91 protein-coding genes and 5 tRNA genes (1 of these 96 running past the window's edge) are annotated in these 96529 nt (G+C 72.8%); 63 read left to right on the forward strand and 33 right to left on the reverse strand.

Features of this window, described 5'->3' with window-relative positions; translation table 11 throughout:
• The 3 genes in view from ACIBBD_RS20870 to ACIBBD_RS20880 are tightly spaced (at most 51 nt apart) and all read left to right on the forward strand, a layout consistent with a single transcriptional unit that may run on beyond the window.
• Positions 1–149: the end of a DUF742 domain-containing protein gene (locus ACIBBD_RS20870; protein WP_399420939.1), read on the forward strand. Its footprint begins 259 nt before the window's first position; only the last 149 of its 408 coding nucleotides appear in the window; the start codon falls outside the window, past its left edge; the stop codon is at positions 147–149.
• Positions 130–750 (forward strand): GTP-binding protein, encoded by a 621-nt coding sequence (locus ACIBBD_RS20875; RefSeq protein ID WP_399420940.1) that lies wholly within the window; start codon positions 130–132, stop codon positions 748–750. Before ACIBBD_RS20870 ends, ACIBBD_RS20875 begins: the two co-directional genes overlap by 20 nt.
• A gap of 51 nt (positions 751–801) precedes the next feature.
• A complete protein-coding gene (locus ACIBBD_RS20880; protein ID WP_399420941.1) occupies positions 802–2403 on the forward strand; it encodes a cytochrome P450 in 1602 nt (533 codons plus the stop codon).
• On the opposite strand, the gene ACIBBD_RS20885 is transcribed toward ACIBBD_RS20880, so the two are convergent.
• Entirely contained in the window at positions 2397–3350 is a 954-nt protein-coding gene (locus ACIBBD_RS20885) for an RluA family pseudouridine synthase (protein ID WP_399420942.1), read from the reverse strand. The two genes, ACIBBD_RS20880 and ACIBBD_RS20885, sit on opposite strands and share 7 nt — an antisense overlap.
• 277 nt (positions 3351–3627) lie before the next feature.
• Between ACIBBD_RS20885 and ACIBBD_RS20890 the strand changes: the two genes are divergently transcribed.
• The gene (locus ACIBBD_RS20890) at positions 3628–4209 is read left to right on the forward strand and encodes a GNAT family N-acetyltransferase (RefSeq protein ID WP_399420943.1); all 582 of its coding nucleotides are present in this window, start codon (positions 3628–3630) and stop codon (positions 4207–4209) included.
• Positions 4210–4495: 286 nt separating this feature from the next.
• Here the strand turns inward: ACIBBD_RS20890 and ACIBBD_RS20895 are convergent, their stop codons facing one another.
• The gene (locus ACIBBD_RS20895; protein ID WP_399420944.1) at positions 4496–5341 is read right to left on the reverse strand and encodes a siderophore-interacting protein; all 846 of its coding nucleotides are present in this window, start codon (positions 5339–5341) and stop codon (positions 4496–4498) included.
• 77 nt (positions 5342–5418) lie between these two features.
• Entirely contained in the window at positions 5419–6339 is a 921-nt protein-coding gene (locus ACIBBD_RS20900; protein WP_399420945.1) for a 5'-3' exonuclease H3TH domain-containing protein, read from the reverse strand.
• A gap of 244 nt (positions 6340–6583) precedes the next feature.
• Here ACIBBD_RS20900 and ACIBBD_RS20905 point away from each other — a divergent pair, with 244 nt between their 5' ends.
• The 4 genes from ACIBBD_RS20905 (at position 6584) to ACIBBD_RS20920 (ending at position 11211) form a co-directional block, all read left to right on the forward strand.
• A complete protein-coding gene (locus ACIBBD_RS20905) occupies positions 6584–7666 on the forward strand; it encodes a glycine betaine/L-proline ABC transporter ATP-binding protein (protein ID WP_399420946.1) in 1083 nt (360 codons plus the stop codon).
• A complete protein-coding gene (locus tag ACIBBD_RS20910) occupies positions 7659–9473 on the forward strand; it encodes an ABC transporter permease/substrate binding protein (RefSeq protein WP_399420947.1) in 1815 nt (604 codons plus the stop codon). Before ACIBBD_RS20905 ends, ACIBBD_RS20910 begins: the two co-directional genes overlap by 8 nt.
• 452 nt (positions 9474–9925) lie before the next feature.
• Entirely contained in the window at positions 9926–10492 is a 567-nt protein-coding gene (locus ACIBBD_RS20915; RefSeq protein ID WP_399420948.1) for a helix-turn-helix domain-containing protein, read from the forward strand.
• The gene (locus tag ACIBBD_RS20920; protein ID WP_399420949.1) at positions 10492–11211 is read left to right on the forward strand and encodes a helical backbone metal receptor; all 720 of its coding nucleotides are present in this window, start codon (positions 10492–10494) and stop codon (positions 11209–11211) included. Before ACIBBD_RS20915 ends, ACIBBD_RS20920 begins: the two co-directional genes overlap by 1 nt.
• On the opposite strand, the gene ACIBBD_RS20925 is transcribed toward ACIBBD_RS20920, so the two are convergent.
• Positions 11123–12238, reverse strand: coding sequence for a TDT family transporter (locus ACIBBD_RS20925; protein ID WP_399420950.1), 1116 nt, complete (start codon positions 12236–12238; stop codon positions 11123–11125). The genes ACIBBD_RS20920 and ACIBBD_RS20925 overlap by 89 nt on opposite strands.
• Positions 12239–12309: 71 nt before the next feature.
• Here ACIBBD_RS20925 and ACIBBD_RS20930 point away from each other — a divergent pair, with 71 nt between their 5' ends.
• Positions 12310–13260, forward strand: coding sequence for a LysR family transcriptional regulator (locus ACIBBD_RS20930; RefSeq protein ID WP_399420951.1), 951 nt, complete (start codon positions 12310–12312; stop codon positions 13258–13260).
• A gap of 388 nt (positions 13261–13648) precedes the next feature.
• Positions 13649–14761 carry an ABC transporter substrate-binding protein gene (locus tag ACIBBD_RS20935; protein WP_399420952.1) on the forward strand — a complete coding sequence of 371 codons (1113 nt, stop codon included), beginning with the start codon at positions 13649–13651 and terminating at the stop codon, positions 14759–14761.
• A gap of 219 nt (positions 14762–14980) precedes the next feature.
• On the opposite strand, the gene ACIBBD_RS20940 is transcribed toward ACIBBD_RS20935, so the two are convergent.
• Together ACIBBD_RS20940 and ACIBBD_RS20945 are read right to left on the reverse strand one after the other, a co-directional pair.
• On the reverse strand, positions 14981–15685 hold the full coding sequence (locus ACIBBD_RS20940) for a gamma-glutamyl-gamma-aminobutyrate hydrolase family protein (RefSeq protein ID WP_399420953.1): 705 nt from the start codon (positions 15683–15685) through the stop codon (positions 14981–14983).
• 58 nt (positions 15686–15743) lie between these two features.
• Positions 15744–16478 (reverse strand): FadR/GntR family transcriptional regulator, encoded by a 735-nt coding sequence (locus ACIBBD_RS20945; protein WP_399420954.1) that lies wholly within the window; start codon positions 16476–16478, stop codon positions 15744–15746.
• A gap of 104 nt (positions 16479–16582) precedes the next feature.
• Between ACIBBD_RS20945 and ACIBBD_RS20950 the strand changes: the two genes are divergently transcribed.
• From ACIBBD_RS20950 to ACIBBD_RS20965, 4 genes are read left to right on the forward strand one after another with little or no spacing between them, the layout of a single operon-like run.
• On the forward strand, positions 16583–17941 hold the full coding sequence (locus ACIBBD_RS20950) for a glutamine synthetase family protein (RefSeq protein WP_399420955.1): 1359 nt from the start codon (positions 16583–16585) through the stop codon (positions 17939–17941).
• Between the two features lie 11 nt (positions 17942–17952).
• The gene (locus tag ACIBBD_RS20955) at positions 17953–19356 is read left to right on the forward strand and encodes an aldehyde dehydrogenase family protein (RefSeq protein WP_399420956.1); all 1404 of its coding nucleotides are present in this window, start codon (positions 17953–17955) and stop codon (positions 19354–19356) included.
• Positions 19353–20135, forward strand: coding sequence for a 3-oxoacyl-ACP reductase (locus tag ACIBBD_RS20960; RefSeq protein WP_399420957.1), 783 nt, complete (start codon positions 19353–19355; stop codon positions 20133–20135). The genes ACIBBD_RS20955 and ACIBBD_RS20960 overlap by 4 nt, the downstream gene beginning before the upstream one ends.
• 27 nt (positions 20136–20162) lie before the next feature.
• Complete coding sequence (locus ACIBBD_RS20965) at positions 20163–21104, forward strand: DUF2510 domain-containing protein (RefSeq protein WP_399421030.1); 942 nt, start codon at positions 20163–20165, stop codon at positions 21102–21104.
• Between the two features lies 1 nt (position 21105).
• Here the strand turns inward: ACIBBD_RS20965 and ACIBBD_RS20970 are convergent, their stop codons facing one another.
• On the reverse strand, positions 21106–22308 hold the full coding sequence (locus ACIBBD_RS20970) for an amino acid deaminase/aldolase (protein ID WP_399420958.1): 1203 nt from the start codon (positions 22306–22308) through the stop codon (positions 21106–21108).
• 949 nt (positions 22309–23257) lie between these two features.
• On the opposite strand from ACIBBD_RS20970, the gene ACIBBD_RS20975 reads away from it, so the two are divergent.
• The gene (locus ACIBBD_RS20975; protein ID WP_399420959.1) at positions 23258–24568 is read left to right on the forward strand and encodes a hypothetical protein; all 1311 of its coding nucleotides are present in this window, start codon (positions 23258–23260) and stop codon (positions 24566–24568) included.
• Positions 24565–25755, forward strand: a complete 1191-nt coding sequence (gene mycP, locus ACIBBD_RS20980; RefSeq protein ID WP_399420960.1) for a type VII secretion-associated serine protease mycosin — start codon at positions 24565–24567, stop codon at positions 25753–25755. The genes ACIBBD_RS20975 and mycP overlap by 4 nt, the downstream gene beginning before the upstream one ends.
• Here mycP and ACIBBD_RS20985 read toward each other — a convergent pair whose 3' ends face one another.
• Entirely contained in the window at positions 25756–26760 is a 1005-nt protein-coding gene (locus ACIBBD_RS20985; RefSeq protein WP_399420961.1) for a serine hydrolase, read from the reverse strand.
• 150 nt (positions 26761–26910) lie between these two features.
• On the opposite strand from ACIBBD_RS20985, the gene ACIBBD_RS20990 reads away from it, so the two are divergent.
• Positions 26911–27642, forward strand: a complete 732-nt coding sequence (locus ACIBBD_RS20990) for an SseB family protein (RefSeq protein WP_399420962.1) — start codon at positions 26911–26913, stop codon at positions 27640–27642.
• A 35-nt stretch (positions 27643–27677) separates the two neighbouring features.
• On the opposite strand, the gene ACIBBD_RS20995 is transcribed toward ACIBBD_RS20990, so the two are convergent.
• The gene (locus ACIBBD_RS20995) at positions 27678–28055 is read right to left on the reverse strand and encodes a DUF1844 domain-containing protein (RefSeq protein ID WP_399420963.1); all 378 of its coding nucleotides are present in this window, start codon (positions 28053–28055) and stop codon (positions 27678–27680) included.
• 407 nt (positions 28056–28462) lie between these two features.
• On the opposite strand from ACIBBD_RS20995, the gene infC reads away from it, so the two are divergent.
• From infC to ACIBBD_RS21045, 10 genes are all read left to right on the forward strand, one after another.
• Positions 28463–29116 (forward strand): translation initiation factor IF-3, encoded by a 654-nt coding sequence (gene infC, locus ACIBBD_RS21000; RefSeq protein WP_391647190.1) that lies wholly within the window; start codon positions 28463–28465, stop codon positions 29114–29116.
• A 111-nt stretch (positions 29117–29227) separates the two neighbouring features.
• Positions 29228–29422, forward strand: a complete 195-nt coding sequence (rpmI, locus tag ACIBBD_RS21005) for a 50S ribosomal protein L35 (RefSeq protein WP_007829094.1) — start codon at positions 29228–29230, stop codon at positions 29420–29422.
• A 96-nt stretch (positions 29423–29518) separates the two neighbouring features.
• On the forward strand, positions 29519–29902 hold the full coding sequence (gene rplT, locus ACIBBD_RS21010) for a 50S ribosomal protein L20 (RefSeq protein ID WP_030381833.1): 384 nt from the start codon (positions 29519–29521) through the stop codon (positions 29900–29902).
• Positions 29903–30117: 215 nt separating this feature from the next.
• Positions 30118–30966 (forward strand): TrmH family RNA methyltransferase, encoded by an 849-nt coding sequence (locus tag ACIBBD_RS21015; RefSeq protein WP_399420964.1) that lies wholly within the window; start codon positions 30118–30120, stop codon positions 30964–30966.
• Between the two features lie 47 nt (positions 30967–31013).
• Entirely contained in the window at positions 31014–32162 is a 1149-nt protein-coding gene (locus tag ACIBBD_RS21020) for an ATP-binding protein (RefSeq protein WP_399420965.1), read from the forward strand.
• Positions 32163–32298: 136 nt separating this feature from the next.
• Positions 32299–33420: a phenylalanine--tRNA ligase subunit alpha gene (gene pheS, locus ACIBBD_RS21025; RefSeq protein ID WP_399420966.1), complete on the forward strand. Its 1122-nt coding sequence runs from the start codon at positions 32299–32301 to the stop codon at positions 33418–33420.
• A complete protein-coding gene (gene pheT, locus ACIBBD_RS21030) occupies positions 33420–35942 on the forward strand; it encodes a phenylalanine--tRNA ligase subunit beta (RefSeq protein WP_399420967.1) in 2523 nt (840 codons plus the stop codon). The genes pheS and pheT overlap by 1 nt, the downstream gene beginning before the upstream one ends.
• A 227-nt stretch (positions 35943–36169) precedes the next feature.
• Positions 36170–37234: a PP2C family protein-serine/threonine phosphatase gene (locus ACIBBD_RS21035; protein ID WP_399420968.1), complete on the forward strand. Its 1065-nt coding sequence runs from the start codon at positions 36170–36172 to the stop codon at positions 37232–37234.
• Positions 37235–37459: 225 nt separating this feature from the next.
• Positions 37460–38800, forward strand: coding sequence for a transcriptional regulator (locus ACIBBD_RS21040; RefSeq protein ID WP_399420969.1), 1341 nt, complete (start codon positions 37460–37462; stop codon positions 38798–38800).
• A 98-nt stretch (positions 38801–38898) separates the two neighbouring features.
• On the forward strand, positions 38899–39444 hold the full coding sequence (locus ACIBBD_RS21045; protein ID WP_399420971.1) for an NUDIX hydrolase: 546 nt from the start codon (positions 38899–38901) through the stop codon (positions 39442–39444).
• A 51-nt stretch (positions 39445–39495) separates the two neighbouring features.
• Here ACIBBD_RS21045 and ACIBBD_RS21050 read toward each other — a convergent pair whose 3' ends face one another.
• Complete coding sequence (locus ACIBBD_RS21050; protein ID WP_399420972.1) at positions 39496–39753, reverse strand: hypothetical protein; 258 nt, start codon at positions 39751–39753, stop codon at positions 39496–39498.
• 183 nt (positions 39754–39936) lie between these two features.
• Complete coding sequence (locus ACIBBD_RS21055) at positions 39937–40812, reverse strand: 3-hydroxybutyryl-CoA dehydrogenase (protein WP_399420973.1); 876 nt, start codon at positions 40810–40812, stop codon at positions 39937–39939.
• A 188-nt stretch (positions 40813–41000) separates the two neighbouring features.
• Here ACIBBD_RS21055 and ACIBBD_RS21060 point away from each other — a divergent pair, with 188 nt between their 5' ends.
• On the forward strand, positions 41001–42239 hold the full coding sequence (locus tag ACIBBD_RS21060; protein WP_399420974.1) for a glycoside hydrolase family 10 protein: 1239 nt from the start codon (positions 41001–41003) through the stop codon (positions 42237–42239).
• A 1-nt stretch (position 42240) separates the two neighbouring features.
• On the opposite strand, the gene ACIBBD_RS21065 is transcribed toward ACIBBD_RS21060, so the two are convergent.
• Both ACIBBD_RS21065 and ACIBBD_RS21070 read right to left on the reverse strand, forming a co-directional pair.
• Positions 42241–42453, reverse strand: a complete 213-nt coding sequence (locus ACIBBD_RS21065) for a DUF1918 domain-containing protein (protein ID WP_399420975.1) — start codon at positions 42451–42453, stop codon at positions 42241–42243.
• 94 nt (positions 42454–42547) lie between these two features.
• Complete coding sequence (locus ACIBBD_RS21070; protein WP_399420976.1) at positions 42548–43480, reverse strand: DMT family transporter; 933 nt, start codon at positions 43478–43480, stop codon at positions 42548–42550.
• Here ACIBBD_RS21070 and ACIBBD_RS21075 point away from each other — a divergent pair.
• Genes ACIBBD_RS21075 through ACIBBD_RS21085 form a run of 3 tightly spaced genes read left to right on the forward strand, consistent with a single transcriptional unit; the run spans position 43479 to position 46070 of the window.
• Entirely contained in the window at positions 43479–44969 is a 1491-nt protein-coding gene (locus ACIBBD_RS21075; RefSeq protein WP_399420977.1) for a PLP-dependent aminotransferase family protein, read from the forward strand. The two genes, ACIBBD_RS21070 and ACIBBD_RS21075, sit on opposite strands and share 2 nt — an antisense overlap.
• 17 nt (positions 44970–44986) lie before the next feature.
• A complete protein-coding gene (locus tag ACIBBD_RS21080; RefSeq protein ID WP_399420978.1) occupies positions 44987–45445 on the forward strand; it encodes a GNAT family N-acetyltransferase in 459 nt (152 codons plus the stop codon).
• 31 nt (positions 45446–45476) lie between these two features.
• Entirely contained in the window at positions 45477–46070 is a 594-nt protein-coding gene (locus ACIBBD_RS21085; RefSeq protein WP_399420979.1) for a histidine phosphatase family protein, read from the forward strand.
• Here ACIBBD_RS21085 and ACIBBD_RS21090 read toward each other — a convergent pair.
• Positions 46052–46525 (reverse strand): DUF6314 family protein, encoded by a 474-nt coding sequence (locus ACIBBD_RS21090; RefSeq protein ID WP_399420980.1) that lies wholly within the window; start codon positions 46523–46525, stop codon positions 46052–46054. The genes ACIBBD_RS21085 and ACIBBD_RS21090 overlap by 19 nt on opposite strands.
• A 143-nt stretch (positions 46526–46668) precedes the next feature.
• Here ACIBBD_RS21090 and ACIBBD_RS21095 point away from each other — a divergent pair, with 143 nt between their 5' ends.
• The gene (locus tag ACIBBD_RS21095) at positions 46669–49155 is read left to right on the forward strand and encodes an alpha-L-arabinofuranosidase C-terminal domain-containing protein (RefSeq protein WP_399420981.1); all 2487 of its coding nucleotides are present in this window, start codon (positions 46669–46671) and stop codon (positions 49153–49155) included.
• Between the two features lie 20 nt (positions 49156–49175).
• On the opposite strand, the gene ACIBBD_RS21100 is transcribed toward ACIBBD_RS21095, so the two are convergent.
• Positions 49176–49874, reverse strand: a complete 699-nt coding sequence (locus ACIBBD_RS21100) for a hypothetical protein (RefSeq protein ID WP_399420982.1) — start codon at positions 49872–49874, stop codon at positions 49176–49178.
• A 20-nt stretch (positions 49875–49894) separates the two neighbouring features.
• Positions 49895–50374 carry a hypothetical protein gene (locus ACIBBD_RS21105; RefSeq protein WP_399420983.1) on the reverse strand — a complete coding sequence of 160 codons (480 nt, stop codon included), beginning with the start codon at positions 50372–50374 and terminating at the stop codon, positions 49895–49897.
• 118 nt (positions 50375–50492) lie between these two features.
• Here ACIBBD_RS21105 and argC point away from each other — a divergent pair, with 118 nt between their 5' ends.
• Genes argC through ACIBBD_RS21130 form a run of 5 tightly spaced genes read left to right on the forward strand, consistent with a single transcriptional unit; the run spans position 50493 to position 55344 of the window.
• Positions 50493–51521: an N-acetyl-gamma-glutamyl-phosphate reductase gene (argC, locus tag ACIBBD_RS21110; protein WP_399420984.1), complete on the forward strand. Its 1029-nt coding sequence runs from the start codon at positions 50493–50495 to the stop codon at positions 51519–51521.
• Positions 51518–52669, forward strand: coding sequence for a bifunctional glutamate N-acetyltransferase/amino-acid acetyltransferase ArgJ (gene argJ / locus ACIBBD_RS21115; RefSeq protein WP_399420985.1), 1152 nt, complete (start codon positions 51518–51520; stop codon positions 52667–52669). The genes argC and argJ overlap by 4 nt, the downstream gene beginning before the upstream one ends.
• Positions 52666–53583, forward strand: a complete 918-nt coding sequence (argB, locus tag ACIBBD_RS21120; RefSeq protein WP_399420986.1) for an acetylglutamate kinase — start codon at positions 52666–52668, stop codon at positions 53581–53583. Before argJ ends, argB begins: the two co-directional genes overlap by 4 nt.
• Positions 53584–53594: 11 nt before the next feature.
• Positions 53595–54791, forward strand: a complete 1197-nt coding sequence (locus tag ACIBBD_RS21125; RefSeq protein ID WP_399421031.1) for an acetylornithine transaminase — start codon at positions 53595–53597, stop codon at positions 54789–54791.
• 7 nt (positions 54792–54798) lie between these two features.
• A complete protein-coding gene (locus ACIBBD_RS21130) occupies positions 54799–55344 on the forward strand; it encodes an arginine repressor (RefSeq protein WP_189936685.1) in 546 nt (181 codons plus the stop codon).
• 257 nt (positions 55345–55601) lie between these two features.
• Here the strand turns inward: ACIBBD_RS21130 and ACIBBD_RS21135 are convergent, their stop codons facing one another.
• The 6 genes from ACIBBD_RS21135 to ACIBBD_RS21160 form a co-directional block, all read right to left on the reverse strand.
• Complete coding sequence (locus ACIBBD_RS21135; RefSeq protein ID WP_399421032.1) at positions 55602–56339, reverse strand: FAD:protein FMN transferase; 738 nt, start codon at positions 56337–56339, stop codon at positions 55602–55604.
• Positions 56340–56394: 55 nt separating this feature from the next.
• Positions 56395–57489 carry an FMN-binding protein gene (locus ACIBBD_RS21140; protein WP_399420987.1) on the reverse strand — a complete coding sequence of 365 codons (1095 nt, stop codon included), beginning with the start codon at positions 57487–57489 and terminating at the stop codon, positions 56395–56397.
• A gap of 138 nt (positions 57490–57627) precedes the next feature.
• Positions 57628–59010, reverse strand: coding sequence for a ferric reductase-like transmembrane domain-containing protein (locus ACIBBD_RS21145; RefSeq protein ID WP_399420988.1), 1383 nt, complete (start codon positions 59008–59010; stop codon positions 57628–57630).
• Positions 59011–59277: 267 nt separating this feature from the next.
• Entirely contained in the window at positions 59278–60969 is a 1692-nt protein-coding gene (locus ACIBBD_RS21150) for a heme peroxidase family protein (RefSeq protein ID WP_399420989.1), read from the reverse strand.
• A 140-nt stretch (positions 60970–61109) separates the two neighbouring features.
• Positions 61110–61715, reverse strand: coding sequence for a pyridoxamine 5'-phosphate oxidase family protein (locus ACIBBD_RS21155; protein ID WP_399420990.1), 606 nt, complete (start codon positions 61713–61715; stop codon positions 61110–61112).
• Positions 61716–61924: 209 nt separating this feature from the next.
• Positions 61925–62791 (reverse strand): hypothetical protein, encoded by an 867-nt coding sequence (locus ACIBBD_RS21160; protein WP_399420991.1) that lies wholly within the window; start codon positions 62789–62791, stop codon positions 61925–61927.
• Between the two features lie 212 nt (positions 62792–63003).
• Between ACIBBD_RS21160 and ACIBBD_RS21165 the strand changes: the two genes are divergently transcribed.
• The 5 genes from ACIBBD_RS21165 (at position 63004) to ACIBBD_RS21185 (ending at position 69040) form a co-directional block, all read left to right on the forward strand.
• The gene (locus ACIBBD_RS21165; RefSeq protein ID WP_399420992.1) at positions 63004–64224 is read left to right on the forward strand and encodes an argininosuccinate synthase; all 1221 of its coding nucleotides are present in this window, start codon (positions 63004–63006) and stop codon (positions 64222–64224) included.
• A gap of 71 nt (positions 64225–64295) precedes the next feature.
• Positions 64296–65729, forward strand: a complete 1434-nt coding sequence (gene argH / locus ACIBBD_RS21170) for an argininosuccinate lyase (RefSeq protein ID WP_399420993.1) — start codon at positions 64296–64298, stop codon at positions 65727–65729.
• Positions 65730–65901: 172 nt separating this feature from the next.
• Complete coding sequence (locus tag ACIBBD_RS21175) at positions 65902–66873, forward strand: aldo/keto reductase (RefSeq protein WP_399420994.1); 972 nt, start codon at positions 65902–65904, stop codon at positions 66871–66873.
• A gap of 98 nt (positions 66874–66971) precedes the next feature.
• Positions 66972–67520 (forward strand): TetR/AcrR family transcriptional regulator, encoded by a 549-nt coding sequence (locus ACIBBD_RS21180; protein WP_399420995.1) that lies wholly within the window; start codon positions 66972–66974, stop codon positions 67518–67520.
• Positions 67517–69040: an MFS transporter gene (locus ACIBBD_RS21185; protein ID WP_399420996.1), complete on the forward strand. Its 1524-nt coding sequence runs from the start codon at positions 67517–67519 to the stop codon at positions 69038–69040. The genes ACIBBD_RS21180 and ACIBBD_RS21185 overlap by 4 nt, the downstream gene beginning before the upstream one ends.
• An 85-nt stretch (positions 69041–69125) precedes the next feature.
• Here ACIBBD_RS21185 and ACIBBD_RS21190 read toward each other — a convergent pair whose 3' ends face one another.
• Positions 69126–69797, reverse strand: coding sequence for a lysophospholipid acyltransferase family protein (locus ACIBBD_RS21190; protein WP_399421034.1), 672 nt, complete (start codon positions 69795–69797; stop codon positions 69126–69128).
• Positions 69798–70179: 382 nt separating this feature from the next.
• On the opposite strand from ACIBBD_RS21190, the gene ACIBBD_RS21195 reads away from it, so the two are divergent.
• The 3 genes from ACIBBD_RS21195 (at position 70180) to ACIBBD_RS21205 (ending at position 72511) form a co-directional block, all read left to right on the forward strand.
• On the forward strand, positions 70180–71397 hold the full coding sequence (locus ACIBBD_RS21195) for a glycerophosphodiester phosphodiesterase (RefSeq protein WP_399420997.1): 1218 nt from the start codon (positions 70180–70182) through the stop codon (positions 71395–71397).
• A gap of 67 nt (positions 71398–71464) precedes the next feature.
• The gene (locus ACIBBD_RS21200; protein ID WP_399421035.1) at positions 71465–71968 is read left to right on the forward strand and encodes an RNA polymerase sigma factor; all 504 of its coding nucleotides are present in this window, start codon (positions 71465–71467) and stop codon (positions 71966–71968) included.
• Between the two features lie 45 nt (positions 71969–72013).
• Complete coding sequence (locus ACIBBD_RS21205) at positions 72014–72511, forward strand: GNAT family N-acetyltransferase (RefSeq protein WP_399420998.1); 498 nt, start codon at positions 72014–72016, stop codon at positions 72509–72511.
• Here the strand turns inward: ACIBBD_RS21205 and ACIBBD_RS21210 are convergent.
• Positions 72501–72917, reverse strand: a complete 417-nt coding sequence (locus tag ACIBBD_RS21210) for a hypothetical protein (RefSeq protein WP_399421000.1) — start codon at positions 72915–72917, stop codon at positions 72501–72503. The two genes, ACIBBD_RS21205 and ACIBBD_RS21210, sit on opposite strands and share 11 nt — an antisense overlap.
• A gap of 1 nt (position 72918) precedes the next feature.
• Positions 72919–73278 (reverse strand): hypothetical protein, encoded by a 360-nt coding sequence (locus ACIBBD_RS21215; protein ID WP_399421001.1) that lies wholly within the window; start codon positions 73276–73278, stop codon positions 72919–72921.
• 69 nt (positions 73279–73347) lie between these two features.
• Between ACIBBD_RS21215 and ACIBBD_RS21220 the strand changes: the two genes are divergently transcribed.
• The 9 genes from ACIBBD_RS21220 (at position 73348) to ACIBBD_RS21260 (ending at position 86086) form a co-directional block, all read left to right on the forward strand.
• Entirely contained in the window at positions 73348–73998 is a 651-nt protein-coding gene (locus ACIBBD_RS21220) for an HAD-IA family hydrolase (RefSeq protein ID WP_399421002.1), read from the forward strand.
• Positions 73999–74368: 370 nt separating this feature from the next.
• Positions 74369–75400: a methionine ABC transporter ATP-binding protein gene (locus ACIBBD_RS21225; RefSeq protein ID WP_399421003.1), complete on the forward strand. Its 1032-nt coding sequence runs from the start codon at positions 74369–74371 to the stop codon at positions 75398–75400.
• Positions 75397–76134, forward strand: coding sequence for a methionine ABC transporter permease (locus tag ACIBBD_RS21230; RefSeq protein WP_399421004.1), 738 nt, complete (start codon positions 75397–75399; stop codon positions 76132–76134). Before ACIBBD_RS21225 ends, ACIBBD_RS21230 begins: the two co-directional genes overlap by 4 nt.
• 66 nt (positions 76135–76200) lie before the next feature.
• Entirely contained in the window at positions 76201–77028 is an 828-nt protein-coding gene (locus tag ACIBBD_RS21235; protein WP_399421005.1) for a MetQ/NlpA family ABC transporter substrate-binding protein, read from the forward strand.
• Between the two features lie 217 nt (positions 77029–77245).
• Positions 77246–77884 carry a GNAT family N-acetyltransferase gene (locus tag ACIBBD_RS21240; protein WP_399421006.1) on the forward strand — a complete coding sequence of 213 codons (639 nt, stop codon included), beginning with the start codon at positions 77246–77248 and terminating at the stop codon, positions 77882–77884.
• 94 nt (positions 77885–77978) lie between these two features.
• Positions 77979–79196, forward strand: coding sequence for a precorrin-6y C5,15-methyltransferase (decarboxylating) subunit CbiE (cbiE, locus tag ACIBBD_RS21245; protein WP_399421007.1), 1218 nt, complete (start codon positions 77979–77981; stop codon positions 79194–79196).
• 366 nt (positions 79197–79562) lie between these two features.
• Positions 79563–83828 carry a nicotinate-nucleotide--dimethylbenzimidazole phosphoribosyltransferase gene (cobT, locus tag ACIBBD_RS21250; RefSeq protein WP_399421008.1) on the forward strand — a complete coding sequence of 1422 codons (4266 nt, stop codon included), beginning with the start codon at positions 79563–79565 and terminating at the stop codon, positions 83826–83828.
• A 141-nt stretch (positions 83829–83969) separates the two neighbouring features.
• Positions 83970–85202, forward strand: a complete 1233-nt coding sequence (gene cobA / locus ACIBBD_RS21255; RefSeq protein WP_399421009.1) for a uroporphyrinogen-III C-methyltransferase — start codon at positions 83970–83972, stop codon at positions 85200–85202.
• Between the two features lie 65 nt (positions 85203–85267).
• Entirely contained in the window at positions 85268–86086 is an 819-nt protein-coding gene (locus tag ACIBBD_RS21260) for a TrmH family RNA methyltransferase (RefSeq protein WP_399421010.1), read from the forward strand.
• 10 nt (positions 86087–86096) lie between these two features.
• Here the strand turns inward: ACIBBD_RS21260 and ACIBBD_RS21265 are convergent, their stop codons facing one another.
• Positions 86097–87533: a protein kinase gene (locus tag ACIBBD_RS21265; protein WP_399421036.1), complete on the reverse strand. Its 1437-nt coding sequence runs from the start codon at positions 87531–87533 to the stop codon at positions 86097–86099.
• A gap of 196 nt (positions 87534–87729) precedes the next feature.
• Between ACIBBD_RS21265 and ACIBBD_RS21270 the strand changes: the two genes are divergently transcribed.
• The 4 genes from ACIBBD_RS21270 (at position 87730) to ACIBBD_RS21285 (ending at position 90152) form a co-directional block, all read left to right on the forward strand.
• A complete protein-coding gene (locus tag ACIBBD_RS21270; protein WP_399421011.1) occupies positions 87730–88005 on the forward strand; it encodes a hypothetical protein in 276 nt (91 codons plus the stop codon).
• 198 nt (positions 88006–88203) lie between these two features.
• Positions 88204–88398, forward strand: a complete 195-nt coding sequence (locus tag ACIBBD_RS21275; protein ID WP_399421012.1) for a hypothetical protein — start codon at positions 88204–88206, stop codon at positions 88396–88398.
• Between the two features lie 449 nt (positions 88399–88847).
• Positions 88848–89783, forward strand: a complete 936-nt coding sequence (locus ACIBBD_RS21280) for a phosphotransferase family protein (RefSeq protein WP_399421013.1) — start codon at positions 88848–88850, stop codon at positions 89781–89783.
• Between the two features lie 81 nt (positions 89784–89864).
• Positions 89865–90152: a zf-TFIIB domain-containing protein gene (locus tag ACIBBD_RS21285; protein ID WP_399421014.1), complete on the forward strand. Its 288-nt coding sequence runs from the start codon at positions 89865–89867 to the stop codon at positions 90150–90152.
• Between the two features lie 78 nt (positions 90153–90230).
• Here the strand turns inward: ACIBBD_RS21285 and ACIBBD_RS21290 are convergent.
• From ACIBBD_RS21290 to ACIBBD_RS21310, 5 genes are all read right to left on the reverse strand, one after another.
• Positions 90231–90302: transfer RNA gene (locus ACIBBD_RS21290), tRNA-Val, on the reverse strand.
• Positions 90303–90336: 34 nt separating this feature from the next.
• Positions 90337–90408 (reverse strand) — tRNA-Val (locus ACIBBD_RS21295).
• Between the two features lie 34 nt (positions 90409–90442).
• Positions 90443–90514 (reverse strand) — tRNA-Val (locus ACIBBD_RS21300).
• 1 nt (position 90515) lies between these two features.
• Positions 90516–90589 (reverse strand) — tRNA-Cys (locus ACIBBD_RS21305).
• A gap of 38 nt (positions 90590–90627) precedes the next feature.
• Positions 90628–90700, reverse strand: a tRNA-Gly gene (locus tag ACIBBD_RS21310).
• A gap of 177 nt (positions 90701–90877) precedes the next feature.
• Between ACIBBD_RS21310 and ACIBBD_RS21315 the strand changes: the two genes are divergently transcribed.
• From ACIBBD_RS21315 to ACIBBD_RS21325, 3 genes are all read left to right on the forward strand, one after another.
• Positions 90878–91921 (forward strand): chorismate-binding protein, encoded by a 1044-nt coding sequence (locus ACIBBD_RS21315; RefSeq protein ID WP_399421015.1) that lies wholly within the window; start codon positions 90878–90880, stop codon positions 91919–91921.
• Positions 91918–92739: an aminotransferase class IV gene (locus ACIBBD_RS21320; protein WP_399421016.1), complete on the forward strand. Its 822-nt coding sequence runs from the start codon at positions 91918–91920 to the stop codon at positions 92737–92739. Before ACIBBD_RS21315 ends, ACIBBD_RS21320 begins: the two co-directional genes overlap by 4 nt.
• A gap of 154 nt (positions 92740–92893) precedes the next feature.
• A complete protein-coding gene (locus tag ACIBBD_RS21325; protein WP_399421017.1) occupies positions 92894–93718 on the forward strand; it encodes a GNAT family N-acetyltransferase in 825 nt (274 codons plus the stop codon).
• A 17-nt stretch (positions 93719–93735) separates the two neighbouring features.
• On the opposite strand, the gene ACIBBD_RS21330 is transcribed toward ACIBBD_RS21325, so the two are convergent.
• Positions 93736–94287: a DsbA family protein gene (locus tag ACIBBD_RS21330; RefSeq protein WP_399421018.1), complete on the reverse strand. Its 552-nt coding sequence runs from the start codon at positions 94285–94287 to the stop codon at positions 93736–93738.
• A gap of 281 nt (positions 94288–94568) precedes the next feature.
• Here ACIBBD_RS21330 and ACIBBD_RS21335 point away from each other — a divergent pair, with 281 nt between their 5' ends.
• Together ACIBBD_RS21335 and ACIBBD_RS21340 are read left to right on the forward strand one after the other, a co-directional pair.
• The gene (locus tag ACIBBD_RS21335; protein ID WP_399421019.1) at positions 94569–95012 is read left to right on the forward strand and encodes a hypothetical protein; all 444 of its coding nucleotides are present in this window, start codon (positions 94569–94571) and stop codon (positions 95010–95012) included.
• Between the two features lie 199 nt (positions 95013–95211).
• Positions 95212–95397 carry a hypothetical protein gene (locus ACIBBD_RS21340; RefSeq protein ID WP_399421038.1) on the forward strand — a complete coding sequence of 62 codons (186 nt, stop codon included), beginning with the start codon at positions 95212–95214 and terminating at the stop codon, positions 95395–95397.
• A 363-nt stretch (positions 95398–95760) separates the two neighbouring features.
• On the opposite strand, the gene ACIBBD_RS21345 is transcribed toward ACIBBD_RS21340, so the two are convergent.
• Positions 95761–96321, reverse strand: coding sequence for a CGNR zinc finger domain-containing protein (locus ACIBBD_RS21345; protein ID WP_399421020.1), 561 nt, complete (start codon positions 96319–96321; stop codon positions 95761–95763).
• Positions 96322–96529 lie beyond the last annotated feature (208 nt).

A 96529-nucleotide genomic window follows, 5' to 3' on the forward strand; every position in this document is an offset into this window, starting at 1 on the left:
ATCTCAGCCTGCCGTTCAGCGTGGTGACGGTACTGCTCACCGAGATGCTGGCGGCCGACCTCGTACAGGCGCGCGCCCCGATCGTCCGGCAACAGGTTGCCGACCGTTCCCTCCTCGAAGCGGTGATGCATGGACTTCAAAGGCTCTGACACGGTTCCCGGTCCCCGGACCGAGGATCATCTGCCGCACTCCACCACGGCGGCAGCCAAGATCGTCATCGTGGGCGGCTTCGGCGTCGGCAAGACGACCATGGTCGGTTCGGTCAGCGAGATCAGACCGCTGACCACCGAGGAGACCATGACGCAGGCCGGCATCGGGGTCGACGACGACTACGGCTCCGAGACCAAGACCGCCACGACCGTGGCGATGGACTTCGGCCGTATCCGGATCACGGAGCAGATCGTGCTCTACCTGTTCGGCACGCCCGGCCAGGAGCGCTTCTGGTTCCTGTGGAACGGCCTGTTCGAGGGCGCGCTGGGCGCCGTCGTCCTGGTCGACACCCGCCGCCTCGAGGTCAGCTTCGAGGTGATGGGCCGGCTGGAGGAGCGCGGCGTGCCCTTCGTGGTCGCCGTCAACACCTTCCCCGACGGGCCGCGCTACCCCGTCGACGACCTGCGCTCGGCCCTGGACCTGCCGTCCGAGGTCCCGATCATCGAGTGCGACGTGCGCCGCCGCGCCTCCAGCCGGGACGTGCTGATGACCCTGATGCGCTTCCTGCACTCCCTGGCGCTCACCCGCAGCCTCACCTGACCCCGCCCACCTGCTGACACCCGATTCCGCACAGTTTCGGAGCGACCCCCTGTGACGCCTGAACACCCCACGACGACCGGTCCGCAGGACCTCGCCCTCGATCCGCCCCCCGGCTGCCCCGCGCACGGCAGCGGCCCCGGCGGACTGCACCGGCTCTACGGCCCCGGCGCGAGGGACCTCGACGCCCTCTACGAGCAACTCCGGGAAGAGCACGGCCCGGTGGCGCCCGTGCTCCTCCACGACGACGTACCGATCTGGGTGGTCCTCGGCCACGCCGAGAACCTGCACATGGTGCGCTCGCCCTCGCAGTTCACCCGGGACAGCCGTATCTGGACCCCGCTGCTGGAGGGCTCGGTCAAGCCCGACCACCCGCTGATGCCGCACATCGCCTGGCAGCCGATCTGCTCCCACGCCGAGGGCGACGAGCACAAGCGGCTGCGCGGCGCCGTCACCGCGGCCATGGCCACCATCGACGACCGCAGCCTGCGCCGGTACATCTACCGATCCAGCCAGCACCTGGTCAACCGCTTCTGCGAGGAGGGCCGGGCCGATCTGGTCCGCCAGTTCGCCGAGCACCTGCCGATGGCCGTGATGTGCCACGTCCTCGGTATGCCCGAGGAGTACGACGACCGGATGGTCCACGCCGCCCGCGACGCGCTCAAGGGCACCGAGACGGCGATCGCCAGCCACTCCTACGTCATGGCGGCCCTGAGCCGGCTCACCGCCCGACGCCGCGCCCAGCCCGACGAGGACTTCGCCGGCCACCTCGTCTCCCACCCGGCGGGACTGAGTGACGACGAGGTCCGCGAACACCTGCGCCTCGTGCTCTTCGCCGCCTACGAGGCCACGGTCAACCTGCTGTCCAACGCCCTGCGCATGGTCCTCACCGACCCGCGGTTCGTCGCCCGGCTCAACGGCGGGCAGATGACGGTGCCGGAGGCGGTCGAGCAGTCCCTGTGGGACGAGCCGCCGTTCAGCACGATCCTCGGCTACTTCGCCAAGCAGGACACGGAGTTGGGCGGTCAGCGCATCCGCAAGGGCGACGGTCTCCTCTTCGCGCCCGCGCCGGGCAACATCGACCCGCGGGTGCGCCCCGACCTGACCGCCAACATGCAGGGCAACCGCTCCCACCTCGCCTTCGGCGGCGGTCCGCACGAGTGCCCCGGTCAGGACATCGGCCGCGCCGTCGCCGACGTCGGCGTCGACGCGCTGCTGATGCGGCTGCCGGACATCCAGCTCGACTGCGACGAGGAGGACCTGCGCTGGACGACGTCGATCGCCTCGCGGCACCTCGTGGCGCTGCCGGTCCGGTTCGAACCGAGGGCCCAGCAGGACATCATCGCCAAGCCGAGCCACGGCCTGGTGCCGCCACCGGGGCCGGCCATGCCGATCACCCTGGAGTCCAGGCCGACGTCGACCACTCCCGCACCGGCCGCTCCCGGAGCGACCACTGCGGCACTGGTCGCTCCCGCACCGGCCGCTTTCGGATCGGCCCCTGGCGCGTCGGCCGCCCCCGGACCCACCGCTGCCGCGCCGCCCGCCACCGGGCCCCGGCCGCCGGTCACGCCCCGCCCCGGGCCCGCCCCGGCTCCGGGACCGACGCGCCGACCGAACGCCTGGCGCCGCTTCCTGGCCTGGTGCCGCGGCTACTGACCGCCGTCCCAGCCGTCGTACGACGACCAGGCGGCCAGTGTCCGACCGCTGAGCAGCCGGTGGGCCGCGCCCGTGACCGGGTCGGTGAACTCCAGCTCCCGCGCCAGCAGTTGCAGCGGGCGCCGAAAGTCACCGGCCGGTCCGGGGGCGGTCACCTCGGGATAGAGGGGGTCGCCGAGGATCGGGATGCCGAGCGCGGACATGTGGACGCGCAGCTGGTGGGTCTGCCCCGTCTGCGGTGTCAGCCGGTAACGAGCCCGCCCGTCCGCCCGGTGCTCGAGCAACTCGACCCGGCTGACGGCGTTCGGCTCGCCCGGCACCTCGCGGGCGGTCAGCGTCCCGCGCTCCTTCACGATCCGGCTGCGCACCGTCACCGGCAGGGCCAGCGACGGATCGTACGGGGCGACGGCCTCGTACACCTTGCGCACCCGCCGGTCGCGGAACAGGGTCTGGTAGGCGCCGCGTTCCTCGGGACGCACGGTGAACAGCACCAGTCCGGCGGTGAGGCGGTCGAGGCGGTGGGCGGCGCCGAGCGCGGGCAGGTCCAGCTCGCGCCGCAGCCGGGCCAGCGCGGTCTCGGTGACATGGCTGCCGCGCGGGGTGGTGGCGAGGAAGTGCGGTTTGTCGGCGACGACGATGTGGTCGTCGCGGTACACGATCTCCAGGGGGAACGGCACCGGTTCCTCGGCCGGCAGGTCACGGTGGAACCACACGAACATCCCCGGCACGTACGCCGTGTCCGGTGCGACCGCACGTCCGTCGGCCCCGACGATCCGCCCCGCCGCGAACATTCCCTCGACGATCCCGGCCCGCGCCGCGCCGAACCGCTCCACGAGATGCTCCCGCACGGTCGCCCACTGCCCGTCACCCGGCAGCCGTACCCGCACCGCGTCGACCCCGTCACGCTGGGGGAGGGGGGAGGGCGGGGGAGGGGTACGGCGTCTCATCGGGGTCAAGGGTACGGCGGGGTGGTCATGGGGACGGCGACTGCGGTCAGGGGGTCGCCGGGATCGGGGGGGGCTCGGTGGCGTGGTCAGGGGGACGACGCCGGGATCGGTAGGGCGCGGTGACCGTGGGCAGGGGACGCCGGACTCGGTCAAGGGCTCGGCCGGCGGGGGCAGTCGGGACACGGCGACCCGGTCATGGTGCGGTGACCGTCGGAAAGGACCACGGTGACGTGAAAACCCGTTGGGTGCCCCGGGCCCGGTTGGCAGGATGCCGATCATGCCTTTCCTCACGCGTCCCGTTCTGTCCGTCGGCACCCTCTCCCGCACTCCGCAGCCCGTGCTCCCCACCGGTGACGGCCTGGTCCTGCGCGCCTGGCGGTCCGAGGACGCGCCCGCCGTCCACGCGGCTTTCCAGGACCCGCTGATGCACCAGTGGCACATCCGGACCGCCGACTCCGAGGAGGAGGTCACCGGCTGGATCGAGGAGTGGCGGGCCGCCTGGGCGGGGGAGCGCGGCGCCCAGTGGGCGGTCGCGGACGCGGAGACCGACGTGCTGCTGGGACGGGTGGCGCTGCGCGAGATCCGGCTCGGTGACGGCGTGGCCGAGGTCGCCTACTGGACGACGGCGGCGGCCCGCGGCCGGGGCGTGGCCGCCCGCGCCACGGCCGCCCTCGCCCACTGGGCCCTCGACGAGATCGGTTTCCACCGCCTGGAGTTGATGCACGCCCTGGCCAACGAGGCCTCCTGCCGCGTCGCCACCAAGACCGGGTTCGCCCTGGAGGGCACCAAGCGCAGCGCCCTGCTGCACAGGGACGGCTGGCACGACATGCATCTGCACGCGCGCGTGCAGGGCGACTGAGGGCGCCCCGGACGGCCGCCGATGGCACCGGTCGGAGGGGAACACAGGGCGACGCCGACGCAGGGCGGCAGCGGGGCCGAGACCGCGGGGGCGCCCGAGCCGGACCCCGCGACGCGCGCGGTCGTGCCGCGGGCCTCGTGGGCCGTCGCCCCGGCCCCCGCGGCCGACGGACGCGTCCGCGACGTCGGCGTCCCGGAGAGGAGCCCTGTCGCAGCCCCGTGACGCGACGAGGCGGCCCGCGCCACGAATGCGGGCCGCTTTCGCGGAGGCCGGGCGGGGTCGTCGGTCAGGCGGCGGGTGCCGTCCCCTCCTGCTCCGCCTCCACGCGCGCGTTCCACTCCCGCTTGGAGGCCTGCCAGCCGTCCTCGTTGTGGCCGAGCCGCCAGTAGCCGGAGATCGACAGGTCCTCGCGCGGGATCTGCAGTTCGACACGGAGCATTCGGCGCAGGTCCTTCACGGTCGTGGCCTCGCCGTGCACGAACGCGTGCAGACGGCCCTCGGGGAACCGCAGCGCGCGGACGGCCTCGACCAGCCTCTCGCCGACGGGCCGGTCACCGCGGTGCAGCCAGACGACCTCCACATCGGAGTCGATCTTCTGCTCCTCCTCGGGGCCGGCCACCTCGATGAAGGCGTGGGCCACGGCACCGGCGGGCAGCGACTCCAGCGCTGCCGCGATCGCGGGCAGGGCGCTCTCGTCACCGGCCAGCAGGTGCCAGTCGGCGGAGGTGTCCGGGGCGTAGGCGCCGCCGGGCCCCATGAAGCGGACGGTCTCGCCCGGCTGGACGCGCGCCGCCCAGGGCCCGGCCAGGCCCTCGTCGCCGTGGAGGACGAAGTCCACGGTCAGCTCACGGTGTTCGGGGTCCCAGTGGCGCACGGTGTAGGTCCGGGTCGCGGGCCACTGCTCGCGCGGGAACTCGGCACGGACGCGTTCCAGGTCGAAGGGCTCCGGGTAGGTCACGCCCTCGGGACCGAACAGCAGCTTCACATAGTGGTCGGTGCAGCCGCCGACGGCGAAGTCGGCCAGGCCCTCGCCGCCGAGGACCACGCGCTGCATGTGCGGGGTGAGCCGTTCGGTGCGGACGACCTGCGCGGAATGGGGCTTCCGCGGCTTCCGTGCCGGACGTTCTGCCATGACGGCCTCCCAAGCCTCTTTGGTTAGGTTTACCTAAGTTAGCATTCCCTCCCCCCTGTCATGCCCCCCGATCCCGTTTATGCGGCGAGAGTGTGCGTCAACCGTTGCAGCGACCCGCCGAGCCCCCAGCGTCGCGCCAGCGCCTCCAGGGTCTCGGGCTCCCTCGGCGTGCGCGGAAGCGTGGTGTCCACCTCGGGCAGCGGCACGTCGTCGGCGACCCGGACCACCTTCGGCGCGACGGCGAGGTACGGCCGTGCCTCGGTGAGCCGCTTGCGCTGCGTCGGCGTGAGCTTCGCCCGCGGGTCGTCGACCGCCGCCAGGATCCCGGCCAGGTCGCCGAACTCGGCCAGCAGCTTGGCCGCGGTCTTCTCCCCGATGCCGGCCACGCCCGGGAGTCCGTCGCTCGGGTCGCCGCGCAGCAGCGCGAGATCCGCGTACCCGCGGCCGTCGACCCCATACTTCTGCCGCAGCCAGGCCTCGTCGGTGAGCTGGAGCGTGCCGACGCCCTTCAGCGGGTACAGCACCCGCACCCCCCGCGCGTCGTCCACCAGCTGGTACAGGTCGCGGTCGCCGGTGACGATGTCCACCGGGCCCCCCGCCCGCGCGGTGAACGTGCCGATCACGTCGTCCGCCTCGTACCCGGCGACGCCCACGCGCGCGATGCCCAGGGCGTCCAGCACGGCCTCGATGACCGGTACCTGGGGCGAGAGGGTGTCCGGGACCTCCTCCTCGTCCGGGCCCGTCGCGTGCTCCTCGGCGACACGGTGCGCCTTGTAGGTGGGGATCAGGTCGACCCGCCACCGCGGCCGCCAGTCGGCGTCCATGCACGCGACCAGCTCGTCGGGCCGGTGGTCCCTGACCAGGCGGTCGATGAAGTCGAGCAGCCCCCGCACGGCGTTCACCGGTGTGCCGTCCGGCGCCTTCACGGAGTCCGGGACGCCGAAGTAGGCGCGGAAGTAGAGCGAGGCGGTGTCGAGGAGCATCAGTCGTCCGGTCACGCAGGCATCATGCCGCACCGCCGCCCCCGTGAGGCGCCGGTGTTCACTCCCGCCCATCCGTGGAGGCCCTGTGAACTGGCCCACTCGTGTGTTTGCCCCGCTTCGGCCCGGGCAGGCGCCGCGTCGGAGCGGTGTCGGTTGCACGTTCAACTGTTAGCGATCCTCAGGGGCCTGTCGGCTTCCCCGCGAACTGTCACGGCCCCCGGTGCCTCTCCGTCCCTGCCCCCGAGAAGAGAAGGTATGTGTGTCCTCCAGGCTTGAGGCGGAACACCTGTACAAGGTGTTCGGCAGACGACCGGACGAGGCAGTCGAACGGCTCCGCGGCGGAGCCGACCGGGAGGAGCTGCGCGCCGACGGCACCACCGCCGCCGTGATCGACGCCTCCTTCACCGTGGACCCGGGCCAGATCTTCGTCGTCATGGGCCTGTCCGGCTCCGGCAAGTCCACCCTCCTGCGCATGCTCAACGGACTGCTCGAGCCCACGTCGGGACGCGTCCTCTTCGACGGCCAGGACCTGACCGCGCTCACCGAGCGTGAGCTGCGCGAGGTCCGCGCGAAGAAGATCAGCATGGTCTTCCAGCACTTCGCGCTCTTCCCGCACCGCAGCGTCCTCGACAACGCCGCCTACGGCCTCGCCGTCCAGGGCGTCCCGCGGGCCGAGCGCGAGCAGCGCGCGGCCGAGGCGCTGCGGCTGTGCGGCCTGGCCGGCTGGGAGAAGTCCTGGCCGGACGAGCTGTCCGGCGGTATGCAGCAGCGCGTGGGCCTCGCCCGCGCCCTCGCCACCGACGCCGACCTGCTCCTGATGGACGAGTCCTTCAGCGCGCTGGACCCGCTGATCCGCCGTGACATGCAGGACCAGCTCCTCACGCTCCAGCAGACGCTGAAGAAGACGATCGTCTTCATCACCCACGACCTCAACGAGGCCATGCGCCTGGGCGACCGCATCGCCGTCATGCGTGACGGCCGCATCGTGCAGACCGGCACCGCCGAGGACATCCTGGTCAGGCCGGCCAACGACTACGTGGCCTCCTTCATCCAGGACGTCGACCGCTCCCGCGTGCTGACCGCCTCCGCCGTCATGGACACCGACGTCAGCGGCGACGAGGCCGACTGCGGCTGCGCGACGGCGACCCCCGGCACCCCGTTCACCGACCTGTGCGCGCTCAGCGCCCGGGTGCCGCACCCGGTCGCCGTGCTCGACGCCGGCCGCACCCTCGTCGGCGTCGTCCCCCGGCGGCGCCTGGTCGGCTTCCTCGGCGACGAGCGGGCCGAGGAGGCCCGCTGCGCCAGTCAGCGCACCGACGGGAAGGAGGTGGCCCGTGCCTAGGCTGCACCTCGGCGACTGGGTCGACTCCGGCGTCGACTGGCTCGTCACCCACATGTCCTGGCTCTTCGACGCGGTCAAGGCGGTCGTCGAAGGCATGTACGACGGCATCGACACCGTCCTCACCGCCCCCGAGCCCCTGCTGCTCGCGGGCATCCTCGCGGTGCTCGCCTGGTGGCTGCGCGGCCTGGCCGCGGGCGTCCTCGCCTTCGCCGGGTTCGCCCTCATCGACTCCCTCGCTTTGTGGGAGGAGGCGATGTCCACCCTGTCCCTGGTGCTCGTCGCCACGGTGATCGCCCTGGTGGTCTCCGTCCCGCTGGGCATCTGGGCCGCCCGCTCCCGGGCCGTCAGCGCGGCCGTGCGGCCCGTCCTGGACCTGCTCCAGACGATGCCGTCGATGGTCCTGCTGATCCCGGCCATCCTGTTCTTCGGCATGGGCGTGCCCGCCGGTGTCGTGGCGACCCTGATCTTCGCCCTCGCGCCCGGCGTCCGCATGACCGAACTCGGCATCCGCCAGGTCGACGCCGAGCTCGTCGAAGCGGCCGAGGCGTTCGGTACGACACCCCGCGACACCCTGCTGAGGGTCCAGCTGCCGCTCGCCCTGCCGACGATCATGGCGGGCGTCAACCAGGTCATCATGCTCGGCCTGTCGATGGTCGTCATCGCCGGCATGGTCGGCACCGGCGGCCTGGGCGGCGCCGTCAACGAGGCCATCGGCCAGCTCGACATCGGCCTCGGCTTCGAGGCGGGCCTCGGCATCGTCGTCCTCGCCATCTACCTGGACCGCATGACCGGTGCCCTCGGCACCCGCATCTCCCCGCTCGGCCGCCGCGCCGCCGCCAAGGCCCGCACGACCGTGTGGACGTACCGCCCCCGTGCGGCCGTGGCCGTGGTCGGCGTGGTCGTCCTCGCCCTCGTCGCCGGCGGCAGGGGTGTCCTCGGCTCGAACCCCGGCACCGCCGAGGCCTCCGCCACGGACGTCGGCAAGGGCGAGGAGATCACCATCGGCTACATCCCCTGGGACGAGGGCATCGCCTCCACCTACCTCTGGAAGGAACTGCTAGAGGAACGCGGCTTCGAGGTGAAGACCACCCAGTACGCCGCCGGTCCCCTCTACACGGGCCTGGCCACCGGCCAGGTCGACTTCCAGACCGACTCCTGGCTGCCCACCACTCACGCGGAGTACTGGAAGAAGTACGGCGAGCAGCTCGACGACCTCGGCCAGTGGTACGGCCCCACCTCCCTGGAGCTCACCGTCCCCTCGTACATGAAGGACGTGAACTCCCTCGCGGACCTGAAGGGCAAGTCCGCCGCGTTCGGCGGGAGGATCACCGGCATCGAGCCGAGCGCCGGGATGATGGGCCTGCTCAAGGACAAGGTCCTCCGGCAGTACGGCCTCGACGGCACCTACAAGGTCGTGGACGGCTCCACCCCGGCGATGCTGGCCGAACTCAAGCGGGCGTACGCCAAGAAGGAGCCGATCGTCGTCACCCTCTGGTCGCCGCACTGGGCGTACAGCGAGTACGGCCTGAAGAAGCTGAAGGACCCCGAGGGCGCCTGGGGCAAGGGCGACGGCGTGCACACCCTGGCCCGCAAGGGCTTCGCCGCCGACCACCCCGAGGTCGGCAAGTGGCTCGAGGACTTCTCGATGACCGAGGGCCAGCTGACCGGCCTGGAGGCGCGGATCCAGAAGGCAGGCAAGGGCAAGGAGCAGGACGCCGTCCGCACCTGGCTGAAGGACAACCCCGGCCTGGTCGACAGGTGGGTACCGGTGGCCGGAGCGGGGGAGAAGAGCAGGGCGGCCGGGTGACCTGACAGCCCCGCGACCGTCCGGCGAGGGGCGGGCACCGTCGTACGTCTCCGACACGTACGACGGGGCCCGCCCCTCGCGCCGTCGTCCCACGCAAGGATCCGGCCAACCACGCAGCGCTACGTCCACGCCCGGACCCGGCCGGTGGCCGTCTGCCGCCGCCGGCCGTGCGACCAGCCGCGATCGCGACCCGGGACGAACGGGAACACGACGGTCCGCCCGCGCATTGAACGGAGGAACACGAGCGCGCCGCCCCCGCCCCGTGATCCCCTGGGGATGATCGACTGGCGCGAACTGTGAGGTCCCGCGTGACGCCGTGTGTCCTCGATGTGACGGGCACATGAAACGGTTTGCCGAACATGCGTAGGGTGCAGAGAAGTCATCAGAGAACGTGTGCCCGCTGCGGGGCACTCGGGTAGTCGGGGCGACGAGCGGAGGAGGGAGCCGGAGCGATGGGCGACCACAAAGAACAGCCCCTCCGGGTGGGCGCGGCCGTCCGGCGGCGGCGCCGGTCCCTGGAGCTCACTCTCGCCGTCGTGGCCGAGCGCAGTGGCCTGTCGGTGCCGTTCCTGAGCCAGATCGAGAACGACCGGGCCCGGCCCAGCACCAGCTCCCTGGAGAAGGTGGCCGACGCCCTGCGCACCACCGCCGTCGAACTCCTCGCCGCCGCCGACCCGGCGTGCAGCGTCGACGTCGTCCGCGCCGAGCTCGTCGAAGCCGGGCCGGAGCCGCGGTCCCGCTCCCTCGTGCGCGGCCACCACCAGATGCACGCCTCGGAGTTCACCGGCGACCACGAGGCCGGCCGGGAGTTCCAGTACCGCAACGACCAGTTGATGTACGTGGCCGACGGCGCCGTGGAGATCGAGGCCGAGGGCCGCGCCTACCGTCTCGGCCGGGGCGACACCCTGTACCTCACCGGCGGGGTGCGCCACCGCTGGCGGGCCACCGTCCCGGACACCCGGATAGTCGTCGTCGCCGTCGCGGAGCACATCGAAGCCGTCCGGAACCGCAGACGGTAGTGCGGGTCGTCTCGCTGGTGCCGTCGCTCACGGAAGCGGTGGCCGTGTCCGTGCCCGGCGCCCTGGTCGGCGCCACCGACTGGTGCAGCCACCCGGCTGACCTCGACGTCACCCGTGTGGGCGGCACCAAGAACCCGAAGACCGACCGGATCGTCGCCCTCGCCCCCGACCTGGTCGTCGCCAACGAGGAGGAGAACCGGGAATCCGACCTGGCGGCCCTGCGCGCGGCCGGCGTCGGGGTGCTGGTGACCGAGGTGCGGGACGTTCCGCAGGCCTTCGGGGAACTGGCGCGGGTGCTTCGGGCGTGCGGGGCGCGCTCGCGTCCGCGCTGGCTGGACGAGGCGGAGGCGGCATGGGCGGCGCCGGAGCCCTTCGAACCCCGGCGGACGGCGGTCGTCCCGATCTGGCGCCGACCCTGGATGGTGCTCGGCCGGGACACCTTCGCGGGCGACGTCCTGGCCCGCCTCGGCGTCGACCACGTCCACGCCACGCACGAGGACCGTTACCCGAGGATCCCGTCGGCCGAGCTGCGGGCGGCCGCCCCCGACCTGGTCGTCCTGCCCGACGAGCCCTACCGCTTCACCCCCGACGACGGCCCGGAGGTCTTCCCCGGTCTGCCCTGCGCGCTGGTCAGCGGACGGCACCTGACGTGGTATGGCCCGTCGCTCGCCGAGGCGCCGCGGGTGCTGGCCGGGGAGCTGCGAGCAGCGCGCCGCTGACCAGCCCGCGCACGGTGTGCGCGGCGGCGACGGTCCAGGCGGCGACGAGGACGACGTACAGCCCGCCCGCGAGCACCTCGTAGGCGACGAGGCCCGTGTGCCGGGCCAGGGCGGCGGCGCCGGTCACACAGGTGCCGACCGGGAAGGTGAACGCCCACCAGGTCATCGCGAAGCCCATCCCGCGCCGGCGGGCCCGCACCACGTGCGCGGTGGCCAGACACAGCCACAGCAGCGCGAACCCCATGACGGGCACGCCGTAGAGGACGGCGAGGACCGCGAAGCCGCGGCTGTCCGGCGCGGGCACGACCCCCGGGGCGATCTCCGCGAACGTCCCGACCGCGGTGGTGGACTGCCCGAGCGGTCCCAGGACGAGGAAGAGGGTCGGCGTCAGCGGCAGGGGCAGCGGCCCGCCGGCGACCAGCCGGCCGAAGACGACCGGCAGCATCACGAGCGTGGCCAGCAGACTCAGCCCGAACAGCGCGACACACGCGAGGAGCAGCGTCTCCCGCGGCTGCCCGGCCGGCAGGTGCGGGACGAGCAGCGGTCCCCACGCGGCCGACACCATCGGCGCCACGAGCGGCAGCAGCCACACGGGCGTCGCCTGCCCCGGCCCGACGCGGTGGCGTACGGCCATAAGGTACGGCACCGCCACGGCGCCCGCGAGCGCGACGGCCGTACCGGCGGTGAACAGCACGGCGTCGAGGGCGACGGCGGCCCCGGTGCCGATCCAGTCGCGGCCCGCGGTGAGCGCACCGCCCCCGACGGCGACCAGGGCCATGGCGAGGCAGCCGTAGAAGGGGACCGTCGCCGGGTCGAGGAGGTGGGCGCGGGCCTGGTCGCGGTGGTGGCGCCAGTGCAGGGCACGGGCGGTGAGGAGGGCCGCCAGCAGGACGAGGGAGAGGGCCCAGACGGCTGTGCAGGCCGGGCGCAGCCCCGGGACGGGCAGCGCGCGGCCCGCCGTGGCCACGGCGGCCGTGCCCATGACCGTGGCGTACCAGTTCGGACCGAGGTGGCGGACGGTGATCATGAACCCCACGGTCGCGCCCGCGCACGCCCGCGACCAGGGAGTTTGAGTCTATGGGGGCATAAACTGGTCTTATGGCCAGTGGGGAGACAGAGACATCCGCCGGTGAGGGGGCACGTTCGCCCGGCGCGGCGGGCTCGATCGCGCACCGGGTCCCGGACCTCGGCGCGCTGGAACTGCTGCTGGCGGTGGCACGGCTCGGCAGCCTCGGCGGGGCGGCGCGCGAGATGGGGATCACCCAGCCCGCGGCCAGCAGCCGGATCCGCTCGATGGAACGCCAGCTGGGGGTGGCGCTCGTCGACCGGTCGCCGCGCGGCTCCCGGCTCACCGACGCCGGGGCGCTGGTCACGGACTGGGCGCGACGGATCGTCGAGGCGGCCCAGGCGTTCGACGCGGGCGCGCAGGCACTGCGGGACCGGCGGGACTCGCGCCTGCGGGTCGCGGCGAGCATGACCATCGCCGAGTACCTGCTGCCCGGCTGGCTGCTCGCGCTGCGCGCGGAGCGGCCGGACACCGCGGTGTCGCTGCTCGCGGGCAACTCCGCGGCCGTGGCGGAGCGGCTGCTGTCCGGGGAGGCGGACCTCGGCTTCGTGGAGGGCCTGACCGTGCCCTCCGGGCTGGACTCGACGGTCATCGCCCACGACCACCTGATCGTCGTCGCCGCGCCCGCTCATCCGTGGGGTCGGCGGCGCCGTCCGCTGTCCGCAGGGGAACTGGCGTCGACACCGTTGATCCTGCGGGAGAAGGGTTCGGGGACGCGGCAGGTTCTGGACGCGGCGCTGGGCGGTCTGGCCCGGCCGCTGATCGAACTGTCCTCGACGACGGCGGTGAAGGCAGCGGCGGTGAGCGGGGCGGGGCCGGCGGTGCTGAGCGAGCTCGCGGTGGGGGAGGAGCTGGCCATGCGGCGCCTGGTGAGGGTGCCGGTGGAGGGGGTGCTGCTCGCCCGGGACCTGCGGGCGGTGTGGCCGACGGGGCATCGGCCCACGGGTCCGGCGCGGGAGCTGTTGTCGTTGACGCGGGGGTAGGCCCGGGACTCCGCCCGTCGCAGAGCAGCGGTCGGCCCTTCGTGACGACGGTCCGCTTCGGCCGGCGGGGCGCGGTCAGGCGGAGGCGATGGCCGCACCGGTCGCGATCGAGAGCTTCGCGGCTCGCAGGAGTTGCAGGCGGACGGAGGACTCGACACCGTAACGCCGCCGTCCCTCGCCGGCCGGCTCCTCGGCGTCGGTGGCTCGAGGAGGAGGCCGAGGCCGCGGCCCGGCACCTCGGCGAGCACATAATCGGTTGCCTCTCGGCGACGGTGGTGGATGCAATGTCCGGCATGATCGCCCAGATGTGCCCGCCGCGGCGGGATGAGACGCACGCGCACTGCCAGGGCACACCGCGACCGCATCGTCACACGGGGGACGCCGGCGCATGAACACGCCACCCTCCGCACCCGGAGCGGAACGGGCCGACGGATCATCCGTGCGGATCGGCACTCTCGTTCCGCTGACTCGGCCCGGCTGGACCGAGGCGGGCCGACACCTGCTCGCCGGGCTCGAGCTGGCGGTGCGTGACGTCAATGCCGCCGGCGGGATCGCCGGAAGACCACTCGAGCTGGTGGTCCGGGACACCGCGGCCGACCCGCGGAGGGCCGTGGCGGCCGTGGACGAACTGGCCCGTCTGGGCGTGGCCGCCTTGGCGGGGGAGTATCACAGCGTGGTCGCTCGTGCCGCTGCAGCCCGGGCCGACGCCCTCGGCCTGCCGTTCCTCTGCTCGTCCGCGGTGCTCGACGCGCTCACCGAGGAGCCGGCGGAATGGGTCGCGCGCCTCTCCCCGCCGCAGTCCCGCGGCTGGCGGATCTTCGCGGACTTCCTCCTCGGCGCGGGCCACCGTCGCATCGCCGTAGCAGCCCAGTCGAGTCTCTACTGGGCGAGGGGGACCCGCATCCTGCGGGACCACCTCGCTCGGCACGGCGGCACCGTGACCGCACTCGACATGCGCGCGCTCACGCCCACGGCCGCGTGCGACGAGCTCGTCGGCCATCGCGCGACAGCCCTCCTTCTGCTGGCCGGCCACCCGGAGCCGGCCGTGTCGATCGTCAGGTCCGTCCGCCGCGACCAGCGCCTCGCCGACGTCATGATCGGCGCTCCGGCCGGGCAACCGGAGTTCGCCTCATGGGCGACGTCGCTGGGCGACGCCGGCGCCGCGATCCCGTTCCTGCGCTACCTGCCCGAGCGTCTCGGCCCACTCGGCGCACGCGTCGGGACGGTCCTCCGCGAGCGGCTGGCCGAAGCGCCCTCCTTCGTCGCCTTCGAGGGCTACGACACGGTCGTCGTCCTCGCCGAGGTGCTGCGTGCTCAGGGCGGGGACCGGGCGCGCACCGCCGCAGCCTGGCCGCGCGTCGCCGTCGAAGGCACCCGCGGGCAGATCCGCTTCACCCGCACGCCGGGCATCGGCGTCTGGCAATGGGCTCGGACGCCGGTCCAGGTCGTCGACCGGGATCCGGCGGCACCCGATCGCTTCCGGATCCTTCACACCGGCTGATGCCTCGTCCGCACGCGCCGGACGGGCCGGCCGCGGCGCACCGCGTGAGGAACAGCCCCCGGGGACACGCGCCGGGTGGACGCGCACCCCGCCGCGGACCGTGGTGCGCCGGGCGGCGAGGCCCGGGCAAACGGCACACGGAGCCGTCGGACGGGTGTGCCGGCGGCGTCTCGTCCGACCGGATCACCCGCGCCGGCGCGTCCCGCGTCACCTCCTCCGTCAGCGCCCCGCGGCCCGCACCAGCCCCCGCATCACCCGCAGGTCCTCGTCCATCTCCGGATGCCACTGGACGCCCAGCACCCACCCTCCGGCACCGGAGGACGCCAGTTCCACGGCCTCCACCGTCCCGTCCGCCGCGTGCGCCGACGGGATCAGGCCGGCGCCGAGGCGGTCCACCGCCTGGTGGTGGAAGGTCGGCACGGACATCTCCTCCGGCACGAGATCGGCGTACAGCGTGCCCGGGACCGGCTTCACGGGGTGCCGGCCGAAGACGCCGACGATCTCCGCGTGCCCGTCGAGGTGCTGCACGAGCGTCCCGCCGAGGGCCACGTTCAGCAGCTGCATGCCCCGGCAGATGCCCAGCAGGGGGATGCCGGCCGTCAGCGCCGCGTCGGCCAGGGCGAGCTCCCACGCGTCCCGCTCCCGCGCCGGCGGCCCCGTGCGGGGGTCGCGCTCGGCGCCGTAGCGGACCGGCTCCACGTCCGGACCGCCCGCGATCACCAGGCCGTCCAGCCGCGCCACGGTCGCCGCCGCGTGCTCGGGCGCGTCCGGCGGGAGCATCGCGGCCAGTCCGCCCGCCCGCTGCACGAGCCGTGGGTATCCGACGGGCAGCAGGGCCGCGTCCAGCTCCCACACCCCCCAGCGCGCCCCGGTCTCCACATACGTGGTGACGCCGATCAGCGGCCGGCCCGTCCCGCTCACCATGCTGCGCTCTCCCACCCCTCGAATGGACTCCAGCCGAACCATTGAACACGCCCGCCGGTCACGCCAGGAACCCCCTGAGCAGCGCCGCCGTCCCCGCGCAGTGCTCCCGCATCATCTCCCGCGCCCCGTCCGCGTCCCCGTCGAGCACCGCCTCCACCAGGGCCGCGTGCTGGCGCTGCGAGTGCTCCAGGTTGCGCACCAGCAGCGGGATGCAGTCCAGGAGGTCGTTCACCGTCGCCCGGACCGCCGCGTACTGCGCCGTCAGCGACGGCGAGCCGCACAGCTCGGCCAGGGTGAGGTGGAGCAGGGTGTCCCGGCGGCGGTAGTCGGTCAGGGGGGCGTCCTGGGTGCGGGCCAGGGCCTCGCGCAGCCGCCCGGCCTGCTCCCCGGTGAGGCCGTGGGCCGCGCACAGGCCCGCGGCGCCCACCTCGAGCACCTCCCGGAAGCGCAGGACGTCCTCGATGTCGGTCTCGGCGATCCGCCGCCGCAGCTCGTCCTCGCCGCCCACGTCCGTGCGCGGCAGCACGAACGTTCCGCCGTACCGGCCCCGGCGGGACTCCACCAGCCCCTGGTCCTGGAGGACCTTCAGCACCTCGCGCAGCGTCACCCGGCTGATCCCCAGCCGCTCCGCCAGCTCCCGCTCGGCCGGCAGCCGCTCCCCGCCCGGCACCAGGCCCAGCCGGACGACCTGGAGGATCTGCTCAAGCGCCTCCTCGAAACCGTTCCCCGCCCGCACCGGCCGCAGCACCGGCGTCAGCCGGTCGTCCGCACCGCCGTCAGCCTCCACCGACATCTGGCCGCGCCCCCTTCCCAAACAATGGTTCTCAGCAATACCTTATGGCTCCCGGCCGTCGAACGAAGCAGCAGAAGCCGAGGAAGCCTTAAGGAGGCCCTCCCGTGGCAGACCGCACACCCCCGCTCGCCGTCGAGGAACTGCACGCCCTCGTGGCGGGCGGTGAGGTCGACACTGTCGTCCTGGCCTTCCCGGACATGCAAGGGCGTCTGCAGGGCAAGCGGTTCGCCGCCCGCTTCTTCCTCGACGAGGTCCTCCACCACGGCACCGAGGGCTGCAACTACCTCCTCGCCGTCGACACGGAGATGAACACCGTCGACGGATACGCCATGTCCTCGTGGGATCGGGGATACGGCGACTTCGCCATGCGCCCCGACCTCGCCACCCTGCGCCGCGTGCCCTGGCACCCCGGCACCGCCCTGCTCATCGCCGACCTCGCCTGGGAGGACGGCTCCCCGGTCGCCGCCGCGCCCCGCCAGATCCTCCGCCGCCAGCTGGAACGCCTCGCCGCGCTCGGCTACACCGCCCAGGTCGGCACCGAGCTGGAGTTCATCGTCTTCAAGGACACGTACGAGCAGGCCTGGGACGCGAACTACCGCGGCCTCACCCCGGTCAACCAGTACAACATCGACTACTCCATCCTCGGCACCGGCCGCGTCGAACCCCTGCTGCGCCGCATCCGCAACGACATGGCCGGCGCCGGCCTCACCGTCGAGTCCGCCAAGGGGGAGTGCAACCCCGGCCAGCACGAGATCGTCTTCCGCTACGACGAGGCCCTGGTCACCTGCGACCAGCACGCGATCTACAAGACCGGCGCCAAGGAGATCGCCGCCCAGGAGGGCGTCTCCCTCACCTTCATGGCGAAGTACAACGAGCGCGAGGGCAACTCCTGCCACATCCACCTCTCCCTCGCGGACGCGGACGGCCACAACGCGATGGCCGGGCCGGACGGGATGTCCGACGTCATGCGGCACTTCCTCGCCGGACAACTGGCGGCCCTACGTGACTTCTCCCTCCTGTACGCCCCCCACATCAACTCCTACAAGCGGTTCCAGCCGGGCTCCTTCGCCCCCACCGCCGTCGCCTGGGGCCACGACAACCGCACCTGCGCTCTGCGCGTCGTCGGCCACGGCCGCTCCCTGCGCTTCGAGAACCGGCTGCCCGGCGGCGACGTCAACCCGCACCTCGCGGTCGCCGGGCTGGTGGCCGCCGGCCTGTACGGCATCGAGCGCGAACTCGAGCTGCCCGATCCCTGCCCGGGCAACGCCTACACCGCCGACCACGCGCACGTCCCGACCACCCTGCGCGAGGCCGCCGACCTGTGGGAGAGCAGCCCGATCGCCCGGACCGCCTTCGGCGACGAGGTCGTCGCGCACTACCGCAACATGGCACGCGTCGAGCTGGAGGCCTTCGACGCCGCGGTCACCGACTGGGAGCTGCGCCGCTCCTTCGAACGCATGTGAAAGGGCATCCCTTGTCCGACGCGCACCAGACCGACTCCCCGCAGCCCGACCCGCACGAGCTGACCGTCCTCAACCCGGCCACGGAGGAGGTCGTCGCCACCGTCCCCGCCGCCGACCCCGCCGACGTGGACCGCGCCGTCGCCCGCGCGAGCGCCGCCCAGGCGGCCTGGGCGGCCGTCGCCCCCGCCGACCGGGCCCGCCTGCTGCGCCGCTTCGCCGACGTCGTCGACCGCCAGGTCGAGGAACTGGCACTCCTCGAGGTCCGCGAGGCCGGCCACCTTTTGGGCAACGCCCGCTGGGAGGCCGGCAACGCCCGCGACCTGCTGCTGTACGCGGCGGGCGGTGTCGAACGCCTCACCGGCCGCCAGATCCCCGTCCCCGGCGGCTGGGACGTCACCTTCCACGAGCCCCTCGGCGTCGTCGGGGTGATCGCCCCCTGGAACTTCCCGATGCCCATCGCCGCCTGGGGCTCCTTCCCCGCCCTCGCCGCGGGCAACGCCGTCGTCCTCAAGCCCGCCGAAACCACCCCGCTCACCGCGCTCCGCCTGGCCGAACTGGCCCTGGAGGCGGGCCTGCCCGAGCACCTCTTCCAGGTCCTGCCCGGCCACGGCCACATCGCCGGGCGCGCCCTGGTCGACCACCCGGGCGTCGCGAAGATCGTGTTCACCGGGTCCACCCGCACCGGCCGCGAGGTCATGGAGCGCTGCGCCCGGCACGTCAAGCCCGTCACCCTCGAACTCGGCGGCAAGAGCCCCAACGTCGTCTTCGCCGACGCCGACCTCAAGGCAGCCGTCGACCCCTTCTCGTTCCTCGACAACTCCGGCCAGGACTGCTGTGCCCGCACCCGGATCCTGGTCCAGGAGTCGGTGTACGACGAGGTCGCCGACCTCCTGGCCCGCGAGCTGTCCGCCGTCGTGGTCGGCGACCCGGCCGACGAGGCCACCCGGATGGGTCCGCTGATCTCCCGTCAGCAGGTGGATCGCGTACGGTCGTTCGTGCCGGACGACGCCCCCGCCCTGCGCGGCAGCGCACCCGACGGGCCCGGCTTCTGGTTCCCGCCGACCGTGCTCACCGGGGAGCGGTCCGATTCCGCCGCGGCCCGCGAGGAGATCTTCGGCCCCGTCGCCGTGCTGCTGCCGTTCACCGACGAGCAGGACGCGATCCGCCTCGCCAACGACACCCCGTACGGCCTCTCCGGCTCCGTCTGGACCCGGGACGTCGGCCGCGCCCTGCGCGTCGCGCAGGCCGTGCGCGCGGGCAACCTGTCCGTCAACTCCCACTCCAGCGTCCGCTACTGGACCCCGTTCGGCGGCTTCAAGCAGTCCGGCGTCGGCCGGGAACTGGGCCCGGACGCCCTGACCGCCTTCACCGAGACCAAGAACGTCTTCATCAGCACGGAGGGCCCCGCACAGTGACCGAAGAGATCATCTGCCGCCGGCTCGTCGGCCGTACCGCCGTCGTCACCGGGGCCGGCAGCGGCATCGGCCTCGCCGCCGCCCGCCGCCTCGCCTCCGAGGGCGCCCACGTCGTCTGCGGCGACGTCGACGAGACCCGCGGCAAGGCGGCCGCCGAGGAGGTCGGCGGCACCTTCGTGAAGGTCGACGTGACCGACCCCGAGCAGGTCGAAACCCTGTTCAAGACGGCGTACGACACCTACGGCAGCGTCGACATCGCCTTCAACAACGCCGGCATCTCCCCGCCCGACGACGACTCCATCCTGGAGACCGGCCTCGAGGCCTGGAAGCGCGTCCAGGAGGTCAACCTCACCTCCGTCTACCTGTGCTGCAAGGCCGCCATCCCCTACATGCGGCGCCAGGGCAAGGGCTCCATCATCAACACGGCCTCCTTCGTGGCCCGGATGGGCGCGGCCACCTCGCAGATCTCGTACACGGCGTCCAAGGGCGGTGTGCTGGCCATGTCCCGCGAGCTGGGCGTGCAGTTCGCCCGGGAGGGCATCCGGGTCAACGCGCTCTGTCCCGGACCGGTCAACACCCCGCTGCTCCAGGAGCTGTTCGCCAAGGACCCGGAGCGGGCGGCCCGCCGTCTCGTCCACATCCCGCTCGGCCGGTTCGCCGAGGCCGAGGAGATCGCCGCCGCCGTCGCCTTCCTCGCCAGCGACGACTCCTCCTTCGTCAACGCCACCGACTTCCTGGTGGACGGCGGGATTTCGGGCGCCTACGTCACGCCCCTGTAGCCCCCGCCCTACAGTGCCGGGATGAGCATGACGACCCCGCCCGGCTGGTACCGCGACCCGTCGGACCCCCACCGGGAACGCTGGTGGGACGGCACGACCTGGACGGAACACCGGCGCGCCCCCCGGGTCCCGGCGCCCGCCCCGGTGCCGCCGGCACCCGAGGGCTTCGGGCCGCCGGTGGCCTGTGCCGGCGGGCGCTCCGGCCGGGCGGGGGCCGTGGCCCTGGTCGTGGCCGGGGCCGTCCTCGTCGCGGCGATCGTGACGGGCGTCGTCGTCCTCGGCGCGAACGGCGGGAACGGTACGGAACCGGCCGCGGCCCCGACCGCCTCCACCGCGTCGGCACCGGCGCCCGGGCCCGCCACCCCCGAACCCGACACCTCCGCTTCCCCCGCCGACGGCCCGGCGGTCGTCGTCGACGAACTGAACGGCGTCACCTTCCCCCTCCTCGACGGCTGGGAGACCCCTCAGCACGTCACCGAGCCCGACGCCGTCATGACCACCGACGGCACCTACGAATGCCCGGGCGACGGCGGCGTCTGCCGGCACGGCCTGGTCGTCTCCCGCACGGTCACCGACACCGCCGAGACCTCGCCTAAGGCCCTGGCCGAGGCCGACATCGCCGACGCCGCCGACGCCGCCTACGACCGCGACCTCCTCGGCCGGCGCCCCTTCGGCGGCATCGAGTCCCACCAGGTCGTGGCCTCCGGCCAGGTCGCGGTCGCGGGCCGCGCCGGGTACTACGTCCGCTGGCGCGTCACGACCGCCGAGGGCCCCGGCGGCCACGTCCAGTCCCTGGTCTTCCCCTCCACGGTCGGCACGCAGGCCCCGGTCCTCGTCCGCTACGTCTTCCACGCCGGCGAGGACGGACCTCCCCTGGCCGACATGGACCGCATCACCAAGGGCATCCGCCCGATCGGCGACGCGGACACGGGCGGCGGGGTCGGCAGCGGCCTCGGGCCGACGCGGTGAACTACAGGAACGTGTGGCCCTCGCCCCGGTACGTCGGCACCGTCGCCGTCACCGTGTCGCCCTGAACCAGGTGCAACACGTCGAACCGCTCGCACAGCTCACCGGCCTTCGCGTGCCGGAACCACACCTTGTCGCCGATCAGCAGGTCGTCGGCGGGGGCGCCGAGCAGCGGCGTCTGCACCTCGCCGGGACCCTCCTGCGGGTCGTAGCGCAGCCCCTCCGGCAGGTACGGCACCGGCAGCCGGTCGGGACCGGCCGCACCGGAGGCCGGATACCCGCCGCCGAGGACGGTCACGACCCCCACCCCCGGCCTGCGGACCACGGGCTGGGCGAAGAGGGCGGCCGGACGGCCGCGGAACGACGTGTAGTTGTCGAACAGCCGCGGCACGTACAGCCCCGAGCCGGCGGCGACCTCGGTGACGGCCTCCTCCGCGACGGTGTACTGCACACTGCCGGTGCCGCCGCCGTTGACGTACTCCAGGTCCGGCGCCACCGCCCGCACCGCGCGCACCACCGCGGCACGCCGCTCGGCGAGTTCACGGCGCGCGGCGGCCTGCATCAGCCGCACCGCCCGCGAACGCAGCGGGCGTCCGGCGACCGCGTCACCGACGCCGGCGATGTGCCCCTCGTACGCCATGATCCCCACCAGCCGGAACCCCGGCCGCCGGGCCACCGCCCGTGCCACCTCGGCGACCTGGGAGGGGGAGTGCAGCGGCGAGCGCCGCGCGCCGACCCGCACCCGCCCGCCGAGCAGCTTCAGGGAGGTGTCCAACTCCAGGCAGACACGCACCACTTCGCGCCCGTCGGCGCGCGCGGCGTCGATCAGGTCGAGCTGGGCGACGTCGTCGACCATGACGGTGACGGCCGAGGCGAGCTTGGGGTCACCGGCCAGTTCGGCGAAGCCGGCCCGGTCCGCCGAGGGATAGGCGAGCAGGATGTCGTCGAATCCGGAGCGCGCCAGCCACAGCGACTCGGCCAGGGTGAACGACATGATGCCCGCGAAGCCGTCCTTCGCCAGGACGCGCTCCAGCAGGGCCCGGCAGCGGACGGACTTGCTGGCGACGCGGACCGGCTTGCCGCCCGCCCGGCGGACGAGGTCGTCCGCGTTCGCGTCGAAGGCGTCCAGGTCCACGAGGGCGAGGGGGGCGTCGAGATGGGCGGTTGCCCGGTCGTAACGGGCCCGGTCGGCGGCGCGCGCAGTCATGAACGCAGCCTGCCAGACCGGATTACCGCAGGGTAGGGGGACGTTCCGGGCAGATGCCCCGGGGTCGTGGGACGGGTTCCCGTTCGCTCGGCAACAAGCCGTAGAGTGACGCGCACGCACGGACGAACGGCTTCGGCCGGCCGGCCGCGCCGGGATGCCGGTGCGCCCGTGCGGGTACGCGTGCCCGGAACGGACCCGTGGGTCCGCACCGGGCCGCCCGGGCACGAGCAGCGAGGGCCCGCGCAGGAGAACGACGGCCCGGGCACGAGGAAACGGGGGGTGCATGAGCACGGAAGCACGCCGCGCCTCGATCCCCCCACGTCCGCCCACTCCTCCCGCCTCCGGCCCCCCTGCCCCGGACACGCCTCCGCGGCCGACGGCACCACCGCGCCCGGCCCAGCCGCCGCGGGTGGGGACACCGGGAACGGCCGCTCCCGCACAACCGCCGAGGAACGCGGGCACGGCGCAGCGAGCGCCCGAGCCCCGGAACACCGCCGGTCCCGGGGGGGGGGGGGGGGGGGGGGGGGGGCGCCCCCCCCCCCCCCCCGCCCCCCCCCCCCCCCCCCCCCCCCCGCCGGCCCGCCCCCCCCCCGACGACATCGCGCCCCGGGCCGGCCGGACCGTGCCCGCCGCACGCCCGGGCCGCTCCCCGTCCTCCTCGACGCAGGCACCCCCCGCCCCCCGCTTCCCGAACCTGCGCACCCCGGACCAGATGATCCCGCCGCCACCCCCCGCGTCCGCCCGCTTCCCGGACACCCCACCCCCCACAGGCCGAACCGCCCCCGCCCCACGGCCCGGCTCCACCGGGCCGTCCTCACGCAGCGGCGACGAGCCGAGCGGAGCACACCCGGAGACCACCCGCCCGGCTCGCCCGGCCGGTGGCCGCCCGGCAGGTTCCGGGTCCGCCGGTGCCGCGCGTCCGGTGGGTGCGCGTCCGGCTGACGCCGGGATGGGCCGTTCCGCCGGCGCGGACAACGCGCGGCCTCCTCGCCCGCAGGCCCCCCGCCCGGCGAACGCGGCCGACGCCTCCCCCGCCCGCCCCAGCGGTCCCCGTCCTGCCGCGGCCGACGTTCCCCCCGCGCGCCGGGACGGCCCCCGCTCGACCGGCCCCGACGCCCCGGACACCCCCCGGACTCCCGACTCCGGCGCCGCCTGGACCCCGCTGCCCCGTACCTGGGCACCCGCCCCCACGCAGCCTCCCCGGGACGCCCTGTCCTCCGCCGTACCCGGGCGACGTCCCGACGCGCCCTCCGGGCCGGACGCCGTCGAGGACGACGCCCGGCCGGCCTGGAACCCCGGCGTGGCCGCGCGGCACCCCGGTCCCGACGCCTCGCGGGCGTCCGCGACCGCGCAGCCCCCGCAGGCTCCGCCGCGCCCGCGGTCCGCGCCTGCGGACCTCGACCCCGCCCGGTCCTGGAGCGCCCCGATGACGCCGGGCGACGCGCCCGGTGCCACGCGGCCCGTCGTGACGTTCGCACAGCCCGAGGGGTACCGGGACGCGCCGCGGACCCGGCGGAGCCGGACCGTCGCGGCCGCCGCCTGCGTCGTCCTCGGACTCGGCCTCATCGGCGGCTCCGTCACCGGCAGCTGGCTCGTCGGGGGCTCCGCCGAGGCGGGCGGGCAGGGGGCCTACACCACCGCCGGGAGCCTCTGGCACAACGTCCCCGTGGACCAGCTGTTCCCGCCCGCCGTGGACGGACGGGGCGCGGGCCCCGGCGGCGCCGACCGCACCTGGACGCGGATCGCCGTCGCCCCGGACGGCGGCTGCGCCGACGCCTTCGACCCGCTGCTGCTCAAGGCCCTCACCCCGGTCGGCTGCACCCGCCTGCTGCGTGCCACCTACACCGACGCCACCCAGAGCTACGTCACCACCGTCGGCCTGCTGTTCACCAAGGCCGACGCGGCCGGCATGCGCGCGCTGAAGACCCGCTTCGAGCAGGAGGGCCTCGCCCGCCGCACCGACCTGATGCCCCGCCCGTACGCCGCGAAGGACACCGTCGCCGCCGCCTTCGGCGACCAGCAGCGCGCCTCCTGGACGATCTCCGTCCTCACCGACGCGCCCGTCGTCGTCTACGCCGTCTCCGGCTGGGCCGACGGCCGCACCGTCGGCACCCCGCAGCCCGCCGCGGAGGCCACCGCGTCCGGCGCCACCTCGGCGCCCGCCCAGGCCGGCCTGGGCAACGAGGCGAAGGGCCTCGCCGACCGCATCGAGCGCGCCCTGCGCAAGACCGCCGTCTCGCCCCCGGAGCAGCCCTCATGAGCAGCAGGCCCACGAGCCGCACGACGACGCGCCGGGCGGGCCTGCTGTGCGGCCTCCTCGCGTCCCTCGCCCTCCTGCCCGCAGCCCCCGCGCACGCGGACGGCATACGCGCCCAGCAGTGGGGGCTGGAGGCCCTGCACACCGACGAGGTCTGGCGGACCACCCGGGGCGAGGGCATCACCGTCGCGGTCCTCGACACCGGCGTCGAGGCCGACCATCCCGACCTCGACGGGAACGTCCTGCCCGGCAAGGACCTGGTCGGCTTCGGCGCGAAGGACGGCGACCGCGCCTGGGCCCGCCACGGCACCGCGATGGCCGGCATCATCGCCGGCCACGGACACGGCCACGGCAACGCCGACGGCGTCATGGGCATCGCCCCGGAGGCGAAGATCCTGCCCGTCCGCGTGATCCTGGAGGACGGCGACCCGGCCCGCACCAGGGCCCGCAACACCCGGGGCAACGCCCTCGCCGAAGGCATCCGCTGGGCCGCCGACCAGGGCGCCGACGTCATCAACCTCTCCCTCGGCGACGACTCCGCCTCCGCGCACCCCGAACCCGCCGAGGACGAGGCCGTCCAGTACGCCCTGAAGAAGGGCTCCGTGGTGGTCGCCTCGGCCGGCAACGGCGGCGAGAAGGGCGACCACATCTCCTACCCGGCCGCCTACCCGGGCGTCATCGCCGTGACCGCCGTCGACCGCTACGGCACCCGCGCCTCGTTCTCCACCCGCCGCTGGTACGCCACGGTCAGCGCCCCCGGCGTCGACGTCGTCATCGCCGACCCGGACCACAAGTACTACGAGGGCTGGGGCACGTCCGCCGCGGCCGCCTTCGTCTCCGGTGCCGTCGCCCTCGTGAAGGCCGCCCACCCGGGCCTGACCCCGGCGCAGATCAAGAAGCTCCTGGAGGACACCGCCCGCAACGCCCCCACCGGCGGCCGTGACGACTCCCGCGGCTCCGGCTTCATCGACCCGGCCGCCGCCATCGAGGCCGCCGCCGACCTCACCCCCGAGAACCTGCGGGCCGCGTCCTACGGCGAGAAGTACTTCGGCCCCGGCCCGGACGCCGAGAAGGCCGGCGACGACGCGTCGAGCTGGGCCGGCCCGCTCGCCGGCGGGACCGGGGGAGTGCTGCTGGTGGCCGCGGTCGTCCTGTGGCGGGGCCGCCGCGAACGGTACGAGACGTTCTAGTCACCCGGCCGCCGAAGACGAAGCCGAAGACGAAGCCGACACCCCGGCACCGGTGAACGCCGACACCGCCGCCTTCGCCGCCGCCTCGACCAGCGCGATGCCCGTCTCCTGCGTCGCGTTGCCGTCGGACAGCACGGCCACCAGGAAGTCGCCCCCGTCGACGGTCACCCGCCCGATGCTGTTGACGTCCCACAGCCCGGTCGCCGTACGCGGCAGCCAGCCGTTCTTCAGCGCCCACGAGGAACCGTCCGCGGCCGCCGAGACACCCCACCGCTGCCCTGCGGCGATCTGCCCCATCAGAGCCCGCAGATAGGCCTGGGAGGCCTCACTCAGCTCGGAGTCGTCACCGAAGACCTGCCGGAGCAGGGTGAGCTGGTCGACGGCCGTGGTCCGGGTCAGCCCCCACAGCATGTCGGCGCCGCCCTCGGTGTCCGTGAGCCCGAAGCGCTCGTTCGCCGCGTCGAGACCACCGGCCTTCCCGATGGCCCGCCACAGGGCCGACGCCGAGTCGTTGTCGCTGTTCTCGATCATCGCGGTGGCGTACGCCTTCTCCTGCGCGGTGAGCAGGCGTCCGTCGTCCTGCGCCTGGAGGAGCAGCGCCGCCAGGATGTCCACCTTCACGATGCTCGCCGTGTCGAAGGCGGCCGTCCCGTACGCGGCGCTCTCGCCGGAGTCCACGTCCAGCACGGCCACGGACACCTCCGCCCCGTCCGGCACGGTCACCGACTCCATGGCCGCCGCCAGCGACGCGTCGCGTTCGACCCCTACCCCCGTCACCGGCTTCACCGACTCCACCGACACCCCTCCGGACGACGCCGACGCCGAGAGTGACGGCGTCACCGACGACGACAGGACCTCCTGGCCCGAGTGCCCCTGCGCCTTCACGTACACGGTCCCGCCCGCCGTGGCGCCCAGGACGGCGACGGCGGCGAGCGCGGAGCGGAGGAGAGGACGGCGCCGGGACGGGCGAGCGCGGCTGCCGCGACGTGCTCTGTGAGACTCCATGCCCGCGATGCTCGGTGCGCCGACTGTGCGCGCCGTTGGACGGACGTGAAATGTGTGTCAGGGAAGTCTGAGAAACCCGTGAAAGACGTCACGGCCGCGTTTCCGGCCCCGCACGAACCCGGCGGCATCCCCCCGATAGGGTCGGTGACCGTGGCGAACAAGAACATTCCCGACCCCGGCTTCTCCGACGACGACGGCTCCGCCGACCCCGCGCTGAGCGCCGCGCTCGCCGCCTGGGCCGAGGACCGCACCGCCGTGGGCCCGGTGCTGGAGGCCCTCAGGGGCGCCCGGCTCCTCGTCCCCGTCGTGGCCGTGCTCGGGGAGGTCGAGGAGGACGAGAACGGGCTGCGCCGCGAGAAGACCAGCGACATGGCCGTCCCGACCCTGAAGGCGGGCCACCGCACGGCCCTGCCCGCCTTCACCTCCACCGACTCCCTCGCCCGCTGGGACCCCGGGGCCCGCCCCGTCGCCGTACCCCTGCACCAGGCGTTGCAGGCGGCCGCGCACGAGAAGGCGGACACGGTCGTGCTGGACCTGGCCGGACCGGTGCCCTTCGAACTGACGGGACCGGCGCTGCTCGCCCTCGCCGAGGGGCGCACCACGACCGACCCGCTCACCGACCCGGCGGTGGTGGGGGCGGTCCGGGCCGCGGTGGCCGCCGAGCCCGCCGTGCTCCGGGCCCACCTGGGTCCCGGGCAGGCCGACGGCACCCTGGCCCTCGTCCTGGACCCGGCCGCCGCCCCCGCCGAGGCCGCCCAGGCCGTGGCGCGGCGGCTCGCCGCCGACGAAACGCTGAGGGCCCGCCTGGTGCGCGGCCTCGACCTGGCACTGCTGCCGGCCGGGACGACGCCTCCGGGCGAGCCCCTGTACGTACGCGGATGAACTGCGTACGCGGACGAACCAGGTACGCGGCTGAGCTAGCCGTAGACCGGGCCGGTGTACTTCTCGCCCGGACCCTGGCCCGGTTCGTCCGGGACGATCGACGCCTCGCGGAACGCCAGCTGGAGCGACTTCAGGCCGTCGCGCAGCGGCGCCGCGTGGAAGGAGCTGATCTCCGTCGCGCTCGCGTCCAGCAGCCCGGCGAGGGCGGTGACCAGCTTGCGGGCCTCGTCCAGGTCCTTGTACTTGTCGCCCTCCTCGGTCAGACCGAGCTTCACGGCGGCGGCGCTCATCAGGTTGACGGCGACCGTCACGATCACCTCGACCGCGGGCACCTCCGCGATGTCGCGGGTCATCTCGTCGAAGCCGGCGCCGCCGGGGGTCTCGGGGGTGTCCGAGGGGGAGGTCTCACTCATGCAGGACACGATAGGGCCCGTCGTGCGCCCTCTTGACAGCAGGAGGCGGGAGACACCGGATTAGCGCACGCCTCCACGAGCTGGTAATCTCGTGTCACGACCGGTCGGACACGCGTGCCCCCCAGCAAGCGGGCCCGGCCCACAAGTGGAGGCTCCGAACTCCCACCCGACCACCCTTCCGGGCGGCGGGTCACCCCGGTCAGGCGGCCACCATCGTTCCGTACGGACGATGGAGTCGCCCGGTAGTGCGCCCCGCGATCCTCGCGATGGTGCTCCGGTAGTGCTTGGAGCCCCGCCTGTGATCGTTCGGGGCATTTTTTGTGCTTCGGCGTGGTTATAAGCCTAACGAACACAGACGTTACGCGGCCGTCCGCCAGACCGCCGCGTGGTGCTACCGAGGAGGATCCATCAGCGCCGAGCCCCGCATCAACGACCGGATTCGCGTTCCCGAGGTGCGACTTGTCGGTCCCAGTGGCGAGCAGGTCGGCATCGTGCCGCTCGCGAAGGCACTGGAGCTTGCCCAGGAGTACGACCTGGACCTGGTCGAGGTCGCGGCGAACGCCCGCCCGCCGGTCTGCAAGCTCATGGACTACGGGAAGTTCAAGTACGAGTCGGCCATGAAGGCCCGTGAGGCGCGCAAGAACCAGGCGCACACGGTCATCAAGGAGATGAAGCTCCGGCCGAAGATCGACCCGCACGACTACGACACCAAGAAGGGTCACGTCGTCCGGTTCCTCAAGCAGGGCGACAAGGTCAAGATCACGATCATGTTCCGCGGTCGTGAGCAGTCCCGTCCCGAACTGGGCTACCGACTGCTGCAGCGTCTCGCGGAGGACGTCCAGGACCTCGGGTTCGTCGAGTCGAACCCGAAGCAGGACGGCCGCAACATGATCATGGTCCTCGGTCCGCACAAGAAGAAGACCGAGGCGATGGCCGAGGCCCGTCAGGCGCAGGAGGCCCGCAAGGCCGAAGCGAAGGCCAACCCGGGCCGTTCGCAGAACGCCGCGGACTCTGACGCCGTGAACGCCGAGGCGCCTGCCGAGGCTTCCGCCGAGGCGTGACCCCCGGGACGCCAGTCCCAGGGACGTAACCGATACACGAGCGACGCTCCACCTGTGCCCGGTTTTCGCGACCGGGCACCGGAGCGCCACCGACGAGGAGAGAACGGCGCTATGCCGAAGAACAAGTCGCACAGCGGTGCCAGCAAGCGCTTCAAGGTCACCGGCTCCGGCAAGGTGCTCCGTGAGCGCGCCGGCAAGCGCCACCTGCTCGAGCACAAGTCGTCCCGTCTGACGCGTCGCCTCACCGGCAACGCCGAGATGGCCCCGGGCGACGCCAAGAAGATCAAGAAGCTTCTCGGCAAGTGACGTCGGGCGCGCATCCCGCGCCTGATCTCTGACCGGGACCCAATCGTTTCCGGGCCGTGTGAGGACACCCACGGCCCCGCTACAAGGAGTTAACAAGTGGCACGCGTCAAGCGGGCAGTCAACGCCCACAAGAAGCGCCGGGCGATCCTCGAGCAGGCCTCCGGCTACCGCGGTCAGCGTTCGCGCCTGTACCGCAAGGCCAAGGAGCAGGTCACCCACTCGCTGGTCTACAACTACAACGACCGCAAGAAGCGCAAGGGCGACTTCCGTCAGCTGTGGATCCAGCGCATCAACGCCGCTGCCCGCGCCAACGGCATGACGTACAACCGCTTCATCCAGGGTCTGAAGGCCGCGAACGTCGAGGTCGACCGCAAGATCCTGGCCGAGCTCGCCGTGAACGACGCCAACGCGTTCGCCGCGCTCGTCGAGGTCGCGCAGAAGGCGCTGCCGAGCGACGTCAACGCGCCGAAGGCCGCGTGACGCCGCGCCGGCTCTAGGCCGACGTGCTCAGGGACCCGCAGGTCTGACGGCCTGCGGGTCCTGCTGTGTCCGCGTGGTCGCCGAGCCGCGGGGCCGGCGGCGGCAGCGGCCGTCGGAGCCGGTCGCGCCCGCGCGGCGGAGCCGCTGACGCCGACGCCCCGAGCAAGCCCACTCGCGCCAGCCACAAGTCAACCAAGTCGCCGAAGGTGAACCGCATGCCCTCCGCCACCCCCGACCTCATCTCCCCCCGTTCCCCCCGCGTCTCCGCCGCCCGGCGGCTCGCGAAGCGGAACTTCCGGGGGAAGGAGCGGCTGTTCCTCGCGGAGGGGCCGCAGGCCGTGCGGGAGGCGGCCGCGTCCGGGTCCACACTGGTGGAGCTGTTCGTGACCGTGGAGGCCGCGGAGCGGTACGCCGACATCGTCGGTGAGGCCCGGGACGCCGGCGCCCGGGTCCACCTCGCCGCCGAGCAGGTGATCGAGGACATCTCCACCACCGTCACCCCGCAGGGGCTCGTGGGTGTCTGCCGGTTCCTCGACACCCCCTTCGAGGAGATCCTCGCCGCCCGGCCCCGGCTCGTCGCCGTCCTCGCCCACGTGCGCGACCCCGGGAACGCCGGCACGGTCCTGCGGTGCGCCGATGCCGCCGGCGCCGAGGCGGTCGTCCTGACCGACGCCTCCGTCGACCTCTACAACCCCAAGGCCGTCCGCGCCTCCGTCGGCTCCCTCTTCCATCTGCCCGTGGCCGTCGGCGTCCCCGTCGAGCGGGCCGTCGCCGGGCTCAAGGAGGCCGGAGTGCGGATCCTCGCCGCGGACGGGGCCGGCCCCCACGACCTAGACGAGGAGCTCGACAAGGGCACCATGGGCGGGCCCACGGCGTGGGTGTTCGGCAACGAGGCCTGGGGGCTGCCGGAGGAGACCCGCGCCCTCGCCGACGCCGTCGTGCGCGTCCCCATCCACGGAAAGGCCGAGAGCCTGAACCTCGCCACGGCCGCGGCCGTATGTCTCTACGCGTCGGCCCGTGCACAGCGCGCCTCCGGAGGGTGCCGCTCCGTCACCGAGAGCTAGTAGGGTGACGAACTCGCGGGTCCTCGTCTGGGAGGTGGGGTACGGGGATGAGTGTCGGTACGAGCGGCGCACGGGAAGCCGGTACGTCGAGGCGCCCGCCCGCGGCCCGACCGGCCGGTGACCTCGCCGGACTCGGCATCGACCCCGACGACCTGCCCGACGGGCTCGTCGTCGCCGACGAGCACGGGCACGTCGTCTGCTTCAACGCCGCGGCCGAGCGCATCACCGCCGTCCCCGCCGCCGAGGCCCTCGGACAGCGGCTGGAGAAGGCCCTGCCGTTAGAGGATCTGGAGGGCCGGCGCTGGTGGCAGCTGACCGATCCCTACGGCGGGCTCGCCATCCGGGTACGGCAGCCCGAACGCAACCTGCTGCTGCCCGGCGGGCGCGAGGTGCTCGTCTGCGCGCGGTACGTCCGCAGTGAGCCCACCGGTCCCGTGCGCCGGGTCGTCGTCTCCCTCCGGGACACCGAGGCCCGCCGCCGCACCGAGCGCAGCCACGCCGAGCTGATCGCGACCGTGGCCCACGAGCTGCGCTCGCCGCTCACCTCAGTGAAGGGCTTCACCGCCACCCTGCTCGCCAAGTGGTCGCGCTTCACCGACGACCAGAAACGGCTGATGCTGGAGACGGTCGACGCCGACGCCGACCGCGTCACCCGTCTCATCGCCGAGCTGCTGGACATCTCACGGATCGACTCCGGGCGGCTGGAGGTGCGCCGCCAGCCCGTCGACATAGGAGCCGCCGTCGGCCGGCACATCCAGGCCTACGTCGCCGCCGGACAGCCCGCCGACCGCTTCCTGCTGCGCATCGAACAGCCACTGCCCGCGCTGTGGGCCGACCCCGACAAGGTCGACCAGGTCCTCAGCAACCTCATCGAAAATGCCGTGCGGCACGGCGAGGGAACCGTCACGATTGACGTCACGCCCGCCGCCTCCCCGCGCGAAGGGGAGGACGGCGAGAACGCAGCCACGTCGGTCACCGTGAGCGACGAGGGCACCGGCATCCCGGAGGAGTCCATGAACCGCGTCTTCACCCGCTTCTGGCGGGGCAGCAAGCGCGGCGGCACGGGCCTCGGGCTGTACATCGTCAAGGGCATCGTCGAGGCCCACGGCGGCACGATCGAGGTCGGCCGCGCTCCCGGCGGGGGCGCGCAGTTCCGATTTACGCTGCCCGTGGCGGCCCCGGCCTATCTGGCCTAGTCGCCCGCGGGCGCAACCGCATACCTCCACCCCGTTAGACTCGGCCTTTGGCACCTTTGTGTCCCAAAAACCGTGACGATCTGTCCACGAGTCGGTGACGGGGACGTCAGCCAGCCAATCGGAAGCACGGGAAGAGATGTCGGCACCCAATAAGTCGTACGACCCTGTCGAGGTCGAGGCGTTGAAACCGGAAGAGATCGAGCGCATGCGGGACGAGGCGCTCGCCGCCTTCGCCGCCGCGGACTCCCTCGACGCGCTCCAGGAGGCCAAGGTCGCCCACACCGGCGGCACCTCCCCGCTGGCCCTCGCCAACCGCGAGATCGGCGCCCTGCCCCCGCACGCCAAGGCCGAGGCCGGCAAACGCGTCGGCCAGGCCCGCGGCGCGGTGAACAAGGCCCTCGCCGCCCGCCAGGCGGAACTGGAGGCCGAGCGCGACCAGCGGGTGCTGGTCGAGGAGGCCGTGGACGTCACCCTGCCGTACGACCGCGTACCGGCCGGCGCCCGCCACCCCCTGACCACGCTCTCGGAGCGCATCGAGGACGTCTTCGTGGCCATGGGCTACGAGGTCGCCGAGGGCCCGCAGGTCGAGGCGGAGTGGTTCAACTTCGACGCCCTCAACATCGGCCCGGACCACCCGGCCCGCGGCGAGGCCGACACCTTCTTCGTGCAGGGTCCCCAGGGCGGCACCGAGTCCGGTGTCGTGCTGCGCACCCACACCTCGCCCGTGCAGATCCGCTCCCTGCTCGACCGCGAGCTGCCGGTGTACGTGATCTGCCCCGGCCGCGTGTACCGCACCGACGAGCTGGACGCCACGCACACGCCCGTCTTCCACCAGGTCGAGCTGCTCGCCGTGGACGAGGGCCTCACCATGGCGGACCTCAAGGGCACCCTCGACCACATGGTGCAGGCGCTGTTCGGCGAGGGCATGAAGACCCGGCTGCGGCCGAACTTCTTCCCCTTCACCGAGCCGTCCGCCGAGATGGACATGGTGTGCTACGTCTGCCGCGGCGAGTCCGTCGGCAACCCCGACCGCCCCTGCCGCACCTGCTCCAGCGAGGGCTGGATCGAGCTCGGCGGCTGCGGCATGGTCAACCCCAAGGTGCTCACCGCCTGCGGCGTCGACCCGGAGAAGTACAGCGGCTTCGCCTTCGGGTTCGGCATCGAGCGGATGCTGATGTTCCGCCACAACGTCGAAGACATGCGAGACATGGTCGAGGGTGACGTCCGGTTCACCCGGCCGTTCGGGATGGAGATCTGATGCGGGTCCCGCTTTCTTGGCTGCGGGAGTACGTCGACCTGCCGGCCACCGAGACCGGCCGTGACGTCCAGGCCAAGCTCATTTCGGCCGGCCTGGAGGTCGAGACCGTCGAGCACCTCGGCGCCGACCTCAAGGGGCCGCTCGTCGTCGGCCAGGTGCTCACCATCGAGGAGCTGGAGGGCTTCAAGAAGCCGATCCGCTTCTGCACCGTCGACGTCGGCCAGGCCAACGGCACCGGCGAGCCCCAGGAGATCGTCTGCGGTGCCCGCAACTTCTCCGTCGGTGACAAGGTCGTCGTGGTCCTGCCCGGCGCCACCCTGCCGGGCGGCTTCTCGATTTCCGCGCGCAAGACGTACGGCAGGACCTCGCACGGCATGATCTGCTCCAGCGACGAGCTGGGCATGGGCGACGACGGCACCCACGGCATCATCGTGCTGCCGCCGGAGACCGAGGTCGGCCGCGACGCCATCGAGCTGCTGGAACTGGTCGACGAGGTCCTGGACATCGCCGTCACCGCCAACCGCGGCGACTGCCTGTCCATCCGCGGTGTCGCCCGCGAGACCGCCATCGCCTACGGCCTGCCGCTGCGCGACCCGGCCCTGCTCGACGTGCCCGGCCCGAACGCCTTCGGCTACCCCGTGCGGGTCTCCGACCCGGTCGGCTGTGACCGCTTCACCGCCCGCACCGTCACCGGTCTGAGCCCCGAGGCGCGTTCCCCGATCTGGCTCCAGCGCCGGCTCCAGAAGGTCGGCATGCGCCCGATCTCGCTCGCCGTCGACGTCACCAACTACGTGATGATGGAGCTGGGCCAGCCCCTGCACGCCTATGACCGCACGCTGGTCCGGGGCACCGTCGGCGTGCGCCGCGCCGAGGAGGGCGAGAAGCTCGTCACCCTCGACGGCGTCGAGCGCACGCTGCACGCCGAGGACCTGGTGATCGTCGACGAGCGCGGCCCGATCGGCCTCGCCGGCGTCATGGGCGGCGCCAACACCGAGATCGCCGACCACGACGCCACCGAGGGCGCGGCGAACCCCACGACCGACGTGGTGATCGAGGCCGCCCACTTCAACGCGGTGGCCATCGCCCGTACGGCCCGCCGGCACAAGCTGTCCACCGAGGCCTCCCGCCGCTTCGAGCGCGGCGTCGACCCGCAGGCCGCGGCGGCCGCCGCGCAGCGCACGGTCGACCTGCTGGTGCTCCTCGCGGGCGGCACCGCGGAGGCCGGCGTCACCGAGGTCACCGCGCCGTCCGCGCCGCACACCATCACCCTCCCCGCCGACCACCCGGACCGGGTCGCGGGTGTCACCTACGGCCGCGAGACCGTCGTACGCCGTCTCCAGGAGATCGGCTGCGACGTGTACGGGCAGGACGAGCTGATCGTCACCGTGCCGTCCTGGCGGCCCGACCTCGCCGAGGCCAACGACCTGGCCGAGGAGGTCATCCGCCTGGAGGGCTACGAGAACCTGCCCTCCACGCTGCCCAAGCCCCCGTCGGGCCGCGGGCTCACCCACCGCCAGCGGCTGCACCGGCGCGTCGGCCGGGCCCTGGCGGGTGCCGGGTACGTCGAGGCACCGAACTACCCCTTCATCGGCGAGCAGGTCTTCGACCAGCTGCTGCTGGAGGCCGACGACCCGGCCCGCCGCGTCGTGCGGCTGACCAACCCGCTCAATGACGAGGAGCCCGCGCTCCGCACGTCGCTGCTGCCGGGCCTGCTGGGCGCCCTGCGCCGCAACGACGGGCGCGGCTCGCACGACCTCGCCCTGTTCGAGACCGGGCTGGTCTTCCACCCGCACCAGGAGCAGCGCGCCGCCGGTCATCTGCCGGTCGACCGCCGCCCGACCGACGCGGAACTCGCCTCGCTCGACGCCGTGCTGCCCGATCAGCCGCGCCATGTCGCCGTCGTCCTCGCCGGCGCCCGCGAGCAGGCCGGCTGGTGGGGCAAGGGCCGCCCGGCCGACTGGGCGGACGCCGTCGAGGCGGGGCGCGCGGTCGCGCGGGAAGCCGGTGCCGAGCTGATCGTGCGCAAGGGTCAGTACGGGCCCTGGCACCCGGGCCGCTGCGCCGAGCTGGTGGTCGTCGTCGACGGCGCGGAGCGCGTCGTCGGTCACGCGGGCGAGCTGCACCCGCGCGTGCTGAAGGCCCTCGGTCTGCCCGCGCGCACCTCGGCGATGGAGCTGGACCTGGACGTCCTGGAGGCGGTCGGCGACGACACCCCGCAGGCGCCGAGCATCTCCACGTTCCCCGTCGCCACGCAGGACGTCGCCCTCGTCGTCGACAAGTTCGTGCCGCACGCGGAGGTCGAGGCCGCGCTGCGTGAGGGCGCGGGCGAGCTGCTGGAGGGCATCCGGCTGTTCGACGTGTACGAGAACGACGAGCAGCTGGGGGACGGCCGCAAGTCGCTGGCGTACGCGTTGCGCTTCCGCGCGGCGGACCGGACGCTGACGGTCGACGAGGCGTCCGCGGCGAGGGACGCCGCCGTGGCCCTGGCGGGCGAGCGGACCGGGGCGGTACTGCGCGGCTGATCGTCGTGGGGGGACTGCGTGACCGGCCGGGTGCGGAGGTGTCCTGTCCGGTCGCGCGGTTCCCGCGCCCCTCGGGGGCGCGGTCACCGCACCGCGGTCACCTCACTCGTTCGAGTGGGATGTCCGCTTGATCCGGCCCTCCCGGGCCCTGACGTCGACAGAATCGGACCGGCCTTTCGGGGCCGGTCTGTCTGCGCTGTCAGGGCCTAGATGGGGGGGCCATCGACATGTTCGGCATCAGGCGGCCGCTGCGCCGGGCCCTCGCGCTGGGGTTGCCCATGGCCTGGGGCGCCATGGCGATCACCTACAAGCTGGGCTGCCCGCTGGCCCAGCAGGACGGGCTGGGCGCCCGGATCGTCACCAGCGCCGTCTTCTTCGCCATCGGCACCGGATTGATCCACCACGTCCGACGGACGCTGCTGCGTGAGCTGAGACAGGCGCGGCGGGTCGCCGGGGCCGCGCAGAGCGTGCTGCTGCGGCCGTTGCCGCCGCGCGTCGACGGGCTCGAGGTGGCGGCCGCACAGCTCTCCGCCGACCGCGGCGCCACCGTCGGCGGCGACCTGTACGAGGTCATCCCCACCGAGCACGGCGTACGGGTCGTGATGGGCGACGTGCGCGGGCACGGACTTCCCGCCCTCGGGACGGTCGCCGCGCTCCTCGGCAGCTTCCGTGAGGCCGCGCACGACGAGCCCGACCTCGGCCGTCTCCTGCGCCGGCTGGACCGGACCCTGGCCCGGCACCTGCGGGAGCGGCACCGCGACGAACACCCCGCGAGCGGCCGCACGCCGGAGACCCCGGTCGCCGAGGAGTTCGTCACCGTCCTGCTGCTGGAGATCGGCCGGGACGGCGAGGTGCGCGCCCTGAACTGCGGTCATCCCTGGCCGTACCTGCTCAGCGGCACGGGCGTCGAGCCGCTGGCCCGAGCGGATCCCCTGCCGCCCCTCGGCCCGTTCCCGCTGCCTCCCGAACTGCCCGCCATGCGCTGCGGCCACCTGCGCGCGGGGGAGTACCTGGTGCTGTACACGGACGGCGCGGAGGACGCCCGGGATGCGCGGGGCCGCTTCTTCCCCCTGCCCACCGTCCTGGCGAAGGCGGCGCACGACCACCCGGTGTCGTCCGACCACATCCTGCGCACGGTCCTGGGGGGCCTGCTCCGGCACACGGCCGGCAGACCGACCGACGACATCGCCTTGCTGGTCCTGGGAAACGAGCGCGCACACCAGCTCGCCCAGGGGACGCGAGGAACGGCGCGAGCGACCACCCACGACGCACAGCCCACACCGCGCTCCTAGTACGACGGACCGCGGGCGCCGGTCCGACCCGCGGAGCGAGCCGCCGGGCCGTCGCTTTTCGAGGGGGAGCCGACGGCCCGGCGGTCCTCTCGCGAGGCAATTCAGTCAACCGGCCGGAAACGCGCCGCGACAGAGCGCGCACAGGGTGGATCCGCGCACTCCGTTCACACCCCGTGTGAACGCGGACCCACTAATCTGACGGCACCGAGCCACCGGGGGGCACCCATGCAGCCCAACACACTGCTCGACGCGATCCTGGACGAGGCGGGGATCTCGCACGCGGGCCTCGCGGCCCACGTCAACCAGGCAGGACGCGCCCGCGGACTCGCGCTGCGGTACGAGCACACGGCGGTCGCCCGCTGGCTGAAGGGCCAGCGGCCGCGCGGCCAGGTGCCCGACCTGATCTGCGAGGTGCTCGCCGGACGGCTGCACCGGCCCGTCACCCTCGACGACATCGGCCTCGGCGTCCCCGGGGAGCCCTCCGCCCCGCACGGCACCTCGCTGTCCGGCTTCGTCGAGCGGGCCACCGCGCTGTGGCGCTCCGACGAACAGCAGCGCCCGCACCTCCTCGGCGCCCCCGCCGTCACCGGCACGCCCGCCGTGATGCCGGTCTGGGAGTGGGAGAACCCGCCCGAGGACGTCGACGTCTCCCGCGGCGGCAGGCACCGGGTCACCCCGGCCGACATCGAGATGCTGCGCGCCGCCCGCGCCCACTACGAGCAGATGTACCGCAAGGCCGGCGGCGTGGCGACCCGCAGCCGCATCGTCGGCTTCCTCAACGCCGAGGCCGCCCCCCTGCTGCGCGGCGGCTACACCGACGCGACGGGCCGCCAACTGCACCGCGCCACCGGCGGGTTGGTGGCGATCGCCGGCATCTGCGCGTACGACTCCGACGCGCACGGTCTCGCCCAGCGCTACTTCCACCAGGCGCTGCGGCTGGCGAAGGCCAGCGGTGACCGGGGGCTCGGGGCGTACGTGATCGGGCTGCTCGTCAACCAGTCGCTGTTCATGCGGGAGTACCGGCAGGCCGTCGCCTTCGCGGAGGCCGCGCTGCGCGCCGCGGGCAGGCACATCACGCCCGCCCTCGCCTCCGACCTGTACGCGATGCAGGCGAAGGCGTACGCCCACCTCGGCGACGGCACCGGGGCGCTGTCGTGCATCCGGCGCGCGGAGTCGGCCGCCGAGCACATCCGGCGCGGCCACGAACCCGACGAGACCGGCTACGTCCAGCCGGGGCTGGTCAACGTCCAGGTGGCGGAGGCGCTGCTGAGCCTCGGCGACCTGACCGCCGCGGCCGAGCATGCCGTGGCCGCCGTCGACACCCCCGCCCACGACCGGGGCCGGGTGCACCGGCTCGCCATGCTCAGCACGATCGAACTGCGCCAGGGCAACGCCGACAAGGCGGTGGCCACCGCTGTGCGGATGGCCGAGCAGGCCCGCGGCATGGAGTCGCAGCGCCTGCGCGACAGGCTCCGGGCGGTGCGCGAGCACCTGGTGCGCAGCGGCTGCGCGGGCACGGCCGAGGCGGCCGAACTCATCGACGGGGCCCTGCGCGTCCCGCTGTAGACACCGTCGCGGATACCGCCGCAGACCGGGACTCGACACCGGCGCGACACAGTTCCTACTGCGATATTGCCACTTACTCGACGGAAGGTGGCAGAACCGTGCAGTGGACGAAACAGAGCGAACAAACTGTGTATGAAAACCGCTGGTTCAGCGTCAACCTCGCAGATGTCGAGCTGCCGGACGGCCGGCACCTCGACCACTTCCTCATACGGCTGCGGCCCGTCGCCGTGGCCACGGTGGTGAACGAGGCCAACGAGGTCCTCCTGCTGTGGCGCCATCGCTTCATCACCGACAGCTGGGGATGGGAACTCGCGGCGGGTGTCGTGGAGGACGGTGAGGACATCGCCGGGGCGGCCGCCCGGGAACTGGAGGAGGAGACCGGCTGGCGGCCGGGGCCCCTGCACCACCTCATGAGCGTGGAACCGTCCAACGGCCTCACCGACGCCGTGCACCACGTCTACTGGTCGGACGAGGGCGAGTACGTCGGCCACCCCGTGGACGACTTCGAGTCGGACCGCCGGGAGTGGGTCCCGCTCAAGCTGGTTCCCGACCTGGTGGCCCGTGGCGAGGTCCCGGCCGCCACCATGGCGGCCGCGTTACTGCTCCTGCACCACCTCCGGCTCGGCCAGGACACCACGACCTGATCGGCACCCGGCGCCGGGCCTGTCCGGCGGACCGGTTCCGCGGGGCGGGCCTCAGCGCCCGAAGGCCTGCCAGATCGTCACGACGAGGGCGCCGACGGCCGTGATCGCCGCGAGCGACGGCAGTGGCCAGCGGGCGTGCTCCAGCGTGACGATCCGGGTGCTCAGCTCGTCGATCTCCTTGGCGGTCTCCTCCGTGCGGTGCGTCAGCAGAGCCAGACCGCCCTCGACGCGGGCGTATGCCACGTCGAGCCGGCGACGTAACTCCGCGAGTTCTCCATGGACGACGGGATGCTCGGGGTCGGCGGTCACGTGTCCGCTCCTTTCCGTGGTCGTCTCCCATCCCTTGCATGCTCATGATGAGTGAACTCCCCCGGTGGACCGGTGGGGAGAGTGTGCGCGCGGCATATGCGGGCCCGCGGCGCACACGCCGTGTGAATGCTTCGGGCCCGGCACTCCGCGGAGTGCCGGGCCCGAAGCAAGGAGCGGGCGCGGTCAGCCGTAGGTGTAGAAGCCCGAGCCGGTCTTGCGGCCCAGCCGGCCCGCGTCGACCATCCGCTGGAGCAGCGGGGGAGCGGCGTACAGGGGCTCCTTGTACTCCTCGTACATCGACTGCGCCACCGAGGCGACGGTGTCCAGGCCGATCAGGTCGGACAGCTTCAGCGGGCCCATCGGGTGCGCGCAGCCCATCTCCATGCCGTTGTCGATGTCCTCGCGGCTGGCGATGCCCGTCTCGAACATCCTGATCGCGGAGAGCAGGTAGGGGATCAGCAGCGCGTTGACCACGAAACCGGAGCGGTCCTGGGCGCGGATGGCGTGCTTGCCCAGCAGCTTCTCGGCGAACAGCTGCGCCCGGCTGAGCGTGCCCTCGGAGGTGGTCAGGGCCGGGATCAGCTCGACGAGCTGCTGCACCGGGGCGGGGTTGAAGAAGTGGATGCCGACGACCTGGTCCGGCCGCGAGGTGGCGACCGCCAGCTTCACCAGCGGGATGGAGGAGGTGTTGGAGGCCAGGATGGCGTCCGGGCGGGTCACGACCTGGTCCAGCACCTGGAAGATCTCGGTCTTGACCTGCTCGTTCTCGACGACCGCCTCGATGACCAGGTCGCGGTCGGCGAACTCGCCGAGATCCGTGGTGAAGGTCAGGCGCGCCTGCGTGGCGTCCCGCTCCTCCTCGGAGATCTTGCCGCGCTCGGCCGCCTTGGCCAGGGAGTTGAACAGCCGGGTGCGGCCGATCTCCAGGGCCTCGCCGGTGGTCTCGGCGACCTTGACCTCGAGCCCGGCGCGGGCGCAGACCTCGGCGATGCCCGCCCCCATCTGGCCGCAGCCCACCACTCCGACGCGTGCGATGTCTCCCGCTGGGATGCCCGTCACATCGTCCCCTTCACTGGCACTGACGCTGATCATGATGGCGGTGGCAGGTCTGCCGGGTCCCGGTCCGCCTGCTCCGATCGTGCACGTTACTAGCAAGTATCGATGATCGATCACCGGGGTGGGGGCATTCTTGGCGCGGAGACGATCCGCGACCGAGCGGATCCGCGCTGTATGTAGGGGTGTGTCCCATGGGGCGACTGACCCGGCGGGCGTTCGCGCTGGCCGCGCTCTCGGCGTTCACGACGACCGGAGCGGCGGCCGGTTCCGGGCGGGCCGCGGAGCCGGCCGCGGACCGGCGGGCCGCGGCCGAGATGCGGGGGGTGTGGCTGGCGACGGTCGGCAACCGGGACTGGCCCTCCCGGCCGGGCCTGACCGCCTCACGGCAGCGCTCCGAGCTGCTCGCCTGGCTTGATCTGGCCGTCCGCAACCGCCTCAACACCGTGATGTTCCAGGTGCGGCCCACGGCCGACGCGCTGTGGCCCTCGTCGTACGAGCCCTGGTCGGAGGTGCTCACCGGCACCCAGGGCAAGGCCCCGGGCTGGGATCCGCTGGGCACGGCCGTGAAGGAGGCCCACGCCCGCGGTCTGCAGCTGCACGCCTGGTTCAACCCGTACCGGGTCGCCACCCACGCCGACCGCTCCCGGCTCGTCGCCTCCCACCCCGCGCGCAGACACCCCGACTGGGTGGTCGCCTACGGCGGGAAGCTCCACTACGACCCCGGGCTGCCGGCCGTCCGCGCGTTCGTGCAGAACGCGATCCTCGACGCGGTCAGGAAGTACTCGGTCGACGCGGTGCACTTCGACGACTACTTCTACCCGTACCCGGTGGCCGGCCAGTCCTTCGACGACGACGCGTCCTACGACCGCTACGGCGGGAGCTTCCCCAACCGGGCCGCCTGGCGCCGCGACAACATCGACCGGCTGGTCCGTGAGACGGCCGCCCGGATCAAGGCCGTCCGGCCCACCACCCGGTTCGGCATCAGCCCCTTCGGGGTGTGGCGCAACGCCTCCACCGACCCGCGCGGCTCGGACACCCGGGCGCTCCAGTCCTACGACGCCGTCCACGCCGACACCCGGAAGTGGGTGCGCCAGGGCTGGATCGACTACATCGTGCCGCAGCTGTACTGGAACATCGGCTTCTCCGCGGCCGACTACGCCGCACTCGTGCCCTGGTGGGCGCAGGTCGCCCGGGGCAGCAGGACGAAGCTCTACATCGGGGAGGCGCTGTACCGGGCGGGGGATCCGGCGCAGTCCGCGGCCTGGCAGAAGCCGGCCGAGCTGTCCCGGCACCTCACGCTGGCCGGGCGCCATCCGGAGGTGCGCGGGCACGTCTTCTTCGCCGCCGGGGACGTGGCGAGGGACCGGATCGGGGCGATGGCGCGGGTGGTCGCCGACCACTACAGGCAGCCGGCGAAACCCCCGCGCTGACCTACCGGCCCATCGACGGACCGGTTTCCCGGCGACGGTGGCGGATCTCGGTGTCGGGTCCGGGGGCGCACAAGCCCTCGTGACCGTCCTCGAAGCGGACGCGGTAGGGGGGATTGCCCTCCCGGCCCAGTACTTCGACGATCTCGCCGACCTTGTCGTGTTGACCGACCACCCTGCCGTGCTGGACAAGCTGGTCGCCCACGGTTGCACGCATCTTCGGGGCCTCCTCACCGAGAGCGGGAGCAGCGGGCCGTGGCCTCGGGGCCACGGCGCGGAGCGGTGGTGGACAGGGGAGCCGCGAGGCCCGCTCAGCCACGCGCCCTCTGCGTGACGGCGATGCAGACCAGCACCGCCGCAGCCGTCAGCGGGGCGGCCACTGTCAGGTGTTCGCCCAGCAGCAGCACCGACCACACCAGTGTGAGCAGGGGCTGGGCCAACTGCAACTGGCTGGCCTTCGGGATGCCGATGGCCGCCATGCCCCGGTACCAGACGACCAGACCGAGGAACTGCGAGCCCGCCGCGACCCACAGCAGCCCGGCCACGCCGTGCGCGGTCAGCCGGACCGGTTCGTGGGCGAGGGCCACCGCGGCGGCCGCCGCGGCCAGCGGCAGGCACAGCACCAGCGCCCAGCCGATGACCTGCCAGCCCGGCATGACCCGGGCCAGCCGGCCGCCCTCGGTGTACCCGGCCGCGCACACCAGCAGGGCCCCGAACAGGTACAGGTCGGCGCCGGTCAGGGCCCCGCCGCTCTGCTGCACGGTGAAGGCGACCACCGCGGCGGCGCCCGCCAGCGCCGCCGTCCAGAAGGTGCGGGAGGGGCGGGAGCCCACGCGCAGGGCGGAGAAGAGAGCGGTGGTCAGGGGCAGCAGTCCCACCACGACCGCGGCGTGCGCGGTGGTGGACGTCCGCAGGGCGAGCGTGCTGAGCAGCGGGAAGCCGACCACGACCCCGGCGGCCACCACGGCGAGCCCGGGCCAGTGCCGCCGGGCCGGTACCGGCACCCGCAGGGCGACCAGACAGCCGCCCGCGATCAGGGCGGCCAGGACGCAGCGCACGGCGACCAGACTCCAGGGACCGAAGCCCTCCAGGCCCCAGGCGGTGGCCGGGAACGTCAGGGAGAAGGCGACGACACCGAGAGCTGCCTGGAGGGTGCCGCCGAGCCCGGGCCGGCTCCGGCGAGCTGTCGGCCGCGCGGTGACTGCTATCGAGGACGGCGCAGTAGCGCTACTCTGTGTCTTCATGCATGAGCGTAGCAGCGTCGGAGAACTGGCAGAACGGCTGCGGAGAGAGTTGGACCGCTATCCTCCGGGTGGAAAGCTCCCCTCGAGCCGAGCCCTCGTCGAACGGTTCCGGGTGAGCCCGGTGACCGTCTCGCGCGCCCTCGCCCACCTGGCCGCCGAAGGGCTGGTGGTCACCCGGCCCGGCGCCGGTGCCTTCCGCGCCCGGCCGCGCCCCGCGTCCGGCCCGGCCGGCGACACCTCCTGGCAGGAGGTCGCGCTGAGCGCGGACGGCGCCGCCGACCTCGTACCGCGCTCGGTGGACGCCTCCGGCGTGACGGTCTCGCTGGCCGCTCCGCCGCCCGGCGTGATCGAGTTCAACGGCGGATACCTGCACCCGTCCCTGCAGCCGGAGCGGGCGATGTCCGCGGCCCTGGCCCGGGCCGGACGGCGTCCCGGCGCCTGGGGGCGGCCCCCGGTGGAGGGCCTGCCGGAGCTGCGCGAGTGGTTCGCGCGCTCCCTCGGCTCCGCCGTCACCGCGGCCGAGGTGCTGATCAGCGCGGGCGGGCAGACCGCCCTCACCACCGCCCTGCGCGCCCTGGCCCCGCCCGGCGCGCCGGTGCTCGTCGAGTCACCGACGTACCCCGGGATGCTGGCGATCGCCCGGTCGGCCGGGCTGCGGCCCGTCCCCGTGCCCGTCGACCCCGACGGCGTGCGGCCCGGCCTGCTCGCGGACGCGTTCCGGGCGACCGGTGCCCGGGTCTTCGTCTGCCAGCCGCTGTTCCAGAACCCGACCGGCGCCGTCCTCGCCCCCGCCCGGCGCGGTGAGGTGCTGCGCATCGCCCGCGAGGCGGGCGCCTTCGTCGTCGAGGACGACTTCGTACGGCGGCTGGCGCACGAGGACGCGGGACCGCTGCCGCGCCCGCTCGCCGCCGACGACCCCGACGGCGTCGTCGTCCACGTGGGCTCTCTGACCAAGGCCACCTCGCCCAGCTTCCGGGTCAGCGCCCTCGTCGCCCGCGGCCCCGTCCTGGAACGGCTGCGCGCCATCCAGGTCGTCGACACCTTCTTCGTGCCCCGTCCGCTCCAGGAGGCCGCCCTCGAACTCGTCGGCTCCCCCGCCTGGCCCCGCCACCTGCGGACGATCGCGACCGAGCTGAAGGCCCGGCGGGACGCCATGACGTCGGCGCTGGCCCTGCACCTGCCCGAACTCTCCCTGCCGCACGTGCCGTCCGGCGGCTACCACCTCTGGCTGCGCCTGCCCGACGGCACGGGGGGCACCTCCCAGGCGTTCGGCTCCGGGGGAGAGGCGGCGTTCACGGCGGCGGCCCTGCGCGCGGGCGTCGCCCTGACCCCGGGCCGCCCGTACTTCAGCGCCGAACCTCCCGCCGCCCACGTCCGGCTGAGCTTCGCGGCGGTCGCCGGGACGGAGGAGATCGTGGAGGGCGTGCGGCGGCTGCGGAGGGCCTGTGACGAGACGGTCGCGCAATCCGGTCGACACACCTCGGCGTGATCTGTGAGGGTCCCTCCATGGACGACGTCCCGCCCCTCGCCGGGGGCTACGAGATCTCCGCCGACCCCGCCCGGATCGACGCCGAGCGGGTGCACCGCTGGCTGTCCACCGACGCCTACTGGGCCCTCGGACGGGCGCGGGAGAAGCAGGACCGGGCGATCGCCGCGTCACTCAACTTCGGGGCCTACGACACCGGGTCGGGGGAGCAGGTCGCCTACGCGCGGGTCGTGACGGACCTGGCGACCTTCGCGTGGCTGTGCGACGTGTACGTGGACCCGGCCGTACGGGGCAAGGGCATCGGGACCTCGCTCGTCACGGCCGTGCGCGACCACCTCCGGCCGCACGGGCTGCGCCGCATCCTGCTCGCCACGCACGACGCGCACGGCGTCTACCGGAAGATCGGCTTCGAGGCCCTGGCCAGACCCGACCAGTGGATGGCGCTGGTTTTCGAGAAGTTCTCCGCCGACACCCCTTGACCTGCGTACTTGCGCGCTTCACCATCACCGCATGGCACTCCGGGTCACGTTCGTCGCCGCCGCGCGCAGCTCTTTGCTGCTCGCGGAACGCTTCGAGGACGACCGGCCGCTGGACCAGGCGGCCTGGGACGAGGTGCAGCGCGCCGCCGGTGACCTGTTGCCGCTCGCGGCGGCCGAGCTGCGCTACTGCTCGCCGACCCCGCGCAGCCGCGCCACGGGGGACGCGCTCGGCTACGCCCCCCTCGTCCAGCTGGGCCTGCGCGACTGCGACATGGGCCGCTGGCGCGGACTCACGCTGGGCGAGGCGATGGCCCGGGAACCGGAGGCCGTGGACGCCTGGCTGGCCGACCCGCGGGCCACTCCGCACGGCGGCGAGTCACTGCTGGAGTTCATCTCCCGGGTCGGCGGCTGGCTCGACACGCGGCCGGTGGAGGACGGCTGCCGGATCGTCGCCGTGGCCGAGCCGAGCGTGATCCGGGCCGCCCTGGTGTACACCCTCAAGGCGCCGCCCTCGAGCTACTGGAACATCGACGTCAGACCCCTGTCGACGACCACCGTCACCGGCCGGGGCGGGCGGTGGAACCTGCGGTTCGAGGGGGCGTCGGTTCAGCCCTCCCGTGCCTGACCGGCCCGGCCGGCGGTCTCGCGCACGTACTCCGTGGTGAGCAGCAGGTCCTTGGCCGGGCCACCCACGCGCCAGACCGTCCGCCAGCGGTCCGCGTCCCGCACGGTGAACTCGCCCCGGTAGAGGTCGGCGGCGCAGGGGTGGTCGGCCACGTGCCGCCCGGTCGCCAGGTCCAGGTCGTGGAAGGGGCGGCCGTCGGCGAAGCGTACGTCCACCGTGCCGGGTACCGGTCCCGGCAGGAAGCGCAGGGTGCGCTCGGCGGGACGGGAGACGCCCCGCCAGGTGAACGTGCCGGACTCGTGGTGCAGCAGCCCGCCCTCCGCGAGCGGGCCGAAAATCGTCGTGCCCTCGAAGCGCCCCTCGTCGCCGCTCGCCCGGTCCCGCACCGTCCGCTCAACCCGCCAGCTCCCGGCGAGGTACGCCAGGGCATCACGCACTGGCCAGAACTCGCCCATGTCGTACCGTCCTCCGTCCCGTCCGTCGCTGCGCGACCCATTGACGCGCTCACGCCCCCTCCCTATCTTGCCGTTCGAAGTGCTGATCAAAGTTCGATATCTCGAACAATGAAACGATGCCCCACCCGAGCCGCGGAGTATCCATGTCACGCAGCACCACCCGCACCCGTTGGAGACTCGGTCTCACCACCACCGCTCTCCTGACGGCCGGTGCCCTCCTCCCCGCGCCCGCCCACGCCGAGGACGTCGCCGACTACGCCATCACCGTCGACCCCACCGCCAAGGGCGCGGCCATCGACGACACGATGTACGGCGTCTTCTTCGAGGACATCAACCGCGCCGCCGACGGCGGCCTGTACGCCGAGCTCGTGCAGAACCGGTCCTTCGAGTACTCCACCGTCGACAACCGCTCCTACACCCCCCTCACCTCCTGGACGGTCGACGGCGCCGCGCAGGTCCTGAACGACGCCGGCCGCCTCAACGAACGCAACCGCAGCTACCTCTCGCTGGGCGCCGGTGCGTCCGTCACGAACGCCGGATACAACACCGGCATCCGCGTCGAGCAGGGCAAGAAGTACGACTTCTCGGTGTGGGTCCGGGCCGAGGGCGGCACCACCCTCACCGTCGGCCTCCAGGACGCCGACGGCACCCTGGCAGCCGCCCGCCGGGTGGCCGCGAAGGGCGGCTGGGCCAAGTACAGGGCGACCTTCACCGGCACCCGCACCAGCAGCGACGGCCGGCTGACCGTCGCCTCCTCGGGCGCGGCCGCCCTCGACATGGTGTCGCTCTTCCCGCGCGACACCTACAAGCACCAGTCCAACGGCCTGCGCAAGGACCTCGCCGAGAAGGTCGCCGCCCTGAAGCCCGGCTTCCTGCGCTTCCCCGGCGGCTGCCTGGTCAACACCAACTCCATGGAGGACTACAGCGAGGCCTCCGGCTGGCAGCGCGCCCGCTCCTACCAGTGGAAGGACACCATCGGCCCCGTCGAGGAACGCGCCACCAACGCCAACTTCTGGGGCTACAACCAGAGTTACGGCCTCGGCTACTACGAGTACTTCCGCTTCGCCGAGGACATCGGCGCGATGCCGCTGCCCGTCGTCCCGGCCCTGGTGACCGGCTGCGGCCAGAACCAGGCCGTCGTCGACGACGCGCTGCTGAAGCGGCACATCCAGGACACCCTCGACCTCATCGAGTTCGCCAACGGACCCGTGACGTCGACCTGGGGCAGGAAGCGCGCCCAGATGGGCCACCCGAAGCCCTTCCGCCTCACCCACGTCGGGGTCGGGAACGAGGAGAACCTGCCGGTCGAGTTCATGGCCCGGTTCACGCAGTTCCGCGCCGCCATCGAGGCCGAGTACCCGGACATCACGGTCGTCTCCAACTCCGGCCCGGACGACGCCGGTTCCACCTTCGACACGGCCTGGCGGCTGAACCGCGAAGCCGGGGTCGACCTGGTCGACGAGCACTACTACAACAGCCCGCAGTGGTTCCTGCAGAACAACGACCGCTACGACTCCTACGACCGCAGCGGTCCCAAGGTCTTCCTCGGCGAGTACGCCTCCTGGGGCAACGCCTTCAAGAACGGCCTCGCCGAAGCGGCCTTCATGACCGGCCTGGAGCGCAACGCGGACGTCGTCAAGCTCGCCTCGTACGCGCCGCTGTTCGCCAACGAGGACTACGTCCAGTGGAGCCCCGACATGGTGTGGTTCAACAACCACGCCTCCTGGAACTCGGCCAACTACGAGGTCCAGAAGCTGTTCATGAACAACGTCGGTGACCGCGTCGTGCCCTCGACGGCCACCTCCACCCCCGCCCTGAGCGGTCCCATCACCGGCGCCGTCGGGCTGTCGACCTGGGCGACGACGGCGGCGTACGACGACGTCAAGGTGACCGGCGCCGACGGCACCACGCTGCTCAGTGACGACTTCTCCGGTGACGCCTCCCGGTGGACGCACACCGGAGGCGGCAGCTGGAGCCTCCAGGACGGGCAGTACGTCCAGACCGACGCCGCCGCCGAGAACACCATGGTCTCGGCCGGGGACACGGACTGGCACGACTACGACCTGCACGTGAAGGCCACCAAGAAGTCCGGCAAGGAGGGCTTCCTCGTCGCCTTCGGCGTGAAGGACACCGGCAACTACTACTGGTGGAACCTGGGCGGCTGGAACAACACCCAGACCGCCGTCGAGCAGGCGGTGGACGGCGGCAAGTCGACGCTCCTGTCCAAGGCGGGGACGGTCGAGACGGGCCGCGCCTACGACATCGACATCAAGGTGCGGGGCCGCCAGGTCACCCTCTACCTCGACGGCCAGGAGTGGGGCAGCTTCACCGACGACAAGCCGGCCGAGCCCTTCCGTCAGGTCGTCACCCAGGACAAGAAGACCGGTGACCTGATCGTGAAGGTCGTCAACGCCCAGTCCGCGGACGCCCGCACGGCGATCGACCTCGGTGGCGCCAAGGTCGCCTCCACCGCGCGGGTGACCACGCTGACCGCCGCACCTGACGCGGTCAACACGCAGACGCAGACCCCGGTCGCCCCGGTGAGCTCCACCTTCACCGGAGTCGCCGACAGGTTCACGTACACCTTCCCGGCGAACTCGGTCACCTTCCTGCGGATCAGGCAGAGGTAGGCGGCCGGCCGGGACGTCCGTCAGCCGTTCTTCCGCCGGAACCAGCCCCGCTTGCTCGGCGCCTGCGGGGCCTGCGGGAACTGCTGCGGGGCGGCCTGCGAGGGCTGTGGGGTGGCGGCCTGCGGGGCAGGTCCGGCGAACGGCGGCAGCGTCTTGAAGCGCTCGTCGAGGGTGACCGTGGGCGTGAGCCGGTGCAGGGCCGCACGGACGAGGGTGAGCGGGTGGTCGGGGAACTGCGGGTCCCACTGCTCGTGGTCGCCGACGTGGTAGGGCAGCCCGCCGAGCTGCCCGCCCGCGTAGGGGTGGGGCCGGAAGTAGTCGGCCGGCCCCACCTGGGCCATGATCGTGCTCTCGCGCAGTCCGGTCATCGCCCCCTCGGCGGCCTGCACCTTCAGGACGGTGCTGCATCCGGCGCGCGGCACGGTCCAGGTGCCGAGGAAGGCCTGCCCGGGCCGGCTGGACAGCGGCATCTTCACCAGCTGGCGGATCGCCGGGACGCCGTCCACGGTGCCGGGCACCGCCTCGATGAGTCCGCCACCGGCCGTGGCCACCCCCTGCGCGAGTCCGGCCCGCAGCCGCTCGGTCTCGTGCAGGGGAGCCGGCAGGTCCGGCACGAGCGGGAAGAAGTGGACCGACAGGACGAGCCCCGCCGCATCGGTCCACACACCCGGCTCACGCTCGGTGAAGCCGGTGAGGTCCAGTCCGGTGATCGGTGTCATGTGATCATCATGCCGGGCCGTCACCGGTGGCAGAACACGCAGCCCTCCCAGTCCGGCAGCGCGCTCAGCACCCGGTGGCGCGTACAGCCGGCCACGGCCGGTGGCGGGAGCGCGTCGCCGGGCGGGCCGCCGGCGGGGGGCTCGAACCCCTCGGCGATCTCCCGGAAGCGGCGCAGGTACTCCGGCGCGTACGGCGGCTCGTAACCGAGCTCCTCCCAGCGGTGCCGCCGCGCGGCCAGGCCGGTCACGGCGAGGACGAAGGCCTTGGCCGCGGCCCGTTCCCCGGCCGTGCCGCCCCACCCCAGCTCGGCCAGGTCGAAGCCGACCGCTCCGCGGCCCAGCACGCTCTGGTCCTGCCGGGCCAGCAGCGCCGCGAACCGCAGCTCCCACGGCCGCTCCGCGAGCTCCGCTACGGCGAGGGTCAGCACCTCGACGAAGACCTCCGTGCCGCCGTTGGACAGGTACATGCTGTCGGCCCCGGCCCGGAAGACATTGCCCATGCCGGGAGGTTACGCAACCCGGTGGGGTGGGCACGGATCGCCCCGGGCCCCGGCCCCTGCATGGATTGCATAAACGTGCAGCGAAACGTATAGTCATGCCATCCAAGAGGAGGAGTCCATGGCGGTACGTGCGGCAGTGGCCGGAGCGAGCGGATATGCGGGCGGCGAAGTGCTGCGCCTGCTCCTCGCGCACCCCGAGGTCGAGATCGGCGCCCTGACCGGCAATTCCAACGCGGGCCAGAAGCTGGGCACGCTCCAGCCGCACCTGCTGCCGCTGGCCGGCCGAGTCCTTCAGGAGACCACCGCCGAGGTCCTCGCCGGGCACGACGTCGTCTTCCTCGCCCTCCCGCACGGGCAGTCCGCCGCCGTCGCCGAGCGGCTCGGCCCGGACGTCCTCGTCGTCGACATGGGCGCCGACTTCCGGCTGAAGGACCCGGCCGACTGGGAGCGGTTCTACGGTTCCGCGCACGCCGGCACCTGGCCCTACGGCCTTCCCGAACTGCCGGGCGGCCGCGCCGCGCTGGAGGGGTCCAAGCGCATCGCGGTCCCCGGTTGCTACCCCACGGCCGTCTCCCTCGCCCTCTTCCCGGCGTACGCGGCCGGTCTGGCCGAGAACGAGGCCGTGATCGTCGCCGCGTCCGGCACCTCCGGCGCGGGCAAGGCGCCCAAGCCGCACCTGCTGGGCAGCGAGGTCATGGGCTCCATGTCGCCGTACGGCGTCGGCGGCGGCCACCGGCACACGCCCGAGATGATCCAGAACCTCAGCGCGGCGGCGGGGGAGCGGGTCTCCGTCTCCTTCACGCCGACCCTCGCGCCGATGCCGCGGGGCATCCTCGCCACGTGCAGCGCCTCCGCGAAGCCGGGGGTCACCGCCGAGAGCGTGCGCGCCGCCTACGAGAAGGCCTTCGCCGACGAACCCTTCGTGCACCTCCTGCCCGAAGGCCAGTGGCCCGCCACGGGGTCCGTCCACGGGTCCAACGCCGTCCAGGTACAGGTCGCCCATGACGCGGCTGCGGGCCGCGTCATCGCGATCAGCGCCCTCGACAACCTGACCAAGGGCACCGCCGGCGGTGCCGTCCAGAGCATGAACATCGCCCTCGGGTTCCCCGAGGACACGGGACTTTCCACGATCGGAGTCGCACCGTGAGCGTCACGGCAGCCAAGGGATTCACGGCGGCGGGCATCGCCGCCGGGATCAAGGAGAACGGCAACCCGGACCTGGCCCTCGTGGTCAACAACGGGCCGCGCCGCGCCGCCGCGGGCGTCTTCACCTCCAATCGCGTCAAGGCCGCGCCGGTGCTGTGGTCCGAGCAGGTCCTCAAGAGCGGTGAACTGGCCGCCGTGATCCTCAACTCCGGTGGCGCCAACGCCTGTACCGGCCCGAAGGGCTTCCAGGACACGCACGCCACCGCCGAGAAGGTCGCGGACGTGCTCGGCGTGGGCGCCGGCGAGGTGGCCGTGTGCTCCACCGGCCTCATCGGCGTGCTGCTCCCGATGGACAAGCTCCTGCCCGGCGTGGAGACCGCCGCCGCCCAGCTCTCCGAGCACGGCGGCGAGAAGGCCGCCATCGCCATCAAGACCACCGACACCGTCCACAAGACGTCCGTCGTCACCAAGGACGGCTGGACCGTCGGCGGCATGGCCAAGGGCGCGGGCATGCTCGCCCCGGGCCTCGCCACCATGCTCGTCGTCCTCACCACCGACGCCGACCTCGACGGTGAGACCCTGGACAAGGCCCTGCGCGCCGCGACGAGGGTGACCTTCGACCGCGTCGACTCCGACGGCTGCATGTCCACCAACGACACGGTGCTGCTGCTCGCCTCCGGCGCCTCCGGAGTCACCCCGCAGTACGAGGAGTTCGCCGCCGCCGTCCGCGCCGTCTGCGACGACCTCGGCCAGCAGCTGATCCGGGACGCCGAGGGCGCCAGCAAGGACATCAAGGTCGAGGTGGTCAACGCCGCGACCGAGGACGACGCCGTCGAGGTGGGCCGCTCCATCGCCCGCAACAACCTCCTCAAGTGCGCCATCCACGGCGAGGACCCCAACTGGGGCCGTGTGCTCTCCGCGATCGGCACCACGTCCGCCGCCTTCGAGCCGGACCGGCTCAACGTCGCCATCAACGGCGTCTGGGTGTGCAAGAACGGCGGTGTCGGCGAGGACCGCGAGAAGGTCGACATGCGCTACCGCGAGGTGCACATCGTCGCCGACCTGGCCGCGGGCTCCCAGACGGCCACCATCTGGACCAACGACCTCACCGCCGACTACGTCCACGAGAACAGCGCGTACTCGTCATGAGCACCACTCGCAAGCACACCGCCCTGCCCAAGGCCCAGATCCTCATCGAGGCACTGCCCTGGCTGGTCCGTCACAACGGCAAGACCGTCGTGATCAAGTTCGGCGGCAACGCCATGGTCGACGAGGAACTGAAGGCCGCCTTCGCCCAGGACGTCGTGTTCCTGCACCACGCCGGCCTCAAGCCCGTCGTCGTGCACGGCGGCGGCCCGCAGATCAGCGCCGCCCTCGACAAGCACGGCATCGTCAGCGAGTTCAAGGCCGGCCTGCGGGTCACCACCGAGGACGCCATGGACGTCGTACGGATGGTGCTGGCCGGGCAGGTCCAGCGCGAGCTGGTCGGTCTGCTCAACCAGCACGGACCGCTCGCCGTCGGCCTCACCGGCGAGGACGCCCACACCATCACCGCCACCAAGCACCAGCCCGAGATCGACGGCGAGTTGGTCGACATCGGGCGGGTCGGCGAGATCACCTCGATCGACACCGGCGCGATCGAGGCCCTGCTTGCCGACGGCCGCATCCCGGTCGTCTCCTCGATCGCCCGCTCCCAGGACGACGGACATGTCTACAACGTCAATGCTGATACGGCGGCTGCGGCACTCGCTGCGGCACTGGGCGCCGAAACGCTCATGGTCCTCACCGACGTGGAGGGCCTCTACGAGGACTGGCCGAACTCCGACGAGGTGATCAGCCGCCTCACCGCCTCCCAACTGGAGAAGCTGCTGCCGGAGCTGTCCTCCGGCATGGTCCCCAAGATGGAGGGCTGCCTGCACGCCGTGCGAGGCGGCGTCACCACCGCCCGTGTCATCGACGGGCGGGTCCAGCACTCGATCCTGCTGGAGATCTTCACCGACGAGGGCATCGGCACGATGGTCGTGCCCGACGAGATTCCGGGCGAACAGGGGGAGTCGTCATGAGCAACGCGGCCATGGGCAATCAGGAACTGACCGCGCGGTGGCAGGGCGCGCTCATGAACAACTACGGCACCCCGAGGCTCCCGCTCGTCCGCGGTGAGGGCACCAAGCTGTGGGACGCCGACGGCAAGGAATACCTCGACTTCGTCGGCGGCATCGCGGTCAACGCGCTCGGCCACGCGCACCCGGCGGTCGTGGAGGCCGTCAGCAGGCAGATCGGGTCGCTCGGACACGTCTCCAACCTCTTCATCGCCGAACCGCCCGTCGCCCTCGCCGAACGGCTGCTCCGGCACTTCGGCCGCGACGGCAGGGTCTACTTCTGCAACTCCGGCGCCGAGGCCAACGAGGGCGCCTTCAAGATCGGCCGGCTGACCGGGCGGACCCACATGGTCGCCACCCAGGGCGGCTTCCACGGCCGCACCATGGGCGCCCTCGCGCTCACCGGCCAGCCCGGCAAGCAGGGCCCCTTCCTGCCGCTGCCCGGCGACGTGACGCACGTCCCGTACGGCGACGCGCAGGCGCTGGCCGCGGCGGTGACCGAGGAGACGGCTCTGGTGATCATCGAGCCGGTCCAGGGTGAGAACGGCGTCGTCGTGCCGCCCGCCGGCTACCTCAAGGCGGCCCGGGCGATCACCGCGGCCACCGGCTCGCTGCTCGTGCTGGACGAGGTGCAGACCGGGATCGGCCGCACCGGGCACTGGTTCGAGTACCAGGCCCACGAGGGCGTGCTGCCGGACGTCGTGACGCTGGCCAAGGGGCTCGGCGGTGGGCTGCCGCTCGGCGCGACGGTCGCCTTCGGACGGGCGGCGGAACTGCTGCGGCCCGGTCAGCACGGGACGACCTTCGGCGGCAACCCGATCGCCTGCGCCGCCGGGCTCGCCGTCCTCGACACCATCGAGAACGAGGGTCTGCTGGAGAACGTCAAGCGGCAGGGCGAGAAGCTGCGGAACGGAATCGAGGGCCTCGGCCACCCGTTGATCGATTATGTCCGGGGCGCGGGCCTGCTCCTGGGTATCGTGCTCACCGAGCCGCTCGCGCCCCAGGTGCAGCAGGCGGCTCAGGAGGCCGGATTCCTCGTGAACGCGCCCGCCCCCGACGTCGTCCGGCTGATGCCGCCGCTGAATCTCGGCGACGACGAGGTGGACGCCTTCCTCGGGGCACTGCCCGGCCTCCTCGACGCAGTGAGCGGGGACGGACGATCCGGAGAATGAGACGACGATGAGCCAGGCGCAGGACCACGAGCAGCCGGGGGCCAACGGGCCCGCCGTGCCGCAGACCCGCACCGCCCGCCACCGCCGGATCGTGGACATCCTCAACCGGCAGCCCGTGCGCTCGCAGAGCCAGTTGGCGAAGCTGCTCGCCGACGACGGGCTGAGCGTCACGCAGGCGACGCTCTCCCGGGACCTCGACGAGCTGAACGCGGTGAAGATCCGCAATACCGACGGCGACCTGATCTACGCGGTGCCCAGCGAGGGCGGCTTCCGTACGCCTCGGGCCCCGCTGGGGGAGTCGGCGAAGGAGGAGCGGATGCGGCGGCTCTCCCAGGAGCTGCTGATCTCGGCGGAGGCCTCGGCCAACCTCGTGGTCCTGCGGACTCCTCCGGGGGCCGCGCAGTTCCTGGCCTCGGCCATCGACCAGGCCGAGCTGCACGACATCCTCGGCACGATCGCGGGCGACGACACGTTGTTGCTGATCAGCAGGGAGCCGACGGGCGGACAGGCCCTGGCGGACCACTTGCTGAGGCTGGCGCAGAACGGCCACTGAGAGGGGCGCACGCGGAGCCGACCACTTGCTGAGGCCGGCGCAGAACGGCCACTGAGAGGCGTGGACGCGGGGGTCGCCGACTGCGGGTGCGTGCCGCCGACTGCGGGTGCGGGGCTGGTCGGGCGGCTCTCCGCGCCCCTTCACGTCCGCTCGGTGGCGGGGAGCCGTGCCGGGCGGCACGGGCGGGCGCAGCGGCACCCCGTCGGCGCGGGTGAGCGGGGCGCCCGCGGCTGCGGCCTGATCCGCCGGACAGGCCTCTAGCCGAGACGCGCGGCGAGGCCCCCCGTACACCGCACCTCGTCGCCCGCCGTGATCAGCAGCGCCTCCACGTCCGGCAGCGACTCCAGCCACCTCAGCGCCTCCCGCGAGCCCATCGCGAACGCGGCCGTCGCCCAGCAGTCCGCCCAGGTCAGCCGGGGTGCGACGACGGTCACGGCGACCAGGTCGGTCACCGCGGAGCGGCCGGTGCGCGGATCGACGATGTGCGTCCCACGCTCGGCCGTCCCCGACGTGGCCACGGCCAGCTCCTCCGCCCCGGCCGCGGAGACCACCGCCGCCAGCCCGCCCGGCCGCAGCGGATCCGACACCCCGACCCGCCACGGCCGCTCCGGCGCGGGCACGCCCAGCAGCTGCACGTCCCCGCCGCCGTTGACGCTCACCCCGCTCACGCCCGCCGCGGCGATCATCCGTGCCGCACGCTCGGCGGCCCATCCCTTCACGATCCCGGTCGGGTCGAGCCGGCCCTGGTAGCGCATGCTGAACCAGCCGTCGCTCACCCGCTCCGCCTCGGCGCCCAGCTCCAGCACCTCGGCCACCTCGGCGTCGCACTCCCCGACGCTCGTCTCCCCGCGCATCAGCCGGGAGATCTGGCTGTCCTCGCGGTAGGTGCTGAACACCTCGTCGACGCGGTGCAGCGAGGCGACCGCCTCCCGGAGTGCCGCCTGCACCGCGGAGGGTTCCCCGCCGCGGACGTCGAAGGAGAAGACCGTCCCCATGACCTCCTCCGCGTGACGCACCGCGGCGGGAGTCTGTGCCGACTCGGCCACCGTGTCAGCCACCGGCCTGGTCCAGCGCCGACTGCAGGGACTTCTTGTAGCCCGCGCTGGTGTAGGTGGCCCCGGAGACGGAGTCGATGTCGGCGCTGCCGGCCGCGACGGCCGCCTGGTTGAGCTTGGGCACGGCGCCGGCGTTGATCTGGTCGCTCTGGCCGCCCTTGGGCTGCTGCACGGCCTCGGCCTGGGTGATCTTCCCGTCGGTGACGGTGATACGGACCTGCACGGCCCCGTACTGGGTGTCCGCCACGTCACCGGTGAAGGTGCCGGACGCCTGGGCGCTCCCGGAGTCCTGCGACCCCGACCCCTGGGACCCGGCCTCCTGCGCGCCGGAGTCCTGAGAGCCCGAGCCCTGTGTTCCCGCGCTCGCGTTCGCCTTGTCGATCGCGGACTGGAGGGACTGCTTGTAGCCGGTGCTGGTGTAGGTCGCCCCGGAGACCGTGTCGATGTTCGGGCTCTGCGTGGTGACCACGGCCTCGTTGAGCTGGGGTACGGCGTCGGCGGTGATCCGGTCGCTCTGGCCGCCCTTGGGCGCCTGGACGGTCTCAGCCTTGGTGATCTTGTTGTTGGCGACGGTGATACGGACCTGCACGGCCCCGTACTGGGTGTCCGCCGCGTCACCGGTGAAGGTGCCGGAGACCTGGGCGGCACCGGACCCCTGGGAGGCCCCCGCGCTCGCCTTCGCCTTGTCCAGCGCCGACTGCAACGACTTCTTGTAGCCCTCGCTGGTGTAGGTGGCCCCGGAGACGGAGTCGATCTCGGCGCTCTGCGCGGCGACCGCGGCCTGGTTGAGCTTGGGCACGGCGCCGGCGTTGATCTGGTCGCTCTGGCCGCCCTTGGGCTGCTGCACGGCCTCGGCCTGGGTGATCTTCCCGTTGGCCACGGTCAGCCGGACCTGCACCGGTCCGTACTGGGTCTGGGCCACGTCACCGGTGACCGTGCCGTTGCCCGCGGCCGCCTGGGCGCCGCCCTGGACCGAGGACTGCGGGGGCACCGCGGCCGCCGAGGAGGCCGGGTCGTCCGACGGCTTCAGCGTCAGCAGCAGCACGATCCCGGACACAGTGGCAGCGCTGGCGAGCACAATGCGCCGCATGGGGTGGCTTTTCTTCATCGCTCCTGATTCCCGTGATTCCGTGGACCGTTTTCCGCGGAACGCCTGATTGCGTGCACCGCTTGACTCCGTGGACCGTTTCCGTGACCGCTTCCGTGGGCCCGCCGGACGGTCCGTCGCTCACATCTCGAACGACTCGTGATGGATGCGGCGGGCGGGGACCCCGGCGCCGCGCAGTGCCTCGTACACCGACTGGGCGAAACCGTTCGGCCCGCACATGAAGACGTCGTGCTCCTCGATGTCCGGCAGCTTGCGGCGCAGGGACTCCGCCGAGATGTCGGGGCGCTCCCCGTCGGGGCTGTTGACCGCGTACATCAGCCGCGCCCCGCGCTCGTCGGCGATCTTCGCCAGCTCGTCCCACAGGGCCAGGTCCTGGGTGCTGTTGGCCCGGTAGAGGAGGGTGATGTCGCCGGCCCCGCCCGGCAGCGTCTCGAACAGCGCCCGCATCGGCGTGATCCCGACCCCGCCGGCCACCAGCAGCACCTTGCCGCGGCTGCGCCGGGACGCCGTCATCGCGCCGTAGGGGCCCTCGGCCCACACCTTGGTGCCCGGCCGCAGCTCGCGCAGCGCCGCGCTGTGGTCACCGATCGCCTTGACCGTGATCCGCAGCAGCTCCGGCCGGGGCGCCGCCGACAGCGAGTACGGGTGGGAGCTGAACCGCATGCCCGGCGCCATGAACCGCCACCGGAAGAACTGCCCGGCCTCCGCGCCGATCCGGTGCAGCTTGCGCCCGCCGATGAGCACCGACACGATGCCGGGCGTCTCCTCGATGACCGCCTCGACGTACATGCGGTGCCGCAGGTTCAGCCGGATCGGCGTGAGGATGCGGTACCAGACGACGAGCGCGGTGACCGACCCGTACAGCGCGTACCAGGCGGTCTTCGCGGCCGGCTCGACGGCGAAGTCGTTGCCGGTGGTGATCTGGTGCCAGAACGTCAGGAACACCGCGGCGTACGTCATCAGGTGGACGTGGTACCAGGTGTCGTACGGCATCCGGCGGCGGACCGGGCCGATCGAGACCAGCCCGATGACCAGCAGCAGACCGGTGCCGATGGCGGCCTTGCCCATGTCGGGCAGCTGGTTCACGGAGTCGACCGTCTGCTGGACGATGTCACCGAGCGACTTGCCGGCCTGGAGCGCGTACCCCCACATGATGAGGAAGACGTGCGCGAAGGTGAGGCTGAGGGTGTACCGGCCGGTCATCGCGTGCCAGCGCGCCACCCGGTCCGAGCCCACCCGCCGCTCCAGCGCCGGCACCCGGGCCATCTGCAGCACGACCAGCGCCATCAGGTACCCGGCGAGCAGGCCGGTGATCCGCCCCGCGTTCAGGATCATGCCGTTGGTGTCCGCGATGGACGGCGTGTTGTTCCACCACAGCCACAGCACGCCCGCCGCGCCCGCCCAGACGGCGATCAACAGCGGGACGGCCGGGGAGCGGCGTGGACGGATGCGGCGCATCGTCTGGCGGCGGGCGGCACGGCCGCCGGCGATCGTCGTGGTCACGGTTCCTCCGTGGGTACGGACCCTTGGCCCACAGATACGTGCCGACTCCGCCGAGTGTTCAGTGTCCCGCCGAGTCCCGTGCCGGCGTGCGCGACGGGACCGGGGCGGGCGTGCGCGAGGAGACCGGGACCGGCTGCGTCCCCTCGCGCGAGGCGCGTCCCTCACAGGCGTACGCGAGGCGCACCCCTCACAGGCTTACGAGCGGCCGGGGGACGCGACCTCCGGCCCACCCGCGGCCCACCCGCGGTCACCGCTGTCCGTCGTCGCTCAGCCCAGCGGGTTGAGCAGATCCGCCCGCCCCTGGAAGGCGTACAGCAGCAGGTCGGTCATCCCGAAGACGTCCTCGGCGTTGCGCTCCGGGACGGGGCTGAGGAAGGGACGCCAGAACGGGTCGCGCACGATGGAGTACCGGCTGCCCTCGATGGCCCGGTGGAAGACCTCGGCGACGATGCGCCCGCCGACACCGGTCAGCCTGCCGGCGCCCTTCACCTCGGCCTCGCGCAGGACGTAGAACCACAACGGGCAGTTCCTGGCGAGCTTCTCGGAGAGCGCGTCGGAGAACCGGGCGCCGCCACCGTCCGCGAGGTCGGCCGCGGTCAGCGGCTCCACGTCGACCTTCCGGTCGGCGAGGTGCTCCACCATCTGCTGTCCTGTCGCCAGGCGCAGCATCGACGCCCGGGTGAGGTTGCGGAAGGCGAGGTTCAGCTCGATGGCCGGGGGAGCCGGCTGTCCCCGGCCGCCGAAGGAGCCGAGCGGGAGCTGGGCGAGGGGGTTCACCAGCAGGGTGTCGATGCGCTTGGCGACGTTGAACTGCTCGGCGGGTACCTGGAGTTCGGTCCGGTCCGGCACCGCCTCCCCGAAGGCGAACAACCGCCGGAAATCCGCGATCCAGTTGGTGGGAAGGCGTTCGAACTCGCCCGCCTCGGGGTCCGTCGGATCGGCGGGTGGCGGGGAGAGGATGCCACTGGTCCCGCTGAACTGGAACAGCAGCTCGAGCGTGCCCCGGCCCTGGTCGAAGATCCGGTTCCAGTTGTAGCGGCCCCGGACCATGCTGTGGCCGAACCGGTAGGCGGCGACCGAGAACTCGATGGGCATCGTCGGCCGGTCCTGCTCGCCCGGGGCCGGCTCGAACACCCTGCGCCCGTTGCCGAAGACGTCCGAGACGACGGCGGGGTCGACGATCCTGGGCAGGAAGTCGTGGCGCAGCATCCACTGGTAGTGCTTGACGACCGTCTCGCGCGCCGACTCGAACAGCACCGCGCTCGACACGCCCTGGTCGACCAGGTCGGCCACCACACGGTTGTGGAACCGGATGAAGGCGGCGTGGATCTGGGCGACGACGAGGTTCTCGTCGTTGCGCGGGTCCGGGATCAGCGGCCGGCGCCGCTCGGACTTCAGCGAGCCCGCGCCCACGCGGGGCAGGTCGAAGCCGGACAGCGGCCGGCCGACGACGGAGGCGTCCCCCGGCACGCCCTGCGTCGTCCCGGACTTCAGCCGGAGTCCGTCGTCCTCGTAGAACCGGCGGTCGAAGCGGTGGCCGGGCCCGAGCCCGTAGAGGGAGTCGAGGTCCAGCGCGGGAGAGCGGCCCTGGAGGAGCTCCCGCACCGTGATCTCGTCCTCCAGGCGCACCGCCGTGGCGTCCAGCGTCAGGTCGTGGTCCACGAACTGGCCGAGGTAGGTGAACCCGGCCGGTACGCCGGCCTGGTCGGGCTGGTCCCGGTCGGGGTCGGTCATCGCCTCGGCCAGTTCCGTACGGGCGGCCCGGTCGAGCAGCTGGGACGTCCTGGCCTTCGGCCCCAGCCGGGAGAACTGGAAGCGGCGCAGGGCCGCCACCGTGGAAGGCGCCAGGGGTTCCGCGGGGCCTCCCTCCGGGGAGTCGGCGAGGATGCCCTCGCCGACGACGTGGAACGAGGAGCGGACATGGCGTTTGCTCTGTGGTTCGCGTGCGGGTCGGAACATGAATCCCCCATGTGGTCCCGATGCGCGAGAGCGCGCACGTGTGAGCCCACGGTAGGAGACACGAGCGACGGAAGGGAGAATTCCGTCAAATGGCCCAAGAATCACCTGTGTGTGCACATGGCTCACATGGCATGTTGGTGTCAAATCGGGCGCGAAGGTGAGGGTGCGGAGGAGGGCAGGGGCAGCGGGAGGCCCGGCAGTCCGTCGATGCTCGTCGCGACGTGTTCCTTCTTCGCGAAGTACGCGCTGAGCGACTCGTCGTCCTCCCGTGCGAACCGCTTCCCGTGCAGGTCGCGATCGTCGTCGTACGTCATGAACGGCACCGCGTAACCGCAGGTGTCCCGTACGAGGTCGGCACGCACGAGGATGATCGCGCGCAGTCCGTGCGGGCTCGGGTCGATGTCCGGGAAGTGGGCGAGGAGTTCCGTGAAGCGCGGATCGTCGCGGAACACCGGCTCCCCGCGGCCGTGCACCCGCACGATGTTGGGCGGCCCCTGGAACGCGCACCACATCAGGGTGATCCGGCCGTTCTCACGCAGATGCGCGATGGTCTCCGCGTTGGAGCCGGCGAAGTCGAGGTAGGCCACGGTGTGTTCGTCGACGACGGCGAACGAACCCTTCAGGCCCTTGGGGGAGAGGTTGACCGTGCCGTCGGCCGCCAGGGGCGCGGTCGCGGTGAAGAAGAGGGGCTGCTCCTCGATGAACGTGCGGAGCCTGCCGTCGATGCGCTCGTAAGTCTTTCCCATGCCTAAGGATTATCCGGGAGAGTCTTTCGCGCGTCTAAGGAATTGGGGGAATGCCGCAAGGCCGGCATCGCGGCGGCCGCCCCGGCCGGCGCTGGGACCGCGGCGGCCACCCCGGGTGCGGATACCGCAGCGGCCGCCCCGCCGGCGCCGCAACCGGAGTGGCCACCCCGGCCGGTGCTCGGACCGGGGCGGCCACCGGGCCGGTCACGTCACTTGTTCAACGTGCAGGCGGCCAGCGCGTCCAGGCCCTGGGGCTTGGCGGCGGTGCGGCCGATGGCGGTGGCGATGCGGTTGACGGTCGCGACGCGCTTGTCCTTGAGGGGGCCGAGGATGGCGTTCTGGACGAAGTTGGGGCCGCCCTGGCCGACGGTGTCGACGAGGCGCTTGTTGGCCTCGGCGATCTGGGTGTTGAGCAGGGCGAGGTTGCGGTCGACCTCGGCCTTGGCGGAGGCGGGGACGGCGGGCAGCCGCGAGGCCACGTCCGGGCAGCTGATCGTGCCGACACCGGCGTTGCCCGTGTTCCCGTTGCCGCCCGCGTTCCCGTTGTTCCCGGCGTTCCCGTTCCCGTTGTTCCCGGCCCCCTGGGTCGCCGTCGCGCTCGGGGCCGCCGCGCCGCCGGCGTCGGCGCCCCCCGCGTTGAGGGCGCACGGCGCCAGCGCGTCCAGGCCCTGGGGCTTGGCGGCGGTGCGGCCGATGGCGGTGGCGATGCGGTTGACGGTCGCGACGCGCTTGTCCTTGAGGGGGCCGAGGATGGCGTTCTGGACGAAGTTGGGGCCGCCCTGGCCGACGGTGTCGACGAGGCGCTTGTTGGCCTCGGCGATCTGGGTGTTGAGCAGGGCGAGGTTGCGGTCGACCTCGGCCTTGGCGGAGGCGGGGACGGCGGGCAGCCGCGAGGCCACGTCCGGGCAGCTGATCGTGCCGGGGGACGCGAGGGTCCTGGCGTTCGTGCCGCTGCTCTTGGACGTCTCCCCGGCGAGGGCGGAGTTCACGACCACCGCGCCGGTCAGCGCCAGAGCGGCGGCGCCGCCGATGACCGCCACACGACGCTTGTTGTACTTCGGAAGAGCCCTGGACATGCGGATGCCTCACTTGGGTCAGGAGTGGGTGGGACTGACGCGGCGCCGGCGTTCGGTCGTGAGTACGGGAAAGCGGTTGCCGTTGTTCAAAGTCTTTTCAGAAAGTTCTCCGGAACCGGGGCGGCCCCGAGGGTGCGGGGGCTTCGATTGACGAATCATGCAGAGCGATGCATAATCATGCATGGCAGCGAACGCACTGTGAGGAGAGACCCGTGGCCGAGCGTGTCGTACTCGCCTACTCAGGCGGTCTGGACACCTCCGTCGCCATCGGCTGGATCGCCGAGGAGACGGGCGCCGAGGTCATCGCCGTCGCGGTCGACGTCGGTCAGGGTGGCGAGGACCTGGACGTCATCCGCAAGCGCGCCCTCGCGTGCGGCGCCGTGGAGGCGGAGGTCGCCGACGCCAAGGACGAGTTCGCCGAGGAGTACTGCCTGCCGGCGATCAAGGCCAACGCCCTCTACATGGACCGCTATCCGCTGATCTCCGCGCTCTCCCGGCCGGCGATCGTCAAGCACCTCGTCGCCGCCGCGAAGAAGCACGGCGCCACCACCGTCGCCCACGGCTGCACCGGCAAGGGCAACGACCAGGTCCGCTTCGAGGCCGGCATCGTCGCCCTCGCCCCCGATCTGACGTGCATCGCCCCGGTCCGCGACTACGCGATGACCCGCGACAGGGCCATCGCGTTCTGCGAGGAGAAGAACCTCCCGATCGCGACCACCAAGAAGTCCCCGTACTCCGTCGACCAGAACGTCTTCGGACGTGCCGTCGAGACCGGCTTCCTCGAGGACATCTGGAACGCGCCGGTCGAGGACATCTACGAGTACACCTCGAACCCGGCCACCCCGCGCGAGGCCGACGAGGTGATCATCACCTTCGAGGCGGGCGTCCCGGTCGCCGTCGACGGCAGGCCCGTCACCGTCCTGCAGGCCATCCAGCAGCTGAACGAGCGCGCGGGCGCCCAGGGCATCGGCCGGATCGACATGGTCGAGGACCGTCTCGTCGGCATCAAGTCCCGCGAGGTGTACGAGGCTCCGGGCGCGATCGCCCTGATCACCGCCCACCAGGAGCTGGAGAACGTCACCGTCGAGCGCGAACTGGCCCGCTACAAGCGGCAGGTCGAGCAACGCTGGGGCGAACTGGTCTACGACGGCCAGTGGTTCTCCCCGCTCAAGCGCGCCCTCGACGGCTTCATCGACGAGGCCGGCCGGCACGTCTGCGGCGACATCCGGATGACCCTGCACGGCGGCCGCGCGGTCGTCACCGGCCGGCGCTCCCAGACGTCGCTGTACGACTTCGACCTCGCCACCTACGACACCGGCGACACCTTCGACCATGCGGCGGCCAAGGGCTTCATCGACATCCACAGCCTGTCGTCGAAGATCGCGGCCCGGCGGGACCTCGCGCAGGCGCCGCCGGGAACTCCCACGCACTAGCCTGACAGCCGCCTCCTCAGTCACGTCGTGGGGAGGCGGCGGCACATCCGTATCTCTCTAGGAGCAACGCAGTGAGCAGCAACAGCGGTGACGTACGGCTCTGGGGCGGCCGTTTCGCCGACGGTCCCGCCGAGGCCCTGGCGAAGCTGTCCGCGTCCGTCCACTTCGACTGGCGGCTCGCGCCCTACGACATCGCCGGTTCGCGCGCCCACGCGCGCGTGCTGCACAAGGCGGGCCTGCTCACGCAGGACGAGCTGACCCGTATGCTCGCGGGCCTCGACCGGCTCGAGGCGGACGTGGCGGACGGCTCGTTCGTGGGTACCGTCGCCGACGAGGACGTCCACACCGCCCTGGAGCGCGGCCTCCTGGAGCGCCTCGGCCCCGACCTCGGCGGCAAGCTGCGCGCCGGCCGGTCCCGCAACGACCAGGTCGCCACCCTCTTCCGCATGTACCTGCGGGACCACGCCCGGATCATCGGCGGTCTGATCGCCGAGCTCCAGGACGCGCTGATCGGCCTGGCGGAGGCCCACCCGGACGTGGCGATGCCCGGCCGCACCCACCTCCAGCACGCCCAGCCGGTCCTCTTCGCCCACCACGTCCTCGCCCACGCGCAGTCCCTGTCCCGGGACGCCGAGCGGCTGCGCCAGTGGGACGAGCGCACGGCCGTCTCGCCGTACGGGTCCGGCGCGCTCGCGGGCAGCAGCCTCGGCCTGGACCCCGAGGCGGTCGCCGAGGACCTCGGCTTCGAGCACGGCAGCGTGGGCAACTCCATCGACGGCACCGCGTCCCGCGACTTCGTCGCCGAGTTCGCCTTCATCACCGCGATGATCGGGGTCAACCTCTCCCGGATCGCCGAGGAGATCATCATCTGGAACACGAAGGAGTTCTCCTTCGTGACCCTGCACGACGCGTTCTCCACCGGCTCGTCGATCATGCCGCAGAAGAAGAACCCGGACATCGCCGAGCTGGCCCGCGGCAAGAGCGGCCGCCTCATCGGCAACCTGACCGGGCTCATGGCCACCCTCAAGGCGCTGCCCCTCGCCTACAACCGTGACCTCCAGGAGGACAAGGAGCCGGTCTTCGACTCCTGCGACCAGCTCGAGGTCCTGCTGCCCGCCTTCACCGGCATGATCGCCACCCTCACCGTCAACCGCGAGCGCATGGAGGAACTGGCCCCGGCCGGCTTCTCGCTCGCCACCGACATCGCCGAGTGGCTGGTCAAGCAGGGCGTCCCGTTCCGGGTGGCGCACGAGGTCGCCGGCGAGTGCGTGAAGGTCGCCGAGGCGGAGGGCAAGGAGCTCGACGATCTGACGGACGAGCAGTTCGCCAAGATCTCCGCCCACCTCACCCCCGAGGTGCGCTCCGTCCTCAACGTGCCGGGCGCCCTGGCCTCGCGCGACGGCCGGGGCGGTACGGCACCGAGCGCGGTGGCGGTCCAGCTGGCCGAGGTGAAGGCGAACGTGGCGGCGCAGCACGAGTGGGCGACGGCCAAGAAGCAGGGCTGAGGGCAGCGCTCCTGGAAGGGGCGCCTTGGAACCGCGCGAGCGGCCACGGAGCACCCGCACCCGCCGGCGCGGTGCGCGCCCCGGTTCCCGGGCGCCCCGCTCACCCGGCGGAGCGTGATCGCGGGTTACGTTGGTCGCACGCCGTACCGGAGCCGACCGAACGGAGCCCGCGATGCCCTTCGCCCGCCTCGCCTCAGCGACGACCCCGACCTGCCACGTCGGGCTGGGGCTCGCCGCCGTCGGCCGCCCCGGCTACATCAACCTAGGCCGGGACCACGACCTCGGCGAGGACCGCGGCGTCGAGACCCTGCGCGCCCGCACCCACGAACTCCTCGACGCCGCCTACGCCCAGGGCGTGCGCTACGTCGACGTCGCCCGCTCCTACGGCCGCTCCGAGGAGTTCCTCGCCGACTGGCTCCGGGCCCGCCCCGACGTCGACGACATCGTCGTAGGCAGCAAATGGGGCTACACCTACACCGCCGACTGGACCACCGACGCGGACGAACACGAGGTCAAGGACCACAGCGTGCGGACGTACGAGCGTCAGCGCGCCGAGACGGCCGAGCTGCTCGGCGACCGGCTCGACCTGTACCAGATCCACTCGGTGACCCCGGACAGCCCCGCACTCACCGACAAGGAACTCCACGCGAAGCTGGCGGAAGCGGCGGACCAGGGCCTCACCCTCGGCTTCTCCACCAGCGGTCCCGCCCAGGCCGACGCCATCCGCGCCGCCCTCGCGATCACAATCGACGGCACCCCCCTCTTCCGCACGGTCCAGTCGACGTACAACGCCCTGGAGACCTCGGCCGCCCCCGCCCTCGCCGAGGCGCACGAGGCGGGGCTCACGGTGATCGTCAAGGAGGGCATGGCCAACGGACGCCTCGCCGAGCCGCACGCACCGCGGGCCCTGAAGGCGGTGGCCGAGGAGATCGGCCTCGGCTGTGACGCCGTCGCGCTCGCCCTGGTCCTCCGGCAGCCGTGGGCCGGGGTCGTCCTCTCCGGCGCCGCGACCACCTCCCAGCTCGCCTCCAATCTGCACGCGGCCGCCGTCGACCTCGACGAGGACCAGGTGGACCGCCTCGCCGCACTGGTGGAGGACCCGCGGGTCTACTGGGAGCGGCGCGCAAGCCTGCCCTGGCACTGATCACCCGCCCACGCCGAACAGATGAGTCACACGCGACCGCAGTAAGTCATACATGCCTGGTTGAGACATCAATGTCTCATATGCGTTATGGTTGTCTCATGGCTGTCGATCGTGACCATGTGCTGCGCAGCGCCGCGGCGCTGCTGACCCGCAAATCCACCGCGACCATGGACGAGGTCGCCAAGGCCGCCGGGATCAGCCGGGCCACGCTGCACCGGCACTTCGCCGGCCGCGACGCGCTCGTGCGCGCGCTGGAGGCGCTCGGCATCCAGGAGTGCGAGGCCGCCCTGGACGCGGCCCGGCTGGAGGAGGGCTCCCCGACCGAGGCCGTACGCAGACTCGTGCGCGAGATCCAGCCCGCCGCCGGGCTGCTCGCCTTCCTCTACGGCGAGAACCAGCTCTGGGAGGGCGGCCCGGACGAGGGCTGGCTGCGTCTCGACACCCGCATCGGCGCGGTGTTCGTGCGCGGTCAGCAGGCCGGCGAGTTCCGCATCGACCTGAGCCCGGCCTGGCTCACCGAGGCGCTCTACGGACTGATCGCGTCGTGCGCCTGGGCGATGCAGGACGGCCGGGTCGCCCGCAAGGACTTCACCCACCTGATCGTCGAGCTGCTGCTCGGCGGCGCACTACGGAGAGAGGAACCATGACCAGCACCCTGCAGCCGGCGACCGCGCCCGAGGCGGTGAGGCGCCCGGGCCGCTGGCTCGCGCTGTCCGTCCTCGTACTCGCCGTGCTGCTCGTTGCCGTCGACGCGACCGTCCTCGGTCTCGCCACCCCGTACATCAGCGAGGACCTGCAGCCCTCCGGCACCCAGCTGTTGTGGATCGGCGACGTCTACTCCTTCGTCATCGCCGGACTGCTGGTGTCGATGGGCAGCCTGGGCGACCGCATCGGCCGCAAGCGGATCCTGCTCGGCGGCGCCACCGCCTTCGGCGCCGTGTCCGTGCTGAACGCCTACGCGACGACACCGGAGATGCTGATCGCGGCCCGGGCGCTGCTCGGCGTCGCCGGCGCCACACTGATGCCGGCCACGCTGGCCCTGATCCGCAACCTCTTCCACGACCCGCGCGAGCGCAGCCTCGCCATCGGCATCTGGGGCGCCACCGCCTCCGCCGGCACGGCCGTCGGCCCGATCGTCGGCGGTTTCCTGCTCGAACACTTCTGGTGGGGCTCGGTCTTCCTCATCAACCTGCCCGTGATGGTGGTCCTCGTCCTCGTCGGCATCAGGACCCTCCCCGAGTCCCGCGATCCGAACCCCGGCCCCTGGGACCTGACCAGCGTCGTGCTGTCGCTCGTCGGCATGATCGGTGTCGTCTACGCCGTCAAGGAGGCCGCGACCCACGGCCTCACCCCGGCCCCCCTCGCCGCGGGCCTGCTGGGCGCGGCCGCGCTGTACGGATTCGTACGCCGCCAGCTGACGCTCCCGGCCCCGCTGCTGGACATGCGGCTGTTCCGCAACCGCGGCTTCAGCGGCGCCGTCCTGGCCGACCTGCTGACCGTCCTCGGCCTGTCCGGCCTGATCTTCTTCCTCTCGCAGTACCTGCAACTCGTCCAGGGCAGGCGCCCCTTCGAGGCGGGCCTGGCCGAGCTGCCCGCCGCGGTCGGCGCGGTGGCGGCCGGACTGATCGCGGGCCGCGCCGCCCGACGCCTCTCGGTCCGCGCCGTCGTCTCGGGCGGCCTGGCGGCGATCGGCCTGGCCCTGGCCGCCCTGACCGTGATCGACGAGTCCACCGGCTATCCGCTGCTGGGGGCCGCCCTGCTGGTCGTCGGCGTGGGCGCCGGCTTCTCCTTCACGGTGACCGCCGACGTGATCCTGTCCTCGGTCCCCAAGGAACAGGCGGGCGCGGCCTCCGCGGTCTCGGAGACGGCGTACGAGCTGGGCGCGGCCCTCGGCATCGCCGTACTGGGTTCGATCGTGACGGGCGTGTACCGCGACTTCACCGGCCCGGCCGGCACCCCGGAGGGCGCCCGCGAGTCACTGGGCGGAGCCGTGGAGGCGGCGGGCCATCTGCCGTCGCAGACGGCCCAGGAGCTGCTGGTCTCGGCCCGCGCGGCCTTCGTGGACGGCCTGGGCATGGCGGCCGGCGCGGGCGCGGTGGTCCTGCTGGCGACCGCGGTGGCGGCATGGTTCCTGCTGAGGAACCAGCACCTGGAGAACGCCGGATGAGCGCAGCGGCCCGAGGGACACGGGGGAACCGCGCGAGACACCACGACGGAGCCGCACCGCGGGCACGGCCGAACCGCCCGAGGCGCTAGGCCGCCTTGGCCTTGGTGGCGTACATGTCCACGTACTCCTGCCCGGACAGCCGCATCACCTCGGCCATCACGGAGTCGGTCACCGCCCGCAGCACATAGCGGTCCCGGTCCATCCCGTCGTACCGGGAGAACTCCATGGCCTCCCCGAACCGCACGGTGACCCGGCTCGGCCGGGGCATCCCCGACCCGCCCGGCTGGATCTTGTCCGTGCCGATCATCGCGAACGGCACGACCGGCGCGCCGGTCATCAGGGTGAGCCGGGCGATACCCGTGCGCCCCCGGTACAGCCGGCCGTCGGGCGACCGGGTCCCCTCGGGGTAGATCCCGAAGACCCGGCCCTCCTCCAGGATCCGCCGCCCGGTCATCAGGGCGGCGACCCCGCCCTTGCCGCCGTCGCGGTCGACCGGGATCATGCCGACGCCGGTGAAGAACCAGGCCATCAGCCGGCCCTTGATCCCCTTGCCGGTGACGTACTCGTCCTTGCCGATGAAGAAGACCTGCCGGTCGCACACGAGCGGAAGGATCATCGAGTCGATGAAGGTGAGGTGGTTGCCGGCCAGGATGACCGGGCCCTCGCCCGGGATGTGCTCCACGCCTTCGACCCGGGGGCGGAACATCAGGCGCATGACCGGTCCGAGCACTGCCTTGATGAGCGCGAAGCGGGACAACGAGCCCTCCGATGTCAAGGGATAGCGGTATGAGTCTGTGCAGGTGAGGACGATACTCGCGGGGCCCCGGCCACCGCACATCGGGTTCACCGAGGCCTTACGCACTGTTGACGTACGTTTACCTGAACGGGTGCCTCGACGCGGGTCCGTCACACGAACGGAACGAGGTGGGGAGCCCGTCCCGCACGCCGGGACCCGCTCGCACCGCCGGCACCCGACCGGCTACCCCACCCCGCCGCGCCGAATCCGACGGGACGTCACATCTGCGCAGGGCATACGCCATTCGCTGTCATCCCCGTGTTCGAGCCGAAGCCTCCCTCCGGTCATGTGCACGCCCCTACGATCGGCGCGCACGGACGAGCCGACGGCAGGGAGGCCGCACATGGGAACGCGCGAGTCGCAGGAGTCGCAGCGGGCGCAGGACGCGCAGGAGTCGAACAACCGGGCGGGCGGAAGCGGACGGCGGGCGTTCCTCGGAGCTGCCGCCGCACTCGGCGCCACCGGAACGGCCCTCGGCCTGACGGGCACCGCGAGAGCCGCCGACGCGCGGCACGGCGCCGGACAGGGCGGCAAGGGCCTCGCGAGCCTGCCCGTGCCGACGATCATCGGCCACCGGGGCGCCAGCGGCTACCGGCCCGAGCACACCTTCGGCGCCTACGAGCTCGCCCTCGACCTGGGCGCCGACATCGTCGAGGCCGGCGACCTCGTCCCCACCAGGGACGGCCACCTCGTCTGCCGCCACGAGCCGGAGATCGGCGGCACCACGGACGTGGCGAGCCACCCCGAGTTCGCCGACCGCAGGACCACCAAGCTCCTCGACGGCGTCCCCACCACCGGCTGGTTCACCGAGGACTTCACCCTCGCCGAGCTGAAGACCCTGCGCGCGACCGAGCGCATCCCGGCCAACCGCCCGCACAACACCCTCTACGACGGCCGCTGGGAGATCCCCACCTTCGAAGAGGTCCTGACGTGGCAGGACGAGCAGACCCGGGCGCGCCGCAAGCAGGTCTGGATCTACCCCGAGCTCAAGCACCCCACCTACTTCCGCAAGCTGGGCCTGGGCCTGGAGGAGCGGGTCGCCAAGCTGCTGCGCCGGCACGGCAAGGACGGCAAGAACGCGCCGGTCATCCTGCAGTCCTTCGAGCCGACCAGCATCCAGCGCCTGAACAAGCTGGTCGACACCCCCCTCGTCGTCCTGCTCTCCGGCGCCACCACCCGGCCCTGGGACTTCGTGGAGACCGGCGACCCGCGCACCGTCGCCGACCTCGTCACCCGCAAGGGGCTCCGCGAGATCGCCGGCTACGCCCAGGGCATCGGCCCCACCCTCGACCTGATCATCCCGAGGGACGCGAACGGCAACCTCACCACGCCGACCACGCTGGTGAAGGACGCCCACGCGGTCGGCCTGGTCCTGCACCCCTGGACCCTGCGCAACGAGAACCCCTTCCTGCCCGCGAACTTCCGCAAGGGCACCGACGCGGACGCCTACGGAGACGTCTTCGGCGCCTACCGGACGTACTTCGCGACCGGCATCGACGGCGTCTTCACCGACCAGCCCGACACGGGCCTGCTGGCCCGCGAGGAGCACGTCAACGGCTGACCGACCCGTTGGGGTGACAACCGGCCGCCCGGGCAACCCACCGCCCGGGCGGCGCGTCGTGCCCCACGTGAAGCACGACCTGCTGGCCGACCTGCGCCCCCTGCTCGCCGCGGAGGCCTCCGCCGAGGCCCACGCCACCGGAACGGAGCCCGCCGACCTCGAACAGGCGGTCTCGCTGCGCCTGCTGGAACACCTCGCCGCCGAGGGCCCGCCGCCCGACCCGCAGGGCTGGCTGCGCCGCGCCGTGCGCGCCGAGTCCCGCCGCACCCGCCGCACGGCCCGCCGGGAGCGGCCGTACGAGACCGATCCCGCCGACGACCGCGACGGCCCCGAGCACCGCGTCCTCGCCGCCGCCCGCCGCCGCGCCCTGCACGACGCCGTGCACCGCCTCCCCGGCCGCTGCCCTCGTCTCCTCCGGGCCCTGCTGTCCCCCGAGGACCTCACATACCGGGAGATCGCCGGGGAGTTGGGTATCTCACAGGGCAGTCTCGGACCGGAACGCTCCAGATGTCTGGGATGTCTACGGCGTCTGCTCGCGCCGGAGGTTGCGACGCGCGAAGTGCGGGGATAGGTGTGAAGAACCACAGGCGATCAGGTGAGCGGGAGGCGTGCGCACATGGGCATGAGCGTGACCATCTCGGTGGCGACCGAGCAGGATGCCGAGCAGATCTTCAGGCTGCAGTACCTGTGCTTCCAGAGCGAAGCCGCGCTGTACGGCAACTACCGCATCGCGCCCCTCGTCCAGACCCTCGACTCGGTCCGGCAGGAACTGGTCTCCGACTGCGTCTTCGTGGCCCGGCTGGGTGAGGAGGTCGTCGGCTCGGTCCGCGGCACCATCACCGAGGACGGCGCCGCCGCGATCGGCAAGCTCTGCGTCCACCCCCGCCTCCAGGGCCACGGCATCGGCGCCCGTCTGCTCCGGGCGGCCGAGTCCGCCCTCGCCGAGGAGCGCGGCGCCACGAAGTTCCGCCTCTTCACCGGCCGGCGCAGCGAGGGCAACCTCCGCCTCTACCGCCGCGTCGGATACGAGACGGTGGGCACCGCCGAGGGCACGGACGGCGTGCCGATGATCATCCTGGAGAAGGCGGCGGGGGAGTACGCGGCTACTGCCTGACCGTACGGGACCTGCGCAGCCAGTACAGCGCGGTCAGTGGCAGCAGTACGGGAATGAACACGTACCCCATCCCGTAGTCCGACCACACGGTGGAGTCGGGGAAGGCGGACGGCTCCACCAGCGTCCACGTACCGACGACCAGCACACCCGCGAGCTCGGCGGCGCAGCACACCTGGGCCGCCCTCCGCGCGGTCTCCCCGCCCCGCACCAGCGAGTACGTGATGAAGCCGTACACCACACCGGCCAACGCCGACAGCGAGTACGCCAGTGGCGCCCGGTCGAACTCGGTGGCGATCTGGTACACCGACCGCGACACCGCCCCGACGACCATCACGCCGTAGAACCACACGAGCACCAGCCCCGGCCCTGCGATGAGCCGTGCCGGCTTCTCCTCGACGGCCGCCATCTCAGCCTCCCCAGATGTCGAAGAGCCGCACCTCGAGGACGGCGAGCACCACGCCGCCCGCGGCCACCGTCACCGAACCCCACCGGGTCCGCTCGGCCAGCGACATGAACCCCGCCGCCGGCACGGACGCGAACGCCCCCAGCAGATACGCCACGAAGATCGTCGTGCCCTGCTCCGGCTTCTCACCCCGCGCCAGCAGCACGATCCCGACCACCAGCTGCGCCAGCGCCAGCACCGACACCACGGCCATCCCGATGAAGTGCCAGTCCTTCGTCGGCTGGTCACGGTAGGCCGCCCAGCCGCACCACGCGGCGAGCAGCAGCGCGGCGACACCGGTCACCAGCGTCAGGACATCAAGCATGCTGTGACCTTATTACGGCCGAAACGGCCTCCTGCGGGCGGGCCCGCCGTGCCGCGTAGGGTCTGGACCATGACGATCCACGCGCAGGCCCTCCTCTTCGACAACGACGGCACCCTCGTCTCCACCCTCGCCTCCGTGGAGCGCTGCTGGACCCTCTGGGCCCGGGAGTACGGGATCACCGCCGAGGAGTTCGCGCGCGTCGAACTGCACGGACGCCCGGCCGTGGAGATAGTCGCCGACCTGCTGCCCGCCCGGCTCGTGCCGGAGGCCGTCGCCCGCGTCGAACAGCTCGAGGTGGACGACGTGCCCCACGGGGGAGTCGAACTGCTCCCCGGCACCAGGGCGTTCCTCGACGCCCTCCCCGCCGACCGCTGGGCCGTCGTCACCTCCGCCACCCGGCGCCTGGGCGAGGCCCGCCTCGCGGCCGTCGGCATCCGGCCCAAGACCCTGGTCACCGCCGACGACGTCACCCGGGGCAAGCCCGACCCCGAGCCCTACCTGCTCGCCGCCCGTGAACTCGGCGTCGATCCCGCCCGCTGCGTGGTCTTCGAGGACGCCCCGGCGGGTCTGGCGGCCGGTCGCGCGGCCGGCATGCGGACCGTGGCGTTGGCCACAACCCACCCGGCCCACGAGCTCGACGCCGATCTGGTGGTGCGGAACCTGTCCGCCTTGTCCGCACTGGTCACTTACGAGGGCGTGGAGATCTCCGAGCGCCTCTGAGGCCGTCCACGGCTGTCCAGCATGCGGACAGCGCGGCTTTGTCAGGACCGTACGTCTGCTTTACTGATCGCATGACCACGACGAGCAGCCGCACCCTTGCGACCGAGGCGACCATGACGCCCGGTGCTCGTTGTCTGTGTCGAATGTGCGCCTTCTAGAGGGCCCCCGCACCACCCCCGCGCTCGCGCCCCGAAGCGAGCCGTCGTGGCACGTCCGTACGCCGTGAGCCGTACGCGACCCGAGCCGCGCCCAGCGCACATGTTCTCCCCCGGTTCCATCGCCACCGCGAGAACCGTGTCGCGTCCCTGACCGATTCGCATCCGTGCCCGGGCACACCCACGCCCGCGCACTCGACAGTGACGGAAACCCAGTGATCACCACATCGGGCCTGACCAAGGTCTACCGCTCGCGCGGCCGTGAGGTCACCGCCCTCGACGGCGTCGACCTTCACGTCCGCGAAGGCGAGGTGTACGGCGTCATCGGCCAGTCCGGTGCCGGCAAGTCCTCGCTGATCCGCTGCATCAACCTGCTCGAGCGCCCCACCTCCGGGACGGTCACCGTCGCCGGACAGGACCTCACCGCCCTCGCCGGACGCGGGCCGCGCGCGGGCCGGGAGCTCCGCCGGGCGCGCAGCCGTATCGGCATGGTCTTCCAGCACTTCAACCTGCTGTCCTCGCGGACCGTGCAGGACAACGTCGAGCTGCCGCTGGAGATCCTCGGCCAGTCAGGGAAGGAACGTTCCCGCAAGGCGCTGGAACTCCTCGACCTCGTCGGCCTCGCCGACAAGGCCAAGGCCTACCCCGCCCAGCTCTCCGGCGGTCAGAAGCAGCGTGTCGGCATCGCCCGCGCCCTCGCCGGCGACCCCAAGGTGCTCCTCTCCGACGAGGCCACCAGCGCCCTCGACCCGGAGACCACCCGCTCGATCCTGGCCCTGCTGCGCGACCTGAACCGGCAGCTCGGTCTGACCGTCCTGCTCATCACGCACGAGATGGACGTGGTCAAGAGCATCTGCGACTCGGCCGCGCTCATGGAGCAGGGCCGCGTCGTCGAGTCCGGCACGGTCAGCGAACTGCTCGCGACCCCCGGCTCCGAGCTGGCCGCCGCGCTCTTCCCGGTGGGCGGCGAGGCCGGCGGCGACGACCGCACCGTCGTGGACGTCACCTTCCACGGCGAGGCCGCGACCCAGCCGGTCATCTCCCAGCTGTCGCGCACCTACAACATCGACATATCGATCCTCGGCGCCGCCATCGACACCGTCGGCGGCCTCCAGGTCGGCCGCATGCGCATCGAGCTGCCCGGCGGCTACGAGGACAACGTGGTGCCCATCGGCTTCCTGCGCGAACAGGGCCTGCAGATCGATGTCGTGAACGAGCCCCGGCTCGTGAAGGAAGGTGCCAAGTGACCTGGTCCGAGATGCAGCTTCTGCTGGAGCAGGCGTGTTGGGACACCCTCTACATGGTGGGCTGGTCCACGCTCATCGCCGTCGCCGGCGGCCTGCCGCTGGGCATCCTCCTCGTCCTGACCGACCGGGGCGGCCTGCTGCAGAACGTCGTCGCCAACAAGGTGATCGGGCAGGTCGTGAACATCGCCCGCTCCATGCCGTTCATCATCCTGATGGTCGCGCTGATGGGCTTCACGCGCTCCCTCACCGGCACGACCATCGGCCGGGAGGCCGCGATCGTGCCGCTCGCCATCGGCGCCATCCCCTTCTTCGCACGCCTGGTCGAGACGGCTGTCCGGGAAGTGGACGGCGGGCTGGTCGAGGCCGTGCAGTCGATGGGCGGCAACACCTGGACCATCGTCCGCAAGGTCCTCGTACCGGAAGCCCTGCCCTCGCTGATCGCCAGCACCACCACCACGATCGTCGCCCTCATCGGCTACTCCGCGATGGCCGGCACGGTCGGCGCCGGCGGCCTCGGCGACATCGCCATCCGCTACGGCTACCAGCGCTTCGAGACCGAGCTGATGTGGATCACGGTGGCGATCCTCGCCGTCGTCATCTCGCTCATCCAGTTCGCCGGCGACTTCGCCGCCCGCTCCCTGCACCGCCGCGGCGGCCGCTCGGGCCCCGCGCCCCGGCTGCGCCTGCTGAAGGCGAAGGAGCCCGCGGCCGCCGACGTCGGCAAGGTCGCCTGACCCACCCCCTCAGACTCCCCGCACACCCGCAGCGGGGTCGCACCACCCTCAGGAAAGGCACTTTTCGTGCGTAACACCGCCAAGATCACCACCGCCGTCCTCGCCGCCGGAGCCCTCACCCTCGGGCTCACCGCCTGCGGCTCGGGCAAGGACTCCGCCTCCGGCAGCAGCGGCCCGCTGATCGTCGCCGCGAGCCCCGTCCCGCACGCCGAGATCCTCACCTTCGTCAAGGACAACCTGGCACAGAAGGCGGGCCTCGACCTGGAGGTCAAGGAGTTCACCGACTACGTCACGCCGAACACGGCGACCGAGGACGGCTCGGTGGGCGCCAACTACTTCCAGAACCAGCCGTACCTCGACGACTTCAACAAGAAGAACGGCACCCACATCGTGCCCGTCGTCACGGTCCACCTGGAGCCGCTCGGCCTCTACTCCAGCAAGGTCAAGAGCGTCGAGGACCTGAAGAGCGGTGCGACCGTCGCCGTCCCCAACGACACCGTCAACGAGGCGCGCGCCCTGAAGCTGCTCGCCGCCAACGGGCTCATCACCCTCAAGGACGGCGCGGGCAACTCGGCGACCCCCGCCGACATCACCAAGAACCCGAAGAACCTGAAGTTCAAGGAGCTGGAGGCGGCGCAGACCCCGCGCTCGCTGAACGACGTGGACGCCGCCGTCGTCAACGGCAACTACGCCATCGAGGCCGACCTCAAGCCCGCCGAGGACGCGCTCGTCCTGGAGTCCGCCAAGGACAACCCCTACGGCAACTTCCTCGCCGTCAAGGAGGGCAACGAGGACGACCCGCGCGTCAAGAAGCTCGCGAAGCTCCTGACCTCCGCCGAGGTCAAGAAGTTCATCGAGGACAAGTACGCCGGCTCCGTCATCGCCTCCTTCTGAGGCACCCGGCGACGGCCCGCCGCGCGCCCCTCGCGCCACCGCGCGCACGCACGGGGTCCGCTCCTTCACCCGGTGGGTCCTGCCTCACTCCCTCCGGGCAGTGGGGGAGGACCCCGTGATGCGTCGCGGTGCTTTCATGCTGCATGCTGGGCAGTTCAGCGGGCCTGACGGTCAAGCAGGTCGGATCCCGACGGTTTCGAAGGTTACGGAGCGGCGCATGACGAGCACCTTCCCCACCATCTCCATCAGCACGGAGCGGTTGGTGCTGCGTCCCCTCGATGAGGACGACGTGCCCGCCCTGGCCGAGATGATGAACGACGAGCAGGTCGCGGCCTGGACATCCGTCCCCCAGCCGTTCACCGAGGACGGCGCCCGCACCTGGATCAGCGAGTACGCGCCGGCCGAACGCACGGCGGGCCGCGGCCTCGACCTCGCCGTCACCGAGTTCCTGACCCAGCGGCTCGTCGGAATCATCCAGCTCGGCAAGACGAACTGGCACGTCCGCTCCACCGAACTGTCGTACATCATCGCCCCCTGGGCCCGCGGCGAGGGCTACGCCTCCGAGGCGGCGCTGGCCACCGCCCAATGGCTCTTCAACGACCAGAAGTTCGAGCGCATCGAGCTGCGCACGGCCGCCGACAACACCGCCTCACAGCAGGTGGCGCAGAAGATCGGCTGTATCAGCGAGGGCGTCCTGCGCAACGCCTGCATAGCGCGCGCCCGCGCCGAGGACGGCACCTGGACGGAGGTGCGCACCGACTTCATCGTGTGGAGCCTCCTCCCGGAGGACCTGGAGGGCGGCGGCGAGCAGTTCGCGGAGAGCGGCGGCTTCACGTCCTACACCGACTGGAACTGATCCCCGCCCACCGCACCGCCACCGCCCGGCTCCCCGCGACCAGGTACCCTCACGGAGCCCGCTGCCTGCGTAAACCCCCGGGAGACTGACGACGATGGCCGACCGCGTCACGGTGATCGGCTGGGACGGCTCGCCGCTGACCGCCGCGGCCCGCTCCGCACTGGGTGCCGCCACGCTGGTGGCCGGCGCCGCCCACCACCTGGCGCTGCCCGAAGTGCCGCCCGCCGCCGAACGCATCCGTCTCGGCAGCCTCGCCCTCGCCGCCCGTCGCATCGCCGCCCACCGCGGCACCGCGGTCGTGCTCGCCGACGGCGACCCCGGCTTCTTCGGCGTCGTGCGCACCCTGCGCGTACCCGAGTTCGGCCTGGAGGTCGAGGTCGTCCCGGCCGTCTCCTCCGTCGCCGCGGCCTTCGCCCGCGCCGGCATGCCCTGGGACGACGCCGAGGTGGTCGTCGCACACCGGCGCACCCTGCGCCGCGCGGTGAACGTGTGCCGCGCCCACACCAAGGTCGCCGTCCTCACCTCGCCCGGTGCCGGCCCCGCCGAACTGGGCCTGCTGCTGGAGGGTGTCCACCGCACCTTCGTCGTCTGTGAGGAACTCGGCACCGACCGCGAGCAGGTCAGCGTCGTCACCTCCGACAAGGCCGCCGACCACACCTGGCGCGACCCCAACGTCGTCATCGCCATCGGCGGATCCGCCGGTCCCGTGGGCGCCGGGGAGAGCGGCTGGATCGCCGGCCGCGACCCCGGCACCGGCCCGCGCGGCTGGGCGCTGCCCGCCGAGGCGTACGGCGGTGACCTCGGCGAGAGCGAGTCGGAACTGCTGCGCGCGGCCCAACTCGCCCGGCTGGGCCCGCGCGTCGGTGACCTCGTCTGGGACATCGGCTGCGGCAGCGGCGCCTTCGCGGTCGACGCCGCGCGGGCGGGGGCGGCCGTCATCGCCGTCGACCGCGACCGGGCGGCGTGCGCCCGCACCGACGCCTGCGGGCGCCACTACGGCGTCCAGCTCCAGATCGTCCACGGCACCGCCCCGCACGTCCTGGAGGACCTGCCCGAACCGGACGTGGTCCGCGTCGGCGGCGGGGGAGCGGCCGTGGTCTCCGCGGTCGCCGACCGCCGTCCGCAGCGCATCGTCACCCACGCCATGACCCGTGACGCCGCCGAACTCGTCGGCCGCGACCTGACCGAACACGGCTACCGCGTCGAGTGCGCCCTCCTCCAGTCCGTCGAACTCGACACGCGGGCCTGGACGGAGACGGAACGGAGCGTCGCGTTCCTGCTCAGCGGGGTCCTGCCCGACCGCTCGGCATGACCGGGTTCGCCCTCCCCGTGATCCTGTTGTCGTACCGCGCGCGGTAGGCTGGCCGATCGTCGTACCGCATCCGGTCGCCCGGCGCTTCGTCGGTCAATGTCCGGAAAACACATCCGTTTTGGGATGCGTGTGGTACGGCAGAACCGGAGGGCGCGCAACGTGGCGCAGTCCACAGCGCCGTGTCGCGGATCAAGCTGTCGCGACGTGGCGACGGCCGGGACAATGCCACTGAATGGCTTTGTCGCTTTTTCGGGCGGGTCGTTCGTGCCGCTGGGCGCGGACGCTCGTTCTTCACTACGGGGCGGTCGGTGCGCCGTTCCGGGTGAGCTGGTCGTAGGAGCACTAACCGATGGGCGAGGGGTACGCATGACCGACACCGGCCAGGTCCCGGGCGAGGGACTGCCGGAGAACGCAGGCATGGTGGAGCAGCCGGGCGCCCCCGCGCACGGCGCGTACACCTACCTCTCCGAGACCACCGCCGAGGACGAAGACCTGTTGCTGCTGCCGGGCGCCCAGAGCGCCTGGGGCAACGAGGTGGCGCCGCCCGCGCCGGAGCCGGTGGTCGAGGCCGTTCACGACCCGGTGGCCGAGGCGGTTCACGAGCCGGGGCCGCACGAGACGGCCGGCCGCGACAGCGGTTCGGTCGACCTCAGCGCGGTCCGCCTTCCCGGCCCGACGGCGCCGACGACCCCGATTCCGCCGATCACGCCCCGGCGGCCCCTGCACCTGGGCCCGCCCATCCCCAACACCTCCGCCAGCCCGGTCCGCTCCCTCGCCGACCGCGGCCCCGCCGGGGCGCCGGTACGCCATCCCGGCCCGCCGTCGTCCGGCCCCGAGTACCTCGACGTCCCGCCGCTGAGCGAGACGCCCCCGCAGGGCGCGGCTCCCTGGGGCCCCCAGGCCGCGGCCCAGGCGCCGGTCGCTCCAGGGGCGGCCCCTGCGGAAACGGTTGTTCCGACAGCCCAGCAGCAGCCCGAGCCGGTGGGCGCGGCCCAGGCGGTCGTGGCCCGCCTGGCCACGGAGGCCGTCGCGGCCACGGGTGCCCCGCACGGGGCAGAGCACGGGCAGGCGGCCGGGACACCGCTGCCCCCGGAGGCCGTGTCCGCGTACGCCGGCGACGGCGCGCAGGCCGGTGCGGGAGGCGTGGGTCAGCCGGAGGGCGTGCCCGCAGGCGCGGCGCCCGCACAGGCGGCGCCGACCGCGCCCGCGGGTCCGGTGGCGGAGCCCGCCCCCGTGCCCGGCCCCGCAGCCGTGCCCGGCCAGGTGTCCGTGCCCGGCCAGGTGTCCGTGCCCGGCGCGGGTGGGCCGGTGGACGCCACGCACGTGCCGGAGCCCGTACCGGTTGCCGAGGGCGGGCACGCGCCTGAGGGCGAGCAGGTTTCCGACGGCGGGCAAGCTGCCGAGGGTGAGCGCGCGGAAGTGGCCGCTGCCGCCCACTCGCAGGCACTTGAGCAGGTCCCGGCCGAGCCCGCGCAGGCCCCCGAGGCGAACGTCCCCGAAGCGGTGCCGGCTCCCGAAGCGGTGCCGGCTTCTGACGCGGAGGAGACTCCCGCGGCGCCCGCCGCCGACGCGGCCGAGGCCCCGGCGCCCGCGCCTGCCCAGGTGACCGAGGCGCCCGTGGCGGAGGCGGCTCAGGTCGCGGAGGCACCCGTGACGGAGGCGGCTCACGTCGCGGAGGCACCGGTGGGCGAGATGCCTCCGGTTGCCGAGACTCCCGTGCCCGGCTTCGCTCCCGAGGCCCCCGCCACCGAGGCCCCCGCCGCCGACGCGGCCGCCGCGGCCCCGGCTCCCCAACCCGCGCGGGCAGCCGAAGCACCCGCGTCGGCCCCGGCCCCCGAGGCGGTCCCCGCCCCGGAGGCTCCGGCACCGGGCGTCGCCCCGGAGGCGGCCGCCCCCGACGCGGCTCAGCCCGCCGCCCCCGCGCCCGACCCCGCCCAGGTCCCCGGAGCGGCAGCTCCCGCAACCCCCCGGATGCCGGAGCCGCTCGCCCCTGCCCCGGAGCCGGTGACCCCCGCCGCCGACCCGGTAGCCCCTGCCCCGGAGCCCGTCGCCGTCGCCCCCGAGGCGCCCGCCCCGGTCCCGGAGCCCGTCGAGGCGCCCGCCGAGCCCGCCGTAGCCGCTGTCCCCGACGCTCCGCAGCTCGCGGACGGCTCCCCGGCTCCCGCCGAGGGCATTCCCGCCGAGCCGGTTCCCCAGCAGGCCGAGGCCGAGCAGGTGCCCCAGGAGCAGCCGGTGGCGGGCCTCCCGGTCGAGCCAGCGCCGGAGAGCGAGCCCACCCCGGACCACCAGGCGGAACAGCAGGTGGAGCCCGCGCCCGCGACCCCGGCGCACGCCGCCCCGGCTCCCGCCCCGGTCGCGGCCCCGGCATCCCAGGTCTCGGACGCCGCCGTCCCGGTGACGGCCGAGGGCGAAGCCGCTTCGGTGCCCGCCCCGGACACCGCGGCCTCCGCCGACGCCACGCCCGCCGAGCCGCGACCGGACGCCCCGCTGGGCCAGTTCGTCCCCGCGGAGGGCACGGTGCCCACCACCCCGCACCTCGCCCCCACCCCGCCGCACCCCGTGGCGACCCCGGTCGACCCGCAGGCGCCCGCGCCGCAGGCCGAGACCCCCGCCGCGGCGGCCGCCGAGACCCCCGCCGCCTCGGTCCCCGCCCCGAGCGGAGCCGAGGCCTCGGTCGAGGCCGCCCCGGAGACGGCCCCCGAGCCCGACCCGAACGTGGCACAGAACCCGGAGGACCTGGACACCAGGGCCGCCGACCAGGACGAGACCCACGAACAGGTCCACGACCAGAAACACGAACAGGTCCAGGACCAGAGCCAGGAGCAGGTTCCGGCCCAGGGCCCGGACCAGAGCCAGGAAGAGAGCACGGCCCCGGTGGAAGAAGCACGACAGCCCACCGGTCCCGCCGCGCCCGCGTACGACGACGCCGAGCGCGAGGCCGTGCTGAAGGTCATGCGCGAGCGCCGCGACATCCGCAACGGCTTCCGCAGCGACCCCATCCCGCACGAGGTGCTGCTGCGCGTCCTGGAGGCCGCCCACACCGCGCCCTCCGTCGGCCACTCGCAGCCCTGGGACTTCGTCGTCATCCGCTCCGCCGACACCCGGCGCGCGATGCACGAACTGGCGATGCGTCAGCGTGACGCGTACGCGAAGTCGCTGCCCAAGGGCCGAGCGAAGCAGTTCAAGGAACTGAAGATCGAGGCCATCCTCGACACCCCGGTGAACATCGTCGTCACCGCCGACCCGACCCGCGGCGGCCGCCACACGCTGGGCCGCCACACCCAGCCGCAGATGGCGCCGTACTCCGCCGCGCTCGCGGTCGAGAACCTCTGGCTCGCCGCCCGCGCCGAGGGCCTCGGCGTCGGCTGGGTCAGCTTCTTCGACGAGCGCGAGATGGTCCGCGCCCTCGGTCTGCCCGAGCACCTGGAGGTCATCGCCTACCTGTGCGTGGGCTACGTCGACGAGTTCCCGGACGAGCCCGAGCTGATGCAGGCCGGCTGGGCCAAGCGCCGCCCGCTGTCGTGGGTCGTCCACGAGGAGACGTACGGCCGTCGCGCGCTGCCCGGCGAGGACCCGCACGACCTGCTCGCCGAGACCGTCGCCGGGATCCGCCCGCTGGACGCCAAGGCGCTCGGCGAGGCGTGGGAACGGCAGAAGCGCATGACGAAGCCGGCCGGGGCGCTGGGCATGCTGGAGATCATCTCCGCCCAGCTGTCCGGCCTGTCCCGCCAGTGCCCGCCGCCGATCCCGGAACCCGCGGCCGTGGCGATCTTCGCCGGTGACCACGGTGTGCACGGCCAGGGCGTCACCCCCTGGCCCCAGGAGGTCACCGCCCAGATGGTCGCCAACTTCCTGGGCGGGGGAGCGGTCTGCAACGCCTTCGCGACCCAGGTGGGCGCCGAGGTGTGCGTGGTGGACGTCGGAGTGGCGGGCGACCTCCCGGCCACGCCGGGCCTGCTGCCCCGCAAGGTCCGCGCGGGCACGTCCGACATGACCACCGGCCCCGCGATGACCCGCGAGGAGGCCAAGCAGGCCATCGAGGTCGGCATCGAGACGGCCCGCGACCTGGTGGCGGCCGGCAACAAGGCGCTTCTCACCGGTGAGATGGGCATCGCGAACACGACGGCTTCCGCGGCCCTCATCTCCGTCTTCACGGGCGCGGACGCCGCCGAGGTCACCGGCCGGGGCACCGGCATCAACGACGAGACCCTCGCCCGCAAGACCGAGGTCGTCCGCCGAGCCCTCGAACTCCACCAGCCGGATCCGGCCGACCCCATCGGCGTACTCGCCGCGATCGGCGGCTTCGAACACGCCGCGATCGTCGGTCTCCTGCTGGGCGGCGCCTCCCTGCGGACGCCGGTGATCCTGGACGGTGTCAGTGCCGGCGCCGCCGCCCTGGTCGCCCGCGCCATCGCCCCCGAGGTCCTCGCGGCCTGCATCGCGGGCCACCGCAGCGCCGAGCCGGGCCACGTCGCCGCCCTGAACAAGCTGGGCCTGCGCCCGCTGGTCGACCTCGACCTCCGGCTGGGCGAGGGCACCGGCGCCCTCCTGGCGCTGCCCCTGGTCCAGAGCACCGCGAGGGCGATGCACGAGGTGGCGACCTTCGATTCGGCGGGGGTCACCGAGAAGTAGGACCGGTCCGGGTCGGCGGGGACGCGCTCCTGCGTGCCCCCCGGCCCCGCCGTACGCTGAACGCACATCCTAAAATTCGCACGTCAGGGCCGCTCCAGAGCCGCAGCGCCCATTCCCCGCCTGTTCGAGGAGCCGCCCCTCATGGCCGAACACCCCGCCTACCCCGTAGGCCTCCGCCTCACCGGCCGCAGGGTCGTCGTCCTCGGCGGCGGCCAGGTCGCCCAGCGCCGTCTCCCGGCGCTGATCGCGGCGGGCGCGGACATCCACCTCGTGTCGCCCGAAGCCACCCCGTCCGTCGAGGCCATGGCGGACGCGGGCGAGATCACCTGGCACCGGCGCCCCTACGCCGAGGGCGACCTCGCGGACGCCTGGTACGCCCTGATCGCGACCGACGACTCCGCGACCAACACCCGGGCCTCGGCGGAGGCGGAGGCGCACCGGGTGTGGTGCGTCCGCTCCGACGACGCCGACGCCGCCACCGCCTGGACGCCCGCCACCGGCACCAGCGAGGGCGTCACCGTCGCCGTCCTCACCACCGAGGCCAGGGGCCGCGACCCCCGCCACACCGCCGCCATCCGCGACGCGGTCGTCGAGGGCCTGCGCGACGGCACCCTGGTCGCCCCCCACCACCGCACCCGCACCCCCGGCGTCGCCCTCGTCGGCGGCGGTCCCGGCGACCCGGACCTGATCACGGTCCGCGGCCGCCGCCTCCTCGCCGAGGCCGACGTCGTCATCGCCGACCGCCTCGGCCCGCGCGACCTCCTCGCCGAACTCCCGCCGCACGTCGAGGTCATCGACGCGGCGAAGATCCCGTACGGCCGGTACATGGCCCAGGAGGCCATCAACAACGCGCTGATCGAACACGCCAAGCAGGGCAAGTCCGTCGTCCGCCTCAAGGGTGGCGACCCGTACGTCTTCGGCCGCGGCATGGAGGAGCTCCACGCCCTCGCCGAGGCCGGCATCCCCTGCACGGTCGTCCCGGGCATCTCCAGTTCGATCTCGGTCCCCGGCGCGGCCGGCATCCCGGTCACCCACCGGGGCGTCGCCCATGAGTTCACGGTGGTCAGCGGTCATGTCGCCCCCGACGACGAGCGCTCCCTGGTCGACTGGCCGTCGCTGGCGAAGCTCACCGGCACGCTCGTGATCCTGATGGGCGTCGACAAGATCGGGAAGATCGCCGAGACCCTGGTCGCGCACGGGAAGCCGGCCGACACCCCCGTCGCCCTCGTCCAGGAGGGCACCACGGCCGCCCAGCGCCGCGTCGACGCGACCCTGGCGACGGTCGCCGAGACGGTGCGCGCCGAGGACGTGAAGCCCCCGGCGGTGATCGTCATCGGCGAGGTCGTCACCGTCGGCCCGCCGACGTCGGCGTAACCCGGGGTAACAGAACCTGTACCGAGCCGTTGGCACCACACCCAGGACAAGGCAGTATCACCCCTGTGGCCGATCTCATCACCGTTGAGGACCCCGCCGACCCGCGCCTGCGCGACTACACCGGGCTGACCGACGTGGAGCTGCGCCGCCGGCGCGAGCCCGCCGAGGGCCTGTTCATCGCCGAGGGCGAGAAGGTCATCAGACGGGCCAAGGAAGCCGGCTACGAGATGCGGTCGATGCTGCTCTCCGCCAAGTGGGTCGACGTCATGCGCGACGTCATCGACGAGCTCCCGGCCCCGGTCTACGCCGTCAGCCCGGAGCTCGCCGAACGCGTCACCGGCTACCACGTCCACCGCGGCGCCCTCGCCTCCATGCAGCGCAAACCGCTCCCCACGGCCGCCGAGCTGCTGCGCACGGCCCGCCGGGTCGTGATCATGGAGTCGGTGAACGACCACACCAACATCGGCGCCATCTTCCGATCGGCCGCCGCCCTCGGCATGGACGCCGTGCTGCTCTCCCCGGACTGCGCCGACCCCCTCTACCGCCGCAGCGTGAAGGTCTCCATGGGCGCGGTCTTCTCCGTGCCGTACGCCCGCCTCGACACCTGGCCCAAGGGCCTGGACTCGGTCCGCGAGGCCGGCTTCACGCTCCTCGCCCTCACCCCGGACGAGAAGGCCCGCAGCCTGGACGAGGCCGCGCCCCACACGATGGACAGGGTCGCCCTCATGCTGGGCGCGGAGGGCGACGGCCTGTCCACCCAGGCCCTGGTCGCCGCCGACGAGTGGGTCCGCATCCCCATGTCCCACGGCGTCGACTCGCTCAACGTGGGCGCGGCGGCCGCGGTCGCCTTCTACGCTGTGGCGACGGGCCGCCCGCGGACGTAGACCACGGGGCCTACCCCGAGACCCCGTCGGCCTCCGGCCGTGCATGGTCCTGCGCCGCCTGCCGCTGATCGCGTACGACGCCGTCGTCGCCCCTCAGGCCCTGGGCCGGCCCCTGGCAGCCCTGGACCACGGCGATACCGAGCGCCACGAGCAGCGTCACGACGACGAAGACGAACAGCCGCTGCCGCAGCAGCCGCGGATTGGCGGGCCGCCTCCCGGTCCCCGTGGGCCGCGGCGCCGGACGCCCGGACCCGCCCCGGGGCGTCGGCCGGTTGCCGCTGCCGGAGCGGGTGTTCCGTACGGCGGGCGTGTTCCGGGACGCGGGAGTGGACCGGCCCCCGGACCGTGACGACGACGGCACTCCACCGCGCCCGGCACTCCCGCCCCGCGACGTGCTCCCCCCGCGGGAAGTACTCCCGCCGCGGGAAGTGCTCCCGCCCCGCGAAGCGCTCCCGCCCCGCGACGGCACCGGCCCGCGCGAGGAGGGCCCCCCGCCCCGCGGCGCCGGTGTGCCCGGCTGGCGCTGTGTCCGCTCCGGATAGCTGTGCTCGGCCAGCCGCCCCGTCGGCCGGTCCGCCTCGCCGGCCCGTGGCACGGGCGGCCGGGGGTCGCCGAGTCCCTGGGCCTCGCGGGCCGCGATCTCCTTCAGGCGCAGCGAGAGATCGAGCGTGCTGGGCCGCTCCTCGGGATCCTTCGCCAGGCAGGCCCGGATCAGCGGGGCGAGGGCGTCCGGCACACTGTGCAGTTGGGGCTCCTCGTGCACCACCCGGTACAGCATCACCTCGGAACTGCCGTGCCCGAAGGGCGAGTCGGCCATCGAGGCGTAGGCGAGCGTGGCGCCGAGCGAGAAGACGTCGGTGGCCGGGGTGACCGCCGCGCCGCGCACCTGCTCGGGCGCCAGGAAACCGGGGGAGCCGACCGCCGTACCGACGTGCGTCAGCGTCGAGGCCCCCGTCGCCCACGCGATGCCGAAGTCGATGATCCGCGGCCCCTTGGGGGAGAGCAGGATGTTCGACGGCTTCAGATCCCGGTGCACGACCCCGGCCTCGTGGACCGCGACGAGCCCCTCCGACAGCGCGGCCCCGATCGACGCGAGCTCGGCGGCCCCGAGCGGACCCTCGTCGACGACCTTGTCGTGCAGAGAGGGACCGGGCACGTACTGGGTGGCGAACCACGGCCGGTCGGCGTCCAGATCGGCCGCGACCAGCCGGGCGGTGCACCCGCCCCTGATCCGTCGCGCCGCCGAGACCTCCCGCGCGAACCGCGACCGGAACTCCTGATCCTCCGCAAGGTCGGGCCGGATCACTTTCAGCGCGACCCGCTGCCCCTTCTTGTCGGAACCCAGATAGACGACACCCATCCCGCCCGCGCCGAGCCGTCGGTGAAGCTTGAACGAGCCGACGACGCGCGGGTCCTCGCGCCTCAGGCGCATCATCGCCATGTTCATCCCCGCTGCCCGGTCCGTGTGACGTGCCACAGCTTACGTTTCCACGGCCGTTCCCGCGCAGAGGCCGCGCCCTCTCGGCCCGATCGATTGTCAGTGCCGGGTGGGAGACTTGAAGGGTGGTCAGAGGGCCTGCGAACAGGCCTGCTTTGCCGACCCTGTGACCTCAACCACCTGTCACAGAAGGGGAATTGAACCCGTGAAGGGTGACCGAGTGGAGATAGTCGTCGACGCCGGCGACACGACACGGACCTACGAGGTGGTGGCCGGCAGGGCGGGCCGCCGCGTGGAGACGGCGGTACGCCGAGGGGTGGTGGAAGTGAGCGAAGTCACGCGTAACGGCACCATCGTCCGTACCGCCCGTTTCATGGCGAACAGGGTCCTCGCCCTGGTCGAGCAGCCGGTTCCCCGCACGGACAACTCGGAAAAGCCGACCGGTACCGGACGACCCCTCCGGGAAGACCCCGAGACCTAGGCCGTCTTCTCCACCCAGGGGAGTACTCCGCAGGTCACGGCTCATCCTCCGGGAGGCCCGGCAAGCGGTACGAGGGCATGACGACCGGCGCCCGCCCGGCGCCTAGATTTGAGGTCAAGCGGCGGGTGCAGCACTCGTCCCCCGAGGTCAGACACCCGCCGCTGCCAACGACAACGAAGAACGGTCAGGAGAGGGACCATGGCCCACACGGCACCGCGGACACTGATCCGCACGGAGGGACGCACCAGGCGCCCTCGCCGTACGGGCCGCCGCCACCCCCTGGTGGCGACGCTCATGGCCCTCCCCCTGGCGGTCCTGCTCCTCGTCGTCTTCGACGGCTGGGAGACAGTGGCCACACAGGCGTCGTCCGTGGGCGTGATGCTGGGGCGCTGAGCGGCGACCCCAGGCCCGGAAGAGCGGTCCGGGCGGGGACATCCACCCATGAAACCCCGTGGGGACGGGGGTGCGGCGGACGGCACAAATGCCGGCGCAGCTGGGGAGCTGCGCCGGCATTGCTCTGCCCGGACCCCGGACCCCGGACCGCCACGCCCGGCCACGACGGCGTGACCCTCCATGCCGCCCCCTTCCAACCAGGCAACGGGCGGCCGACCCTCAGCCGACAGTCGACAGCCGGTTGTGGGCGGTGGTGTCACCGGCCGGCAGACGTGGACGCTGTTCGGCCCTTCCGCCCCTCCCACGCAGCCACGGGCAGCCGTACCGCTTGGGGCGGCAGGGGTGGGCGCAGGCGCCACCCCGCCGGCGCCGACCGCGCCGCACCCGACAACCCCGGCCGGCTCTCCCCGCGTACGCTCGCCCCCAGATCCGCACGCCCAGGGAGCCCCATGACCGCCAACCCCCTGCTCACCGAGCTCACCCTCCGCGCCAGAGCGCAGGCCCACGCCGTCACGTCACCCTGTCCCTGCGGCGCAGCCACCCTCGCCGACCGCCCCGACGCCACCGTCGTCCGCCACGCCGACACCGTCGCCAAGGCGCACGCCCCGGACACCACCGTCACCGACCTGACCCCCCGCCTCACCGCCGCCGCACACCTCACCGATGCCCTCCTCCCTCCCCTCACCCCCGATCCCGCCCCTCTCCACGGCCGCCTCGTCACCTTCTGGCCGTACGGCACCCCGGTGGACCCGGACGACCCGGACGCCGCCCCCTGGGAAGCCGCAGGCACCCTCCTCGCCCGGCTCCACCGCACCCCCGCCCCTCTCCCGCTCCCCCCGATGCGCGGCCCCGCCAAAGCGGCCCACGCCGTGACCCGCCTCCGCGAGGCCGGCCCCCACGTCGCCACCGAACCCGTCCTGCACGCCTGGAGCCGCCTCCCCGCCTGGGCCCGCGCCGAGGCCCCCATGCCCGACACCACCACCCTCTGCCACGGCGACCTCCACCTCGGCCAGCTCGTCCGCCACCCCGCCCCCGACGGCCCGTGGCGCCTCATCGACGTCGACGACCTCGGCGTCGGCGTCCCGGCCTGGGACCTCGCCCGCCCCGCCGCCTGGTACGCCTGCGGTCTCCTGCCTCCCGAGGAGTGGAGCCGCTTCCTGACCGCGTACCGCGAGGCGCACGGCCCGGCCGTCCCCGCCGACGGCGACCCCTGGCCGGCCCTGGACGTCCCGGCCCGCGCCGTCACCGTCCAGACCGCGGCCCGTGCCGTCACGAAGGCGCTCGCCCAGGACCGTCCCCTGGACGAGGTCGAGCAGTCCCTCGTCGACGCCTGTGCGCGAATGGGGTCAGTGCCCCCGCAGTTGGCTCCAAGCTCCGCGAAGTAGGGTGCAACCGACCGCAGCCGGACAGAGTCTGTCCTGGCGATACGCGAAGCAGGACCGACCGGCGAGGAGTTGAGCCGAATCATGCAGTGTCCGAAGTGTCACGCTCCGATGCACACCTACAACCGCAACGGCGTCCAGATCGAGCAGTGCAGCAACTGCCGTGGGATCTTCCTGGACTACGGCGAGCTGGAGGCGCTGACCCGCCTGGAGTCCCAGTGGTCCCAGCCGGCCCCGCCGCCCCCGGCCGCCCCGCAGGCCTACCCGCCCGCCGCGCCCGCTCCCGCCTGGGGTGCCCCGCACGGCGGCCACGGCGGGCACTACGGCCACCAGCGCCACAAGAGCTTCGGTCGCATGCTCTTCTCCAGCTGACCCGGCGGGCTCGGCCCGGCGCCGGGCCCGCACACGGAGAAGCCCCCGGCCGCAGAGACGGCCGGGGGCTCCGGTGTGTGGACGATACTGGGATTGAACCAGTGACCTCTTCCGTGTCAGGGAAGCGCTCTCCCGCTGAGCTAATCGTCCTCGGGACCACGACCCGGAGGTCGTGAGTGCTGCGTGCGCGATACTGGGATTGAACCAGTGACCTCTTCCGTGTCAGGGAAGCGCTCTCCCGCTGAGCTAATCGCGCGGGATGATCCGAAGATCGAGATCCGAAGATCCAGTGGACGATACTGGGATTGAACCAGTGACCTCTTCCGTGTCAGGGAAGCGCTCTCCCGCTGAGCTAATCGTCCTTGGAGGTGGAGACGGGATTTGAACCCGTGTAGACGGCTTTGCAGGCCGTTGCCTCGCCTCTCGGCCACTCCACCAGGAGTGTAGGGGACCGGGAAGATCCCTACTTCCTTCGAGCGGACGACGAGGCTCGAACTCGCGACCTCAACCTTGGCAAGGTTGCGCTCTACCAACTGAGCTACGTCCGCCTGTCGTTTCGGTCCGCTTGCGCGTCCCGGCGACGTGTTGAACTCTAGCGGATTCCTGGGCCAGTACAAAAACGCGTTTGTGCAGCGTGCTGCGCTGCGTGCCGCCGAAGACCTGCTCAGGCCCCCGCCGGGACATCCGCGGACCGCCCCCGGGACACCCGCCCTAGACTCGACACCGTGCTCGACCTCCCTCCTCTCGCCCGCTTCGGCGACCGCGTCGCCACCGGCCTCGTCGATGTCACCGACGACCCCGCGGCCCTGGACTCCACCGGTTTCTGGGCCGTTTGCGCCGACTTCGAGGGCCGTCTGGTCTGCGCCCGTTTCGAGCACGTGCGCCGGGAGCCGGTGCCCGCACCGGTGCCGGGGCGCTGGCGGGGACCCGCCGCCGGTGACTGGACGTCGTCCCTCGACCGCGCCGCGTACACGGCCGGCGTGCGCCGCATCCGCGAGCACATCGCGGCCGGCGAGGTCTACCAGGCCAACCTCTGCCGCGTCCTGTCCGCGCCCGTCGCCCCCGACGCCGACGTGGACGCGCTGACCGCGATGCTCGCACGCGGCAACCCGGCACCGTACGCAGGAACGATTCGTCTGCCCGGGTACGGCGTGGAGGTCGCCACCGCCTCGCCCGAGCTGTTCCTCCGCCGCGACGGGCGGGTCGTCGAGTCCGGGCCGATCAAGGGCACCGGACGCACCGAGGCGGACCTCCTCGACAAGGACTACGCCGAGAACGTGATGATCGTGGACCTGGTCCGCAACGACATCGGGCGTGTGTGCGCCACCGGCAGCGTGACCGTCCCCGACCTGTGCGCGGTGGAGAAGCATCCGGGCCTCGTACACCTCGTGTCGACCGTCCGCGGCGAGCTCGGGGAGGGCGCGGGCTGGGCGGAGCTGCTCGATGCCGCCTTCCCGCCCGGATCGGTCACGGGCGCCCCCAAGTCCAGCGCCCTCAGGATCATCGACGCGCTGGAGACCGCGCCCCGCGGCCCGTACTGCGGCGGTGTCGGCTGGATCGACGCCGACCGGGGTACGGGCGAGCTGGCCGTCGGCATCCGGACCTTCTGGATCGACCGAGCGGAAGGCGTGCTCCGCTTCGGTACCGGCGCCGGTATCACCTGGGGCTCTGACCCCGAGGCCGAGTGGCGGGAGACCGAGCTGAAGGCGTCCCGACTCCTCGCGGTAGCGTCGGGGGCGTACGAGGTGGATGAAGGGACCCTGACGTGAAGATCTGGCTCGACGGCGGGCTGCAGGACAGCGAGTCCGCCCGCGTCTCCGTCTTCGACCACGGCCTGACCGTGGGCGACGGCATCTTCGAGACCGTGAAGGCGGTGGACGGGAAGCCGTTCGCGCTCACCCGTCATCTCGACCGGCTGACCCGCTCCGCACGCGGCCTCGGCCTGCCGGACCCCGACCACGGTGAGGTCCGCCGTGCCTGCGCCGCCGTCCTCGAGGCCAACCCGATGCCGCTCGGCCGTCTGCGCATCACCTACACCGGCGGCCACGGCCCGCTCGGCTCCGACCGCGGCGAACAGGGCCCGACCCTCGTGGTCGCCCTCGGCGAGACCACGCGCCGCCCCGACTCCACGGCCGTGATCACCGTTCCCTGGACCCGCAACGAGCGGGGCGCGCTCACCGGTCTGAAGACCACCTCGTACGCCGAGAACGTCGTCGCGCTGGCCCGCGCCCACCGACACGGGGCCTCCGAGGCGCTGTTCGGCAACACGGTCGGGCAGCTCTGCGAGGGCACGGGATCGAACGTCTTCGTCGTCCTCGACGGCGAGATCCACACTCCTCCGCTCGCGTCCGGCTGCCTCGCGGGCATCACCCGCGCGCTGGCGGTCGAATGGACCGGCGCCAAGGAGACCGACCTGCCGCTGGAGGTGCTCCAGCAGGCCGACGAGGTCTTCCTCACCTCGACGCTGCGGGACGTCCAGGCCGTACACCGTGTCGACGACCGCGAACTCCCGGGCACGGGGGGCCCGGTGACCGCCAAGGCGATGCGGATCTTCGACGAGCGGGCGGGCGACGACCTCGACCCGTAGGGTCCGCGGGCGAGGCCGTGCGGAGAAGCAGAAGCCGTACGCGGAGGAGAACCCGTACGTGGCGGCCGTGGGCGGTGACCGAACTCCGGGGCCGGGTCCAGCGGTCGTACATATTCGGCTGATCCGGAGCGCGGCAGCGGGTAGAACACCCGTGATGACCACGACCCTGCGGCCGACCGAGCCGCTCCAGCGTGCCACCGACGGGGCGCTGTCCCGCCGCTACCAGGTGTGCGTGAACAGCCGTCCCGTCGGAGGGATACACCTGTCGACGTCCGCCTCCTTCGGACCCCGCGTCGCGGAGATCAAGGACCTGCGCATCGACGAGCCGGACCGCGGGCGCGGCCGGGGCACGGTGGCCGCGCTCGCCGCCGAGGAGGTGGCGCGGGGGTGGGGCTGCCGGCGGATCGACGTCAGGGTGCCCGCCGACGCCGAGGCCGCACTGCGGCTGGCCACCGCGCTCGGGTACGTCCACCGCAACCGCGGCATGGAGAAACCCCTCGGCACCGTCGTACCCGAACTGCCCGCGGGCAGCCGGGCCAGGCCCATGACGGAGGCCGAGTTCGGGCGGTGGCACGAACGGGCCGTGCCCGAGTACGCCCGGGACTGGCTCGACCGGGGCGTGCCGGAGGACGAGGCGTGGGCCAAGTCCCGCCGGGACCACGAGGTGCTGCTGGCTCACGGTCTGGCGACGGAGAACATGCTGTTCAGCGTCCTGGAGCACGAGGACACCCGGGTCGGCGTGCTGTGGGTGTCGTTCGCCGACGACAAGGCGTTCGTCTTCGACGTCCGGACCGACGAGCCCTTCCGCGGCCGGGGCCACGGCCGGTCCCTGATGCTGCTGGCCGAGGCCCAGGCAACCGCCGCCGGCAAGCGCGCGATCGGTCTCAACGTCTTCGCCGGGAACACCCCCGCCGAGCGGCTCTACGAGTCACTCGGGTACGTGCCGGTGGGGTACTCGCTGTACAAGCACTTGCTCTGAGCCGGCCCGGGACCGGCTCACGCCCGCTCGGCCAGCAGCCGGTCCGCGATCTCCTCGACGCGCTCGCGCAGCCCCTCCTGGCTCTTGCCGCCGTCGAGACGCTCACCACCGATGACGTACGTGGGGGTACCGGTGACGCCGATCGCCTTGCCCTCGGCCTGGTCGGCGTCCACGATCAGAATGTGCCGGCCGTCGATGAGCGCGGTGTCGAACTCCTCGGCGTCCAGTCCGAGTTCCCCGGCGACCTCGACCAGGAAGGGTTCGCCCTTACGGTCCAGCTCCTCGACCCGGCCCAGCACCGCCTCGACGTACGGCCAGCCCTGACCCTGCTCCGCGGCCTCCTCGGCGGCCTGCGCGGCGGCGAAGGCGTGCTTGTGCTTCTCCAGCGGGAAGTGCCGCAGCCGCAGCTCCAGCCGGTCGCCGTAGCGCTCACGCAGGGTGCGCAGGTCGTCGAGGGCGCTGCGGCAGTCCGGGCACTGCAGCTCGCACCAGACGTCGAGGACGACGGAGGGACGGGCGGGGGAGGGGACGGCGGGTGTCGGGGCGGAGGCCGGGGAGGAGTCGCTCATGGCACCAGTCTCCCAGCCCGGGTCCGCCTGCCCCAATCCGGACCGACCGCACCGCCGGTGCGACGGCGTGCCGTTGCGACGCCGTGCCCGTACGGCACGCGCGCCGCTAGCGACGCGCCCCCGTACCTGCGGATGAGGGGACCCGGAGATGTCCCTGATGTCCGCTCGAGCCTTGGCCCGGGAGCGCCGCGCAGGTGCAGGATGGAGGGGACGGAGCGCCGCCGTGCCGTGGCGCCGAGCCTAGCCACCCCTGCCCGAGTGCGCCGCGTCTGGAGGCCCGGATGATTGCCGAGACCGTCTGTTCCGCCGTCGCCGCGGCCGGCCTGGGCGTCGCCGCGGTCACGGCCTACCGCAAGCGATTCCTGACGGCCACACGCATCGTGGCCTACGCGCTCGTTCCGCTCGGCCTGGTGATGACCGGGGTCGTCGAGTGGGCCGCCGGCACCGCCTTCAGCCCCGTGGCCTGGGCCGGCTTCGGTGTGCTCGGCGCCGCCTGGGCCCTCTTCGCGACCACCCGGGCCGTGGAACGCCGTCGCGGCGGCACCCGCAAGGAGCGCAAGGCGGCAGCGCGGTCCGCACAGGCCGACGCCGTCGCACCGGCCGCCTCGGCGCCGTCACTGGGGCAGGGCCCCCGGTCGGCCTCCCGGCCTGCCGCCGCCCCCCGGGCGACGGCATCCGACGACTTCAGCGACATCGAGGCCATCCTCAAGAAACACGGCATATGAAACGGTGTCGTACCCGACGGATACGACACCCGCGTCGGAGCCGCGGATGACACAGCCCCGCACAGGCCGGCCCCCTCACCGGTCCCCTCGGGCGTGAAACGACACACTCGAGCCGCACCCGCGCGGAAGTGATCACGGCTGGAACCGATTTCGCGGTTTTCGGCGTACACCCGCTCAATCCGGGCGCGGTGATCGCGTCGTGCGTCCTGCCTGCGTCATCATCGCCCGCGAGATGCTGGACACGACACAGAGCGACGCCGCGCCACCTCAGGACGAGCCGCGCGGATGCCTCTTCGCCCTTTCCCAGCCACCGCTGATGATCTTCCTTGCGGTGATCGGGTGTCTGCTGCTCATGGCTGCGCTGCACGATCTGCTGCTGCTGTGATCCGTACCCGCGGTCCCCGGCGCCACCCGCCGGGTCCGCGTCGGCATCGAAAACCTCGAATCGCGGCTTCACGGACCGCTCCCTTGGCATCAAGGTCTTGCCGGCCGACGGCCCTGGTCGCCCGGCCGTCAGACGGCCAGGACCTCACCCCGAGGGTTGTGCTTCACGCCGCAGGGATGGGCTTTCACACCCGAGGGCTGGGGGATACGCGCCCGACGGCACGGCGCACTTCCGCCCGACGGCCCGGTGCTCTGCCCGTCCGACGGCCGGGCGATCGGTCTCCAGGCGACGCGCGGCCGCGTGGCGCCTGGAGACCGGGCGCTCCGCGCCATCGGTGGGGTCGACCGGACGGGCGCGCGCGGGTCAGCCCGCGGCCTCCTTGCGGCGGGCTCGGTATGCGGCCACGTGGAGGCGGTTGCCGCAGGTGCGGCTGTCGCAGTACCGGCGGGAACGGTTGCGGGAGAGGTCGACGAAGGCGCGTCGGCAGTCCGGGGCCTCGCAGCGCCTTAGCCGCTCCTGCTCCCCGGCCACCACGAAGAAGGCCAGCGCCATCCCGCAGTCGGCCGCCAGGTGGTCGGCGATGGAGGCGCCGGGCGCGAAGTAGTGGACGTGCCAGTCGTAGCCGTCGTGGTCGGTGAGCCGGGGCGTGGTGCCGGCGGCGGCGACCAGCTCGTTGATCAGTCCGGCGGCGATACGGGCCTCGGACGCCGCGAAGATCCCCGCGAACCGCCCGCGGATCTTGCGCACCGCGGACAGGTCGAACTCGGAGAGCACGCCGACGTCACTGATGTCGTGCTTTTGTACGAAAATCTCGAGGGCGGCGACATCCGGCAGCCCGTCCGGAGAGGTGTCGTCCTCCGGTGCGGTGTTCACCAGATCGACCACGGCATCGAGCGCGCACCGGGTGTCGTGGGTGATCAGCACGTTTCGCTCCCTGGCCTGGGGGACGGGCGGGCGCCCGCCGATGCTGGCCGATGGTAGCCGCACCGGGCCGTCAAGCCACGGGGGGTCGACGCCCCGCATGCTCCGGGACACGCCGGGGGGGGGGGGGGGGGGGGGGGGGGGGGGGGGGGGGGGGGGGGGGGGGGGGGGGGGGGGGGGGGGGGGGGGGGGGGGGGGGGGGGGGGGGGGG

It is taken from the genome of Streptomyces sp. NPDC051315, assembly GCF_044455165.1.
In the GTDB taxonomy this organism is placed as follows: Bacteria; Actinomycetota; Actinomycetes; order Streptomycetales; family Streptomycetaceae; genus Streptomyces.

What these genes read in the sequence shown, in the direction of transcription:
- ACIBBD_RS21135 (WP_399421032.1), bottom strand. Translation starts at nt 56,339, where the DNA reads ATGGGGACGGTCTTCTCCTTCGACGTCCGCGGCGGGGAACCCTCCGCG.
- ACIBBD_RS21040 (WP_399420969.1), top strand. Translation starts at nt 37,460, where the DNA reads ATGCAGCCCAACACACTGCTCGACGCGATCCTGGACGAGGCGGGGATC.
- ACIBBD_RS21175 (WP_399420994.1), top strand. Translation starts at nt 65,902, where the DNA reads ATGCCCTTCGCCCGCCTCGCCTCAGCGACGACCCCGACCTGCCACGTC.
- ACIBBD_RS21020 (WP_399420965.1), top strand. Translation starts at nt 31,014, where the DNA reads ATGAGTGTCGGTACGAGCGGCGCACGGGAAGCCGGTACGTCGAGGCGC.
- ACIBBD_RS21220 (WP_399421002.1), top strand. Translation starts at nt 73,348, where the DNA reads ATGACGATCCACGCGCAGGCCCTCCTCTTCGACAACGACGGCACCCTC.
- ACIBBD_RS20970 (WP_399420958.1), bottom strand. Translation starts at nt 22,308, where the DNA reads ATGACTGCGCGCGCCGCCGACCGGGCCCGTTACGACCGGGCAACCGCC.
- ACIBBD_RS21185 (WP_399420996.1), top strand. Translation starts at nt 67,517, where the DNA reads ATGACCAGCACCCTGCAGCCGGCGACCGCGCCCGAGGCGGTGAGGCGC.
- ACIBBD_RS21035 (WP_399420968.1), top strand. Translation starts at nt 36,170, where the DNA reads ATGTTCGGCATCAGGCGGCCGCTGCGCCGGGCCCTCGCGCTGGGGTTG.
- ACIBBD_RS21285 (WP_399421014.1), top strand. Translation starts at nt 89,865, where the DNA reads ATGCAGTGTCCGAAGTGTCACGCTCCGATGCACACCTACAACCGCAAC.
- ACIBBD_RS20945 (WP_399420954.1), bottom strand. Translation starts at nt 16,478, where the DNA reads ATGTCGGTGGAGGCTGACGGCGGTGCGGACGACCGGCTGACGCCGGTG.
- ACIBBD_RS20915 (WP_399420948.1), top strand. Translation starts at nt 9,926, where the DNA reads ATGGGCGACCACAAAGAACAGCCCCTCCGGGTGGGCGCGGCCGTCCGG.
- ACIBBD_RS21015 (WP_399420964.1), top strand. Translation starts at nt 30,118, where the DNA reads ATGCCCTCCGCCACCCCCGACCTCATCTCCCCCCGTTCCCCCCGCGTC.
- ACIBBD_RS21090 (WP_399420980.1), bottom strand. Translation starts at nt 46,525, where the DNA reads ATGGGCGAGTTCTGGCCAGTGCGTGATGCCCTGGCGTACCTCGCCGGG.
- ACIBBD_RS20890 (WP_399420943.1), top strand. Translation starts at nt 3,628, where the DNA reads ATGCCTTTCCTCACGCGTCCCGTTCTGTCCGTCGGCACCCTCTCCCGC.
- ACIBBD_RS21210 (WP_399421000.1), bottom strand. Translation starts at nt 72,917, where the DNA reads ATGGCGGCCGTCGAGGAGAAGCCGGCACGGCTCATCGCAGGGCCGGGG.
- pheS (WP_399420966.1), top strand. Translation starts at nt 32,299, where the DNA reads ATGTCGGCACCCAATAAGTCGTACGACCCTGTCGAGGTCGAGGCGTTG.
- ACIBBD_RS21105 (WP_399420983.1), bottom strand. Translation starts at nt 50,374, where the DNA reads ATGGGCAATGTCTTCCGGGCCGGGGCCGACAGCATGTACCTGTCCAAC.
- cobA (WP_399421009.1), top strand. Translation starts at nt 83,970, where the DNA reads ATGGCCGAACACCCCGCCTACCCCGTAGGCCTCCGCCTCACCGGCCGC.
- ACIBBD_RS21280 (WP_399421013.1), top strand. Translation starts at nt 88,848, where the DNA reads ATGACCGCCAACCCCCTGCTCACCGAGCTCACCCTCCGCGCCAGAGCG.
- ACIBBD_RS21265 (WP_399421036.1), bottom strand. Translation starts at nt 87,533, where the DNA reads ATGAACATGGCGATGATGCGCCTGAGGCGCGAGGACCCGCGCGTCGTC.
- ACIBBD_RS20965 (WP_399421030.1), top strand. Translation starts at nt 20,163, where the DNA reads ATGACGACCCCGCCCGGCTGGTACCGCGACCCGTCGGACCCCCACCGG.
- ACIBBD_RS21215 (WP_399421001.1), bottom strand. Translation starts at nt 73,278, where the DNA reads ATGCTTGATGTCCTGACGCTGGTGACCGGTGTCGCCGCGCTGCTGCTC.
- ACIBBD_RS21130 (WP_189936685.1), top strand. Translation starts at nt 54,799, where the DNA reads ATGAGCCAGGCGCAGGACCACGAGCAGCCGGGGGCCAACGGGCCCGCC.
- ACIBBD_RS21155 (WP_399420990.1), bottom strand. Translation starts at nt 61,715, where the DNA reads ATGGGAAAGACTTACGAGCGCATCGACGGCAGGCTCCGCACGTTCATC.
- ACIBBD_RS20930 (WP_399420951.1), top strand. Translation starts at nt 12,310, where the DNA reads ATGGCCAGTGGGGAGACAGAGACATCCGCCGGTGAGGGGGCACGTTCG.
- rpmI (WP_007829094.1), top strand. Translation starts at nt 29,228, where the DNA reads ATGCCGAAGAACAAGTCGCACAGCGGTGCCAGCAAGCGCTTCAAGGTC.
- ACIBBD_RS21060 (WP_399420974.1), top strand. Translation starts at nt 41,001, where the DNA reads ATGGGGCGACTGACCCGGCGGGCGTTCGCGCTGGCCGCGCTCTCGGCG.
- ACIBBD_RS20975 (WP_399420959.1), top strand. Translation starts at nt 23,258, where the DNA reads ATGGGCCGTTCCGCCGGCGCGGACAACGCGCGGCCTCCTCGCCCGCAG.
- ACIBBD_RS21150 (WP_399420989.1), bottom strand. Translation starts at nt 60,969, where the DNA reads ATGTTCCGACCCGCACGCGAACCACAGAGCAAACGCCATGTCCGCTCC.
- ACIBBD_RS21080 (WP_399420978.1), top strand. Translation starts at nt 44,987, where the DNA reads ATGGACGACGTCCCGCCCCTCGCCGGGGGCTACGAGATCTCCGCCGAC.
- cbiE (WP_399421007.1), top strand. Translation starts at nt 77,979, where the DNA reads ATGGCCGACCGCGTCACGGTGATCGGCTGGGACGGCTCGCCGCTGACC.
- argC (WP_399420984.1), top strand. Translation starts at nt 50,493, where the DNA reads ATGGCGGTACGTGCGGCAGTGGCCGGAGCGAGCGGATATGCGGGCGGC.
- ACIBBD_RS21140 (WP_399420987.1), bottom strand. Translation starts at nt 57,489, where the DNA reads ATGCGGCGCATTGTGCTCGCCAGCGCTGCCACTGTGTCCGGGATCGTG.
- ACIBBD_RS20935 (WP_399420952.1), top strand. Translation starts at nt 13,649, where the DNA reads ATGAACACGCCACCCTCCGCACCCGGAGCGGAACGGGCCGACGGATCA.
- ACIBBD_RS20995 (WP_399420963.1), bottom strand. Translation starts at nt 28,055, where the DNA reads ATGAGTGAGACCTCCCCCTCGGACACCCCCGAGACCCCCGGCGGCGCC.
- ACIBBD_RS21330 (WP_399421018.1), bottom strand. Translation starts at nt 94,287, where the DNA reads ATGAGCGACTCCTCCCCGGCCTCCGCCCCGACACCCGCCGTCCCCTCC.
- ACIBBD_RS21160 (WP_399420991.1), bottom strand. Translation starts at nt 62,791, where the DNA reads ATGTCCAGGGCTCTTCCGAAGTACAACAAGCGTCGTGTGGCGGTCATC.
- argB (WP_399420986.1), top strand. Translation starts at nt 52,666, where the DNA reads ATGAGCACCACTCGCAAGCACACCGCCCTGCCCAAGGCCCAGATCCTC.
- ACIBBD_RS20925 (WP_399420950.1), bottom strand. Translation starts at nt 12,238, where the DNA reads ATGATCACCGTCCGCCACCTCGGTCCGAACTGGTACGCCACGGTCATG.
- ACIBBD_RS21180 (WP_399420995.1), top strand. Translation starts at nt 66,972, where the DNA reads ATGGCTGTCGATCGTGACCATGTGCTGCGCAGCGCCGCGGCGCTGCTG.
- ACIBBD_RS20985 (WP_399420961.1), bottom strand. Translation starts at nt 26,760, where the DNA reads ATGGAGTCTCACAGAGCACGTCGCGGCAGCCGCGCTCGCCCGTCCCGG.
- ACIBBD_RS21125 (WP_399421031.1), top strand. Translation starts at nt 53,595, where the DNA reads ATGGGCAATCAGGAACTGACCGCGCGGTGGCAGGGCGCGCTCATGAAC.
- ACIBBD_RS20895 (WP_399420944.1), bottom strand. Translation starts at nt 5,341, where the DNA reads ATGGCAGAACGTCCGGCACGGAAGCCGCGGAAGCCCCATTCCGCGCAG.
- ACIBBD_RS21065 (WP_399420975.1), bottom strand. Translation starts at nt 42,453, where the DNA reads ATGCGTGCAACCGTGGGCGACCAGCTTGTCCAGCACGGCAGGGTGGTC.
- ACIBBD_RS21205 (WP_399420998.1), top strand. Translation starts at nt 72,014, where the DNA reads ATGGGCATGAGCGTGACCATCTCGGTGGCGACCGAGCAGGATGCCGAG.
- ACIBBD_RS20875 (WP_399420940.1), top strand. Translation starts at nt 130, where the DNA reads ATGGACTTCAAAGGCTCTGACACGGTTCCCGGTCCCCGGACCGAGGAT.
- ACIBBD_RS21335 (WP_399421019.1), top strand. Translation starts at nt 94,569, where the DNA reads ATGATTGCCGAGACCGTCTGTTCCGCCGTCGCCGCGGCCGGCCTGGGC.
- ACIBBD_RS21100 (WP_399420982.1), bottom strand. Translation starts at nt 49,874, where the DNA reads ATGACACCGATCACCGGACTGGACCTCACCGGCTTCACCGAGCGTGAG.
- ACIBBD_RS20885 (WP_399420942.1), bottom strand. Translation starts at nt 3,350, where the DNA reads ATGAGACGCCGTACCCCTCCCCCGCCCTCCCCCCTCCCCCAGCGTGAC.
- cobT (WP_399421008.1), top strand. Translation starts at nt 79,563, where the DNA reads ATGACCGACACCGGCCAGGTCCCGGGCGAGGGACTGCCGGAGAACGCA.
- ACIBBD_RS21075 (WP_399420977.1), top strand. Translation starts at nt 43,479, where the DNA reads ATGCATGAGCGTAGCAGCGTCGGAGAACTGGCAGAACGGCTGCGGAGA.
- ACIBBD_RS20940 (WP_399420953.1), bottom strand. Translation starts at nt 15,685, where the DNA reads ATGGTGAGCGGGACGGGCCGGCCGCTGATCGGCGTCACCACGTATGTG.
- ACIBBD_RS21095 (WP_399420981.1), top strand. Translation starts at nt 46,669, where the DNA reads ATGTCACGCAGCACCACCCGCACCCGTTGGAGACTCGGTCTCACCACC.
- mycP (WP_399420960.1), top strand. Translation starts at nt 24,565, where the DNA reads ATGAGCAGCAGGCCCACGAGCCGCACGACGACGCGCCGGGCGGGCCTG.
- ACIBBD_RS21275 (WP_399421012.1), top strand. Translation starts at nt 88,204, where the DNA reads ATGGCCCACACGGCACCGCGGACACTGATCCGCACGGAGGGACGCACC.
- ACIBBD_RS21070 (WP_399420976.1), bottom strand. Translation starts at nt 43,480, where the DNA reads ATGAAGACACAGAGTAGCGCTACTGCGCCGTCCTCGATAGCAGTCACC.
- ACIBBD_RS21240 (WP_399421006.1), top strand. Translation starts at nt 77,246, where the DNA reads ATGACGAGCACCTTCCCCACCATCTCCATCAGCACGGAGCGGTTGGTG.
- pheT (WP_399420967.1), top strand. Translation starts at nt 33,420, where the DNA reads ATGCGGGTCCCGCTTTCTTGGCTGCGGGAGTACGTCGACCTGCCGGCC.
- ACIBBD_RS21085 (WP_399420979.1), top strand. Translation starts at nt 45,477, where the DNA reads ATGGCACTCCGGGTCACGTTCGTCGCCGCCGCGCGCAGCTCTTTGCTG.
- ACIBBD_RS21325 (WP_399421017.1), top strand. Translation starts at nt 92,894, where the DNA reads ATGACCACGACCCTGCGGCCGACCGAGCCGCTCCAGCGTGCCACCGAC.
- ACIBBD_RS21195 (WP_399420997.1), top strand. Translation starts at nt 70,180, where the DNA reads ATGGGAACGCGCGAGTCGCAGGAGTCGCAGCGGGCGCAGGACGCGCAG.